Source organism: Edaphobacter aggregans DSM 19364 (genome assembly GCF_000745965.1).
GTDB classification, from domain to species: Bacteria; Acidobacteriota; Terriglobia; order Terriglobales; family Acidobacteriaceae; genus Edaphobacter; species Edaphobacter aggregans.
In genome coordinates this window covers 21084-136426 of record NZ_KN050790.1, presented here as the reverse complement: position 1 = coordinate 136426, position 115343 = coordinate 21084, and the positions used below count along the sequence as shown (strand labels likewise).

The 115343-nt window shown below is 59.4% G+C and carries 94 protein-coding genes and 1 pseudogene (1 of these 95 only partly in view); 56 read left to right on the top strand and 39 right to left on the bottom strand.

Annotation, left to right across the window (positions count from 1 at the left end):
• The 9 genes from Q363_RS34440 to Q363_RS34400 all read left to right on the top strand — a co-directional run.
• Window positions 1–460 carry the 3' end of an MFS transporter gene (locus Q363_RS34440; protein ID WP_035359553.1) on the top strand. Its footprint begins 839 nt before the window's first position, so the window shows 460 of its 1299 coding nt (coding positions 840–1299); the start codon falls outside the window, past its left edge; it ends in the stop codon at window positions 458–460.
• A 70-nt stretch (window positions 461–530) separates the two neighbouring features.
• Window positions 531–2075: a sensor histidine kinase gene (locus Q363_RS37330; protein WP_051979745.1), complete on the top strand. Its 1545-nt coding sequence runs from the start codon at window positions 531–533 to the stop codon at window positions 2073–2075.
• On the top strand, window positions 2072–2695 hold the full coding sequence (locus tag Q363_RS34430) for a response regulator (protein ID WP_035359552.1): 624 nt from the start codon (window positions 2072–2074) through the stop codon (window positions 2693–2695). The genes Q363_RS37330 and Q363_RS34430 overlap by 4 nt, the downstream gene beginning before the upstream one ends.
• A gap of 242 nt (window positions 2696–2937) precedes the next feature.
• Entirely contained in the window at window positions 2938–6255 is a 3318-nt protein-coding gene (locus Q363_RS34425) for a TonB-dependent receptor (protein ID WP_035359550.1), read from the top strand.
• A 114-nt stretch (window positions 6256–6369) separates the two neighbouring features.
• The gene (locus Q363_RS34420) at window positions 6370–7161 is read left to right on the top strand and encodes an RraA family protein (protein WP_245632662.1); all 792 of its coding nucleotides are present in this window, start codon (window positions 6370–6372) and stop codon (window positions 7159–7161) included.
• A 144-nt stretch (window positions 7162–7305) separates the two neighbouring features.
• Window positions 7306–8601 carry an aminotransferase class V-fold PLP-dependent enzyme gene (locus Q363_RS34415; protein WP_035359548.1) on the top strand — a complete coding sequence of 432 codons (1296 nt, stop codon included), beginning with the start codon at window positions 7306–7308 and terminating at the stop codon, window positions 8599–8601.
• 36 nt (window positions 8602–8637) lie between these two features.
• On the top strand, window positions 8638–9135 hold the full coding sequence (locus Q363_RS34410) for a RidA family protein (protein ID WP_035359547.1): 498 nt from the start codon (window positions 8638–8640) through the stop codon (window positions 9133–9135).
• A gap of 42 nt (window positions 9136–9177) precedes the next feature.
• Window positions 9178–10791 carry a PLP-dependent transferase gene (locus Q363_RS34405; protein WP_035359545.1) on the top strand — a complete coding sequence of 538 codons (1614 nt, stop codon included), beginning with the start codon at window positions 9178–9180 and terminating at the stop codon, window positions 10789–10791.
• Window positions 10792–10884: 93 nt separating this feature from the next.
• Complete coding sequence (locus Q363_RS34400) at window positions 10885–12270, top strand: amidohydrolase/deacetylase family metallohydrolase (protein ID WP_035359543.1); 1386 nt, start codon at window positions 10885–10887, stop codon at window positions 12268–12270.
• A gap of 101 nt (window positions 12271–12371) precedes the next feature.
• Here the strand turns inward: Q363_RS34400 and Q363_RS34395 are convergent, their stop codons facing one another.
• The 3 genes from Q363_RS34395 to Q363_RS34385 are packed head-to-tail and all read right to left on the bottom strand — an operon-like array spanning window position 12372 to window position 16217.
• Window positions 12372–13526, bottom strand: a complete 1155-nt coding sequence (locus Q363_RS34395; RefSeq protein WP_035359541.1) for a lactonase family protein — start codon at window positions 13524–13526, stop codon at window positions 12372–12374.
• A 20-nt stretch (window positions 13527–13546) separates the two neighbouring features.
• The gene (locus tag Q363_RS34390) at window positions 13547–14665 is read right to left on the bottom strand and encodes a lactonase family protein (RefSeq protein WP_051979744.1); all 1119 of its coding nucleotides are present in this window, start codon (window positions 14663–14665) and stop codon (window positions 13547–13549) included.
• Between the two features lie 19 nt (window positions 14666–14684).
• On the bottom strand, window positions 14685–16217 hold the full coding sequence (locus Q363_RS34385) for an FAD-binding oxidoreductase (RefSeq protein WP_035359539.1): 1533 nt from the start codon (window positions 16215–16217) through the stop codon (window positions 14685–14687).
• Window positions 16218–16481: 264 nt separating this feature from the next.
• On the opposite strand from Q363_RS34385, the gene tdh reads away from it, so the two are divergent.
• On the top strand, window positions 16482–17516 hold the full coding sequence (gene tdh, locus Q363_RS34380) for an L-threonine 3-dehydrogenase (protein ID WP_035359537.1): 1035 nt from the start codon (window positions 16482–16484) through the stop codon (window positions 17514–17516).
• 16 nt (window positions 17517–17532) lie between these two features.
• Here the strand turns inward: tdh and Q363_RS34375 are convergent, their stop codons facing one another.
• From Q363_RS34375 to Q363_RS34365, 3 genes are all read right to left on the bottom strand, one after another.
• Window positions 17533–19104: a GMC oxidoreductase gene (locus Q363_RS34375; protein WP_035359535.1), complete on the bottom strand. Its 1572-nt coding sequence runs from the start codon at window positions 19102–19104 to the stop codon at window positions 17533–17535.
• A gap of 30 nt (window positions 19105–19134) precedes the next feature.
• Complete coding sequence (locus Q363_RS37325) at window positions 19135–19842, bottom strand: gluconate 2-dehydrogenase subunit 3 family protein (RefSeq protein WP_051979743.1); 708 nt, start codon at window positions 19840–19842, stop codon at window positions 19135–19137.
• A 130-nt stretch (window positions 19843–19972) separates the two neighbouring features.
• Window positions 19973–20833, bottom strand: a complete 861-nt coding sequence (locus Q363_RS34365) for a protein-L-isoaspartate O-methyltransferase family protein (protein ID WP_245632667.1) — start codon at window positions 20831–20833, stop codon at window positions 19973–19975.
• Window positions 20834–21207: 374 nt separating this feature from the next.
• On the opposite strand from Q363_RS34365, the gene Q363_RS34360 reads away from it, so the two are divergent.
• On the top strand, window positions 21208–21963 hold the full coding sequence (locus tag Q363_RS34360; protein WP_035359533.1) for a TIGR00266 family protein: 756 nt from the start codon (window positions 21208–21210) through the stop codon (window positions 21961–21963).
• A gap of 3 nt (window positions 21964–21966) precedes the next feature.
• Here the strand turns inward: Q363_RS34360 and Q363_RS34355 are convergent, their stop codons facing one another.
• Window positions 21967–23349 carry a cytochrome P450 gene (locus Q363_RS34355; RefSeq protein WP_035359531.1) on the bottom strand — a complete coding sequence of 461 codons (1383 nt, stop codon included), beginning with the start codon at window positions 23347–23349 and terminating at the stop codon, window positions 21967–21969.
• A 46-nt stretch (window positions 23350–23395) separates the two neighbouring features.
• Complete coding sequence (locus Q363_RS34350) at window positions 23396–23845, bottom strand: MauE/DoxX family redox-associated membrane protein (RefSeq protein ID WP_084081044.1); 450 nt, start codon at window positions 23843–23845, stop codon at window positions 23396–23398.
• Between the two features lie 47 nt (window positions 23846–23892).
• On the opposite strand from Q363_RS34350, the gene Q363_RS34345 reads away from it, so the two are divergent.
• Window positions 23893–24684 carry an ABC transporter ATP-binding protein gene (locus tag Q363_RS34345; protein WP_035359528.1) on the top strand — a complete coding sequence of 264 codons (792 nt, stop codon included), beginning with the start codon at window positions 23893–23895 and terminating at the stop codon, window positions 24682–24684.
• 6 nt (window positions 24685–24690) lie between these two features.
• Here Q363_RS34345 and cydB read toward each other — a convergent pair whose 3' ends face one another.
• The 9 genes from cydB to Q363_RS34300 all read right to left on the bottom strand — a co-directional run bounded on the left by cydB (window position 24691) and on the right by Q363_RS34300 (window position 34084).
• Window positions 24691–25737, bottom strand: a complete 1047-nt coding sequence (gene cydB / locus Q363_RS34340; RefSeq protein WP_035359526.1) for a cytochrome d ubiquinol oxidase subunit II — start codon at window positions 25735–25737, stop codon at window positions 24691–24693.
• A gap of 9 nt (window positions 25738–25746) precedes the next feature.
• Window positions 25747–27120: a cytochrome ubiquinol oxidase subunit I gene (locus tag Q363_RS34335; RefSeq protein WP_051979742.1), complete on the bottom strand. Its 1374-nt coding sequence runs from the start codon at window positions 27118–27120 to the stop codon at window positions 25747–25749.
• A gap of 117 nt (window positions 27121–27237) precedes the next feature.
• Window positions 27238–27834: an N-acetyltransferase gene (locus Q363_RS34330; protein ID WP_051979741.1), complete on the bottom strand. Its 597-nt coding sequence runs from the start codon at window positions 27832–27834 to the stop codon at window positions 27238–27240.
• A 10-nt stretch (window positions 27835–27844) separates the two neighbouring features.
• Window positions 27845–29350, bottom strand: coding sequence for an argininosuccinate lyase (gene argH / locus Q363_RS34325; RefSeq protein ID WP_035359644.1), 1506 nt, complete (start codon window positions 29348–29350; stop codon window positions 27845–27847).
• 42 nt (window positions 29351–29392) lie between these two features.
• Window positions 29393–30502, bottom strand: a complete 1110-nt coding sequence (gene argF, locus Q363_RS34320) for an ornithine carbamoyltransferase (protein ID WP_035359524.1) — start codon at window positions 30500–30502, stop codon at window positions 29393–29395.
• Window positions 30495–31745 carry an aspartate aminotransferase family protein gene (locus Q363_RS34315; RefSeq protein ID WP_035359522.1) on the bottom strand — a complete coding sequence of 417 codons (1251 nt, stop codon included), beginning with the start codon at window positions 31743–31745 and terminating at the stop codon, window positions 30495–30497. Before Q363_RS34315 ends, argF begins: the two co-directional genes overlap by 8 nt.
• Window positions 31742–32524: an acetylglutamate kinase gene (gene argB, locus Q363_RS34310; protein WP_035359521.1), complete on the bottom strand. Its 783-nt coding sequence runs from the start codon at window positions 32522–32524 to the stop codon at window positions 31742–31744. The genes Q363_RS34315 and argB overlap by 4 nt, the downstream gene beginning before the upstream one ends.
• On the bottom strand, window positions 32521–33636 hold the full coding sequence (argC, locus tag Q363_RS34305) for an N-acetyl-gamma-glutamyl-phosphate reductase (protein ID WP_084081054.1): 1116 nt from the start codon (window positions 33634–33636) through the stop codon (window positions 32521–32523). Before argC ends, argB begins: the two co-directional genes overlap by 4 nt.
• Window positions 33637–33643: 7 nt before the next feature.
• Entirely contained in the window at window positions 33644–34084 is a 441-nt protein-coding gene (locus Q363_RS34300) for an arginine repressor (RefSeq protein WP_035359519.1), read from the bottom strand.
• A 188-nt stretch (window positions 34085–34272) separates the two neighbouring features.
• Here Q363_RS34300 and Q363_RS34295 point away from each other — a divergent pair, with 188 nt between their 5' ends.
• From Q363_RS34295 to Q363_RS34285, 3 genes are all read left to right on the top strand, one after another.
• The gene (locus Q363_RS34295; protein ID WP_035359517.1) at window positions 34273–38787 is read left to right on the top strand and encodes a glutamate synthase-related protein; all 4515 of its coding nucleotides are present in this window, start codon (window positions 34273–34275) and stop codon (window positions 38785–38787) included.
• 231 nt (window positions 38788–39018) lie between these two features.
• Window positions 39019–39624, top strand: coding sequence for a TetR/AcrR family transcriptional regulator (locus tag Q363_RS34290; protein ID WP_157468244.1), 606 nt, complete (start codon window positions 39019–39021; stop codon window positions 39622–39624).
• A 79-nt stretch (window positions 39625–39703) separates the two neighbouring features.
• Window positions 39704–41494, top strand: a complete 1791-nt coding sequence (locus Q363_RS34285) for an AMP-dependent synthetase/ligase (RefSeq protein WP_035359514.1) — start codon at window positions 39704–39706, stop codon at window positions 41492–41494.
• Between the two features lie 4 nt (window positions 41495–41498).
• On the opposite strand, the gene Q363_RS34280 is transcribed toward Q363_RS34285, so the two are convergent.
• Window positions 41499–42008 carry a hypothetical protein gene (locus Q363_RS34280; protein WP_051979740.1) on the bottom strand — a complete coding sequence of 170 codons (510 nt, stop codon included), beginning with the start codon at window positions 42006–42008 and terminating at the stop codon, window positions 41499–41501.
• A gap of 106 nt (window positions 42009–42114) precedes the next feature.
• Here Q363_RS34280 and Q363_RS34275 point away from each other — a divergent pair, with 106 nt between their 5' ends.
• The 3 genes from Q363_RS34275 (at window position 42115) to Q363_RS34265 (ending at window position 44634) form a co-directional block, all read left to right on the top strand.
• The gene (locus Q363_RS34275) at window positions 42115–43152 is read left to right on the top strand and encodes an MBL fold metallo-hydrolase (RefSeq protein WP_084081043.1); all 1038 of its coding nucleotides are present in this window, start codon (window positions 42115–42117) and stop codon (window positions 43150–43152) included.
• A 40-nt stretch (window positions 43153–43192) separates the two neighbouring features.
• Entirely contained in the window at window positions 43193–44236 is a 1044-nt protein-coding gene (locus Q363_RS34270) for a 6-phosphofructokinase (protein ID WP_035359512.1), read from the top strand.
• 146 nt (window positions 44237–44382) lie between these two features.
• Window positions 44383–44634 (top strand): helix-turn-helix domain-containing protein, encoded by a 252-nt coding sequence (locus Q363_RS34265; protein ID WP_035359510.1) that lies wholly within the window; start codon window positions 44383–44385, stop codon window positions 44632–44634.
• A gap of 68 nt (window positions 44635–44702) precedes the next feature.
• Here Q363_RS34265 and Q363_RS34260 read toward each other — a convergent pair whose 3' ends face one another.
• Window positions 44703–45581, bottom strand: coding sequence for a metallophosphoesterase (locus Q363_RS34260; RefSeq protein ID WP_051979739.1), 879 nt, complete (start codon window positions 45579–45581; stop codon window positions 44703–44705).
• 72 nt (window positions 45582–45653) lie between these two features.
• Between Q363_RS34260 and Q363_RS34255 the strand changes: the two genes are divergently transcribed.
• From Q363_RS34255 to Q363_RS34225, 7 genes are all read left to right on the top strand, one after another.
• A complete protein-coding gene (locus Q363_RS34255) occupies window positions 45654–46739 on the top strand; it encodes an aminopeptidase P family protein (RefSeq protein ID WP_051979738.1) in 1086 nt (361 codons plus the stop codon).
• A gap of 37 nt (window positions 46740–46776) precedes the next feature.
• Window positions 46777–47274 (top strand): acetyl-CoA carboxylase biotin carboxyl carrier protein, encoded by a 498-nt coding sequence (gene accB / locus Q363_RS34250; RefSeq protein WP_035359506.1) that lies wholly within the window; start codon window positions 46777–46779, stop codon window positions 47272–47274.
• A 60-nt stretch (window positions 47275–47334) separates the two neighbouring features.
• On the top strand, window positions 47335–48720 hold the full coding sequence (gene accC / locus Q363_RS34245) for an acetyl-CoA carboxylase biotin carboxylase subunit (protein WP_035359505.1): 1386 nt from the start codon (window positions 47335–47337) through the stop codon (window positions 48718–48720).
• A gap of 92 nt (window positions 48721–48812) precedes the next feature.
• Window positions 48813–49499, top strand: coding sequence for a thiamine phosphate synthase (thiE, locus tag Q363_RS34240; protein WP_051979737.1), 687 nt, complete (start codon window positions 48813–48815; stop codon window positions 49497–49499).
• Window positions 49500–49583: 84 nt separating this feature from the next.
• Window positions 49584–50501, top strand: a complete 918-nt coding sequence (locus Q363_RS37320) for a glycosyltransferase family 2 protein (protein WP_051979736.1) — start codon at window positions 49584–49586, stop codon at window positions 50499–50501.
• Between the two features lie 130 nt (window positions 50502–50631).
• Window positions 50632–52143 (top strand): APC family permease, encoded by a 1512-nt coding sequence (locus Q363_RS34230; RefSeq protein ID WP_051979761.1) that lies wholly within the window; start codon window positions 50632–50634, stop codon window positions 52141–52143.
• 19 nt (window positions 52144–52162) lie between these two features.
• The gene (locus Q363_RS34225) at window positions 52163–53770 is read left to right on the top strand and encodes an amino acid permease (RefSeq protein WP_035359501.1); all 1608 of its coding nucleotides are present in this window, start codon (window positions 52163–52165) and stop codon (window positions 53768–53770) included.
• Between the two features lie 265 nt (window positions 53771–54035).
• Here the strand turns inward: Q363_RS34225 and Q363_RS34220 are convergent, their stop codons facing one another.
• The 3 genes from Q363_RS34220 to Q363_RS34210 form a co-directional block, all read right to left on the bottom strand.
• Window positions 54036–56726, bottom strand: a complete 2691-nt coding sequence (locus tag Q363_RS34220) for a hypothetical protein (RefSeq protein WP_084081042.1) — start codon at window positions 56724–56726, stop codon at window positions 54036–54038.
• 53 nt (window positions 56727–56779) lie between these two features.
• Window positions 56780–57544, bottom strand: coding sequence for an ABC transporter ATP-binding protein (locus Q363_RS34215; RefSeq protein WP_035359499.1), 765 nt, complete (start codon window positions 57542–57544; stop codon window positions 56780–56782).
• A 147-nt stretch (window positions 57545–57691) separates the two neighbouring features.
• Window positions 57692–59092, bottom strand: coding sequence for an efflux RND transporter periplasmic adaptor subunit (locus tag Q363_RS34210; RefSeq protein ID WP_035359498.1), 1401 nt, complete (start codon window positions 59090–59092; stop codon window positions 57692–57694).
• A 295-nt stretch (window positions 59093–59387) separates the two neighbouring features.
• Here Q363_RS34210 and Q363_RS34205 point away from each other — a divergent pair, with 295 nt between their 5' ends.
• Both Q363_RS34205 and Q363_RS34200 read left to right on the top strand, forming a co-directional pair.
• Window positions 59388–61115: a GWxTD domain-containing protein gene (locus Q363_RS34205; protein WP_035359497.1), complete on the top strand. Its 1728-nt coding sequence runs from the start codon at window positions 59388–59390 to the stop codon at window positions 61113–61115.
• A 165-nt stretch (window positions 61116–61280) separates the two neighbouring features.
• The gene (locus Q363_RS34200) at window positions 61281–63011 is read left to right on the top strand and encodes a carboxypeptidase-like regulatory domain-containing protein (RefSeq protein ID WP_035359495.1); all 1731 of its coding nucleotides are present in this window, start codon (window positions 61281–61283) and stop codon (window positions 63009–63011) included.
• A gap of 55 nt (window positions 63012–63066) precedes the next feature.
• Here Q363_RS34200 and Q363_RS34195 read toward each other — a convergent pair whose 3' ends face one another.
• Entirely contained in the window at window positions 63067–64362 is a 1296-nt protein-coding gene (locus tag Q363_RS34195; RefSeq protein ID WP_281176133.1) for an APC family permease, read from the bottom strand.
• A 90-nt stretch (window positions 64363–64452) separates the two neighbouring features.
• Window positions 64453–65175 (bottom strand): carbohydrate-binding family 9-like protein, encoded by a 723-nt coding sequence (locus Q363_RS34190; RefSeq protein ID WP_157468238.1) that lies wholly within the window; start codon window positions 65173–65175, stop codon window positions 64453–64455.
• A gap of 778 nt (window positions 65176–65953) precedes the next feature.
• Between Q363_RS34190 and Q363_RS34185 the strand changes: the two genes are divergently transcribed.
• The 6 genes from Q363_RS34185 to Q363_RS39855 all read left to right on the top strand — a co-directional run bounded on the left by Q363_RS34185 (window position 65954) and on the right by Q363_RS39855 (window position 78545).
• Complete coding sequence (locus Q363_RS34185) at window positions 65954–69313, top strand: TonB-dependent receptor (protein ID WP_035359491.1); 3360 nt, start codon at window positions 65954–65956, stop codon at window positions 69311–69313.
• A 73-nt stretch (window positions 69314–69386) separates the two neighbouring features.
• Window positions 69387–71465, top strand: a complete 2079-nt coding sequence (locus Q363_RS37315) for a GWxTD domain-containing protein (protein ID WP_051979734.1) — start codon at window positions 69387–69389, stop codon at window positions 71463–71465.
• Window positions 71466–71870: 405 nt separating this feature from the next.
• Complete coding sequence (locus Q363_RS34175) at window positions 71871–74138, top strand: Tex family protein (RefSeq protein WP_035359489.1); 2268 nt, start codon at window positions 71871–71873, stop codon at window positions 74136–74138.
• 93 nt (window positions 74139–74231) lie between these two features.
• Window positions 74232–76580 (top strand): ATP-dependent helicase HrpB, encoded by a 2349-nt coding sequence (gene hrpB / locus Q363_RS34170; RefSeq protein WP_035359627.1) that lies wholly within the window; start codon window positions 74232–74234, stop codon window positions 76578–76580.
• A 205-nt stretch (window positions 76581–76785) separates the two neighbouring features.
• On the top strand, window positions 76786–77508 hold the full coding sequence (locus Q363_RS34165; protein ID WP_211256492.1) for a hypothetical protein: 723 nt from the start codon (window positions 76786–76788) through the stop codon (window positions 77506–77508).
• 2 nt (window positions 77509–77510) lie between these two features.
• Window positions 77511–78545, top strand: a complete 1035-nt coding sequence (locus Q363_RS39855) for an alpha/beta fold hydrolase (RefSeq protein ID WP_169747248.1) — start codon at window positions 77511–77513, stop codon at window positions 78543–78545.
• Between the two features lie 92 nt (window positions 78546–78637).
• On the opposite strand, the gene Q363_RS41840 is transcribed toward Q363_RS39855, so the two are convergent.
• From Q363_RS41840 to Q363_RS34145, 3 genes are all read right to left on the bottom strand, one after another.
• The gene (locus Q363_RS41840; RefSeq protein WP_051979733.1) at window positions 78638–79381 is read right to left on the bottom strand and encodes a hypothetical protein; all 744 of its coding nucleotides are present in this window, start codon (window positions 79379–79381) and stop codon (window positions 78638–78640) included.
• 165 nt (window positions 79382–79546) lie between these two features.
• The gene (locus Q363_RS34150; protein ID WP_157468232.1) at window positions 79547–80191 is read right to left on the bottom strand and encodes a hypothetical protein; all 645 of its coding nucleotides are present in this window, start codon (window positions 80189–80191) and stop codon (window positions 79547–79549) included.
• Window positions 80178–80765 carry a hypothetical protein gene (locus Q363_RS34145; RefSeq protein WP_035359480.1) on the bottom strand — a complete coding sequence of 196 codons (588 nt, stop codon included), beginning with the start codon at window positions 80763–80765 and terminating at the stop codon, window positions 80178–80180. Before Q363_RS34145 ends, Q363_RS34150 begins: the two co-directional genes overlap by 14 nt.
• Window positions 80766–81541: 776 nt before the next feature.
• On the opposite strand from Q363_RS34145, the gene Q363_RS34140 reads away from it, so the two are divergent.
• From Q363_RS34140 to Q363_RS47395, 6 genes are all read left to right on the top strand, one after another.
• Window positions 81542–81928, top strand: a complete 387-nt coding sequence (locus tag Q363_RS34140; RefSeq protein WP_084081039.1) for an STAS domain-containing protein — start codon at window positions 81542–81544, stop codon at window positions 81926–81928.
• 74 nt (window positions 81929–82002) lie between these two features.
• Window positions 82003–82731: an MlaE family ABC transporter permease gene (locus tag Q363_RS34135; protein ID WP_169747247.1), complete on the top strand. Its 729-nt coding sequence runs from the start codon at window positions 82003–82005 to the stop codon at window positions 82729–82731.
• Window positions 82731–83534, top strand: a complete 804-nt coding sequence (locus Q363_RS34130; RefSeq protein ID WP_035359475.1) for an ABC transporter ATP-binding protein — start codon at window positions 82731–82733, stop codon at window positions 83532–83534. Before Q363_RS34135 ends, Q363_RS34130 begins: the two co-directional genes overlap by 1 nt.
• Entirely contained in the window at window positions 83531–84460 is a 930-nt protein-coding gene (locus Q363_RS34125; protein ID WP_035359473.1) for an MlaD family protein, read from the top strand. The genes Q363_RS34130 and Q363_RS34125 overlap by 4 nt, the downstream gene beginning before the upstream one ends.
• Before the next feature lie 8 nt (window positions 84461–84468).
• Window positions 84469–85083: an ABC-type transport auxiliary lipoprotein family protein gene (locus tag Q363_RS34120; RefSeq protein ID WP_169747246.1), complete on the top strand. Its 615-nt coding sequence runs from the start codon at window positions 84469–84471 to the stop codon at window positions 85081–85083.
• Window positions 85084–85392: 309 nt separating this feature from the next.
• Window positions 85393–85908 carry an ion channel gene (locus Q363_RS47395; protein ID WP_051979732.1) on the top strand — a complete coding sequence of 172 codons (516 nt, stop codon included), beginning with the start codon at window positions 85393–85395 and terminating at the stop codon, window positions 85906–85908.
• Window positions 85909–86295: 387 nt separating this feature from the next.
• On the opposite strand, the gene Q363_RS34110 is transcribed toward Q363_RS47395, so the two are convergent.
• Window positions 86296–86475, bottom strand: coding sequence for a hypothetical protein (locus Q363_RS34110; RefSeq protein ID WP_035359470.1), 180 nt, complete (start codon window positions 86473–86475; stop codon window positions 86296–86298).
• A gap of 1405 nt (window positions 86476–87880) precedes the next feature.
• Between Q363_RS34110 and Q363_RS45185 the strand changes: the two genes are divergently transcribed.
• The 4 genes from Q363_RS45185 (at window position 87881) to Q363_RS34095 (ending at window position 90745) form a co-directional block, all read left to right on the top strand.
• Entirely contained in the window at window positions 87881–88042 is a 162-nt protein-coding gene (locus tag Q363_RS45185) for a hypothetical protein (protein WP_245632660.1), read from the top strand.
• Window positions 88043–88286: 244 nt separating this feature from the next.
• Window positions 88287–88595, top strand: a complete 309-nt coding sequence (locus Q363_RS45180) for a site-specific integrase (protein ID WP_035359469.1) — start codon at window positions 88287–88289, stop codon at window positions 88593–88595.
• Between the two features lie 163 nt (window positions 88596–88758).
• Window positions 88759–88959, top strand: coding sequence for a cold-shock protein (locus Q363_RS34100; protein ID WP_020711995.1), 201 nt, complete (start codon window positions 88759–88761; stop codon window positions 88957–88959).
• Between the two features lie 241 nt (window positions 88960–89200).
• Entirely contained in the window at window positions 89201–90745 is a 1545-nt protein-coding gene (locus tag Q363_RS34095; protein WP_035359622.1) for a protein adenylyltransferase SelO, read from the top strand.
• A 302-nt stretch (window positions 90746–91047) separates the two neighbouring features.
• Here the strand turns inward: Q363_RS34095 and Q363_RS47390 are convergent, their stop codons facing one another.
• Complete coding sequence (locus tag Q363_RS47390; RefSeq protein WP_211256491.1) at window positions 91048–91290, bottom strand: ATP-binding domain-containing protein; 243 nt, start codon at window positions 91288–91290, stop codon at window positions 91048–91050.
• A 740-nt stretch (window positions 91291–92030) separates the two neighbouring features.
• Between Q363_RS47390 and Q363_RS34090 the strand changes: the two genes are divergently transcribed.
• The 8 genes from Q363_RS34090 (at window position 92031) to dinB (ending at window position 101146) form a co-directional block, all read left to right on the top strand.
• The gene (locus tag Q363_RS34090; protein ID WP_035359468.1) at window positions 92031–95390 is read left to right on the top strand and encodes a TonB-dependent receptor; all 3360 of its coding nucleotides are present in this window, start codon (window positions 92031–92033) and stop codon (window positions 95388–95390) included.
• A 72-nt stretch (window positions 95391–95462) separates the two neighbouring features.
• Window positions 95463–96242 (top strand): GWxTD domain-containing protein, encoded by a 780-nt coding sequence (locus Q363_RS34085; protein WP_035359466.1) that lies wholly within the window; start codon window positions 95463–95465, stop codon window positions 96240–96242.
• A gap of 71 nt (window positions 96243–96313) precedes the next feature.
• The gene (locus tag Q363_RS34080) at window positions 96314–97465 is read left to right on the top strand and encodes a hypothetical protein (RefSeq protein WP_035359464.1); all 1152 of its coding nucleotides are present in this window, start codon (window positions 96314–96316) and stop codon (window positions 97463–97465) included.
• On the top strand, window positions 97419–97538 hold the full coding sequence (locus Q363_RS47385; RefSeq protein ID WP_084081035.1) for a hypothetical protein: 120 nt from the start codon (window positions 97419–97421) through the stop codon (window positions 97536–97538). Before Q363_RS34080 ends, Q363_RS47385 begins: the two co-directional genes overlap by 47 nt.
• A 95-nt stretch (window positions 97539–97633) precedes the next feature.
• Window positions 97634–97783: a hypothetical protein gene (locus Q363_RS41835; RefSeq protein ID WP_157468229.1), complete on the top strand. Its 150-nt coding sequence runs from the start codon at window positions 97634–97636 to the stop codon at window positions 97781–97783.
• Window positions 97784–97829: 46 nt separating this feature from the next.
• Window positions 97830–98369 (top strand): hypothetical protein, encoded by a 540-nt coding sequence (locus Q363_RS34075; RefSeq protein WP_035359462.1) that lies wholly within the window; start codon window positions 97830–97832, stop codon window positions 98367–98369.
• Entirely contained in the window at window positions 98362–98508 is a 147-nt protein-coding gene (locus Q363_RS41830) for a hypothetical protein (protein WP_157468226.1), read from the top strand. Before Q363_RS34075 ends, Q363_RS41830 begins: the two co-directional genes overlap by 8 nt.
• Window positions 98509–99259: 751 nt before the next feature.
• Window positions 99260–101146, top strand: a complete 1887-nt coding sequence (gene dinB / locus Q363_RS39830; protein WP_084081034.1) for a DNA polymerase IV — start codon at window positions 99260–99262, stop codon at window positions 101144–101146.
• 125 nt (window positions 101147–101271) lie between these two features.
• Here dinB and Q363_RS34065 read toward each other — a convergent pair whose 3' ends face one another.
• The 4 genes from Q363_RS34065 to Q363_RS34050 all read right to left on the bottom strand — a co-directional run bounded on the left by Q363_RS34065 (window position 101272) and on the right by Q363_RS34050 (window position 103973).
• Entirely contained in the window at window positions 101272–101850 is a 579-nt protein-coding gene (locus tag Q363_RS34065; RefSeq protein WP_157468223.1) for a hypothetical protein, read from the bottom strand.
• A 238-nt stretch (window positions 101851–102088) separates the two neighbouring features.
• Window positions 102089–103060 (bottom strand): hypothetical protein, encoded by a 972-nt coding sequence (locus Q363_RS34060; RefSeq protein WP_157468220.1) that lies wholly within the window; start codon window positions 103058–103060, stop codon window positions 102089–102091.
• A 185-nt stretch (window positions 103061–103245) separates the two neighbouring features.
• A complete protein-coding gene (locus Q363_RS34055) occupies window positions 103246–103464 on the bottom strand; it encodes a hypothetical protein (protein WP_035359457.1) in 219 nt (72 codons plus the stop codon).
• An 80-nt stretch (window positions 103465–103544) separates the two neighbouring features.
• Window positions 103545–103973 carry a hypothetical protein gene (locus Q363_RS34050; protein ID WP_035359455.1) on the bottom strand — a complete coding sequence of 143 codons (429 nt, stop codon included), beginning with the start codon at window positions 103971–103973 and terminating at the stop codon, window positions 103545–103547.
• A gap of 82 nt (window positions 103974–104055) precedes the next feature.
• Here Q363_RS34050 and Q363_RS47380 point away from each other — a divergent pair, with 82 nt between their 5' ends.
• A complete protein-coding gene (locus Q363_RS47380; RefSeq protein WP_084081033.1) occupies window positions 104056–104274 on the top strand; it encodes a tyrosine-type recombinase/integrase in 219 nt (72 codons plus the stop codon).
• Window positions 104275–104285: 11 nt separating this feature from the next.
• Here the strand turns inward: Q363_RS47380 and Q363_RS34045 are convergent, their stop codons facing one another.
• Together Q363_RS34045 and Q363_RS34040 are read right to left on the bottom strand one after the other, a co-directional pair.
• On the bottom strand, window positions 104286–104597 hold the full coding sequence (locus Q363_RS34045) for an IS21 family transposase (RefSeq protein ID WP_064742779.1): 312 nt from the start codon (window positions 104595–104597) through the stop codon (window positions 104286–104288).
• Window positions 104598–105109: 512 nt separating this feature from the next.
• The gene (locus Q363_RS34040; protein WP_035359453.1) at window positions 105110–105394 is read right to left on the bottom strand and encodes a hypothetical protein; all 285 of its coding nucleotides are present in this window, start codon (window positions 105392–105394) and stop codon (window positions 105110–105112) included.
• A gap of 1393 nt (window positions 105395–106787) precedes the next feature.
• Between Q363_RS34040 and Q363_RS34035 the strand changes: the two genes are divergently transcribed.
• Window positions 106788–109061 (top strand): MMPL family transporter, encoded by a 2274-nt coding sequence (locus tag Q363_RS34035; protein ID WP_035359451.1) that lies wholly within the window; start codon window positions 106788–106790, stop codon window positions 109059–109061.
• 66 nt (window positions 109062–109127) lie between these two features.
• Here Q363_RS34035 and Q363_RS34030 read toward each other — a convergent pair whose 3' ends face one another.
• Window positions 109128–110030, bottom strand: a complete 903-nt coding sequence (locus Q363_RS34030; RefSeq protein WP_169747244.1) for an outer membrane lipoprotein-sorting protein — start codon at window positions 110028–110030, stop codon at window positions 109128–109130.
• A gap of 395 nt (window positions 110031–110425) precedes the next feature.
• On the opposite strand from Q363_RS34030, the gene Q363_RS41825 reads away from it, so the two are divergent.
• The 3 genes from Q363_RS41825 (at window position 110426) to Q363_RS47375 (ending at window position 111879) form a co-directional block, all read left to right on the top strand.
• Complete coding sequence (locus Q363_RS41825) at window positions 110426–110596, top strand: hypothetical protein (protein WP_157468217.1); 171 nt, start codon at window positions 110426–110428, stop codon at window positions 110594–110596.
• Window positions 110597–110618: 22 nt separating this feature from the next.
• Entirely contained in the window at window positions 110619–111251 is a 633-nt protein-coding gene (locus Q363_RS34025) for a DUF3523 domain-containing protein (RefSeq protein WP_157468214.1), read from the top strand.
• Window positions 111252–111690: 439 nt separating this feature from the next.
• The gene (locus Q363_RS47375) at window positions 111691–111879 is read left to right on the top strand and encodes a lysozyme inhibitor LprI family protein (RefSeq protein WP_157468256.1); all 189 of its coding nucleotides are present in this window, start codon (window positions 111691–111693) and stop codon (window positions 111877–111879) included.
• A gap of 397 nt (window positions 111880–112276) precedes the next feature.
• Here Q363_RS47375 and Q363_RS45795 read toward each other — a convergent pair whose 3' ends face one another.
• The 3 genes and pseudogenes from Q363_RS45795 to Q363_RS34010 all read right to left on the bottom strand — a co-directional run.
• Window positions 112277–112543 (bottom strand): DUF3500 domain-containing protein, encoded by a 267-nt coding sequence (locus Q363_RS45795; RefSeq protein WP_084081031.1) that lies wholly within the window; start codon window positions 112541–112543, stop codon window positions 112277–112279.
• Window positions 112544–112646: 103 nt separating this feature from the next.
• A complete protein-coding gene (locus Q363_RS34015; RefSeq protein WP_211256489.1) occupies window positions 112647–114026 on the bottom strand; it encodes an RICIN domain-containing protein in 1380 nt (459 codons plus the stop codon).
• A 229-nt stretch (window positions 114027–114255) separates the two neighbouring features.
• Window positions 114256–115343 (bottom strand): annotated as a pseudogene (locus Q363_RS34010) (glycosyl hydrolase family 18 protein); the annotation flags it as partial.

The following is a 115343-nucleotide window of genomic DNA, read 5'->3' as shown; positions in this document are numbered from 1 at the left end:
CGCACTCTACACCATGCTTCCGTTTCTCTCGATGACGGTCTGCTGTCTCGTCGGCGGTGCTCTCAGCGATCGGCTGACGCGCAGCTACGGCCTGTGGGTCGGACGTTGTGGCCTCGCCGCAGTCGCGCTGCTCATCACGGCGATATTTCTCGTGCTCGGCTCGCAGGTTCACAGCCCGCAGCTTGCCGGAGTCATCCTGGCGGGAGGGGCAGGCGCACTCTATCTGTCGCAGAGCTCCTTCTGGTCTGTTTCCGTCGACATCGCCGGCCGCAGCTCCGCCGTCTTCTCCAGCATGGTCAACATGGGAGGACAGATCGGGGGTGCTATCACCGCTTCGCTCACTCCCTGGATCGCTCAGCGCTTCGGCTGGACGACCTCGTTTGCGATGGCTGCGGCGTTCGCCGTGATGGGCGCACTCTGCTGGCTCACCGTGCATCCCGAACGACCGCTCGACGCCTGAAACGACACTCGGCTCAAGTGTTGTCTCGTTGCAACTGCAAAAGATGGTGGTTTAGTAATACGGAATGACCATGCGGCGATACGCGAAGTCGAACTCGCTCTGCTACCGGCAGCTTTTGTCGCCAGTCGTCGGATTCGCTGTGTCTCTCGCGCTTACTCATGCCGGCGCGCAGCCCGTTCCGCAGCGCACCGCTCAGGCCCAGTGGCAGGACCGGCAGACCGGGAGCGGCCCTATTGACAACGGGATTCGCGTGCTTCGCCAGGACTCGCAGGGAGCGCTCTGGGTTGCGACGGCGAACGGCGTGGAGAGAGTTGCGAACGGGAACCTCGAGGTGCTGCTCGTCGGAGGAATCTCAGCCGACATCGTTGCGCCGTTTGCAGAAGACGGAGCCGGAGGCATGTTCTTCGTCACCTCGTCCGGACTCTTTCACTGGCAGAAGGGAACAGCAAGCAAACTGCCTCTCTACCTTCCGGAAGGCGACAACGTGGTCGCAGTGTATTGCGATCCGAAGCATCGCATCTGGATCGGCACGACAACCGGAGTCTTCGAACTGGTGCCTCGTAAGGGCGGTGTTCCTGCCGGTACGCCCGAGTACGATGCGGTTCCTCGCGCCGCAGTGCGGAGCGCAGTTTCGGCCCTGTTTGCGGATGCAACAGGAGACCTCTGGATCGGAACTCGCCACGACGGTCTCTGGCGTCTCGGCCCTGACGGGCTCTCCCGCTGGCCGTCGCAGGACGGACTCGCAACCGGTACAACCAGCGTCGCGCCGTCGAATGCTGCTGATGAAACGCCCTCATCTTCAATCGAGTCCGCGAACCATCAGCGCCCGTTTTACCAGACCTGGTACTTCTATCTCGGACTGGCGGTTACCGTGATCGCTTTCGCGGCGTATCTCTTCCGGCGTCATATTCAGCTCATGACCGGCCGCCTTGGAATCATCCTCGAGGAGCGGAACCGCATCGCCTCTGAGTGTCACGACACACTGATGGCCGGGTTCGCCGCGATCTCATGGCAGCTCGAAGCCACCGCCAAGCTGTTTCGCGACAGTGGGTCCGATTCGACGCCTGCTGCAAAGTCCTGCGAGCTCGCGCGCAGCATGGTCGCGCACTGTCAGGCGGAGGCTCGCCGCATCATCTGGGACCTACGCGACACCAACGAGGTCACCAACGTTCTCTCGGAGGCTCTCTCGCGCACGCTCTCGTCGAACCACCTTCAGGGCGCCATCGATACCACGCTCGACGTCGAAGGTGAAGAGGTGCGCCTCGCTCCCGGCTGTGTGCATCATCTCGTCTGCATCGGCCAGGAGGCCGTGTCGAACGCGATCCGTCACGCCGAGTGCTCCCGCATCGTCGTCCGTCTGAAGTATGATAGCGATTCGCTTAGCCTCTCCATCCGCGACGATGGTCATGGCTTCCTGCCGTCCGACCGCTCGGCCTCACTTCGCGGGCACTTCGGTATTCCCGTCATGGAAGAGCGCTCGCGCAAGCTGGGCGGCAGTTTCCGCATTCAAACCTCTGCTGGACTTGGCACCGAGGTCACCGTCAAAGTAGCCTTCGACGCCATGCAGCAGCCCGTCAACCAGCAACATCACGTGATACGTTGGATCGGAATATGAAGCAGATTCGAGTCCTCCTCATCGAAGATCATTTCCTTGCGCGCATGGCGCTCCACTCTGTCCTCTCCGGGCATCCGCAGATTCAGATCATCGGCGAGGCAGGCGACGGCGAACTCGGCATCTCGATGTATCGCCAGCTGCGTCCTGACGTTGTCGTGCTCGACCTGCGCCTGCCCCGTGTCAGCGGCTTCGATGTCATCACCGAGCTGCGCCGCGAGTTTCCCAATGTGCGGATCGTTGTGCTCTCCAACTACCAGGGCAGCGAAGACATCTATCGCGCCGTGCGCAGTGGAGCCATGGCCTATCTCACCAAGGATGCAAGCGGTGAAGAGCTGCTCAACGCAATCCAGAACGTCGACCGCGGCCTGCGTTACCTTCCTCATGGCGCGCTCGATCGCCTCGCACAGCGCATGCCCGCGGTGGAGCTGACTCCGCGCGAGACCGAGGTCCTCACCCGCATCACCCAGGGCCGCAGCAACCGCGAGATCGCCGAAGATCTGAAGATCGCCGAGAAGACCGTTCGCATCCACGTCAGCTCCGTTCTAGACAAAATGGGAGCCCGTGACCGCACCCAGGCGACGATTTATGCGCTCCAGCGCGGCCTGGTTCACCTCGATTAAACTCCGTCAATCCCTGCCTGCAGCATAAGTTAGCCCATTCCATAGGCTATTTGACCTATTGGGCCGACTGGCAACTGCCCGATTGACAGTTCTTTTACCTGTGGTTTGAAATCATTTCACACAAAAACAGGCCGCTCGCTGCAGAGCGGAAGACGAGCGCTCCACTCCGATTCCCATTTGGCAATGGGACCAACATTCTGTTTCATTATCTGCTTCATTGCAGGCAGGTCCAGGAGGCTACCATGAAGAAGGCATTAGCTTGTTATCTGGTGTTGCTGCTAAGTCCGTTGTTTCTTCGTGCCCAGGTTGCAGATAATACCGCGCTTGTAGGTACGGTCACTGATCCAACTGGAAGCGTAGTCGTTGGCTCTAAAGTTGTCGGTGTCAATCAAGAGACGAAAGTATCGTATAGCGGTACGACGAACTCCGAAGGGTATTACTCCATCCCCTTCGTCAGTCCCGGAACATATGATGTCACCGTCGAGATGTCCGGATTCAGAAAGATGACGTCGACCGGCGTTGTCGTTCAGCTTAATCACGCGGTGCGTACTGATTTTTCTCTTTCGGTCGGCTCGGAGACCTCTATCGTCAGCGTCTCGGCTGATACTCCTGCTCTTTCGACAGATGACGCGCTCCTCGGCGAAACGATCGATTCGCAGCAGGTACACGATCTGCCTCTGAACGGCCGTCACGCTATCGATCTCGCGGCAACAGCCTCGAACATCACGATCAGCGGGCAAGCCCTTACTGGCAATCCTCCCGGTAACCGGGCCAGCGGCTCCGGAACACGCAACATCAACAACAGCATCTCCCTTGACGGCATCTCGATCATGAACAACCTGATCACGACTGCCACGCTCTCTCCAAACCCCGATGCCCTCAGCGCCGTACAGACGCAGAACGGAAACTACACTGCCCAGTATGGAGACTATCTCGGCGTTCACATCAACCTCGTGTCGAGGACCGGAACCAATAAGTTCCACGGCACCGCATACGACTACATCCAGAACGATGCGCTGAACGCAAAGGGTTGGCTTCAGCCTACAACCGGCCTAGCCTCCCAGAAGGCCAAGCTGCGTTACAACCTCTTCGGCGGCGTGCTAAGCGGTCCCATCATCATCCCTCACCTTTACGACGGAAGAGACAAGACCTTCTTCACCGGGTCTTATGAGGGCCTTCGCAACAACGGTGCGACCCCGACGATAGGGACGGTTCTCTCCAACAAGATGCGCACCGGCGATTTCAGCGAGTTGCTTTCGACCGATCCCGCGAAAAACAAACAGCTCTACAATCCCCAAACCCGCTTTAGGTTGTGTTCGGCTCCTAACTATAACTGCCCCGCGGCGCAGTATGTCGGAAATATCATCCCCGTCGATCCGGTCTCTGCAAATATCCTTCCCTATATGGCGACGCCTACCGGCCCAGGCACGACGAACAACTGGAACGGGAATCTTCCCAACCAGATCAATGAAGACTCAACGCTGGAGCGGGTCGATCACAACATCAACGGTAAGATCTCTCTCTTTGGACGATTCGCTTGGCAGTCGGTCAATAACTACACTCAGGCGATCAATCTTGCCAACACCGCCTACACGACTACGAAGACTCGTAATGGCGCCGCCGGTTACACGCACATCATTACGCCCAAGTTAGTGAACGACCTGCGCTTCGGATTCAATATTGTAAACACGAACATTCTCAACGAGCAGGCGCAACAGAATCAGACAAGCGCCGGCTCCTCGCTCGGTATTCCAGGCTTTACCGCGGATGTCGACAGCGGCAATCCCGGTTTGGTGGATATGTCCATCGGTGGTACCCCGGCGGCGCCCATATACCAGGGCATCGCCCAGAGCGGCACCAACTGGTATCAGGATGATCGTCAGCTCACCTGGTATGACCAGATCAGCTACACCATGGGCAAGCACGCGCTTATGGCTGGCATCAGCTTCCGCAAGATGACGATCGGCCGCTCGGCCGCCAACACGGCGCGCGGTCAGTTTACCTTTGACGGAACGCTGAATGGCGCTACCTCGACCTCCGGTGACGCAGCAGCAGCTTTTATCGCTGGCTCTCCAACCGGCTATACCTCTCCGTTCTTCCAGGTAAAGGGATCCATCGGTCAGTGGCGTGACGGCTTCTTCGCGCAGGACACCTGGCAGGTCACGCAGAACTTCACGCTGCAATATGGTCTCCGCTACGAACTGCCTCAGGTGGCCTACAGTTTGAACGGCGTCGGCCGCATCATGGATCCCGGTCTCACCACGTTGTATCCGGCGATCGGCGGTACGAACGCTCTGAATGCCGCGACGTATCCCGACTTCAAGTTCACTGGCCCGGCTCACGACAACATCAGCCCGCGCGTCGGCTTCTCTTACCGCGCGACTGACAAGATCGTCATTCGCGGCGGCGGTGGAATCTACTACAACGCGAACCAGCTCAACTCCTATACGCTGTCCTCAACCAACTATCCTTACTCGGCTGTTGTGACTCCGTCGGCAGGCTTCGGAACAACGCCTCCGTTCACGCTGGACAATCCGAATGTCCCCGCACCCGCGGTATGGCCTGGCCCGGCATCGAGCCCCTACGCCAACTTCACGGTGAATCACGACCTGCCCACGGCCAGGATGTATCAGTGGAACGTTGATATCGGTACTGAGGTATGGCGCAATGCCGGCCTTGAATTCCAATACCTCGGTTCGCGCACGATTCACCTGGACGAGAGCTACTACCCGAATCAGCCAGCTCCCTCTCCCGTCGCCTTCTCGCAATCCCGCCGTCCGAAGCCTGCGATCGGCCAGATCCGCGAGATTCAGAACGATGGATTTGCCACCTACAACGGCCTGACGGTCATTCTTCGGCAGCGGATGTCGCACGGCCTCAGCGCAAACCTCAGCTACACCTGGTCCCACGCTATGGATACGTCGGACAGCTCCAACGACGGCGGCTCCGCAATGTGGCAGGGTCATCTGAAGCTGGACTACGCAAACTCCAATTACGACATTCGCAACCGTTTCGTTGCATCGGTCACCTATGAGTTGCCGAAGTTCGATGGCCGCAACGTCGTTGTTCGTCAGGTTCTTGGTGGTTGGCAGACGAACGCAATTGTTGATCTTCGCACCGGTACTCCTCTCAACATCACTATTAACTCCAACCTCGCCAACGTCGGAGGCGTAGGAGGATCCCAGCGTCCGAACTACGTTCACGAAAGCCATGTGACCTGCAGCCGTGCTACGGTCACGGGGTCCGGCGGATCCACCAGGAACAGCTGTATCGATGCAACTGCTTACGCCAACCCAGCTCCGGGAACCTTTGGAAACCTGCAGCGCGATGCGATCTATGCGCCCGGTGTGGCAAACACGAATGCCTCCCTCTTCAAGAACTTCCCGATCTGGGAGACTGTTTCCTTCCAGTTTCGCGCGGAGGCATTCAACCTCTTCAATCATCCCAACCCTGGCAGCCCAAATACGACCTTTGGTGGCTCGACCTTTGGATACATCACAGGCGCGAACACCAACTTTGGCGCACGTGTGATGCAGTTGGCAGGAAAGATCAACTTCTAACCCATCAACCGGCCGCCGGAGCGCATCCGGCGGCCGCTTCTCTTCGGCCCTCTACCAATCTGTTCCATACTTTCTGTACCATGCTCTCTGTCACCACCTGAGGAGCTGCCCATCTTGAAGCACCCGTCTCTGTCCCCTGTCCTGCGCTCGCGCGCTATTCGCATCAGCACTGTTGCCGTCATCGCCTGCGTCTCGATCTTCACCGCAAATCACATCGTTCACGCGGACGCGCCCAAGACGGCCGCCGACTATCAGGCCGACCCAGCCGCTATGCTCGACGCCTATCGCCACGTCGAGGCCGCATCGGTCTCCGACGCCATCGAGCAGCTCCTCCACCAGAAGCGCTACATGTCGCATCGCATGCAGTCCATCTTTCCCGCGAAGTTCGCCGGCACCGCGCTTACCGTGAAGCTCGTCAAGCAGGAGAATCACGACGCAGACGCACTGACCGGCATGCTCAATGCCATCGACTCCGGCGGCGCCGGCTCGGTCTACGTCATGCAGGTTGAGGATGGCGCCGACATCGCGGGCATGGGCGGCCTCATGGGCACGGCGATGTTTGCACGCGGCTTCGCAGGAGCCATCATCGACGGCGGCGTTCGCGATCTGCCGCAGCTCAAGAAGATTGGTTTTCCGGTCTACTCCACCGGTCCCGTCCCCTCCACCTCGGTCAGCCACTACAAGTTCGGAGGGATGAATATCCCGGTTGACTGTGACGGCGTTCGCGTCAACCCGAACGACATCATCGTTGCCGATCAGGACGGCGTCGTTGATGTTCCGCGGGATCGCGCTGCAGAGATTCTTGTCCTCGCGCAGAAACTCGATAACAGCGAGCACTCCATGTATCCCTTTATCGAAAAGTTTCATTCGATCGAGGAGGCAGTCAAACAGTTTGGCAGGATCTGAATCGTCGGCCGGTAAGCCATTTGTCCCATGACAATCCTGGGCCGGTGGATTTCAGATGGTTGCACTCAAATCCACAGCGGCAACGCTTGCATTTCGGTGAAGTGCAGGCGTTCGCAGCCCGAATGGAATCAGGAGAGCAGGGCAATGTTCAGCACCAGCAGCAGTGATCGCAGTCTCTTCTCCCGGCGCAGCTTTCTGCGTTGGTCGCAGTCAGCCATCGCGCTCTTCGGAGCGGCGCCGGTCATGGGCGCCGCTGAGGCTGTCGCCGCGCCAGCCTCTGAAGCCCTTGCCGTTGACTACTACGACAAGCTCGGCGTCGACAAGATCATCAACGCCGCCGGGACTTACACGACGCTCACTGCCGCCTGCATGCCTCCGCAGGTGCGTCGCGCGGTCGAGGTGGCCGCGCACCACCCCGTCCATCTCCATGACCTCCAGGTGAAGTCGGGCGAGTACCTCGCCAAGAAGCTTCGCTGCGAAGGGGCCCTGGTCACCTCGGGCGCCGCGGGAGCCATCACGCTCGCCACTGCGGCCTGCATGGCCAGCGCCAACGGCAACACGCCCGGAGACATCCCGCAGAACGCCGGCTCCATGAAGAACGAGATCATCGTTCAGAAGGCTCATCGCTATGGCTACGACCACGCCATGCTGCTCTGTGGAGCCGTCATCCGCGAGGTCGTCACCCTCGACGAGTACAAAGCAGCCTTCAACGAAAAGACCATCATGACCAACTTCTTCAACGCCGCGGAAGAAGAGGAGGGGCCGCCCGCTCAGATCGGCCGCGAGCAGTGGCTTGAGATCGCCCACCAGCACAACGTGCCCTGTCATCTCGACGCAGCCGCCGACATGCCTCCCATCGAGAACCTCTGGAAGTACACCCAGATGGGCTTCGATCTCGTCTGTTTCTCAGGCGGGAAGGGAATTCGAGGGCCGCAGAACGCCGGTCTCCTTCTCGGCAAGAAGCACCTTACCGACCTCGCGCTCGCGAACACCAACCCCAACGGTGACGCCGTGGGCCGTGGCATGAAGGTCGCCAAGGAGCAGATCGTCGGCATGGTGGCCGCCATCGACTGGCTTCTCGAGCAGTCCGACGAGGCCAACACCGCTGAGTACAACCGCTACTGCAAGACCATCTCTGATGCGGTGAAGAACATCCCCACCGTGCAGATCAGCGTGGTCACCCCGAAGATCGCCAACCACGTCCCGCACCTTCTCCTCAAGTATGACCCTGAGAAGGTCGGCGTTACCGTTTCTCAGGTGCAGGAGCGGCTCCGCGCGCAGAAGCCTCCCATTGAACTCAATCCCAACACCGGCCACAAGCCCAACCAGGGAATCCCGTCCGACGCCAACACGCTCGTGGTCGGCGTCTGGATGCTCCAGCCCGGCGAGCCCGAGGTCGTCGGACGTCGTATCCGCGCCGCGCTCACCCAGAAGGCATAATCATCTCAGCTCTCTCAACCCAAAGGAGTAAACACGATGGAAAATCAGTCCCGCCGAGGTCTTTTGAAGAACGCAGCGAAGGCCGCAGCTGCCGTCACTGCAGGAGCAGCTCTTGCACCCTCCGCCAAGGCGCAGGTCTCCGGCAAGCTCGAGAAGAAGTCCGTGCCGCCGAAGACACAGGCCGACAAGGTCCCCACCACGCCCGGCAAGAAGCCCCTCTTCTCGAGCATCATCACGTACGGCAACATGGTCTTCCTCGCGGGAGTCGGCGCGCACTTCAAAGGCACCATCGAGGAGCACACCAAGCATGTGCTCGACGAGCTTGAAAAGAACCTCATCAAGACCGGCTCTTCGATGGAGAAGGTTCTCAAGGTCAACGTCTACCTGAACGACCTCAAGGACTACGCTGCGATGAACTCCGTCTACGCTACGGCCAACTGGGGCGATACCCCTCCCGTTCGTACGACGGTTGCTCCAGCGGGTGGAATCCCTGGAGACTCGCTCGTCGAGATCGACATGATCGCCTACATCTAGGACGGGCGCACTCGTCTATCAGATCACGAAAGGAACACAACCATGTCCCTCTTTCGCAAGGAACGCTTGTCCCGGCGCGACGTTCTCAAGCAGACCGGAATGCTCTCTGCCCTGGGTGCTGCCAATGCAGTCTCCCCGCTTGCCGCCAGTGCGGCCGCGATAGCAGAACCAGCGCAGCACAAGCTCCCTGCGAGAGAGGGCACGGCGACCGACAATCTCTTCACCCGCATCGGCGTTCGCCCGCTCATCAACGGCCGCGGAACCTTCACCATCATCAGCGGCTCGCGCTCGCTGCCGCAGGTCAAGCAGGCCATGTATGACGCCTCCTTCTACTACGTGCAACTCGACGAGATGATGGACGGCATCGGTGCGCAGCTCGGCAAGCTGATGGGAGCCGAGTGGGGAATTGCCACCACCGGCTGCGAAGCTGCCATCTGCCTTGCCACCGTGGCCTGTATGGTTGGCACCAACGTCGAGCAGAGCCAGGCCTTTCCTTATATCAAGAAGAAGGATCAGGTCATCATTCCCAAGCACTCGCGCAACCAGTACGACTTCGGTGTGCGCATGGTAGGCGCCGAGATTGTCGAGGTCGACAGCATCGATGAGCTGACCTCGAAGATCTCGCCTCGAACGGCGATGATCTACCTCATGTCGAATCCCGGCAACGCGAGCGGCCCGATGAGTATCAGGAACATCTGCGCCGTCGCGAAGCAGAAGAATGTTCCAGTCTTCGTGGATGCCGCGGCAGAAGAGCCGCTGAACCCAAACATTCACATTCAGGCAGGTGCAACGCTCGTTGGATACTCCGGAGGCAAATGCCTTCGCGGGCCGCAGTCCTCCGGAATCATGCTCGGCGAGAAAAACCTCTGCAAGGCTGCCTACTTCCAAGCGGCACCGCACCACAACTTCGGTCGCGCGATGAAGTGCTCGAAGGAGGAGGCGATGGGCATCCTCGCTGCTGTCGAGACCTGGTATAAGCGGGACCACGACGCTGAGCAGAAGATGTGGCGCGGATGGCTGAACAACATCGAGAACCGCGTCAAGGGCCTGCCCTCGACCAGCTTCACCTACCACGAGCCAGAAGACCTCTCCAATCGCGCCCCCACGCTGCAAATCTCCTGGGACGCCAACACGCTCAAGATCACCGGTACCGAACTCGTCGCAAAGCTCGACGCTGGCACGCCGCGCATCGTCCTCGGCGGAGCGCACGGCCGCCGGCCCGACATGATGCAGAGCGGCATCTCGGTCATGCCCTACATGATGGACCCCGGCGAAGACAAGATCATCGCCGATGCCATCTACGCCGCTCTCACCAATCCTGGCGAATACAAGGACCCCGTAATCCCCACCGGAACACCCGCGGATGTCCACGGAGCATGGGCCGTCACCGTCGACTACTACCGCGGTACCGGCGAACAGAAGTTCACGCTTCAGCAGAGTGGCAACGACGTAACCGGCACGCAGGCCGGTGAGATCTACAATGCCACGCTCAAAGGTACGGTTCACGCCAACGAGATCGAACTGCACAGCGCCATGACGGTTCCCGGAAACACCGTTTTCTGGACCTTCAAGGGCAACGTGACAGGCAACGACATCTCCGGCACCGTCAACATGGGTGAGTACGGCAACGCAAACTGGAAGGCAGTTCGCGCCTGACAGGCTGCCGAGAGACAGCGTGGTCCTGCCGCTCATCCCACGCCACATCACAAGGACTCACCGGCACATTGAACACCAAATCGAGGACTCATAATGAAATCGCTACGCAAAATAAACCTGGCCTCCTGTTGCGCCGTTCTCTCCGTGGCCGCCGCATCGGTCCATGCCTTCGCCCAGCAACGCACTCCACCACCGCTCCCTCAGCCCCCGGCGAACATCGCCTACGATCTCATCCTTCAGAACGGCCACGTCCTCGACGATAAGAACCACATCGACGCGGTCATGGACGTTGCCATCAAGGACGGAAAGATCGCCAAGGTCGCCCCGCACATCGCCAGCTCGGATGCCCTGAAGACCATCAACCTCAACGGTCTCTACGTCACCCCCGGCCTCATCGACCTTCACGTCCACGTCTACGCCGGCACCGGCGAGCGCGGCTCCTACGCGGGCGACAACAGCGTTCCGCCCGACGGCTTCACCTTCCGCGTCGGCGTCACCACCGTCGTAGATGCAGGATGCTCCGGCTGGCGCAACTTCGAGGATTTCAAGGACAGGATCATCGATCGCTCAAAGACCCGCGTTCTGGCGATGCTCAACATCGTCGGCTCCGGCATGCGCGGCGACAAGTACGAGAACAATCTATCCGACATGGATGGCGAGGCCACCGCAAAGATGGCCCTCAAGTACCCCAACGTCGTCGTCGGCATCAAGACCGCTCACTACACCGGGCCGGAGTGGACGCCTGTCGAGCAGGCCGTTATCGCCGGCACCAAGGCCAACATCCCCGTCATGGTCGACTTCGGCAACAATCATCCCGAGAGCCGCCCGCTCTACGATCTGCTCACAAAGAAGCTGCGCCCCGGCGACATCTACACCCACATGTACTCCGGGCTGCGCAACGAACAGGACCCCGTCACCATGGGGCCCAGCAAGGCCTTCATCGACGGACGTAAGCGTGGCATCTACTTCGACACCGGCACCGGCGGCGGCAGCTTCAAGTTCTCTCTCGCCGTCCCCATGGTCAAGGACGGCTTCATCCCCGACTCCATCTCGACCGACCTCCACATCGGCAGCATGAACGGCGCCACCAAGGACGAGCTCAACGTTGCCAGCAAGATGATGGCAATCGGCATCTCCCTCAAGGAGGTCGTCGCCGAGATGACCTCGCACCCCGCGCGTGAGATCAAGCATGAAGAACTCGGCAACCTCTCCGTAGGATCGGTCGCCGATGTCGCCGTCCTTCGCCTTGAAGACGGTCGCTTCGGCTTCACCGACATGGTCAACGGCCGCCTGGACGGAACCAAGCTGCTCGTCGACGAGATCACCATCAAGGACGGAAAGATAGTCTATGACCTCAACGGCATGGAAGCCGACAAGTGGGACGCTCCGCCTGATCCCAACACCATCTACGCCTATCGCTGGACCACCTTCGCTCCGCGTATTCCACGGCCGCGGCCCAGCGACAACGAACGCCACTAATCAGTATCATCCCAACACAGAAGCGCTCAGTCATGACTGAGCGCTTCTGTGTTTCCAACCTGCACGCAAAATTCGTGCGTGTGTTGCAGTGCTTCAACCACTTAGAGAAACAGAATGCACTGCGGCCGCGACAGCGGAAAGCTCTTGCCCGCGTTCGCCAGCTTGCCCGTCTTCGCATCGCGCGCAAACACGGAGAGATTGTCCGTAGTCTGGTTTGCTACCAGCAGCCATCTTTCCGTCGGGTCCAGCGCAATGTGCCGCGGCATCTTGCCCCCGCACGAAGTGCGCTCCATCAGGGTCAGCTTGCCGTCGCTCGGTGAGATCGAGAACGACACCATAAAGTCATCGATCCGGTTCGCCACGTAGGCAAACCGCCCCTGCTTATCCATCACGATATCGGACGGCGCAGACGGCCCCTGGTGGCCCTCCGGTACTGTCGAGATCAACTGCTTCGTCGTGAACACGCCCTTCGTTGCATCCCAGTCCAGCACATTCACCGACGAGCCAACCTCATTCACGCAATACGCCCACTTCTTGTTGGGATGAAACATCAGCGACCGCGGCCCCGCTCCTGGCTCAGAGTTCCAGTCCGGCGGATTCTGCGGCATCAGCTTTGCCGTCGCGGAGTCGAGATGATAGACGTGAATCGCATCCAGTCCAAGATCGTTCACGAACATGTACCTGTTATCCGGCGAGACCGTTACGCGATGCGCGTGCGGGCCCTTCTGCTGCTGCATCGGCCCGTGTCCCTCGTACTGGAAGAACGAGACCGCCTCACTCAGCTTTCCTGCCGGGTCCACGGCGAAAGAGGCTGCGCTTCCTCCGCCATAGTTCGCCGCAAAGACGCACCGTCCCGTGTGGTCCACTCCGACGTGGGTTGTGCCCGGTCCCTTTGCCGAAACCTCGTTGATCTTCGTCAGCTTCGCGGCCGTTCGGTCCACCGAATAACTCGAGACAGCGCCGCTTCGCTGTCCCTCGAAGTTGTTGATCTCGTCGCACGCAAACAGCGTCTTCTTGTCCGGCGCGAACGCCAGAAACGTCGGGTTGTCTGCCTCAGCGGCCAGGCCCGTCTGCGTCAGCTCTCCTGTCGTCGCATCGAAGCTGTACGAATAGATGCCCTTGCTCGTGCTCGCCTGCCCCGTCTGCGTTCCCACAAACAGCAGCTGCTTGCCCGAGCCCTTTGCCAGCGATGCCAGAGGATACGCCGCCAGAGCCGCCGCAGACCCCTGTATGAACCCACGCCTCGATACCTTCACTCTTGTCTTCTCCTGTCTTCTTATGAAACCAATGCCACGCACCGCGACGACTCCACTTTGGCGCGCAACGCAGCAGCGCTCAACCGTCCCGTCGCCGCATCGATAAAGCTCTCCATCACGCGACCGTCGCGACTCACGGCAATCAGGCTGTTCCCCTCCGGAGCGATCTCCATCGCGCAAAGCTCGCCCATCGCCTCGCTATCTTCACCCGCAGCACGCAACCGTCCCGTCGAGCGATCCGCAGCCCACACGGCCACGCCACCCTCCGGCCTGCTCGCATACACAAACTCACCCGACCGATGCACGGCCAGCGCCGCATCTGGTCCGCAGGCAACCTTCGCGTGCTGCCGCTTCTCTTCGATCTTTCCCGCGGCTGCATCGTAGCCGTAGCACGCGATGCCATCCTCGCGCATCGCATACAACACCCTGCCGTTCGGATGCATCGCGACTCGCGACACCGCCATTCCGTCCTCTAACTCAAGCCTCGCGTGAATGCCCAACCCCTCACCGCTCAGCCCGAGCACGCTCACGCGGCCGGTTCCGGCGTCCGCAGCAATCACACGCCCCGCCGTATCGAAGGCCACAGCATGCGGTCGCGAAATTGAAGCCACTCCTGCGCGCTCCACACCCGTCTCCTTCAACAGGCTCGACACGCGTCCCAGGCTGCCGTCCTCTGCGATCGGCAGAACGTTGTACGCTCCGCCCTCCCGCACTGCGACTACCAAACTCCTGCCGTCGGGAGACACCGCTGCATGACGCGGCATCGTCGCGGAGAGCGAGAGCGGCTGCCGGCTCAACTTCGCCAGGCGGCCGTCCTTACCGATCGAAAACGCCTCCACGGTCCCCATCGGCAATCCATGGTGCACCCTCACCTCGTTTACGGCGTACAGAGCCTCGCCATCCCGCCCCACTGCCAGCGCGACCGGCTTCTCGCTCGCGATCGTCTGCACGCGCGTCCACTCAACGCCATGCGACGCATACACATGAATCGCATCGCGCTCGCTCGCCACATAGGCAAACCGAACCGACGACCGTGCGCCAGCGGGCAGCAGGGAAGAGCACAGCCCGGCCGAGCTCAGCGTCGAGTACCCCATCAGATGTACAAACTCTCTACGATTCCAACCCTTCTTCATGCTCATACCTCACTTCATGCTCTCTTCATGCGCGGATCGACATCGCGTGATGGAAGATATTGTTCGGATCATACTTCCGCTTCACCGCCTGCAGAAACGGATACAGCTCGCCATCGCCATAGTACAGCTGCGGCCAGAACGAATGCTCCACCATGTCTTTGTCCGGATAATTGATGTAACACCCTTCGTAGCGATCGCCTTTGAACGGTGTGCCGCGATAGCGCTCCGGCACATTGCTCCCCGAGTACATCTCGGTATAGAAGTCCCTGATCCACGACAGGTGTGCCGCGTCTTCCTCCGGGGCGCTCCAGTAGGTCTGGTACTGCAGCTTCATCACCGATGACCGCTGGCAGATCGCCGTCTCCTCCGCCAGCCCCGGCCGGTTCGCCGCGCCACCGTACGAGTCGATCTCCACCACCGACGAGCGCAGGCTCACATCGCCAATCGTCCTCGTCATGTGCTTGTACATCGTCCTCGCCTCGTCCCTCGTGAAGTTGCGCTTCATATATGCCGACTTGTACTTCGCCCTGCTCGCAGCCCCTGAACCGCTATTTCGCTCCGTCGCATCAAGCCAGTCGCGCCGGACCATCGTGTGCTGTCCCAGGCAGACCTCCTTGCCCTTTCCCGCTCCTGGAGCCGCCGGCGCAATCGCCGAAGGAATATGCGCCCCGCTCTCCGCACCGCAGTCTCCAAAACGATCCAAAAACTCCGTCAACACCGTCAGATCCTTGCACGTCCCGTCCGGGTTGCAGAACTGCACCGACATTCCGAAACGCTCGCCGGACTTATGCCGCGGAACCAGCACTCCGAACAGCCCCCACGTGTCCGGATCCTTGCCGCGCGTCTCGAAGTACTCTCCATACGTCATCAGGATCCGCGCGAACTTCTCCTCCGTCATGTCCGCCCACTGGAACTGAAGGTTCGCTTCCATCACCTCGAGCGGTGCCTGCGGCAGCTTGTCAAAAGCGTAGCTCGTGATCACGCCAAAGTTGCCGCCGCCCGCGCCTCTGCATGCTCGAAACAGATCGGCATCGCGCGTCTTGTTTACCGTGCGCGGAATCACCTTGCCGTTCGCCTCCACCGTCAGGATGTCGATCTCCGTCACCCAGTCCGCAGAGACGCCATGCAGTCTTGCAAGTAGACCATACCCTCCGCCGCTGATATGTCCGCCCGCGCACACCGTCGCGCACGTCCCCGCAGGAATCGTCACGCCGTACCGCCGATACAGCTCCAGATACGCATTCCACAGCTGCGTCCCCGGAGCAATCCTGTAAGGCAATCCTTCGCTCGCACGGTTCGCGCCGGTCAGCAGCGACGTATCCAGAATCGCGCCTCCGGGATTATTCGCGAAGAAATCCTCGTAGCAGTGCCCGCCGCTCCGCACCGTCGGCCGCATCCCCGCGCTCACAATTCGCTGCAGCGCATCGGCGGCATCCTTCGCGCTCTCCACCAGCTCGATCCTTCCCGCCGCCTCCGTCTCCACGGCAGGCCAGCGAAGATTGTGTCCCTTCTTCAGCGTGTTGTAGCGCGGATCCTGCCGCAGCACTGTGATCGCCATACTCTGCTCGTTGCAACGCTCATCCCTGCGACCCTGCGAGCCGCGAAAACGTCAATGCCTGCGCTGCTTTGGCAACGATCATCGCATATCAACGGCACGTCAGTAACGCACAAATTGCCGCTACGTCAAATGCCTTATCCCTGTCTCAAGCATTGGCCCTACTCTCGCCTCGCAGGTAGAATCCATAATGGCGATGCATTGTGCACCGTCAGAATTGCCGTCTCCAATCGGCCGTAGTCTCACGAACACTGAAAGGCACTCCCCGTGAAGGCACTCGTCAAAAGCCGCGCCGAGCGCGGCCTCTGGCTCCAGGACGTCCCTGAGCCCGAGATGGGCATCAACGACGTCAAGATCCGCGTCCTCGCCACTGGCATCTGCGGCACCGACCTCCACATCTACGACTGGGATGCCTGGGCCAGCTCCACCATCCGCCAGGGCCTCGTCATCGGTCACGAGTTCGTCGGCGAGGTCGTCGACTTCGGCTCCAACGTCACCGACCTCTCCCGAGGCCAACTCGTCTCCGGCGAAGGCCACGTCGTCTGCGGTCGCTGCCGCAACTGCCTCGCCGGACGCCGCCACCTCTGCGCCCACACCCTCGGCGTCGGCGTCAACCGCGACGGCGCCTTCGCCGAGTACATCGTTCTGCCCATGTCCAACATCTGGCAGCATGCCAACGGCATCAAGCATGAGATCGCCGCCATCTTCGACCCCCTCGGCAATGCGGTCCACACCGCGCTCGCCTTCCCGGTCCTCGGCGAAGACGTCCTCGTCACCGGAGCCGGCCCCATCGGCATCATGGCCGCCGCCGTCGCCCGCCACGCCGGCGCGCGCTTTGTTGTCATCTCCGATCCCAACCAGTACCGCCGCGATCTCGCCACCAAGGTCGGCGTCACCCTCGCCGTCGACCCCCGCGTCACGCCGCTCAAAGAGATTCAGAAGCAACTCCACATGCACGAGGGCTTCGACGTCGGCCTCGAGATGTCCGGCAACCCCGCCGCCTTCCGCGAGATGCTCATCAACATGAGCCACGGCGCCAAGATCGCCATGCTCGGCATCCCCTCCGAACACATCGCCATCGACTGGAACCAGGTCGTCTTCAACCAGCTCACCCTCCGTGGCATCTACGGCCGCGAGATGTACGAGACCTGGTACAAGATGACCGTCATGCTCCAGAGCGGCCTCGATATCTCCGGCGTCGTCACCCATCGCCTCAACTGGCGTGACTATGAGGCAGGCTTCGATGCCATGCGCTCCGGAAACTCCGGCAAGGTCATCCTCGACTGGAGCGACGTCAGCTAACCCTGTCCATGGCGGACTAGATATTGCCCTGCCGTATCTCGTCCGCCATGTACTCCGACGCGCGCATCGACAGCGCAAGAATGGTCATCGTCGGGTTCTGCCATCCCGCGCTCGTAAAGCACGCCCCATCCACCACGAAGAGATTCTTGATGTCGTGGCTCTGGTTCCACTTGTTCAGAACGCTCTTCTTCGGATCATCCCCCATCCTGCAGGTCCCCACCTCGTGAATGCTGTAGCCCGGCGGATTCGGCTGCTCGTTCTTTGACAGCACCTCGAACCCCGCCGACTCCGACATCGCTACGCACGTCTTCACTGCGTCCTTCGCCATGTTGTACTCGTTGTCCGTGTACTTCGTCTGGATATCCAGCACCGGAATCCCCCACGCATCCACCACATCCTTGTTGATGCGCACAAGATTCTCGTACCGGCCCAGCACCTCGCCCATAATCGTCATGTAGAACGCGCTGCCGTAGTATTCATCCATCTTCTTCTGCAGCTCCGCTCCATAAGCCGCGAAGTTCCGCGCCTCCAGAGCACCCAGCCGGCTCGTCACATTCAGCGCATATCCACGAAGAAACCCATCCGCCTTCGTCGTAATGTTGCGGAACCGCGGCACCAGCGCCGTCCCTCCCATAACCTCCCTCGTCGCTTTTCCGCCCCGCGCCTCCGGCACCGAGCACGTAATCCCCGCGCCGTAGATCTGATCCATCAAGTAGTGCCCCATCACGCCGCTCGAGTTCCCCAGCCCCGAGTTCATCAGCAGCCGCGTGCTCTCGAGCGTCCCCGCCGCCAGCACCACGCGCTTCGCCTTCACCGACATCTCCCTCCGCGTCAGCCGGTCGACAAAGTTCGCTCCATTCACCAGCCCGGTCTGCCTGTCCACCGTCAGGTTCCGGACGACAGCGTTCTCCACTGCCTCCAGCTTGCCCGTCGCAAACGCATCCGGCAGCAGAAGGTTCACTGAGCTCGCCAGTCCGTCGCGTCCATGCGAACTTCTCTGCCGGCACACCGGCACTCCCATCTTCTTGCCCGCCTCGGCAAACCGCACCATTGACGTCGGCCACTCCGGCTCCTCGTCGATAAAGTTCCCGTCCGGATACTGCGGTAAGCCCTCGTTCCTCCCATGCACCTGGAAGATCTCCTCCACGCGCGAGTAGTACGGAGCCACATCCTCCAGCGCGATCGGCCAGTCCTCGCCGAAACCATCCCGCAACCTCGCCTTGAACTCGTAGTCGCTCAACCGGAACGACTGCCGCGACCAGAACAGCGACCGCCCGCCAAACAACCGCACCCGCACCCAGTTGTAGGGATTCTGAGGAGCGAACGTGTACGGAACCTCCTGCTCATCCACCCACACATTCGCGTTGAACTCGTTCGACTGAAACACATGCGTCAGACGCCCCGGCGGCTTGAATCCGCGATAGGGAAGCTCATACGCCGGCTTCCTCTCCGCGTCTTTGGCCACATCCACAATCGGCCCCGCGTTCAACATTAGGCACGAGATGCCCGTCTCCGTCAGAACCTTCGCCGCCATCCCACCCGCATGGCCCGAGCCGATAATCAACACCTCTGCTGCTTCCTCTCGCATAGTCCTCGCCCGTCTCACCCGTCTCGATACTCAGTAGTTGCGCCGGATCTCCGTACCCGGCTGCGTCGGCTTCGTTCCTCGCTTCGGCACCGGAGTAGCCTTGCTCCGCATGCAGTACGGATCCGGCTCAATCGGATACCAGTACAGTGCCACCTGCGTCCGCTCCTGCGCGCCCTCCGCCGGTGCATCGTTCCACGGCTTCGAGTTGACCGTCGCCGCGCGAATATCCGTATGCGCCACATTGATGAAGTCGGCATGTTTCTCCAGCGGCGGATGATCCGACATCCACGTCCGCAGCCACGGCTTCAACAACGCATCCGCCTGCACCGCATCCAGCTTCGCAAATGGCTGCGAGTACCTCTTCTTCGCCTCGGCATCCAGCCAGTCCAGCCCACCCTGATACATCTGCTTCCTGTCCGCAGGAGACTCACCCACCAGAAAATCCAGAAACGCCGGAACCCCAGCCGACACCGCGCCCGGCTTGCTGCCGATCGGCGGCATCAGAACATCGCTCAGCCGCGTCAGCGTAGCCATCTGCACCGGCGTAAAGAACCTCAGCTCTCCCTCAGCCACCGCCTCCGCAACCTGCACCGTCGGCACAGGCGTAGCCGGAGTCAACCCCACGGTCCACGGTACCGGTGCAGGCGGCGGAGGTGCAGGATTCTGACTCTGCGCCAGCAACAGCTTCGGTGCCGCTGCCGCCGTCACCATCGTCCTCACAAACTCGCGACGCCTCATAGCCCTCCTTTTCGTCCCCCGAAACCTTATTCGAAGAACAAATCCCAGTCCACCACCCGATTGAGCGGTGACAGCCGAAATGCGGTTTCATTGCATCAACTCATCAACTGCCATTGCGCGAAGCGCACCATCACGCCCCCACCTGCCGCGCCGAAAGCCACCATCCATCCCCCACGCACCACGCCGTCTCATCTGGCTCATCATCCCGCCACAACGACCGCACCCGTCCGGCGTATCCCCTGCGAAAACACTCCGCCAACCTCCTCTCTGCCCACGCCTCCCGAGCCCCCACGCAGCCCACAAACTTCGCCCCGCACAGAAATCTCGCTGCATATCCCTCCGGCAGCCGTGTCACCAGCAGCATCGCCCCGGCACCCTCATCCGGAGTCAGCGGAAACAGCAGCCTCCCTCCTGGCTTCAGCGCATCCAGCCACACTTCCAGCGGAGCCGTTGCTCCCGCGCTCACATACAGCGCATCGCACTCCGGTAGCGGCCCCACCGTTCCCGACCCCGCATGCACCCTCACCCACGGCATCCTGCGCAGATTCTCCGCCGCCCTCCACGCCAGATCCGCCTCGATCTCGTAGGCCTCCACCCGCCCCTCCGGCCCCACCAGCTGCGCCAGCATCGATGTGTAGTATCCCGTCCCCGCTCCTACATGCACCGCGGTCTCCACGGGTCTCATATGCAAGGCCGCCAGGCAGATCGCATGAAGACTCGGCTGGCCGTTATTGATCGCCGCCTCCCCCTTCAGCTGAACCAGAACATCCTGGTACAGCAGCACAGGGTCGTCGATCATCTCGCCCCCGTCCTCCCGCTCCCCGAAGATCCTCCACGGCGGCGGCCCCAAAAACGCCTCACGCGGCGTCGAGGCAAACACCCTCGCAATCGCACTCTCCTCCCCCGCGTCCGCGCTCGCGGCCATCTTCCTCCCGAATGCCTCCCGCCGCTCTTCAAGGCCCATGCCGAAATCAGACGCCGTTCCGACCATCAAACGCAACCCAGATCGAAGCACATCCTTCTTTCAAGTGTCATCCTGAGCGAAGCAGCTCGCGCCAGCGAGCCGCGAAGTCGAAGGATCTGCGGTTTGTAAAAGTGACGAGCCGCCCCGAGCCATTGCAGTCGAGCCATCGCCCCATACCCGCGCCAATCCAGCCCGCCAGCCACATTTCCACACCCGAACTCTTGACACCGCCTGTTACTCTTAGATCAGGAGTAAAGAAAAGCCCGGCCACCGCCGGGCTTCCGCCTTTAAAAGGCCCCTCAAAACCGAAGTACCAACCTAAAGTCTCTCTTTCGAAGACTTTGCATACTTTTGGTGGGGAGGGGGTACGGTATACTCGCCTACGTCAGCAAGGAGAATCCATGCAGCATCGCATCCTCGGAACCACCATGCCCGTCCTCGAGTTCGCACTCGATCACAACGACGCCGTCATCTCCGAGGCCGGTGAGCTCTCCTGGATGAGCCAGTCTATCCAGATGACCACCCACACCCAGCACGGCGGCGGTGGCGGCCTCCTCGGCGTCCTCAAGCGCGTCGCCGGCGGCGGAACCCTCTTCATGACCGAGTACCGGGCCTACGGCGCCCCCGGAACCGTCGCCTTCGCCACCCGCGTCCCCGGGCACATCGTCCCCATCGAGGTCGCCAGCGGACACGAGTACATGGTTCACCGCCACGGCTTCCTCTGCGCCACCGCCGGAATCGTCCTCGGCGTCGGATTCCAGCAGTCCCTCGGGGCAGGAATCTTCGGCGGCGACGGCTTCCTCCTCCAGAAGGTCTCGGGCGAGGGAATGGCCTGGCTCGAGCTCTCCGGCGAGGTCATCGTCAAGGATCTCGCCCCCGGCGAGACCCTCCGGGTCCACCCCGGCCACGTCGGAGCCTTCCACGCCAACGTCTCCTTCCAGATTCAGCGCGTCCCTGGCATCCGCAACATGATCTTCGGCGGCGACGGCATCTTCCTCGCCGCGCTCACAGGCCCCGGCCGCGTCTGGCTCCAGACCCTGCCCATCCAGCGCCTCGCCCACCAACTCCAGGAGTACATGAAGGTCGAGCGCGTCCAGCAAACCACGGAAGGTGGCGTCCTCGGAGGCGTCATCGGCTCCGTCCTCAAAGGGATGTAGTTTCTAAACGCGCCGCTCCACCAGCAGCCGAACGCCATGCTTCGGCCGCAGGCTGATCGCCGGCTGCAACTCAACCTCACCGGCTCCGTCTGGAGGGAGGCTGAAGCGCCAGTCACGCACCATCGTGGCCAGCGCCAGAACTCCCTCCATCCACGCCAGCCCCTCTCCGATGCACTGCCGGCTGCCCGCGCCGAACGGAAAAAACGCGAACCGCGGCCTGTCCTTCTTCTCCGCCGCGAACCGCTCCGGATCGAAGCGCAGCGGATCAGGATAGAAACGAGCATCGCGGTGCACCACATACTGCGGCGCGATCACAATCGCCCCACGCGCGATGGGATATCCCGCAATCTCGTAAGGCTGCACACAGCTCCGCGCAATCGCCCAGACCGGCGGATACAGCCGCATCGTCTCAGAGAACACCTGCGTCGTGTAGCTCAGCCGCCCGTAGTCGTCCGCGGCTGCGGCGCGCGAACCAAGCACGCTCGACGCCTCATCGTTCACGCGTTGCTGAATCTCAGGATGCTTCGCCAGCAGCCACAGCGCGAAGCTCAGCGCGTTGGCCGTCGTCTCGTGCCCGGCCAGCATGATCGTCAGGCACTCGTCGCGAACCTGCTCGTCCGTCATGCGAGCCGACGGGTCCTCGCTGTCCACCGCCTCCAGCAGCATCGAGAGCAGGTCCCCGCGATCGCCCGGCGACTGCCGACGCTCGCCGATCATCGCATAGATGATCGCATCCATGTCCGCCTGCCCCTTGTGGATTCGCTTCATCACTGGCAGCGGCAGCCGCTGAATCTGCTCGGAGAACGGCAGAATCGCAATCGGAAGGAATTCCATGAACGCGTCCACCGCAGCCGACACGGTCATAATCTCGCGGCGCGACTGCACGTCCACGTCGAACAGGCACTTGCCCACGATGCGGAGCGCAAGCTCGAGCATGTCCTCGTGAACATCGCGCACCGCGCCCGACTGCCAGTTCTGCGAGATCGCCAGGCTGTTCCGTCCAATCACCTCGCCGTACGCCGCGATGCGCTGGCGAAGGAACGCCGGCTGCGCCAGCCGCCTCTGCCGCATATGCAGCGGCTCCTCGCTCGTCAACAGGCCCTCACCCAGTACAGCCCGGGCCCGCTGCATAACCAGGCCGCGATGATGCTTCGAGGCGTCCCGGATTAGAAAGTCCTCGATCAGCGCAGGATGATTGAGCTGATAGATGTGACGGCCGAAGATTCTCGAGTGGACGAGATCGCCATACTGCGTGGCAGCCTCGCGCAATCCTTCAATCGCGTTCAATCGAAATAGTCTTCCACGAAGCAGACGTGTGAGAAAGGGTGGACCGGCAGGGTAGGCAGCAGAACGTCCGGGACGTATGTCGAGGGCGGCGTCGGTCATAGAACCTCCGCCCCAAGTCTAGCTGCAGGCGCCCCGGCTGCCCTCATTAGCAAACGCGTCCATCCAGCGACCATCCGTTATATCGTCGCAAGAACATCAACACGGCAAACACCAGCGCGTAAATCAGCTGCGTTCCCGCGGCCGCCCAGTCCTGCACCAGGGACGACCCGAACGTCAGCACCGCCATCAGCAATGACGCAGCAACCAGGGCCCAGCGCGTCTTCAGCCCGATCAGTAGTAGAAGTCCGATCAATCCCTCGATTGCGGGAAGCGCCGTTCCGAACGCATGGACAAGCGGCTGCGAAAGCGGCGAATGCGCGAACTGTTCCGCCAAGTGAGCAGAGAACGCGTCCTTTCCTGCAAGCAGACGGCTCACTCCGTGCATCAGCAGATTCACGCCGGCGACAACGCGCAGCAGCACGTACGCAATTACCTCGTCGCTTGTGGATATGTTCGTCGATGTACTCAGCGGCATCGATCCTCCGTCGTTAGCCATTCGATGCCTGCACACGTGAACTCGTCTCAAGCGATTATCCTTACGTCATGGCCCAGCTTCCAACCGAGCCCTTCCTGCGCCTCTCTCATGTCAACGTTGCCCGCGGCGAAACCATCGTCCTCCACGACATCAACCTCACGGTCAACGCCGGCGAGCACATCGCCATCCTCGGCCCGAACGGCTGCGGCAAATCCACGCTCATCAAGACCATCACCTGCGAGTGTTATCCCCTCGCGCAACCCGAGACTGAGGTCCGCATCTTCGGCCGCAGCCGCTGGGATCTCACCGAGCTGAAGAAGCGCCTCGGCGTAGTCTCACCTGAGCCGCCCGGCCGTCACACCCTCACCACCACCGGTCGCGACGCTGTCCTCACCGGCTTCTTCTCCAGTTCCACCCTCTGGCCCAATCTCACGGTCACCGACGAGATGTGCGCCCGCACCGACGAGATTCTCGCGCTGATCGACGCCGAGCCGCTTCGCGACACGCTCATCGGACATATGTCTGCCGGGCAACAACGGCGCATCATGATTGGCCGCGCTCTCGTTGCGTCCTCACAGATGCTCCTGCTCGACGAGCCCTCGAACGCTCTCGACCTCGCCGCTCAGGCCGAGCTACGCAACCTGCTCCGCCGTCTCGCACAGCAGGGAACCGGTATTCTGCTCATCACCCACCACGTCTCCGACATCATCCCCGAGATTGACCGCATCCTGATGATGAGAGACGGCCGCATCGTCGCCGATGGCCCCAGATCTCAGCTTCTCACCGAGCAGCGCCTAGGCGACCTCTTCCATACCGAGGTCCGACTCACGGAACGCGATGGGTTCCAGCACGCCTGGTGAAGCTCACTAGTGGCTGTAGCCTTCGGCGTGCTCCGGAACCTTGCCGCGAAACAGCCAGTAGACGGTGATGGTGTAGATCAGCGCCAGCGTGAGCCCGAACGTCCACCACACCAACCCGACGCGTACCGTGTGCGGTCCCGCAAGCGCGCGCTCGATCGTGATGTCGTGCCCGCCAGTCCCTACTGTAGGCAGTAGAACCGGATACAGCCCCGCCGCTGCGCCGACGAGCATAGACGCCAGATATGTACACGATGCCAGAAACGCCTTCCATTCACGATCGTTTCGTAGTGCTGTCGCAATGACGAACAAGCTCACCAGGACCATTAGCGGAGCCAGCCACGCCGCCCAATGTTCGGTATAGCGCACCAGCGAACCAGGCCGGGCAAGAATGGTCGCCGGTACACTCACTGCCGTCACTAGCGTGACTATCGGCCACAGACGGCGCGCCCAGATCTTCGCGCGGGCGTTGAGTTCCCCCGCCGTCTTCAGTGCGAGATAGAGCAATCCATGTTGGGCCAGGGCCAGTAGGGCAAGCACTCCTCCCAGCACGGTATACCAGTCCAGAATCCCCGGATTGGGGCCCGTCCTCCAGTCAGTCCACAATGGGAGGAAGAAGTAGTCGTCCGCGCCCAACGGCACCCCGCGAATCACATTCGCCAGCGCGGCCCCGAAGAACACGGCAAGTACTGCGCTGGAAAGAGAGAACGTCGCATCGAACAGCGTCATGAACACCTTGTCGTGTGCATGCGCGCGCAACTCGATGCTCAGGCCACGCATCATCAGCAGCCACAGCACGATAGTCAGCGGCAGGTAGAAGCCGCTGAACGATGACGCATACAGTAGGGGAAACGCGAAGAAGAGCGTGCCGCCACCGGCGATCAGCCATACCTCGTTGCCGTCCCACACGGGTCCGATCGCGTGCATCGCCTGGAGCCGCTCTTGCTCGGTGCGCGCGACGAACAGATATACGATTCCAACACCGAGGTCGAAGCCATCGAGCACGACGTACACGGTTAGCATTGCCGCCACGATCCAGAACCACAACGTCCCCATACCGTCTCCTCACGCAGTCGTCAGTGTGTGCGCATCATGGCCTTCGTCGACCACTGGAGCTCTTGGCCCCTTCTGGATCGCCGAGTACACCATCACGATCCAAAGGATCGAAAGCACCGAGTACATCCCAAGAAATCCCAGCAGCGTGAACAGGCTCGTCTCTGGCCCAACATGCTTCGAATAGCCCTCTGAGGTCCGCATCAGTCCATAGACCAGCCACGGCTGCCGGCCCAACTCCGCAGTCATCCATCCCGCGGTGTTCGCGATGTACGGCAGGGGAAAGCTTAGCAGCAAGGGCCACAGAATCCACCGCGTTGAATACAGCTTGTTGCGCCACAATAGAAACGCCGCGACGGTCGTCAACAACGCGAAGTAAGTCCCCAGGCCGGCCATGATGTGGTAGCTGTAGAAGAGCAGCGGCAGGGCCGTCGGCCACTGATCGCGCGGAAACTGATCCAGGCCAGTCACCTCCGCCTTTGTCGTTCCATAGATCAGAAAACTCAGCACGTCGTTTACGGCAAGAGGATTCGCGATCGTCCCAGTCTCAACATCGGGCTGCCCCATCAGCACCACTGGCGCGCCCGGAGTCGTATGAAACAGACCTTCCATCCCCGCCATCGCAGCCGGCTGATGCCTCGCTAGATACTTGCCATGCAGATCGCCCGTTGGAAATATCTGAGCCACGCATGAGGCGACACCTGCAATCACGCCGACTTTCACGAAGACTCGCCCATACTCCTCAAACCTGTGCTGCAGCAGATAGAGAGCTCCAGTTGCCGCCATGACAAACGCGCCTGTAACGACCGCGCCCGACATGTTGTGCGCGTACTGCAGCCACGCCCACGGATTCATCAACAGGCCCCAGAAGCTGGTTACATCATAGGTCCCGTTCGGCATCACTTGATACGCCACCGGATGCTGCATCCACGCATCGGTCACGATGATGAAGAAGCCGGAGATCCAGGATCCGAGCCACACCATGAACGCGGCGAACCAGTGGAGTTTGCGCGAGAGTCTTTTCTCGCCGAAGAGCAGCAGTCCCAGGAACGCGCTCTCAAGGAAGAAGGAAAAAACTCCCTCCATCGCCAGCGGCTGCCCGATTACGCCGCCCGTGCGCCGCGAAAACTCCGACCAGTTGGTGCCGAACTGAAACTCCATCGGAATTCCCGTCACGACACCGAGCACAAAGTTCACTGCAAAGATGCGCGCCCAGAACCGCGCCGCCGTGTCATAGAGCTCCTGCTTTCCCGGATCCGTTGTGCGAAGGGCGACGGTCTTCAACGCAACGATCAGCAGCGCAAGGCCCATCGTCAGCTGAGGAAAGAGGTAGTGATACGTGATGGTGAATGCAAAATGAATCCGATGAAGCGTGAGTGCGTCCACTCGGCATGCTCCTTGCTGCTCTGTTATCAGTATGCGCCAGCTAAGGACCGCAAGGAGCAAATTCAGGTGAGGACGAACGATTACCGCCGTAGATAAAGCAGAATGGGATGGGAATAATTACTTCGCGGGGGTTGAGGTTAGGGAACCGGCCTGGAGCTTCACCAACTCCGGTGCAGGAAACTTGCTTGGCCCTAACACTGCAACCTTCGGGACCGGCCCGCGCACCATTGCGACTTCGTCGCAGGCGTAGAGCCGCGGACAGGTCTGGCAGTCTTTGTAGATTTTGTCGGGCAGTACTGTCCTGTCGACGACCCGGAAGCCGAAGTGGAAGAAGAAGTCAGGGATGCGTGTAAACAGGCAGACCGAGGTTACGCCCTGGTCCTCCGCCTCATCCAGAAGGGCGCGCAGCAGCTTGCCACCTGCGCCCTGGCCTTTGGCTTCGGGCTTTACGACGATGGAGCGAACCTCTGCGAGGTGTGGGCCGTAGAGGTGCAGGGCTCCGCAGCCGAGAAAGACACCGCTCTCGCTCTCAGCCACGGTGAAGTCGCGAACGTTTTCGCATATTTCTGCATAGCTTCGCCGCAACAACGTGCCATCGCCCGAGAGCGAGTTGACTAGCTCGAAGATGTTGACCGCATCCGGAAGCTTCGCCTTGCGTACCGTTGCACCGCCTACGCGGGGGCGCGAAGACGAGGTCGATTCGCTGACAGGCATCAGGGATGAGTTAGACAAGTGCGTTGCGCTCCAAGCCAAGTTTCGCAGACTTTTTGGATGCAATCGAGGCCGTGTCGGACGCAATTCGCCGTGAGGCGTCTTCTATGGCATCCCGTACACGTCCGCGCGCAGTTCCACCGATCACGTCGTGGCAGTCGAGCGTAGCTTCGAGGGTGATCGCGTCGAAGAAGCCGGCACCGAACTCTTCGCCGAAGCTGCGCAGCTCTTCGAGCGATAACTCGCCCAGCTCACGCCCCGTCTCGAGCCCGAGGCGGACCGCCTGGCCAATCTTTTCGTGGGCCTTGCGGAAGGGAACTCCCTTGTGGGTGAGATAGGTTGCCGCCGCCATCGCGTTCAGGTAGCCCTTCTCCGCAGCTGCCTGCATCGCGTCCGCGCGGAAGTGCAGGGCGCGGGTGAACTCCGGGAGCACCGATAGAATTCCGCTGATGGTGTCGGCTGCATCGAAGACCGGCTCCTGGCCTTCCTGCAGGTCCTTGTTGTAGGCGAGAGGAAGTCCCTTGACGATCGTCGCCAGGGTTACGGCGGCGCCTTGCAGTCGGCCTGCCTTGCCGCGGATCAGCTCCGTTAGATCAGGATTCTTCTTCTGCGGCATCGCGCTCGATCCTGTCGAGAAGCGTTCCGGGAGATCGAGGAAGCCGAACTCCGCGGTCGAGTGCAGCGTAAGCTCCTCGGCGAACCGTGAGATGTGAAGGCCAAGCGTGGCGAGTGCCTGGGTGAAGTCGAGCGCAAAGTCGCGGTCGCTGGTCGCATCCATGCTGTTCGCCGTCGGGACGTCAAAGCCGAGGGCTTCGGCGGCAATCGTCCGGTCGAGCGCGAGCGTCGCACCTGCGATTGCGCCCGAACCCAGAGGGCAGACGTTGAGCCGCGCACGACAGTCTTCAAGTCGGCTGAAGTCGCGCTCGAGCATAGAGACGTATGCCAGCAGCCAGTGTGCCACCAGCACCGGCTCCGCTCGCTGCAGGTGGGTGTAAGAAGGCATTACGGTTTCGCCTGCTGCACGCGCCTGGTCGACAAGGGCCCCGCGCCAAGAGAGAAGCCCGCGCAGTGTCTGATCGATCGCGTCGCGCACGAACAACCGCATGTCGGTCGCGATCTGTTCGTTACGGCTTCGTCCCGTGTGCAGTTTTAGAGCGAGTTCACCGATGATCTTTGTCAGCATGAGCTCGACGAAGTGATGGATGTCCTCGGCTTCCGGATGGAGCGCGACGATCGCTGGCGCGGCCGCGAGAACGGCGCTCGCTGTCGAGCTGCCCCAGGCGGCGTCTCCACCCAGAGACTTCGACGCTTCTTCGAGAGCGAACGGAATCACACGGTCGAGCCCGTCGAGCATCGTCGCGAGCTCGGTTGCGGACAGGATTCCCGCCGCAGCGATGGCGCGTGCGTGCGCCTTCGACGCGGCCACTTCCTGCGGAAGCAGCCGCACATCGAAGGGAAACGAACGCTGCCAGGATTCAAACGCGGGATCCAGCGGTTCGCGAAACCGTCCCGACCACATCTTGCTCACTTGCCAACTCCTTCCGGATAGTGATGTGACCGATCAGGCCAGAGACGGACGCTTGCGCGCCTGCGTCCCGCGGCCGCGGGCACTGGAGATTCTCTTCGCCCCTCCGAGTAGCATCAGCAAAAGCGCCTTCTGCGCGTGCATGCGGTTCTCCGCCTGGTCGAAGACGATCGACTGCGGGCCATCGAGTACTGCATCGGTCACCTCCGCGTTGCGATGAGCGGGAAGGCAGTGCATGAAGACGGCATCGGGCTGCGCGTTAGCCATCAAGGCCTCGTTGACCTGGTAAGGCTTGAAGATTGGAGCGCGCTTAGTGGCCTCGTGCTCGAAGCCCATGCTTGTGCAGACGTCGGTGTAGACGGCGTCTGCTCCGGTCACGGCTTTGATGGGATCATGCAGCAGCGTGATGCTTCCGCCCGTCGTCTCTGCGATCTCGATCGCCTTGTGAATGATCTCAAGCTTCGGAGCGAAGCCCTTCGGCGAAGCGATGGTGCAGTGAGCGCCAAGCTGTGCGGCGGTCAGCATCAGCGAGTGGCAGACGTTGTTGCCGTCGCCGACGTAAGCGAACCGCAAACCTTCAGCCGAGCCGAAGCGCTCCTCAAGGGTGAGGAAGTCCGCGATCGCCTGGCAGGGATGCTCGAGGTCTGACAGCGCGTTGATGACGGGGACCCGCGAGCATGCCGCCATCTCAGTGATGGTCTCATGCGAGTAGGTGCGGAGCACGATCACACTCATCCAGCGCTCAAGATTTCGCGCCATGTCGGCCAGCGACTCCCGCTCGCCAAGGGGCGACTGCGTCTGGTCTACGAAGATTGCGTTTCCGCCAAGTGTGTTGATGGCAGCCTCAAAGGTCAGGCGAGTCCGCAGCGAGGCCTTCTCGAAGAACATGACCATCTGTCGCGCGTCGAGTGCATGACGGAAGTCCTCAGGGTGGTTCTTCACCGCGTGGCCGAGCTCCATGATCGCGGCCATCTCCTGTACGGTGAGGTCGCTGATGGAGCACAGGTCGCGCCCGCACAGGCGTTTTGTCGCCTCGTTAAAAGCAGTATCCGACTGGATGCCCATGGCGATCGCGGGTTTGCGCAGGCTCTCTTCCCCGGATGCTTCTGGCGACTTCGAATTCATGATCACTGTTTTGCTATCCATGTAGTTCTTCTCCGGCCGGCGCTGCGCCGGCGAATTCCGTATTTGCCTTCAGCAGCTCATCCAGTGCGCTGATGGCGGTCTCAACATGCTTCCGCTCGAGAATGTAAGGAGGCAGGAAGCGAAGGACTGTTTCACTCGTTCGGTTGATAATGATGCGGCGCTCCATCATCTGCGCCGCGATACGCTTCGCGAGGTCGGCCGAGTTTAGTTCAAGACCAAGCATCAGGCCCATGCCGCGAACGTCGGTGACGCACTCGTGCTTTGCCTTCAGGCCCTCAAGTTCTGATTTGAAGAATCCGCCGACTTCCTCGATGTTTGCAAGTACGTTCTCGCGCTGCATCGTGTCGATGACGGTAATGGCGACTGCGCAGGCCAGGGGGCCGCCGCCGAAGGTCGTTCCGTGCATTCCTGGGGTAAACGCGGAGGCCGCGCTCTCCGTGCACAGCATAGCTCCCATGGGAATGCCGTTGGCGATGGGTTTGGCCAGTGTCGTCACGTCAGGTTGGATGCCATAGTGCTGGTAGGCGAACCACTTCCCGGTGCGACCCAGGCCGCTCTGAATTTCGTCGGCCAGAAGAAGAGCGCCGGTCGAAGAGCACAATTCGCGCGCCGTGGCGAAGAACGCCTTCGAGACGAGATGAATCCCGCCCTCGCCCTGGATCGGCTCGATGCAGATGCCGCAGACATCCTCGGTGAACTTCGCGCGCAGGTCGGCGACGTCGTTGAACCGCACGAACTCGACGCCCGGCATTACAGGAGCAAACGGAAGACGGTACTTCTCCTTGTGCGTCGTCGCGACCGAACCCATCGTGCGGCCGTGGAAGCTGTGTTCCATCGCGAGGAACTTTGTTCCGATACGCTTGCCGTTCTCGCGAGCCTTCTCGGCGTGAGCGCGGGCGAGTTTCAGGGCTGCCTCCCACGCTTCGGTTCCGCTGTTGCAGAAGAAGACGCGGTCCATGCCGCTGATCTCCGTCAGGCGGAGCGCGAGGTTGGCCGTGCCCTCATGGAAGAAGAGGTTCGAGGTATGGAGCAGGCGCGAGCTCTGATGTGCGATCGCCTGCTCGACGGCGGGATGGCCGTAGCCAAGCGCAGAGACGCCGATGCCACTCAGCAGATCTAGGTAGTGAATTCCGTTTTCGTCACGGAGGTAGACTCCTTTTCCGCTTACGAAAAGGTAGGGGTTCCGCTCGTAGGTGTTGAGCAACAGCTTATTCTCCGCAGCCTGAATCGATGCCAGGTTCATGCGACCATGACCTCCGTTCCGTCGTTGACTCGAGTCGAGCAGAGATCGGGCAGCAGCGCCGCAGCCTCCGCAGGCAGGATGCGCACACGTTTGACGCCATGCAAGAGCGCCTCCCGGCACGCATTCAGTTTGGGCAGCATACCGCCAGAGATCACCTTCTGCTTTTCAAGCGAGGGAATCTGCGCGAGTGTCAACCAGCGCATCACAGCACCGTCGGCTCCTTTGACTCCGGGTACATCCGTCAAAAAGACCAGCGCATCGGCCTTGGTGGAGATGGCGCAGGCAGCGGCCATCTCGTCGGCATTGATATTGTAGTACTCGCCGTCGAAGCCGAGCGCGATCGACGAGATGACGGGAACCGCTCCCATTGTCCAGATGGCTTCGAGCCAGCGCGGGTCGGTGGCAGCAATCTCGCCGACGAATCCCAGGTCCGGGTTCGTCTTCTTCTTGCGCGCGCGAAAGACGTGTCCATCGCCACCCGACAGTCCGACCGCAGCCTGCCCATGCGTTCCGAGCGCCGCCACCAGCGACTTGTTCACGCGGCCGGCAAGGACCATCAGCGCGGCGTCGCGGGTCTCGGCATCGGTCACACGCAGGCCGGAGATGAACTCGCTTTTCTTACCCAGCTGTTCCAGCGTGCGCGTCAGCTGCAGGCCGCCGCCGTGGACAACGGCGACCTGGTTGCCATCAGCCACCAGCTCGGCGATGGCCTTGCCGCAGGCGTGCAGCAGCTTCGGGTTCTCAAGGCCGGCCCCGCCCAGTTTCACAACAAATCTCACAGCAAGCCCTCCTCTTCCTTCCATCCGCACATCAGGTTCATGTTCTGTACCGCCTGACCCGCTGCACCCTTCAGAAGATTGTCCAGGCAGGAGACGACGATCAGCTTCCTTCCATCCTCTGCAAGCGCAAAGCCCAGATCGCAGAAGTTTGTCCTGACGATGTGCTGAATCTGCGGCAACTGCGGTGTGGTGTGCAGCCGCACCAGTGGGCTGCTCTTGTAGAACTGGCCCAAGAGGGAGCCGATCTCAGATGGCGGCATTGGCTGCTTCAACCGTAGGTAGATCGTCGAAAGAATACCGCGCGGGATGGGAAGCAGGTGCGGCGTGAACTGAATCTGATCCGCGCTTAAATGCAGCTGCTCTAGCAACTCGCCCGTGTGGCGATGTCCGAAGACGGAATAGGCAGAAAGATTGTCGGCTGCATACATGAAGTGAGTCTTCGAGGTAGGAGCTTTGCCTGCGCCGCTCACTCCGGACTTCGCATCGCAGACGATGCCGTATTCGACATCGACCACGCCGGCTCGCACCAGCGGGGCCAGCGCGAGAATGATCGATGTGGAGTAGCAACCGGGATTTGCGACCAGGCGTGCGGAGCGAATCTCGTCGCGATGCAGCTCCGGGCAGCCGTAGACGGCCTCCTTTTGAAGCTCGGCGGCTAGAATGGGGTTCGCATCGTGCAGCTTATAAACTTCGCGATTCCGGTCGTCCGCAAGACGCCATGCGCCGCTCAGATCGATCACGCGGATGCCGCGCTCGATCGCCTGCGGAGCCCACTCGCGCGACTGCTCATGGGGCGTCGCCATAAAAAGAATCTCGATGCCGGCGCCGAAGATGCGGTCCCAATGAAACGGCTCGACTTTGTGCGATCTGTTTGCGCCGATCATCGCAAGCTGCGGGTGTAAGGCCTCGATCGTCGTCGGGGCGCAAGCTGCCGTCTCGCCTGCGCGGCCCAGAAACAATGGCGCCGCTCCAGCCAGGCCCGGATGACGCAGCAGGAGCCGCGCAAGCTCCCCGCCGGCGTAGCCGCTCACGCCAGCGACAGCCACCTTGGGCTGATGTGACGCCTCCGCGTTGACTCCTTCACTGCGAACCTCTGCTGATGTGTGCGATATCTCCACGTTAGCGAAAGTACCCTTCGATTCGTGTCTTAAGTTGCGTTGCCTGCTCCGCGTCGGGGCAGATCATCAAAACCGTGTCGTCTCCCGCGATCGTCCCGACCACCTCGGGCCAGTCCTCGTAGTCGATGCCTGCGGCGATCGGCTGAGCCCCGCCTGTCGTCGTAATCACTACCAGCAAATTAGCCGCCTGTCGCACCTCAAGGCCAAAGCTCTCAAGCACCTCGTGAATCCCCGGCAGGGAGTCGTCTTCATGATTTCCGCCGTTTGAAAGCGAGTATCCATCCGGACCTTTTGACAATCTGAGTTCATGAATGTCACGAGAGAGCGTTGCTTGTGTAACATGGAAGCCACGCCCCGCAAGTTTTCGCCGTAGTTCTTCCTGGCTTGCTATCGGTCCCTTCCCGAGAAGCTCTCGAATTATGGTATGACGTTGTTGTTTCATGAGTATGTTTTTGCCGCCCTAGCCGGATGCCGTTTTACACCGGCGCGGGCAATCCGCCTTTCGAGGCTTTGCATAAATATACATTGTGGTGTATATTTATGCAAAGGCGCTCTCCGACGAGCGCTTTCCCAACCTTGACGGAAAGGTATTTCCGGTGAATTCATCGGTCGCCGGACGTATATTGAATCATGGAACGGTATTGCGCCCTCGTCCCTGTTGCTGGATCTGCATTTTCGTCCGCTCCATCTCTGCTCGATGAGCGCTTCGACCATGACTCCTGCGGGGTCGGGTTTGTCGCGACGGTCGATGCTTCCCCCTCCCACGAGATTCTCGAACAGGCCCTTACTGCCCTTGGACGACTTGCGCACCGCGGCGCCACTGCGGCGGATGGCAAGAGCAGCGACGGTGTCGGCGTGCTTGCGGCCGTTCCGCGCAATCTGCTGATCCAATCCACGAATATCGCGGTTCCCGCAGACAAGACCCTCGGTGTCGGAATGGTCTTCATCCCCAATGAGGAGACTCGCGCCGCAGGCCTTCTGGAGCGCTGTCTGCTCTCGCACGATCTGAACGTGCTTGCGTGGCGCGATGTCCCGGTCAAGACCGAGTATCTCGGCGAGATGGCGCTTGCGACCATGCCGAAGATTCGGCAGGTTCTGGTCGTCGATGCAGACAACGCCGAGCCCGGAACGATGGAGCGACGGCTTTACCTTGCACGCAAACAGTTCGAGCGCGCCCACGAGCGCGGGGACGTCACTGGGTACGTCTGTTCCATGTCAACCCAGACCATCGTTTACAAGGCGATGTGTACCGGCCAGGACCTTGCGGCCTTCTATCCGGATCTCGCCTCTTCTGAATTCGTCACACCGTTCGCGGTCTTTCATCAGCGATACGCCACAAATACGCTTCCCACATGGCATCGCGCCCAACCCGGCCGCACCCTTGGTCACAACGGCGAGATCAACACAGTGTGGGGCAATCGCGCGCGTATGGCTGCGCGCGACTCCACGCTTCCGGTGGAGTGCAAGCCTGTCCTGACCCAGGGCGGAACCGACTCCACGAGCCTTGACGAAGCTGTTGAACTGATCTCGCAGAACGGACGCACGCTCGCTGAAGCCATGCGCATGCTTCTGCCGCCTGCTGCGGCATCCGGACACACCTCATCGTTTCTACGCTATCACTCCGACTGCGCTGAGCCGTGGGACGGCCCGGCGGCGATCGCCTTTGCCAACGGAAGCCTCGTCGGCGCCGTGCTTGACCGCAACGGCCTGCGCCCCTGCCGGTTCGCCATCACGAAGTCGGGCCTGGTCGTTGCCGGTTCCGAAGCCGGCCTGGTCGATCTCGATCCGAATGAGGTAACTCACAGCGGCCGCCTCGGCCCTGGGCAGATGCTGGTCGTCGATCTTGAGAAGAAGAAGGTCTACGAAGACGAAGAGCTGCTCGAGCTGTTCGACGCCGGAGCGACCTACGCGAAGCTCGTCGAAGACGCGACGCTCGTTCCCGTGGATGTTCCCTCCATCGGCGACTCCGCTACCCTCACTGCTCTGCAGAAAGGCTTCGGGTACACCCGCGAAGACGTGAAGATGATCTTGCAGCCCATGGCCTCAGAGGGCAAGGATGCAGTCTGGTCGATGGGCGACGACACGCCGCTCGCCTTTCTGGCACGTACGCCGCGGCCGGCCTACGCCTACTTCCGCCAGCGCTTTGCCCAGGTAACGAATCCGCCGATCGACTCCCTGCGCGAGTCGATCGTGGTTTCGCTGCACACGCGCCTCGGCCCCTGGCCCCACATGCTCGACAAGAACGCTCCGCTGCCCGGCGTCTCGCTGCCTTCACCGTTCCTGTCTCTGGGGCAGGTTGAAGCGCTGCGTGGCCGTCAGTATCCGCACGCGAACGGGCTGCGCCTCGCCGAGCTTCCCTGCGTCTTTTCGCAGGAGACCTCGCTCGTCCAGGCGCTCGACGACCTGAGCATGAAGGCGATCGAGCTGGTGCGAAATGGCGCGCGAATTCTGCTGCTCACCGACCGCTCCGCGAACTCGGAGAAGCTTCCAGTACCGATGGCCATGGCGACCGGCGCGGTCCACCAGGCACTCGTGTCCGCAGGCCTGCGCACACTCGCCGGCCTCGCCGTGGAAGCAGGTGACTGCCGCGACATCCACCACGCTGCCGTGCTGATCGGCTACGGTGCCGGCGCGGTCTGCCCCTGGCTTGCGCTTGAGACGAGCCGCAGCCTCGCGCCTGCCGGAACAGAGCCTGAGGCAGCCGAGAAGAAGATGCTCAAGTCGCTTGACGCCGGCCTCGCGAAGGTGATGTCGAAGATGGGCATCTCCGTCGTCGATAGCTATCGCGGCGCGCGCCTCTTCGACATTCTGGGCCTACACTCGAGCGTCGTGACCCGCTGCTTCGCGGACACGCCTGCGCCTCTGTCGGGAATCGGCTTCGCTGAGGTCGAGCGCCAGCTTCGCTGGACCTGGCAGGCCGGCGAGTCAACCGCGGCCGCCGACCTGCCGGACTACGGCTGGGTGCGCTTTCGTAAGGCCGATGTGGCCGAGCCCCACGCCTGGCAGCCGCCGACCGTCAAGGCCCTGCAGTCGGTCGTGGGCAGCGCGCGCAACGTGCCCCAGCCGACCGATCCCGCTGGCGCGTTTGCGATCTTCACCCGCGACGTCATTGCGCGAGATCCGGCCGTTCTGCGCGATCTGCTCGAGATCCGTCCTGCCGGAGCCGAGCTTCCGCTCGATGAGGTCGAGAGCCCATCGAGCCTGACGAAGCGCTTTGTCGCCAGCGCCATGTCGCTTGGGTCGCTCAGCCCGGAGGCGCACCAGACCATTACTGCTGCGATGAACATGCTCGGCGCACGCTCCAACACCGGCGAGGGTGGCGAGGACTCCGCCGTCTATCGTGTCCATCCTGCGGATGCGGAGATGCTGCCTGCTTCGGATGGCACGGCGGCCGCGGTGCACGCAGAGGGTGGCGTGGCGGTGGCTGAGCCGGTGGTCGAGGCTCCTGCGGTTCACGTCTCGCTCAACAACAAGATCAAGCAGATCGCCTCTGGCCGCTTCGGCGTCACCGCCGAGTACCTGTCGCACGCGGAGGAGATCGAGATCAAGGTCGCGCAGGGAGCCAAGCCCGGCGAGGGCGGACAGCTTCCTGGGCACAAGGTCAGCGGGCTGATCGCTCGTTTGCGCCATGCGCAGCCCGGTGTCTCGCTCATCTCGCCGCCGCCGCACCACGACATCTACTCGATCGAAGATCTCGCGCAGCTCATCTACGACCTGAAGCGCGTGAACCCGAAGGCTGCGGTTGGAGTAAAGCTCGTCTCCGGCTGCGGTGTGGGTACGGTTGCGGCGGGCGTCGCGAAGGCTTATGCCGACTACGTCGTCATCGCCGGCAATACCGGTGGAACCGGTGCGGCAGCACTGTCGAGCATCAAGTACGCAGGCAATCCATGGGAGCTCGGCCTGGCCGAGGCGCAGCAGGTGCTGATGCAGAACGGCATGCGGGAACGCGTCCGTCTGCGTACCGACGGGGGGCTGGCCACGGCGCGCGACGTTCTGGTCGCGGCTCTGCTCGGCGCCGACGAGTTCGCTTTCGGAACCGCGGTGCTCGTCGTTCTTGGCTGCGATATGGCGCGTCAGTGCCACCTGAATACATGTCCGACGGGCATCGCCACCCAGAAGCCGGAGCTGCGCGCCAAGTTCCGCGGCAAGCCGGAGCACGTGGTGCGGTTCTTCGAGCAGCTCTCGGCGGACCTGCAGCATCTGCTCGCCCGCTACGGTCTGCCTTCGCTTGATGCTGCGGTCGGACGTTCGGACCTGTTGGAACAGGTCAGATTTGATGGCAACCTCGATCTGGCGCCGATGCTCGCCAAAGTCGGCGAAGGTCCCCGCCGCTGGATGGGTGCGCGCAACGATCAGCCGCTTCCGAAGCCTCCGATCGATGAGCAGTGGCTTGCTCCGGCTCTCGAGGCGGTCGAGGCAGGGAAACCCTACATCGTTGAGTCAGCGATCGCCAACTGCGACCGCGCTGTGGGAACCCGGCTCTCCGGCGAGTTGGCGCTGCGCCGCGCTCAAGGCGATCTGCATGCAGATGTCACGTTCCATCTGCACGGCACCGCCGGACAGTCGTTCGGAGCATTTGCGGCCGAGGGAATGAAGCTGATTCTCGATGGTCAGGCAAACGACTTTGTCGGAAAGGGACTTTCGGGCGGCGAGCTGATCATCAAGCCGCGCGGTCTGGCAGCCAAAGACAGCGGACAGCATGTGATTCTCGGCAACGTTGCGCTCTACGGCGCGACTTCGGGCAGACTGTTTGCAGCAGGTCGCGCCGGCGAGCGGTTCGCGGTGCGGAACTCCGGCGCAACCGCAGTCGTCGAAGGCGTTGGCGACCATGGCTGCGAGTACATGACAGGTGGTGCTGTCGTCGTGCTGGGCAAGACCGGATTGAACTTTGGTGCCGGAATGACCGGTGGCGTGGCTTGGGTTTACGACGCGGATGGAAGCTTCGTGTCTAAGTCGAGATTTCACCCTGAGTTCGTTGATCCTGAGGTGTTTAGCGCAGTTGATGCGGCCTCGCAGGAATCGTTGAAGGCGCTCATCGAAGAGCATGTTCAACTATCCGATAGTGGTCTGGCGAAGCAGATGCTGAGGAATTGGGAGACCAGTTCGAAGGGCTTTGTTCGCGTGAACCCGAAGCCGCAGGCCTGATCACGACCCATTATTCTAAGTAGCCTCGCAGCCATTCCTTATGGTCTGCGAGGCTCTTGCGTTTAAGTGGGTGGACACACAGCGCCAGTGGCGGAGTCCCCGGGTGAATATGAGTTCATTCTTGGCAAAGCCAGCCGCTTTCTTTAGAGTGACGGGGACTGGATACTTCCGGTTTCGAGGCTTGGACTGAAGAGCAAAGGAAGTACAACGGGGGCGGTGGCGGAGGCGGCGGTGAAGACAACGGCGCCAGCGACGGGGCCGGGGAGCGAGAAGTATCAGCGGATTCTGGACGCTGCCGTCGAGGTGATCGCCGAACGGGGGTATTTCAACTCACCGGTGAGTGCGATTGCGAAGCGGGCCGGCGTAGCCGATGGGACGATCTATCTCTACTTCAAGAGCAAGGACGATGTGTTGCGGACGGCGATCGATACGACGTTTGCAAAGTTCTACCGGCAGGTGGAGGAGAGGTTCGATACGCTCAAGGGGCCGAGGGAGCAACTGGAGTACATCGCCGAAGTTCATCTGGAGAGCCATCAGGTGAATCGCAGCATGGCCGTGCTGATGCAGACGGAGATGCGGCAGAGCGCGAAGTTTATTGCCGAGTTCTCGCACCATCACCTGGTGAAGTATATCCAGGTAGTCCGCGAGGTGATCCGCCGTGGCCAGCAGGAGGGCATCTTTCGGCAGGACGTCTCGGACGGCGTGGTGGCGCACTGCATGTTCGGGGCGATCGATGAGTTGCTTAGCTCAGCGGTGTTCACGGGGCGCACGTATGATGCGAAGCAGACCGCACGGCAGGTCATGGATGTGCTGATGAACGGGATTGCGGCTGAGTGAAATGGGTGCGGTGGTGCAGTCGCGAGCGAACCGCAGATTCTTCGATTTGGATTGCCGGTTGATAAGGGACAGGAAAAGCATGTTTGATCTGCGGACGGTGAATGATGTTCTGGTGCGGGCCACGGGGCGTGGCGATCGTGCCGTGATGATGACGCAGGATGCGGCGGCAAGCTGGTCTCCGATCTCGTCAGTGGAACTGTATGGGCGAGTGCGCGCGCTGGCGGATGCGCTGCGGGGATGGGGGCTGGGCAAGGGAGACCGGGTGGCGATCCTGTCGGAGAATCGCTGGGAATGGCCGGTAGCGGACTTTGCGGTGCTGGCGATGGGCGGCGTGGATGTTCCGCTGTATCCGACGCTGACCCCGGAGCAGATCGGGTACATGCTGCGGGACTCGGGCACGAAGGTTGCGATTGTCTCGTCGGCCGAGCAGTACGAGAAGTTGAAGGCCGCCGGAGACCTTCCGGAGCTGGAGCATGTGGTGGTGATGGATGCAGGCGAGTTCGCTGGCGCGGAAAGCTTTGCTGCGCTAATGAAGGATGCGGAGGCCAAGCAACAGAGGGACGCCGAGTTCGATGTGATGGTGAAGACGGCGGCGCGGCCCGAGGACCTGGCGACCATTATCTATACGTCGGGAACCACGGGCGAGCCGAAGGGCGTGATGCTGACGCACGGAAACCTGGCGAGCAACCTGAACTGTTCGACCGGATCACTTGGACTGGGGGACAAGGACGTCTGTATCTCGTTTCTTCCGTTGTCCCACGTGACGGCGCGTCACCTGGACTATGCGCTGATGTGCCACGGAACGAAGCTGGCCTACTGCGCGAAGTTCGACCAGCTGCCGCAGGCGATGAAGGTGATGCATCCGACGATCTTTGTGGCGGTGCCGCGAGTGTACGAAAAGATTCGGCAGGCGGTGGAGGGCAAGTCGGCCGCATCTCCGGTGAAGTCGAAGATTCTGCAGTGGGCGCTGGGTATAGGCAAGTCACATCGTGCAGAGACGTTGGCTGGCAAGGAACCGGGAGGTTTGAGCTGGAAGCTGGCGAAGAAGCTGGTATTCGGAAAGATCGGTGAGGCGTTTGGCGGACGAGTGAGGATATTCATCTCAGGTGGTGCACCGCTGGGCATGGATACGGCCGGATGGTTTGCCGATGCGGGGATTCGCATCTTCGAGGGCTACGGGCTGACGGAGACCTCCCCGGTGATCGCGCTGAATTATCCGGGGGCACACAAGATCGGCACCGTGGGCAAGCCGCTGGAGAACGTCCATTGCAGGATTGCGGAGGACGGCGAGTTGGAGGTGAAGGGCCCGTCGATCTTCGTGGGGTATTGGAAGAAGGACCAGGAGACGCGCGAAGCGTTTACCCAAGACGGGTTTTTCAGGACTGGCGATATAGGCAACATCGATGCGGACGGCTTCCTCTCGATTACGGACCGTAAGAAAGAGCTGCTGAAGACAAGTGGCGGAAAGCTGATTGCCCCGGCGCCGATCGAGAACAAGCTGAAGTCGAACTCGCTGGTGGGGAACGCGGCGATGGTGGGGGACAAGCACAAGTTTGCGAGTGTGCTGATCTCGCCGAACTTTGCTGCGCTGAAGGGATGGGCGGAGGGTCAGGGGATCACGACAGACGATCCCGCGTCGCTGGTCAAGGACCCGAAGGTGGTGAAGGTGTACCAGGAGATTGTGGACAGGGTCAACCTGGAACTGGCACACTTTGAGAGCATCAAGCGGGTGTGCGTGGTTCCAGATGAGTGGAGCGTGGAGGACGGTACGTTGACTCCCAGTATGAAGCTGAAGCGCCGCGTGGTGGGGGAGAGATACGCGAGCCAGATCGCGGGCTTCTACGCGGACGAGGCCACGGCGAAGGCTTGAAGCGCTATCCTCCAGCTGGCTTTTGCGGATAGATAAGCGAAAGAATGAAGCGCACGGTAGTGGTGGGAGCGTTATCGGGCCGCTGGACGTTGTAGTAGTACTGGAAGCCAAGGGTCATAGGCTGTCGTTGAAAGACGAGGGTGCGGCTGATGCCGTCGCCGACCGGGATGGTCCACTTCTGGCCGTCGGCAGCGGTCCAGTCCGCCGTCATGCTGGGAGCAGATGCGAGTGCCCATCCTTTGCCGAAGTTGTAGTTGATGAAGTACTGCCAAAGGAAGGCGTTGAGCTTCGGCTTGCCGTTGGCATCGTGCATGGGCGAGAACTGGGTGAAGAGCGAGCCGAGGACGAAGGGGCCGGGGCTGGGCTGCTCCAGGCTGCGTCGACGGCGGAGTAGCCTGGCTGCGGACGAACTGTGGAGAGCACATGAGAAGGACGCTGAAGGCCGCACGAACTGCGCGCATGTAGTCTCCCTGGTGGTGTTATCTCCGGTGTGGCGTTGTAGGTTGTATGCCATCGGCTGGCAATGCGTTGCCTCGATGAGAGTTACGACGCGAAGTCCCTGACCAACTGATCCGGTCTATCATGTGCCGAGGCGCATACCATTAATGGGAGGATGAACGATGGTGGAGCGTTCGAGTGTGGCGGAGCGCAGGACGATGCTTCGGCGGGCCGCGCAGGAGGAACAGCGGTACGTGAACCCCGTGCCGACGACGGTGGGTGGATGGGAGACAATGCGCAAGGCTCTCCCGCTTTATCTCAGCGGTAAAGAGGAGAAGGTTCCACGGGTTCCGCCAGGGCCGTTCAAGACGGATGCAGGAGCGTACGCGACTCCGCCTGAGAGTGGATTGCGGGTGACATGGATGGGGCACTCGTCGACGCTGGTGGAGATGGATGGGATGCGGGTGCTGCTGGATCCGGTTTGGGATGAGCGGGCGTCTCCACTGCGATGGGCGGGGCCGAAGCGGTTCTTCGCAGCTCCCCTGAAGCTGGAAGAGATGCCGCAGCTGGATGTGGTTGTGGTTTCGCATGACCACTACGATCACTTGGGCGAGTCGACGATACGGGCGCTGGCAAAGATGGCGAAGCTGCGCGAGACGGAGTGGGTGACGTCGCTGGGGGTGGGCGAGATTCTGGAAGACTACGGAGTGAAGCGCGAGCGAATCACGGAGCTGGACTGGACCGACACTATAGGGGATGAGTCGCTCAAGATTACGGCGCTGCCGTCGCGGCACTTTTCGGGCAGGGGGATGTTCAATCGCTTCGAGACGCTGTGGTCGTCGTTTGCGCTGAGAGGTTCCCACCACAATGTGTACTATGGCGCGGACTCGGGATGGTGGCCGGGGTTCCAGGAGATTGGTGCGGAGTATGGGCCCTTCGACCTCACGATGCTGGAGATCGGAGCGTACAACGAGCTGTGGAAGGATATTCACCTCGGGCCGGAGGGAGCGGCGCAGGCGTTTGAAGAAATGGGAGGCAAGGGGCTGCTGATGCCGATTCACTGGGGGCTATTCGACTTGGCGCTGCATGGTTGGCGGCAGCCGATCGAACGGATGATCCAGATCGCCGAGGAGAAGGGGATTGCTCTGTGGATTCCCGAGCCGGGGTCGCCGACGGAGGTCGTGTCAGGGGTCACGGTGCGGTCCGAATGGTGGCGCTGACACTGCGGTATGATTTTGCCGTCGTAGCAAAGGAGATTCGATGCGTATTGGAATGTTGACGGGCGGCGGCGACTGCCCCGGGTTGAATGCTGTCATACGGGCTGCTGTGCGAAAGGGAATCCAGCATTACGGGGACGAATTTGTTGGCTTCATGGAGGGGTGGCGTGGCGTCATCGACAACGTGACGATGCCGCTCGATCTGAAGACGACTTCGGGGATCCTACATAAGGGTGGAACGATCCTTCGCTCCTCGCGCACGAACGTGAAGAAGATTCCGGGTGGGTTTGAGAAGTGCTTGGAGACGATCGAGAAGAACAAGTTGGACGCGCTGATTGCTCTGGGTGGAGATGACACGCAGTCGATCTCGCTGGCGCTGAGCGAGCGCGAGGTGAAGTGCGTAGGGGTTCCTAAGACGATCGACAACGACCTGAGCGGAACGGACGTCTGCTTCGGGTTCGATACTGCTGTGACGATTGCGACGGAGGCGGTGGACCGGCTGCACTCGACCGCCGAGGCCCATAACCGTGTGCTGGTGGTGGAGGTAATGGGACGCGACGCGGGATGGATTGCAATCACGGCGGGAATCGCTGGAGGAGCGGATGCGATCCTGGTTCCGGAGAAACCGATCGACATTGACGAGGTCTGCCGTCTGCTGAAGTATCGCCACGATCATGGCAAGAAGTTCGCGATTGTGGTGGCGGCGGAGGGGGCGCAGTTTCCCGAGGGCGGGCAGGCGACTCAGGGGACCAGCGTGGATTCGTTCGGTCATGTGCGACTGAGCGGCATCGGGCAGGCGCTCGCAGAGGAGATCGAGAAGAGGACGAAGTACGAGACCCGGAGCGTGAACCTGGGGCACACTCAACGCGGCGGTACGCCGACTGCTTACGACCGGATGCTTGCGACACGATATGGTGTGGCCGCGATCGACCTGGTTCATGCGGGCAAGTTTGGCCAACTCGTGGTTCTGAAGGGGACGCAGATCACGAGCATTCCCATCGCGGACGCGATTTCCAAGACGCGGACCGTGGGAGAGGATCTATTTGACGTGATGACCAGCCTGCAGCCTCCGAAAAGCACTGTTTAGTCTCTGGTTATCAGTTAGTTGTTGGTAAATAGCTCAAAAAAGTGATTGAACGGGCAGGAAAAAGGGAATACAAAGAGTGTGCCGGGTTAAGCGGGCTCTCCCGATTTTTCGCCCGTTTCTTTCTGGAATTGGAGTGGTCTATCCCAATGGCACAGGCACAGACGGCACCGCGCGAGGTCATGGATATCCGGCAGGCGTCGGAGTATCTCGGCATCAGCGGAGATACGTTGTACCGGTATGCCTCGGAGGGATTCATCCCGGCATTCAAGTTGGGAAACCGCTGGCGGTTCAAGAAATCCCTGCTGGATGCGTGGATGGATGAGAAGAGCGGTGTAAAGCCCTCGGCTCCGGCAATCGTGACTCCGAAGCAGAAGAAACCGGCGGGACGGGCGCGGTAGTAGCACGATAAAGCGGAGGCTCAGATCATGCGCCAACTGCTTCCGTTCAAAGAATAAGTACGTAACTGTCAGGCCTGCTGCAGAGTGTGGAGGGTGACCTCAGGCGGGCAGTTGAAGCGAAACGGAAGCCCCACAGAGCCGAGGCCCCGGTTGACGTAGAGCTGCATCTTGCCGAACTGGAAGTGGCCCATAACGTACTTTTGGCCCATAGGCGGCAGAATAAGCGGGCCGTAGAAGGGCATGCGGACTTGGCCGCCGTGGGAGTGGCCCGAGAGCATGAGGTCGACGGACTGGCCACGCGGATGCTGGACCACGGTATCGGCGTAGTCGGGCTCGTGCACCATGAGGATGACAGGGCCGTCGGGCCTTTGAGGGATCGCGAGGTCGAGGTCGGGGTGGCTGGTTCCGGCGTCGTCAGAGCCGCACAGCCAGAATCGCGCACCCGACCGCTCGATGGGAACGTGTTGGTTAACCAGGAGAGGAATTCCACGGGAGCGCAGCGCATCGCTGACAAGCGAAGCGCTGACGGCGACGTCGTGATTGCCGAGGACAGCGTAGGTCTGAGGCGCTTTGAGGGTGCTCAGTATCTCGGTAGAGCGGTAAGCTGCATGGCGGCTGTTGATGAAGGTCAGCGAGCCTCGGGTGATGAAGTCGCCGGTGACAAGGACGAGGTCAGGTGAGAGCGCGTTGATGCGATGTACGACGTACTCGAGGAAGACGGGCTCCGTGAACTCGTCGAGGTGAATATCGGAGAGTTGGGCGATGCGGAAGCCGTGAAAAGGCGCGGGGAGATTGTTGATTCGTATGGTGGTCTCGACTAGGTCGATCTCGTGTCGGGCGATCTCTCCGGAGTAAAGAGCGAGACCTGCCGCGGCAACGCCGGAGCCAAGGATGAATTTGCGACGGCTAAGGCCGGACGGCAAGGAGCCGCGTAATGTAGCGGGCATACTCCAATGATAACGGCTTGTGGACGTCAGCTGCCCCGTGTCGATCTTTCAAGGTTGAGTAGAATCAAAGAAATGAACTTTAGAGCGCGTAAGAGACGAGCGGCCGGGGCAGCGAAGGCGGCGGGGGGAGATGGGCTGCTGGTGACGCACCTGGCGGACGTTCGTTATCTTTGCGGATTTACGGGATCGAACGCGGCGCTGGTGCTGGCCGGGGCCAGGGCGGTGTTGTTTACCGATGGCCGGTACACCGCGCAGGCCAAAGACGAGGTGGCGGGGACGCGGGTCGTGATCGCGAAGAAGCCGGCCGTGACAGCAGCCTGTGAGTGGATGGTGGAGGTGGGGGTGAAGCGCTGCGGCTTCGACGCCGTGCATACAACCGTGGCGGCGTTCGAGACAATGCGCAAGGCCGTTCCCGCGAAGGTGCGGCGAGGGATGTTTGTCGCGGTAGAGCCGCTGGTGGCCCGGCTCCGCGAGGTCAAAGATGCTGATGAGATCGCGAAGATAAGAGCTGCCGCTGAACTTGGAGGCAAGCTATTCGATGAGATGCTGGGGTATCTTCGCCCGGGATTGAAGGAGATGGAGGTCGCTGCGACACTGGAGCATGCTGCACGGATGGCCGGCGCCGAGGCGATGTCCTTTGAGACAATCGTCGCATCGGGTGAGCGCAGCGCGCTGCCACATGGACGCGCGAGCGGCGCTAAGCTGCCGAAGCGCGGCTTCGTGACCTTGGATTTTGGTGTCGTGCTGAACGGATATATGAGCGACATGACCAGGACCGTTCACCTCGGAAAGGCGCGCCCGGAAGAGCGGGAAGTGTATGATGCGGTTCTGGAAGCGCAGGAGACTGCGGTCGCGGCAGTGGCCACAGGCGTGACCGCGGGCGAGGTCGATGAGGCCGCGCGGAGTGTGCTGCGAAGAGCTGGTCTGGAAGAGTACTTCACGCATTCGACGGGCCACGGAGTCGGGCTTGAGATTCACGAGGGCCCGAGGCTTGCGGCAAAGCAGACGCAGGTGCTCCAGCAGGGGATGGTGATCACGATCGAGCCTGGAGTGTATATGCCGGCCAGGTTCGGATTACGGATTGAGGATATGGTTCTGGTGACAGCGGCGGGCAGCGAGGTGCTGACGCCGAGTGTGAAGGCCTGGATCGAGCTTTAACAACAAGAGAAGTGCCGCAACAGGCACGGGAGAGACGATGGACGGAACAAAGATGCAAGAGCTTCGCGAATTGGTCGAATTTTTGAAGGCGAATGAGATCGCCGAGTTCGACATGGAACAGGCCGACCTGAAGGTAAGGATCAAATTTGCTGGTGAGCCCGCGGTGGTTCAGCCGAGCGGTCTGGATCTGGCGCAGCTTAGCCGGCTGATGACCTCTCATGGCGCGGCCACTCCTGTTGCCGCTCCCGTGGCTGCAGCGCCGGCGCAGACGCCTGCTGCGGCGGCTGAAGAGAAGCTCCACGAGGTAAAGTCGCCCATCGTAGGGACGTTCTACGAATCGCCGGCTCCCGGCGCGCCGCCGTTTGTTCAGGTGGGCGACCAGGTAGAGGTCGGGCAGGTGCTCTGCATCGTCGAAGCGATGAAGCTGATGAACGAGATCGAGTCCGATGTGGCAGGCGAAGTGGTGAAACGAATCGCCACCAGCGGGCAGCCGGTGGAGTATGGGCAGGCGCTGTTCGCAATCAGGCCGCGATAGCAATTTCGTATTCGATAACGGATTCGTTAGCACAGGTTTCGACGGAAGGCATCTGCATTTATGTTTCGAAAGGTACTGATTGCAAATCGTGGGGAGATCGCGCTGCGCGTAATCAGCGCATGCAAGGAGCTCGGCATCCGCACGGTTGCGGTGTACAGCGAGCCGGACAGGAATTCGCTGCATGTGAAGTTTGCTGATGAGGCGATCTGCATCGGGCCCGCACGTTCGGCGGAGAGCTACTTGAATGTTCCGGCTGTGATCTCGGCTGCCGAGATCGCGGATGTAGATGCAATCCATCCGGGCTACGGTCTGTTGAGTGAGAATGCGAACTTTGCCGAGGTATGCCGGGCGTCGAACATCAAGTTCATCGGGCCTCCTCCCGAAGTAACGCGCATGATGGGCGAGAAGTCGACGGCGCGGCAGACGATGAAGAAGGCAAAAGTCCCGATCCTTCCCGGCTCCGACGGCGTCATCGCAAGCGAGGGGGAGGCGCTCGAGTGGGCGAAGAGCGTGGGCTATCCCATCATTCTGAAGGCCGTTGCCGGCGGCGGCGGACGCGGTATGCGTATCTGCCGCAACGCCGAGGAGCTTCCGGCACTCTACAACCAGGCCTCGACTGAGGCGGCGAATGCGTTCGGCAATGGCGACCTGTACATGGAGAAGTTCATCGAGCGGCCCCGGCACATCGAGTTCCAGGTGCTCGCGGATGAGCACGGCAACGTGATGAGTCTGGGCGAGCGTGAGTGCTCGATTCAGCGTCGTCATCAGAAGCTGATCGAAGAGGCTCCGAGCCTGCAGGTGACTCCGAAGCTACGCGAGGAACTGGGCAAGACTATCCGCAAGTCGCTCGAGAATATTGGCTATTGGAACGCTGGAACGATCGAGTTCCTCATGGACGAGGACGGAAAGATCTACTTCATCGAGATGAACACTCGCATCCAGGTGGAGCACTGCGTCACGGAGATGGTGACGGGGATCGATCTGGTGAAGGCACAGCTGAGGATCGCTGCGGGTGAAAAGTTGAGCTCCATCGTGACCGGGCCGGTGGAGATTCGGGGCCATGCCATCGAGTGCCGCATCAATGCCGAGCATCCGGAGAAGTTTACGCCGAGCGCGGGAAAGATCACCGCGTTCAACGTGCCTGGGGGCAACGGCGTGCGCGTCGACACGGCACAATATGCCGAGGGCGTTGTTCCACCATACTACGACTCGATGATTGCTAAGCTGATCTGTCACGGCAAGGACCGCGAAGAGGCGATGAACCGGATGCAGCGAGCGCTAAGTCAATTCGTCGTTCAGGGAATCCATACCACGATTCCGCTGCATCTGCGGATCTTTGCCGACGAGGAGTTTCGCGCCGGCAAATTCGATACCAAGTTCATGGAGAGGTTTCTGGAGCGGCAGAGGGATGCTCAGGGCCTAGGTGCCAATTCCGGATCACGCTAGGCACGGCATCGAGCTTCCCCTCCAGGCGACGATTTACGCGTGATGCGAACTACAGCACCTGGCCGCTCTTTACCAACTTCAAAGGGGGCGACATGGGAAAAACTGCTCGAGGTCGACTATCATCGCGTGCCCTGAGACTGCCCCGCCTCTATCCTATCGTCGATGCGGAGATGCTTGCCAGCCGTGGGCTTGCGCTGAGCTGGTTTGTGGAGAAGTTGCGCGACGCGGGGGTAACGCTTCTTCAGTATCGCGACAAGCGGGGAACGGACGAGGAGAGTCTGCGTAACGCGAAGATCATCGATGAGGTCTTTCGTGGACACAGTCCCATGCTGGTGATGAACGATTCTCCCGTCCTTGCGATGCTCTCAGGCTGGAACAAAGTGCATGTTGGGCAGGGAGACGCCGCGATAGCGGAGGCCCGGGCAGTATTGCAGCCGGGAGGGATCGTTGGCTGTTCGACCCATACCGACGAGCAGGTGCAGTCCGCCGATGCCGCCGGCGCAGACTATATCGCGATTGGGCCCGTCTTTGCGACGTCGACTAAGGCCGATGCGGAGCCGGTGGTAGGCCTGCAGGGTGTCAAACGAGCGCGTGAGCTTACGACGAGGCCACTGGTTGCCATCGGCGGAATTCTTCCCGAGAATGCAGGCAGTGTCATTAGGGCTGGTGCGGATTCGGTCGCCGTGATCGGCGCTCTGCTGAATCGGGAGCCCGGAGCGGTGGTTCGAGCTTTTCTAAAGAGCATGCCTCGACCGGAACGGAACCAGTCGGTGCGATAGAGGGTTGACAGTAACGTCTGCTTGCTGACGATTTGCTATGCTTCGGCTAAGCGAAACAAGTGGAAGAGCCTTCAAGGTGGACGGATGACGATGGTGGAGAGGGAACTAGAGCCCATAGACGGTGCGGTGACGGTCGTCATCCCTGTCTATAACGGCGAGCGGTTTATCCGGCGTGCCGTGGACAGCATCCTGAAGCAGACCTATCCGGTGAGTCAGATCATCGTCGTCGATGATGGCTCGAAGGACCGCACCCGAGAGATTGTCGAGACAGAGTACAGCGAACAGGTCACCCTACTCTGCCAGCAGAACGGCGGACCGGCTAAGGCAAGGAATGCTGGATTGCGCGTGGCGACAGGCGAGTTCATCGCATTTCTCGATGCGGACGACTGGTGGGAACCGGCGAAGCTGACAACGCAGATCCGAGTGCTCCAGGAGCATCCGGAGGCCGTAGGGAACTACACCGGGCTGCGTGTGATGACCGACGAGGGCGTTCACCTGATCGATCTGAAGCCGGTGGATCATACAACGCTTTGGCCGACCCTCAGGTGGTGCAACCCGGGAATCCCGCCGTCGTCGGTTCTGCTCAGGCGCTCGGCGCTGGACAAGCTGGGACGCGGCTTCGATGAGAGGCAGATGGGAAGCGAGGACTGGAACCTGTGGTTCCGTTTAATCGCAACCGGATCGTTCTGTGTGTGTCCCGAGCCGCTGACCGACTACCGTTCCAGCGCGGGCGGTCTCAGCGGAGACGCCCACCATATGTTCAACGACTTTATGAAGATGCTGGATGACGTCCTGCTGGCCGACATGACCGGACTGCGGCGCATTCTGTGGCGCAAGCGCATCATCAGCTATCAGGCGTTCAAGGCATGCCTGACGGCTCGGGCAGCGGGCGATAAGGCGACCGAACGCGAGTACATGAAGAAGTCGGTAATAGAGTGGCCTTCGCCGTTCTGGGCTCCGGAGCGCTTTCGTTTCTTCGCCCTAACCCTGATGAGGACCTAGAAGGACGACGCTGCTCAGTTTCAATTAGTGAGAGACTTTCCCGTGCATTTACGATAGAAAAGACTGCAACGTGAAAGTTTCTGAAAATCAACCGGTCGAGTCCTCCTCTGCTCCGCAGTTCGTTCAGGGGATGGGGCTGTTTTCGGCGACGGCGATCGTCATGGGCTCGATGATTGGGTCGGGCATCTTTATCGTCTCCGCGGACATGTCGCGGGTCCTGGGATCGCCGGCGCTGCTGATCGCAGCCTGGCTGGTGACCGCGGCGATGACGATCATCGGCGCACTGAGCTACGGCGAACTGGCCGCGATGATGCCGAAGGCGGGTGGGCAGTATGTCTACCTTCGCGAGGCACTCGGGCCGCTCTGGGGATTTCTCTACGGCTGGACGTTGTTCCTTGTGATTCAAACCGGAACCATCGCCGCTGTGGGCGTTGCGTTCGGCAAGTTTCTCGGTGTCTTCTTCCCGTCGGTAAGCGCGAGCAACTGGATCTGGCATATCGGGCACGTTCCGCCGTCGCATGTAGGGCCGATGGTGCTGGGAAACATGGACCTGGGGCTGAATACTGCCAATCTTGCCGCGATCGTCATCATCACCCTGCTCACGATTCTGAACACGCTGGGCGTGAAGATGGGTGCGGCGGTTCAGAATCTGTTCACCTCGGCGAAGGTGCTGGCGCTTGCCGCCGTGGTGCTGGTCGGCGTGGTGGTCCGCGATTCGGCGGCCCTCGCGGCAAACTTTGGTGAGGGCTGGCACAACTTCTGGGCTGGAGCGGGATGGGAGACGCTCCATGCGTCGCAGCCGGGAGGCAGCGAGTATGTAGGCCTGCTGACGATCCTGGCGATTGTGCAGGTTGGTTCGCTGTTCAGTGCCGATGCCTGGAACAACGTGACCTTTACGGCCGGCGAGATTCGGAATCCGAAGCGAAACCTCCCGCTGTCGCTCGCCATCGGGACCGGCGTGGTGCTGCTGCTGTATATCCTGTGCAACTTCGTCTATCTGAGCGTGCTTCCCCTAGCGGGCGATCCCCACGCCGCGACCATCGCAGGGCGCGGAATCCAGTTCGCGACCGAGGACCGTGTCGCCACGGCAGTGATGGAGCGCGCATTCACTGGTTCCGGCGCGAAGCTAATGGCGGCGGCGATCCTGATCTCCACCTTCGGGTGCGCCAACGGCATGCTCCTCGCAGGCGCGCGCGTCTACTATGCGATGAGCCGGGACGGCCTTTTCTTCAAGTCCGTCGGAAAGCTCAGCGAGCGTTCCAGGACGCCAGTGAACTCGCTGTGGGTGCAGTGGGCGTGGACCTGCTTGCTGTGTCTCTCGGGCAGCTACGGGCAACTGCTGGATTATGTGATCCTTGCCGTGCTGATCTTCTACATCCTGACGATCGTGGGGCTGTTTGTGCTGCGCAGGACGCGGCCGGAGGCAGTGCGACCCTACCGGGCGTTCGGATATCCGGTGTTGCCGGCCCTTTATATCGTTATGGCCAGCTGGATTAGTCTTGTACTATTGCGTTACAAACCTCAATATACTTGGCCGGGGCTGATCATCGTTCTGCTTGGTGTTCCGGTGTATCTGGTATGGAGGCGGCAGGGCGCAGCGCTTGATGCGGATGCCGCTGAGTTGAGAACGACCGGAATGTAAGGAGAACCAGAGAACGATTATGTCGATGCTGTTTGCGAAGAAATCGATGGATGTGCTGATGACCGAGGCTCAGGCCGAGGGCGAGCATACGCTGGAGCGCGCCCTGGGTCCGTTTCAGCTGACCGCGCTGGGTGTGGGAGCTGTAATCGGAGCGGGCATCTTTGTGCTCGCCGGGCTTGGCGCGCACTACGCCGGACCGGGACTGATGCTCTCGTTCGTGCTCAGCGGTCTGGGATGCGCGTTCGCGGGACTCTGCTATGCGGAGTTTGCGGCGATGATCCCGCTGGCCGGATCGGCCTACACCTACGCGTACGCGACGCTGGGCGAGCTGGTCGCCTGGATCATCGGCTGGGACCTGACCCTCGAGTACGCGATGGGCGCGAGCACAGTGAGTTCGGGCTGGTCAAACAACTTCGTCGAGCTGCTAAATGTCTTCAACGTGAAGTTTCCGCTGTGGCTGGCTTACGACCACTGGACGGGACTGAGGAAGGCGATGGAGGAGGTGGCCCGCGATGTGATGGCGACGAACTTCTCCTCGCTGGTTCCGGGGACCCAGGAGTACATCAAGGAGATGAGCAACCTGATCGCGGCGCCGTCGGCGCAGATGACGGCGCGGGCGCACCAGGTGCTGGGCGCTCCGGTTCTGTTTGGCCACGAGATCGGCATCAATCTTCCGGCGCTGCTGATTGCGCTCGTCATCACGACGATTCTGGCCATCGGCATCAAGGAGTCGGCGAAGTTCAACTCGACGATCGTGGTGGTGAAGGTGGCGGTGGTGCTGTTCGTCCTTGGGCTCGGCGCGAAGTACGTGCACCCCGGCAACTGGGGCTCGAACTGGCATCAGTTCGCTCCGTTTGGGCTGAGCGGTATCGGCGCGGGAGCGGCGTACATCTTCTTTGCGTATATCGGCTTCGACGCGGTCTCGACGACGGCGCAGGAGGCGAAGAATCCGCAGCGGGACCTCCCGATCGGCATGATCGCCTCGCTGGCGGTCTGCACGCTGCTCTATATCGGCGTGGCGGCGGTTCTCACCGGGATGGTTCCCTGGCAGTCGGTGAATATCGAGGCTCCGATCGCGCGTGCGTTTCTCGACCGCGGGCTGACGTGGGCGAGCGACATCATCGTCGTCGGCGCGCTGGCGGGTCTGACGAGCGTGATGCTGGTGATGCTTCTGGGGCAGACGCGTGTGCTCTACGCGATGGCCAGCGATGGGCTGCTGCCGAAGAAGTTCTTCGCCGAGGTGCATCCTCGGTTCCGCACGCCGTTCAAGAACACCTTCCTCGTGGGTACTCTGGCCGGCCTGGTGGGTGCGGTGACCCCGATCGACGACATTGGCAAGATGGTGAATATCGGTACGCTGCTGGCGTTCGTCATCGTCTGCATCTCCATCATCGTTCTGCGCAGGACCGATCCGGAGAAGGCACGCCCCTTCCGCACGCCATGGGTTCCTTTCATTCCGGTCATGGGCATCCTGTTCAACGGCTACATGATGGTGAAGCTCGGCTGGCTGAACTGGGCGCGACTGATTGTCTGGCTGGCGATCGGACTGATTGTTTACTTCACTTACAGCGTGAAGAACAGCAAGGTTCGGCAGCGGCTGGACAAGTCGGTCAGCGTGAATCGGTAGGCCCCTCCCCTTGGCTTGTTGCGCAAAGTCTTCATTCCATGAAAGATAGCCTGGTACTTCGGTTCGAAGTACCCCAAATGAGGAATGCCCTGATCGCGGTCAGGGCTTCTTTCATTTGGGGATCCTTGTTAAAAGGATAACGGATGAGTGGTAATTAATCGGCACTTCTTATGTATCTCATTCCACAATGCTTATTCGCAAAGGGGGCTTGACACGATTTTCGGGTAGCTACGCTGTGGAAATCTCGTTTCAGGCCCCGTCTGCGCTAATGGGTAAGTTGATCCTGCTGCGGTGGGGTCGTCTGGGGGGTGCTGGACGGCGGACTGGAGGCAGAAGGTTCTGGCACGGGCGCTTGCGGAGGCGGCGGTGTCTGAGGAGAGGTAGTTGGTGGAGCTGAGGTCACGGTGGGAGCAGGCGCGGGGGTGCGCTGGATCTGGATCGGGAGGGTTACCGTGTTGGCCGAGGTGGGTTCATCACGCAGTTTGAGGTAGAACCCTGTCTTTGGTGGACGGGGCAGTGTGATGGCGGTTCCTACGAATCCTTCCGGGACATCGATGGGGTTGGTAAAGGCGGCATCGGTGGCAAGTGAGTCAACCAGGTAGAGGTCAGAACCGGTCAGTGTGCAAAGTGCGGTGACGTCCGGGGGGCAGTGAAGCTCCTGAAGCTCGGGCAGGCGGACGAGGGTAGCGAGCGGAATCCAATCACCGGGCGTGCCGTCGGAGGCGACGACGCGCAGGCGCAGAGGCCCAAAGGCAGAGGTCCCGAAGGCCTTGAGAGGATCGAAGGTTCCGAGAACGGTATGGGAGTTTTGAAGGACCAGTGATCCGGAGGCGACGGTTAGATTGGTTCGCAGGCTGTCGTCAGTGCTGGCGATCTCCACCTGGCTATTACGTTGAAATGGCACGGCCGAGTGCAGGGAGAAGGTGAGCTTCTGACCGATGGGAAGCGCATCGGCATTCGCCAGATGGATAGGTGAGGACGACTGAGAGACGTTGCGGCTGATAAGAGTAACTGATGGCCGCTCCGGTGCAATCTCAAGTGGAAGACTAAGGGTTCGGCCGTCGCGAAGAGAGACGTGTGCGACGATATGGTCTCCGGGGTGGAGCTTGGGTGCGTCCGTTCCGTTGGGGAGTGCGAGCGAAAGAGTCTGAGTCGCCCCGGAGGAAGTGGCGCCGCTGACGGAAGAGGGGGTGCCCACCGGCGAAAAGGTCAGGTCGTTGAGGGTAAGTTGGCGGACCTGATCGAGACTGGTTCCGGTAAGCGTGGCCGAGGTGTCGCCGGCGTGGAGGACGAGAGCGTTGAGCTGCGCTGGCTCGGAGAAGGTCTGGGCGGTGACAGCGGCTGTGGCAGCGCCCCCGTACTGATGAACGTCGAGGTGAATGTTGCCGGGATCGACGGACTTGAGGGAGAGGGTCACGTCAACGACGTTGGGTTTGTCGGAGCGCTTCCACGCGACCTCGGTCTGGCGGCCGGAGGAGGGTTCGAAGGTGATGGACTCAATGCAGGCTGTGCCGGTGGAGGAGAGGGTGAGGTGATTGTCACGGCCCGCGATGAGAACGGACTCGGTTGAGAGCTTCCATCCGGTTCCCGGCACGTCCTGCAGGGGGAGGGTAGGGCCGGTGTAGGGATCGAATCCCCAGAAACCGGTGATGGTTCCGGTGAGCGGCGTCCGAGGAGAGTCCGGGCTAGAGGGAGGAGTGGGGGACTTCGTCTTTTCCGCCTCGGGTTTTGCGCTGGCATCGTCAGCGGGCAGGGGCAGTGCCTTGCGTTCATGGGTGGAGGCGAGGACGAGGCCGCCCTTGAAGGCGTCCGGGGTTAGCGGGATATCCTGACGAGCTTCGCTATCGTTAATGTGCAGCACAAGGTCATGCGCGAATCCTGTTGAAAATACGAGAGGTGCTCCTTCGACGGGAAGAACCACGTTCGGACGGAGCAGGCAGGTGACGTGGCGAGGATCGGCGGCGCGGAGGGGCGGCGGGACCGCATTCTGAATGGCGGGCAGGCCAATGACGATGACGGATTTGGGGTTGTGGAACGAAGGTGCCGTGTTCAGGCGGAGGTTAAGCTGCTCAGCCTGAGGGAACGAGATGGCGGGGATGTACTGGTACTGGGCGGTGTGGAGATTGCCCATCAGGCGGACCAGGTCGACGACGGCGCCGACGTAGGCGCTGTAGAGGCCGCCGCCAGCCATGGAGGTACTGGCTGCGGCACCGAGGAAGGCGGATGCGTCGTTGCCGGAGAGCATGGAGACGACGGTCTGGCCGTGGCCGTCATCGAGCAGGGTCTGGGTCCCGGTCTGGGTGAGACAGGTGTACTGCTGGTCGACGGGGCGGTTGAAGCAGTCCTGGTTGGGCTTGAGGTTGAGGGTCCGGGCGAGAAGGTTGGAGTGGTCCAGGAGGGCCTTGGGGTCTCCGGGAGGCGCTTGCTTGATGGAGTCGAGGTACTTCTCGATCCGTGCCTGTTCAAAGCCAGCCTCGGCGAGGTCCTGGGTTGCGCGGACGAAGACTCCCGGGCGTCCCTGGACGGCGGAGCGAAGGGTGGCGAAGTCGCCTCCGGTCTCGGGAGCGAGGAAGAGGATTGCCTGCTGGGCCTCAGCAGGCACGGTGAGGGTGGCACCCTCTTCACGGACCTTTTTGTTCCAGGTCTCGATCTTGGTGAACCAGGTGTCGGGCGGGGGATTGGTGGTTCCGCGGAGGAAGGCGGCCACGAGGAGGTAGTGAACGGACTGGGTGCGGGGGAGGTCGGCGAAAAGCCACAGCTTGTCGCCCGCCTTGAGATTGGGGACGGCGGCGATAGGCAGGGTCTTGCCATCGCGGGTCACACGGATGTCGATGCGCGGACCGGTGAGATCGAACCGGCCAGCGGACTGAGCGTAGGACAACGAGCAGGCGAAAACGAGTCCCGTCGATGCAGCAATAGCAGCGGCGCGCAGGCGGCCGGAGAGGATTGCCATCATGCTATTTTAGACGGCCCAGGGCCGGAGTGAGGATGCAACAGATGACCTAGTGTTTAAGCATTGCTACTGGTACGGATGCGTGAAGATACGTGGTCGCTGGCGATGACGCCGTCGCGAATCGTGACGATGCGATGGGCATACTCGGCGATATCGGGCTCGTGGGTGACCAGCACGATGGTATTTCCCTTGGCGTGAAGCTCGTCGAAGAGCGCCATGATCTCGTCGCCGGTCTTGGAGTCGAGGTTTCCGGTAGGCTCGTCGGCCAGGATGATGGAGGGGTTGTTGACCAGGGCGCGGGCGATGGCGACGCGCTGACGCTGACCGCCGGAGAGCTCGTTTGGTTTGTGGAGCATGCGCGTGCCAAGGCCAACGCTCTCGAGCACGGCCTTGGCACGCTCGGTGCGCTGGCCGGCGGGAGTGCCGTTATAGATGAGGGGCAGCTCGACGTTGTGGAGCGCGGTGGCGCGGGCGAGCAGGTTGAAGGTCTGGAAGACGAAGCCGATCTCCTTGTTGCGGATGCGCGCAAGCTCGTCGTCGTTGAGTTCAGAGACGTCATGGCCATTGAGCCAGTATTTGCCCTGCGAGGGCGAGTCGAGGCAGCCGATGAGGTTCATCAGCGTCGACTTTCCCGAGCCGGAGGGTCCCATGATGGCGACATACTCGTTCTGGCGGATGCGGAGATTCACGCCTCGGAGAGCATGGACCTGCTGGTCGCCCATCTCATAGGTCTTCCAGAGATTGTCGGTGACGATGATGTCGCCGGGGCGTGGGCCCGCGACGGTGGCGACTGCGGTTTCGACTGCGGTTTCGATGGCCATCCGGTTCTCCGGTGTGGTGCGATTCTAGGATAGTACGTTTCCGGATTAGGTACGTCGCGGAGGGCGTACCAGTTCCGTGGAGGAATCGGGATTCGAACCCCGGGCCCGGGCATTCTGCGTGCGCGGCGGCCTGGTCGCGTCTCTGGTTCAGGACTTCTCCGCCTCAGACTCGGGCGTGTTATCTCGTTTGACGGGCGTACCGCTCTTGAGGGCTCGGAGAATTTTGTAGCGGCCGGTCACAATTTCGTCGCCCTGATTCAGACCGCTGAGGACCTCGATTTCGGTGGCTCCGGTGACTCCGGTGGTCACGGGGACAAAGACTGCGCGAAGCTTCTTGTGCTCGTTCTTAAGGACATAGACGCCCTGGACGGTCTGGCCCTTGCCCGCGGGAGGAGTCGTGCTGGCCGCCACGCCTGATGCTCCGGGCATCTTGCCGTTGTTGGCTGCCAGGACCTTTTCTGTAGCCGGGTTGCGCTGGACGAGCGCCTGGATCGGGATAGTCAGGGCGTTCTGTTGGTGCGCTGTGGTGATCTTGGCTGTGGCCGAGAGGCCGGGCCGCAGGTCGTCGGAGGCCTGGTCGAGGGTGACGACGACCTTGAAGTCCTTGGCCTCCTCGGTTCCGGTGGTGCTCTGGGTGGTCGAGAGGCCGGTTGTACGGAGCAGAGCCTGGTCGCCGACTTCGGTGACATGACCCTTGAAGATGCGGCCGGGCAGGGCGTCGACGGTAACGTCGGCGGGCTGATTCAGGCGGACGTTGACGATGTCGGTCTCGTCCACCTTGACCTCTGCGGTGATGACGGACATATCCGCCAGGGTCATGATGGTGGATCCGCCGGCGTTCTGGATTCCGACGACGACGGTCTCGCCCTCGCGGACGGGGACGTTGGTGACGAGGCCGTCGAAGGGAGCGCGGCTGATGGTCTTGTCGAGCGAGTCGTAGTTGGCGCGCTGCGAGGCGATGGCCTGGTTGACGTGGGCGCGCTGAGACTCCGTCTGGGCCCTGGCCTGCGCGTGCGCTGCCTCACGCTGGGCCAGCGTGGCGACGGCCATGTCGTAGGCGGCTTTTTTGGCGTCGAAGTCCTGCTTGGGGATGAGCTTCTCTTCGTAGAGGGACTTGGCGCGCTCGTAGTCGAAGTGCTTCTGCTCGAGGTCGGCTTTGGCCTGGGCGATGTTGGCCTCGGCGGTGCGCTCAGCAGCCATCATGCTGTTTACGTCGGTCTTCGAGCTCTCGATGGCGGCCTGCTGTGCGGTGACCGTCGCGGAGGGCTGGACGTTCTCGACGGTGGCGAGGACGGTGCCCGCCTTGACGTGGTCACCTTCCTTCACGTTGAGGCGGGTGATTCGGCCGAAGGCGGTCGCGCCGACGTTGACGTAGGTTTTGGGCTTGATCTGGCCGGTTCCGTTGACGATGGAGACCAGGTCCTGGCGCACGACTCTGCCGGTGGCTACCTTGGTGACGGAGCCTTGGCCTTTGATGACGCTGCCGATGACGATGCCTGCGAGGACCACGACAGCAACTACAATCAGAACAATTTTCTTTACGCTCATCGATGCTTTCTCTGCGCTTCTCCTCTCTGCTGATGCAGGGAGCGCTTCAAGGGGTTGACCGCCTGTCCTAGCGTTACGGAAAGGCTCGGGTTCCGGTTCCGTAGATCTCCGTGAGTGTTGAGTTAGCGGGAGATAGTCCGCCTTGTATGCCCAAACGATCTTAGGCACGTCTAAACAGGACACTGTCTTTGTGCCAAAGATGATAACAGGGTCCCAAAGCGGCGATGGAAAGGCTTGTAACCAAGACGTAACCGGCCCTACAATACAGGTTGGTATCAGGAGTGTTTCCAGCGTTATGACGACCTTGCGTCACCTTGTCTGCGGTACGGCGTTTCTCTCTCTTGCGTTGTTCAGCGGCCGCGCGGCCGTGGCACAGGCGCAGAGCGCTCCGGATGGAGTGACCCAGGGTGCGCCGACCGAGGAGAAGCCAGATCCACTGAAGCGCCAGCCGAGCGACAAGGAAAAGTTTGCCCAGCAGAAGGCTCTGCGGCAGGAGTTGAAGGGCGTCTACAAGAAATGGCTGGACGAGGACGTCCGCTGGATCATCACCGACCAGGAGATGCAGGCGTTCAAGCACCTGAGCAATGACGAGGAGCGCGACAGCTTCATCGAGCAGTTCTGGCTGCGCCGCAATCCGAATCCTGAGTCTCCGGACAACGAGTATCGCGACGAGCACTACCGGCGCATCGCCTACGCGAACGAGCGCTTCGCGGCGGGCAAGCCGGGATGGAAGACCGATCGCGGCCACATCTATATTGCCTACGGCAAGCCGGACTCGATCGACTCTCATCCGAGCGGCGGCAACTATCAGCGTCCGATGGAAGAGGGCGGCGGCAATACCTCTACGTACCCGTTCGAGACGTGGCACTACCGTTATATCCAGGGCGTCGGCGACAACATCGACATCGAGTTTGTGGATACGTGCATGTGCGGCGACTACCACATGACGATCGACCGCTCGGAGAAGGACGCTTTGAAGTACGTGCCGGGGGCCGGTGCGACCATGTACGAGCAGATGGGGCAGGCGGACAAGAAGGACCGCTTCTCGGGTGGTGGTCTTGAGCAGCTGGGCGCAGGTCCGATGTCCACAATGAACCAGTCGAAGCAGTTCGACCGGCTGAACACCTTCGCCAAGCTTCAGGCTGCTCCTGAGATCAAGTTCAAGGATCTCGAGAGCTACATGGTGACCTCGAAGGTCCTGACCGGCCCTCCGTTCCTCTTCGATGTCCGCACCGATTACGTGAAGGTAACCAACGAAACGATTCTGATTCCAGTGACGCTGCAGATTCGCAACAAGGACATCACCTTCCAGAATAAGGACGGCGTGGCAACAGGAACGGTGAATATCCTGGGCCGCGTGACGAACCTGAACAAACGGCCGATCCAGACGTTCGAGGAAACGGTCACGGTGCAGGTGCCGAGCGAACTGCTGGGGCGCACGCAGAACAACGCCTCCGTCTATTGGAAGGCGCTTCCGCTGCGGCCGGGCCTATATAAGGTGGACATCGTTATTAAGGATGTGAACAACCCGGACCACATCGGACGCTGGCAGCGCAGCGTGAACGTTCCCAAGTACGACGACGACCGGCTGGCAACCTCGTCGCTGATCCTGGCCGATCAGATGGAGCGCGTGCCCTCCAAGGAAATCGGAGCGGGCAACTTCGTCATCGGCAACACGCGTATCCGTCCGCGGGTGTCCTCCGGCGGTACGCAGCCGGTAATCTTCCACCGCAATCAGAACTTGAACTTCTGGATGCAGGTGTATAACCTCGGTATCGACGAACAGAGCAAGAAGAACGACGCGACGATCGAGTATCAGGTAACGAATCTGGCGAACAACCAGACGATCCTTGAGACTCAGGAGCAGACGTCGAAGACGAACCCGAACTCGGATCAGGTGACGCTGGAGCGGTCGATGCCACTGACGAGCCTGGAGCCGGGCAAGTATCAGATCACTATTAAGGTAAATGACGGAATTTCGAAGCAGCAGATCGCAGAATCTGCACCTTTTGTGGTAGATTGACGTTTTGTAGTGGAAGAACTTCAGGTGTGTGCACGTAAGAGGCGACACGGTTACGCAGATTCGAATAGGCGATACCGGTCCTTGGCGCTACCTCTCGACGCGTATCCTTCTCTTTTCAGGGCGCGTTTTCCTTGGAGCAGCCGTCGACGCCCAGGTGCCAACACTGTGCAGCGTACCCAAGTGAAGATCGCGATTTTGACGCTGATGCTGACCGCATCGGTGGCTGTCTGGGCGGCTCCTGCAGCCGTATCGGGTGTGGTGCGCGACGCGCAGGGTGTGACCCAGATGGGCGCGCTGGTTCAGGTGCTCGGTGCCGACTCGGTTCTGGTGGGGACGGCGCTGACCGATCTGCACGGTCGCTATCTCATTGCGAATCTTCTTCCGGGAAGATATGAAGTTAGAGCCTCCGCCGCGCTCTTCGTGCCGGCGCTGCGGGGCAATCTGCAGCTGAGGTCGGGCGCCAGGGCGGTCGTCAACCTGACTCTGAATGCGATGTTCGATACGGCCGCGTGGCTGCCGGCGGAACGCCGCAAGGCCGATGAGCCAAGTGATGACTGGAAGTGGACGCTGCGCTCGGCGGCGAACCGACCGATTCTGCGGATATTCGACGAAGACGGCGGTCTGGTGGTGATGTCGTCCAGCGCCGCGGAGCACGTTCACCCGGTGGACAAGGTGCGGGCCTCGGTCACGTCGGGTGACGGTGGCTTCGGGACCGGCGGGGTCCACAATGTATTCGAGATGGATCGCGCAATGCCGGACGGCTCGGATGTGCAACTGCGGGCCGATCTGGGAGCGTCGACTGGGCCTAATCTGCGAGCGCCTTCGACCTCCCTGCAGGCAGGCTATGAGCGCCGCCTGGGGTTCGCGGGCGCAGGCCGGACCGTGATGAGCTATCAGGCGCACCCGGAGATGGTGGGGACGGGGGGCGTGTCGGGGATCGAGGCGATCCAGCTGGCCTCGGCCGAGAAGACAGAGCTGGGCGACATGGTGGACCTGGAGCTGGGGGGAACGATTTACGTTGTCCGTGGCTCGGACTATGCGATGGCCTCGCGACCATTTTTGAAGATCACTGCTCACCCGACCTCAAACTGGCGGGTGGGATACCGGATGGCGACGTCGCGCGATCTGCAATCGTTCGAGGGGCTGGACTCGGTCGAGCTGGAGCTGCCGGTGGGCGTCATGGCCCAGGGGCAGATGCAGATCGAGCGCGGCCTGCACCAGGAGGTCTCGCTGGGGCGGAAAGCAGGCCGGGGAACGATCCAGATCTCCTACTACGCTGACAATCTGAGCCGCGTGGCGCTGGCGGGGGGAGGCGAGCTGACAGTCGCCGACCTGGCCGCGGCGTCGATCCCCGGGTCGACGGCGAACGGGATTCTGGCGGATACGGCGACGGATACGTTTCGGATGGTGGCAGCCGGGTACCGGTCGCAGGGAGTCAACCTGCTGATGACGGAGCCGATTACGCCGGGGTTGTGGGTCGCGGTGGAGTACAGCACGGGCGATGGTCTGGCGGCTCCCGTGGGCAAACAGCCGATGCATCTGGACCGGGTATCGAGCGAGTTGAAGCCCCGCAGTTCGCAGTCGGCCACGGTGGCCGTAAAGGGCCGCGTGATTCACAGCGGGACCCAGGTGCGGGCGTCGTACCGGTGGCAACCTGAGGCGGTGGTGACACCGGTGAATCGCTTTGCCGCGTTCAGCGATCAGGCCTACCTGAGCTTCTTCATCCGCCAGCCGGTGCATTGCGGGAACCTGCTTCCGCAGGGTCTGGAGGCGACCGTGGATGTGACGAATCTGCTGGAGCAGGGGTACCGTCCGGTGCTGTCGAGGGACGGGCGGACGCTGTTCTTAGCGCAGACTCCGCGGATGGTGCGGGCTGGGCTGGCATTCAACTTCTAAGCTACGGCCGATCTGCGACGGCTTATTCTTCCCGAACTTTGATGGGCAGTCCCGGTTACTCGAAGCCAGGTGCGGTCGAGGTGTCTCCGCTGCTGCGGCGCATGGCGTAGTAGAGAAGCAGCCCGAGGGCGACCCACAGGGCTCCGAGCAGCATGGCGGAGCGATTCAGGTTTAGCCAGATGAAGGCGCTTACGGCGAGGCCAAGGAGAGGGGCGGTCGCGGCCAGAGGAACCTTCTCTTGTGAACGCAGGCGGTAGTGGACGAGCGCGGCGGCGTTGACTCCCATGAAGGCGATGAAGGCGCCGAAGTTCAGCAGCTCGGCTCCGCGCTCGTAGGTGAGAAGGAAGGCTCCGGCGAGCGCGCAGGCCCCGACGACAATGACATTGTTGCGCGGGATGCCGGTTCGTACGTCGATGGCAGAGAAGAAGCGGCGGGGAAGCGAGCCTCCTCGGCCCATGCCGTAGAGGAGGCGGGCGGCTCCGAACTGCGCGGCCATGCCCGAGCCCATATTGGCGATCAGCAGGGTCGCATTGAGCAGATGGAAGAGGAAGCGGCCGCCGATGCGCTGAGCGACGTGCACGTAGGCCGTGTCCACGATGGATTCAGGAAAGGGAGCGCGGAAGGGCCACGCAAGCTGCGCGACGTAGACCTCGAGCGCCGAGAGCAGGCCGATGACGAGGCAGGTCAGCACAGTGGCGAGCATGATGTTGCGACGAGGATTCTCCACCTCTTCGCTCATCGTGGAGATACCGTCGAAGCCGATGTAGGTGAGCACGGCGATGGAGGTTCCGCGAAAGACGCGCGAGGGCGAGAAGGTCGCGGGGTCGTAGAAGGGGAGGAGCCAGTCGCCTGCGATGGGGCGCGCGACGAAGGCGAGATAGCGGATGGCGTAGGCAAGGAAGATCGCAACGACGAGGCTCATGCCGAGCGCGAGGAGACCGTTGACCCGGCCGGAGGTGCGGACGCCACGCAGGTTCAGCGCGGTGAAGACCAGGGCGAAGGCAACGGCCCATGCGGCGTAGGGAATTTGCGGAAGGATGTTTCGTGCCGCTGCGCTGCACCAGATGACGCAGATGAGCGGGTTCAGAATGTAGTCCAGCAGCATGGACCAGCCCACGATGTAGCCGAGCGTGGGATGAAGCTCGTGGCCGACGTAGGTGTAGGCCGAGCCGGCGCTGGGATAGACGCGCGCCATGCGGCCGTAGCTGACCGCAGTGAAGAGCATCGCAACCATGGCGACGAGGATGGTGGTGACGACGTGGCCGCCGGCAACGTTGCTGACCACGCCGTAGATCCCCATCGGGGCTGTGGGCTGGATAATGACGATGCCATAGACAACAAGGTGCCACAGCTTCAGCGAGCGGCGCAGGCTGTGTTCCTGAAGCTCTGGTGTGGCGGAGTTTTTTAATGGAGCGTCCAGGACGTGCCTCTCGCCTCGATCTTACTTGCGCCTGGCGGGAGCCGCGAGGACGAGGGTTCCGAAATGCTCTGGTGAGTGGAAGGTCATCGCCATGGTGGGCTGCCAGGAGAGGATAAGGCGCGCAGATGTCGGGCCGGCACAGCGGAAGAGTCCGATCCGGAGTGTCTGGCCGGGGGCCGGCGGCCGCGTGTCGATGGAGGTGAAGGGGATGCGCATCACCCCGTACCAGATCTTCTTATCGGCATCGATGCGGGCGCTGACCTTGAAGCCTGAATCCCACTTGATGGCGTCGCGATCTCCTTTTTTGTCGAGGTCGATGTTGAGGTCGACCCATTCGCTCTGCGGGGAGAGTTCGAACTCCTTGTACTGGCGGATGTTCTGGAAGTCGGAGCCAATGAAGGCCTCGGCGACGTCCCAGTTCCATAGCCGGTTCGTTTCATTCACAGTGTCGGGATCTGGCTTCAGGTTCAGCTCGTTGTAGGGAGAGATGTAGAGCAGGTAGAGATTGTCTTTGGTCCAGCGCGCACGAACCTCGGTGCGATACGGGGGAACCGGCTTGCCCATCGTGTCGCCGGTGATGAAGACGGGCTGTGCCGGCTTCCAGAATGCGGAGTTCGGATCGGTGTTGAGGTCGACATCCTTCTTGGCTTCGAGTGCAGTGAAAGTTGCCGGAGGCGGCGAGGGCTGGGCATGCGCTACGACCACGAGCGCGGCCAGTGCAAGCGGAAGGTGCAGATGTCGCATGGTTCGGGTGTGCCTCGTACTAGAGATTGATTCCGAGCTCTCGCGCGGCGCTCGCAGAGTAGACCTTCTTGAGGATAGTATCGCTAAGGCAAATGCCGTAGATGCGCCAGGGTCCTTCGCGAGGAGCGTTAGCCGGGGGCGTGGTCGAAGTACTCGTTGTCTTGGAAACCTGAAGCATGCTGCGGGGTTTCTGGATGTGGCATGCCTGGCATTCCCTGCGCCGGGGTGACATTTCAACCGGTCCTGATGCCTGGCTCCTCATCCGCGCCAATTCGCGGCAGTTCTTTTATTTCATATTTGGAGAGATGACAAGATAGCGATAGGTGAGGGTAGCCTCTGGCACGGCGTGTCCGTGACCCTGAATCTGCACTCTACAATTTTTAGCAAATCGTTTTTGGGACGAATGGAGTTCTGACAGGGACGAACTGCTTCAAAGCATCACTATCGACGCTCTTCCTTGCCACAAATCGCCCTAGAGGTGAGTATGGAGAGCCTTTTACGGCAAATCATCCTCGTATTATGCGGTTCATCCCAATTTTCATATGGCGTTAAGATTTCATTCCGCTGCTCGTCTTTCGAAACTCGCAGCATTTGGTTTTGTACTCATACAGATAGCACAAACAGTGTAGTTCCCGAAATTTTGGCGTGTGAATTGCGTATTGCCTAAGTGAGTTGCTATTCAGGCCCACCTGTACCTCCCTGCCGGTGGAACGAACGATCACCCCGACAGTATTGAGGTCAGGATTTTCCGCTCAGCCACTACTACGGGGTGAAGAGAATGAAACAACTTCTGCAACGCCTACCGCATGTTGTTCTTATGCTTCTGCTAGGGACGTTTTGTGCCTTCGCTCAACAGCAGGGGTCGATCACTGGCGGTCTGAATGGAATCGTGAGCGATACGACTGGGGCGGTGATCCCCGATACCACCGTGACTCTGCATGGACCGCAGGGTGACCGTACGCTCACAACCGACTCGAATGGCCGATATGCCGCGACCAACCTGGTCCCGGGCTACTACGACATCACCGTCACAAAAGAAGGCTTCATGACGCTTCAGTCGAAGCACAATGAGGTCGTGGTGAACGCATCGTCGACATTGAACCTGACGATGCAGGTCGGCAATGTCGGGCAGACGGTCGAGGTGACGGCGGCGGCGGTGTCGATCGACACCCAGAGCACCGCGATCACCTCGAACCTGACGGACACGTTCTACAACAGCGTTCCGATGCCGCGAAACGTCTCTGCGATCTTCTACGCGGCGCCCGGCGTTGCTGCGGGGCAGGTTGCGGGAACGGCTTACCAGAATGGGCCAGGTGCGGCGAATCCGTCGATTGGCGGCTCGTCGGGGCTTGAGAATCTTTACGTCGTGGACGGCGTGACTATCACGGATCAGGCGTTCGGAAGCATCGGCACCTACAACCGTTTTCATGGCTCGCTGGGATCGGGAATCAACCTGGCCTTTGTCAAGGAGGTCGACGTCAAGACGACCGCCTTCGAGCCGCAGTATGGCAAGGCGACCGGCGGAATCGTGCAGATCGTCACGAAGTCCGGCGGCAATCAGTATCACGGCGCTGTGGCGGCTTACTTCGGGCCGGGATCGTGGTATGCGAGCCGTTACCAGTACTACCAGTTCGGCTATCAGCAGCTGACTCCGCCTTCGTTCCTCTCCAGCCCGCAATACGACGCGGTGGCGGAGTTGGGAGGTTATATTCCTGGATTAAAGGACAAGCTGTTCTTCTTCGGCGCGTTCAACCCTTCGCTGCGGCAGGACAAGCTGCAGGCCCATCCGAATGCTCCAGCGCCGAGCGTCGCTCTTGGCGCGCTCGACTACAGCACGACGACGCTGAGTTGGGCGGGGAAGCTGACCTATAAGTTCCGCTCGTCGACTACCTTTGAGCTGGCGAGCTTCGGTGATCCTTCGAAGCACAATGCGCAACCGCTTGCGGTGGGGAATAGTGCTCTCTCCTCCTTCTTTCCTCAGACGACGGCGAGTTCCTGGCAGTTTGGCTCGTGGAACTCGCTTGCCCGTGTAACGACCTCGATTACGCCCACGTGGCTGGTCGATGCCTCCTGGTCGTACAACTACAACCACTTCGATGAGAAGCCCGCATCGAACGACTACAGCATCACAGATGCGAGTGGCAACTCGCTCGCGAACCCGGTCGCGGCCATTAGATCCGGGCTCGGCGGTTACGAGCCTTCGAAGAATTACACTTACAGCATCGCGGTCAATACGTCCAAGACGTTCGGATTCTATGGTCAGCACACGGTCTCGGTAGGATATGCGTACGATCATACGAACTTCGTCGACCTTTTTAATACACGGTCTGGGCCGTCGTTCCCGATCCCGAATCAAAATGCGGCTGGCCAGACGCTAACCTCGCTCTATCCTCAAATTCCGGCCCGTGCGGTTGGCGCATTGACAAATGCGACGTTCAGGGTTCAGGCAACGAACATAAATTCAGCACTCACGCAGACGGACCGTACTTGCACACAATGTCCCATCAATAGGTTCGGTCAGCAGGTTTATGCCTCCATGGATCGAGGCACCTATTCGGAACCGTTTGTGCTTGCGACCGGCCGCTACCACACCGTATATGGAAACGACGTCTACCAGATGAACCGTTTCATCACCATCAACGCTGGCGTCCGGTGGGAGGAGCAGCGGGTCGGCGGCACTTTGCTGGACTACGCCTTCACGGGGAGCTGGTCGCCGCGCGTTGGCATCAATATCGACCCGATGGGCGACCACAGGAGCAAGCTGTTCTTCAACTTTGGCCGCAACTACTGGGGGATGCCTCTGGATGCGGCGATTCGTCAGCTTGGCAACGAGCAGGACGACACGAGCTATGTTTTTGCCCCGATCATCAACGCCGATGGATCCTATACTATTATTCCCGATGCCGCGCACAATCTGAATGGTCTGCCGCGATCGACAACCGCGAGTGGGGGCCTCCAAAGATTCGGTGGTCCGAACTTTTCTTCTTCGACCGGCGTGGGCATTCTCCCTGGAACGAAGCAAGAGTATGAGGATGAGTATGTGATTGGCTTTGAGCGCGAGCTCACTCCATCGATCGTCTTCAAGGCACGCTACACCGACCGTCGTCTTCCCAGGATTATCGAGGACATTACGGCTTATTCGCCGGAAGGATCGATGATTACTCCGAACAATGCTGGCGGTATTGCCAACCCGAATAAGGGTACCGACATTGCGGTGAATGAGCAGGAACTGCCCTACACGCAGGCGCAGTTCCTGGCGAAGAATCCAAGCGGCAGCCCGACAGCCGCCCAGTACGTTCCGGTTGTACCGGGTTGCACGCCAGATAATGACACCTTCTTTTCCGTAGGCGGACCTTTCATCAATAGTTTCAATCAGCCAGTAGGCGGAGCCTGCTTCCTGAATCCGACTACGATGGATGCCACTCCTGGCGATGGCATCCCTGATGGTTTCGTGAACCCGGTTCGCCGTTACCAGGCGGCCGAGTTCGAACTGGACAAGCGGTTCAGCAACCATTGGCTGGCCAAGATCAACTTCCGCTGGGGCACGCTCTTTGGCAACTTCGAGGGCGCGTACCGCAACGACAACGGGCAGTCTGATCCCGGAATCAGCTCTCTGTTCGATTTCAGTTCCGGCAAGCTCAACCTGCTCGGTGACCAGTTCGCCCCCGGCATGCTCAGCACGGATCGTCGTACGGTCGGTAACCTGTTCCTGAGCTACAACGTCGGCTCTGACAGTCCGCTCATACACGGAGCGCGCGGCCTGACTCTCGGTGCCGGATGGCGCGGTCAGTCAGGTGTCCCGCTAAGCATCCTCGGCGATCACCCGATCTACCTCAATCAGGGTGAGATTCCAGTCGGAGGGCGTGGTGCTGCGGGCCGCACACCGTCCACCATGCAACTGGATCTGCACGGTGACTACAACGTACCGCTCGGGTCGCGCTGGGAGAAGTACCGCCTGAAGCTGGCGATCGACATGTTCAACGTGACGAACAGCCAATTCCAGTTGGGTCGGGTTCAGTACACGCAGACGTCGTCGTCGGCTGTCGGTGCGCCTCCACCTCTCAACGCGGACTACAACCGGCCGACTTCGTTCCAGACGCCGTTCTATGCGCGCGGTTCGGTGCGGTTTGAGTTCTGAACTGACAGTGACTTAAACTTCCGGGGGAGGGTGGCGAGCACCCTCTCCCGTTTCTTTTGGAGGAGCATCTCCCTTGCCTCTGCTCTCGTTACGGCCCCGTCTGCTGCTCTCGTTCCTTCTGCTGCTGTCTGCGACTTTGCCGCTGCACGCGGTCGATCCGACGAAGAACCTTGCGCCGCGCTACCGGCACTGGGTCAACGAAGAGGTCAACTACATCATCGAGAGCGAGGAGCGAAAGCAATTTCTCACTCTGACGAGCGATGCGGAGCGGGAGAACTTCATCAAGCTCTTCTGGGAGGCGCGCAATCAGACTCCCGGATCCGACATCAACGATTACAAGGAAGAGCACTACCGCCGCCTGACCTATGCCAACCAGAACTACGGCAACATCGGCGCACAGGATGGCTGGCGCACCGACCGCGGTCACATCTACATCGTGCTGGGCGAGCCGAAGCAGAAGGCAAACTATCCGGAGTCGCGCAACGTCCGGCCGCTGCAGATATGGTTCTATCAGGCGCCGAATCCGGCGCTGCCCACGCACTTCTACATCGTGTTCTACAAGCGCAGCATCGGCGAGGACTACACGCTTTATTCGCCCTATCAGGACGGCCCGTCGCGGCTGGTGACCGGGCTTGAGGGCAAGAACGTCCAGAAGAATAACCTCGATATCCTCAAGCGCTCTCTGGGAAACGAGGTGGCTCGAACAGCGATCTCGCTGATTCCCACCGAGCCGGTCGACCTGAGCGACTACAGCCCGAGCATGCAGTCGGATGTGCTGCTCAGCACCATCAAGGGTCTGCCCGACAATCCCCTGACGAGGGAGATGCTGGCTGCGCGCCGCTCGAATGAGCGCGTGACGACGAGCATCTTTCTGGGCGCAAACACGGCCGTGCTGCAGCCGATCGTGTTTCGCGACAGCGCCGGCCGGATGACGGTGCACTATCTGTTCTCCTACGGCCGGCCCGAGCAGGGAATCGTCGGCCTGCTGCCGGATAAGCGAACCGGCTACTCCCTGACACTGCAGACCTCGGTCCTGACCAAGGATGACAAGCCGGTCTATGTCCAGAACGAGACGCTGACCGGGGCAGTGAATGAAAGCCAGGCAGCCGCGGCGCGAAGCAAGCGCTTTGGCGCGGAGAGTCGCGTTCCGGTGGCCCCGGGCGAGTATCACCTCGTCGCGACCCTGACCAACGATCTCAACCACCTTGCGGTTCGTCAGCGCTATGAGATCACGGTACCTGACCCGGCGCAGGTGACATGGGGACTAAGCAAGGTGCTGGTCTTCTCGCCGCAGCCTCCGCTGCACGATCCCGGCGGCTTGCTGCCCTTCAGCGTCTCCGGACTGCGCTTCGCTCCCAGAGGCGTAACGCAGACATCCCTGCATCCGGGCGAGCCGCTGCGCCTGGTCTTCCAGATATGGAGCAAGCCCTCTGACCCGGCGACACGCCAGGGACACAAAGTCAAAGTCCACTACGTCTACGGAACCATGCAGACCGGCCAGAAGACATACCAGCAGGACGAGGAGATCGATGCGGCGGACTTCGATGCGTCAGGCACTCTCCTGACGGGGAAGACGCTGTCGACCGAGGGCCTCGGCGTTGGGAACTATCGTGTGGTTATCACGGCCACTGACGAGACCACGCAACAGAAGGCCTACGCCAACCTGAACTTCCGCATCGCCACCGACGCGGAGACGACAGAGCTCTGGACAGCCTACGCGGCCACCGGCGACAGCCGCCGCGGCAATGCGATCGACGACTACAAGCGCGGACTGAGTGCAGCCTCACAGGGATCGAGCGACGGAGCGATTGCCTGGTTCGAGCGCGCGATCGCCGATGACCCGCAGTACGTTCCCGCGCTCACGCGGCTGGTGGACCTTCTGGCGCAGAGCGGCCGCTCCAGGGAGATCGCCGCGCTCTCAGGCAAGGTGGAGATGACGCACGAAGTCAGTCAGCAGACGGCGATCCAGCTGTCGCAGGCGAACGCGCAGGTAGGGGACTATCCAAAGGCCGCGAAGATTCTCGAGTACGAGATGCAATTCCAGCCGCCGAGTTCAGAGCTGTACCTTGCGCTGGCTGACGTCTATCAGCGCCAGGGGAACGTCGCCAAGGCCGAGGACTTCAAGCGCCAGGCAGCGAAGCTGTCGAACTAGCACACCACCTCAATTACAGAGACCTATTTGTACCAACAGCCGCTGCCTCGCCCATTAGCTAACATCCATCAGAACAACCACTCGAGACTCGTAGGGCAAGGAGTGACTCTCCATCGACCCTATAAGTTGCTCAGTTTATTGAGGTAAGATGTGGACCCGGAAGGAATCGACCCTTCAACCTGTCCAGTAAAAGAAGTGATTCAGGTCGGGGAGAGGAGGTCAACCCTCTGGCCTCCTACCGCCTGATTGGCCTCGGCAAGGATAGGTTGGAGCGAGGCGAGGTCTAGCTTCCGCCTGTCAGGTGGCAGAGAAGCAGGGACATAAGGCACGAGCCCGTTCCCCGGAGACAAACTCGACTTGGCACGTTTTCCAGATTCTTTGCCGCTACGATACGAAGAGTAACCTATGGCCGACGCAAAGAAACTCTCCCCCGAAATCCTTCTTCACATCGCCCAGTCTCTTAACCTTCCTCTCCACTCCCTTGCTGCTGTCATCGAACTGCTCAACGAAGGCGGCACCGTCCCTTTCATTGCACGCTATCGCAAGGAGGCCACCGGCAACCTCGACGAGGTTCAGATCCGCGACATCGAAGAGAAGCTTGGCTACTTTCGAGACCTCGTCAGCCGCCGCGAGACCATCCTTGCCTCCATCCTCGAGCAGGGCAAGCTCAATGACGAACTCAAGGCCCGCATCGAGGCTACTTTCGACAAGTCCGAGCTCGAAGACCTCTATCTACCCTACCGCCCCAAGCGCCGGACCAAGGCCACGATCGCGCGCGACCGCGGCCTCGAGCCCCTGGCCGACTATCTCTGGGCGCAGCAGCCTACCGACCAGCCCATCGCCGAATACGCAGCCACGTTCATCAATGAAGAAAGAGAAGTAGCTACCGCCGAGGACGCCCTCGAAGGCGCCCGCCACATCGTGGCCGAGACCATCAGCGAGAACGCCGACCTCCGCAAGGCCTTACGCCAGGTCATGTTCGATGAGGGCATCATCGTCAGTAAGAAGACCGTCGACGCGGTCGACGAGCAGGAAAAGTTCAAAATGTACTACGACTACCGCGAGCCAGTGAAGAGTATCCCATCCCACAGGATGCTTGCCATCCGCCGAGGCGAGACCGAGTCCGTCCTCTACTTCCTCATCGAACTCGAGCCTTTGCGCGCCACCTCGTTGCTCCGTGCGCGCATCCTTCGCGGGACAGGTGACTGGACGCCACACCTCGAACTCGCCATCGACGACTCATGGAAACGCCTCCTGAACCCATCGATCCAGGGCGAGATTCGCCTCGAACTCAAGAAGCGGTCTGACGCCGCCGCCATTCAGGTCTTTCGCGATAACCTCGAGAACGTTCTACTGGCCGCGCCTGCGGGGCCCATCTCCGTTCTCGGGATCGATCCTGGACTGCGCACCGGCTGCAAGATCGCGGTCGTCGACGAGACCGGCAAGTTCCTCGCCAATGATGTCCTCTACCTCCACACCTCCAAGAGTGCAGCCTCCGGCGCAAGCGATATCCTCGCCACTTTGATCGCGAAGCACAATGTCCGCGCTATCGCCATCGGCAACGGAACAGCCTCTCGCGAGACCGACGCCTTCGTCCGCGAGTTCCTCCGCGAGCGTCAGCTCAACAACCTCTTCCTGGTTACTGTGTCCGAGTCCGGAGCCAGTGTCTACTCCGCCTCCGATATCGCTCGTCAGGAGTTTCCCGACCTGGACCTCACTGTCCGCGGCGCTATCTCCATCGCGCGCCGTCTTCAGGACCCACTCTCCGAGCTGGTCAAGGTCGATCCCAAATCCATCGGTGTCGGTCAATATCAACACGACGTAGATCAACGTCAGCTCCAGCAGTCCCTTGAGACTGTGATCGAGAGCTGCGTCAACCGTGTCGGCGTCGACCTCAATACCTCGTCATGGACGTTGCTGCGTTACGTCGCCGGCATTACCGAGCGCACCGCGCTGAACATCGTTGCCTACCGCGATGAGCACGGAAGATTCCGCTCCCGCTCGCAGCTCAACAAGGTTCCCGGCATAGGCGCCAAGACCTTCGAACAGGCCGCCGGCTTCCTTCGCATCCGTGATGGGGACAACCCACTTGACGGCACTGCCGTCCACCCCGAGTCTTACTCGGTGGTCGAACAGATCGCCCAATCACTCAACACGCCCATCGACGTGCTCATTCAGAGTCCGCAGTTGCTCACCAGGATCGACGCAACACAGCTCTCCGCTGGTAGTTTCACTGTCACGGACATTCTCGAGGAACTCCGGAAACCCGGCCGCGATCCGCGGGACCAGTTTATTGCCCCAAGCTTCTCCGAGTCTGTCCGCGAGTTCACCGACGTACAGCCGGGAATGGTCCTTGAGGGCGTCGTCACCAATGTCACCAAATTCGGAGCGTTTGTCGACATCGGCGTGCATCAGGACGGTCTCGTCCACATCAGCGAACTCTCGAACCGCTACATCAAGGAACCCTCGGAGGCCGTCAAGGCAGGCCAGATCGTCAAGGTTAAGGTCCTCAGCGCTGATGTCAAAACTAAACGCATCGCTCTCTCCATGAAGGCTCTCATGGGATCCGCTCAGAACAACCAGCGGCCGAAGCAGTCAGGACATCAGTCGCCATCGCAGCCCAGCATGAACGAAAAGCTTGCCATGCTTTCGACCAAGTGGAGAGTGTCATGAATCTTCGCGTTTCTCCGGACTGCCTGAGCTGAACCATCGTTGCCTAGGGAACCACATTGACGAAGCTTGAAAAGCTGTGTTCCGATCGACCTAGTGAGCCGAAAGCCAGCACTTCCGGTGGACACGATTCTGCCGGAACTTCTTACATCCCTGCAGCGCGCGCCCAACCTCGTTGTCGAAGCGCCGCCGGGAGCGGGAAAGACTACCCGTGTTCCACCGGCACTTCTCGCTCTCGTCAGCGGCGAAGTTATCGTGCTCGAGCCACGCAGAATCGCGGCACGCCTCGCGGCACGAAGAGTCGCCTGGGAACTGAACGAGGAAGTTGGCGGAACGGTCGGCTACCAAGTCCGTTTCGAGGAGAAGATTGGACCGCGCACGCGTCTGCGATTTGTCACTGAGGGCATCCTCACTCGTCGTCTCCTGTCGGACCCATCGCTCAAGGGCATAGATGCGATTGTGCTCGACGAATTCCACGAGCGCCACCTCGAGAGCGATCTCGCATTGGCTCTCTTGAAGCGCCTCCAGCGCACCCGGCCCGAATTACGCATTATCGTGATGTCTGCCACGCTCGATGCCGCGCCGATAGCGCGATACCTCGGAGACTGCCCTATCCTTCGCTCCGAGGGACGACTGTTCGACCTGTCAATCCGGCACCTGCCTTACTGCTCAGAACCCCTCCACATTCAGGTAAGAAGAGCCGTAGAACTGCTGAACAGCGAGCGCCACGCCGGCAACATCCTGACCTTCCTTCCCGGCACCGCCGAGATCCGTCGCACCATGCGCGAGTGTGAGACGATCGCTCGCCGAACTGGTCTGCTTATCCTGCCTCTCCATGGGGATCTTTCACCCGTCGAGCAGGATCGCGCTGTGCTGCCGTCCGCGGAAAGAAAACTTATCCTTGCGACGAATGTTGCTGAAAGCTCTGTGACTGTCGAAGGAGTGACCGCGGTCATCGACAGCGGTCTTGCGCGTATCGCAACCTACTCGCCCTGGACCGGACTTCCGACGCTGCAGGTCGGCCGGGTCAGCAAAGCGTCCGCAACACAACGAGCTGGAAGAGCGGGGCGCACCGGACCCGGCCGCGTGATGCGCCTCTATTCCGAAGAAGACTATTTGCTCCGACCGGAGCACGATACGCCCGAGATCGCACGCGCGGATCTCTCGCAGCTTTTACTCAGCATCCGGGCGATGAAGATAGCACATCTCAATGACGTCGATTGGCTGAGCGCTCCACCGGCCGATGCCGTTAGGAGCGCTGAGGTGCTGCTCGATCGCATCGGAGCCAACGGCGGTATGGAGCAACGCCTCGCACCTTTTCCTCTGCCTCCACGCTTGTCCCGCATCCTCGTAGAGGCGTTGGACCGAGACGTCGGAGAGGATGGATGTCTGGTAGCGGCAATCCTCGGCTCGGGATTCCGCAGCGATAAAAACGATCTGCTTGAGGCCATGGATCTGCCGCAGGTTCATCGTTTACTTCAGCACACCAGGCAACTGCTGAGGATAGCTCGACCGCCACGGCAGACCCGCCATGACGACGAGGCACTGCTGCTGTCCGTATTGACAGGTTTTCCGGACCGTGTAGCTCGTCGGCGAACGGGCAATCAGCTCCTGCTGTCGACAGGCATCTCGGCAGAGGTGGCCGGTGACCCGCCTCCCTACGAATTCATGGTCGCCCTAGATGCAGAGGATCGCCAGGAAAATCCCTTGCCCCTCATCCGCATGACCGCGAGAATCGAGCCGGAGTGGCTGCTCGATCTCTTCCCCGATCGAATGGAGGAAAGGTCGACCGTAGCCTGGAATCGCATCACGGAGCGTGTAGAAAGAGTAAGCACTCTGCTCTATGACAGACTGGTTATCGAAGAGACCCGTAGCATCGCACCGGAGACCGAAGCTGCTGACCTATTAGCTGTGAAAGCACTCGAGGTAGGCATAGAAAACTTTGTAGAAAAAGGGACTCTCGAATATTTTCTGGCGCGATTGGCCTTCGCCGGATTCGAGCCACCGGACCTCCTCAAGGCACTCCGTGAACTGTGCCTCGGCCTCCAAAGCTTCAGCGAATTGAGAGACGCCGCTAAGAATCTCATCCCACTCGTCGAGCAAAAGCTGAACGCCAGATTGCTCAATGAAATTGCGCCTCTCAGCATTCGCCTGAAAAATGGACGTCAGACGAAGGTTCACTACGAGCAGGGAAGACCACCGTGGATTTCATCCCGCCTGCAAGACTTCTTCGGAATGAAGGAGACGCCGCGGATCGGTCCCGATAAGACGCCGCTCGTCGTCCATCTTCTTGCGCCGAATCATCGCGCGGTGCAAATGACCACGGACCTTGCTGGATTCTGGGAGCACCTCTACCCGCAGGTCCGGCGAGAACTGATGCGCCGCTATCCGAAGCACGCGTGGCCAGAGAGACCGCAGGTTCAGCAGGATGCGATCAAGAAATAGGTCAGAGAAGATCGTTTTCCATGAGCAGGTCACAGTAGTCAATGCTGGTCTTCTTTATGAGGGTTTTTGGGGCGAAGCTATACGGCGTAGCACTCTTCTTGGAATAGAAGCGGGCCGTTCCTGAGCGAGTTGAAAAGCCAAAGCATAGAATACTCGACGGGCAGGTACTCCCGTGATTGGCTTCACTCGCAAGCCCCGATCAAGCATGCTCGCCCCGTTTGTGCTCCTATTTGCGTTATTTGAACTATCTGGTTGCGTAAGGCGCGGCCAGCGTTACTCTGACATCCAAACACCTACTCCACTACGCCGAGAAGACACTCTCATCCTCGGGTTCATGGGGGGGCGCGACTCTTGGCAGGATGAGGATGTCGGCGTAGGCCGCCTTGCCGCCAAGCTGCGCAAAGCTGAACTGAACGGAGTTCACGTTGAAACAGTAGAGAACCTTAAGCGCGGGCTGGCATTGAAGTTTGTCAAGCACAGCCTGGATTGCGACGGCAATGGCGAGTTGGACCGTTTCGAGCGTAGCTCTGTCCGCCTTATTCTTTACGGGCAGAGCTTCGGCGGTGCTGCAGTCGTAAAGTTCGCACGACAGCTGAACGAACTCGCTGTGCCAGTGCTGCTGACTGTTCAGATTGACAGTGTGGGGCGCGGAGATGAAATGATTCCAGCAAACGTAACAGCGGCTGCGAACTTCTATCAGGACACCGGACGGCTGATCGGCGGCGCAAAGAATATCCGCGCAACGGATCCGAATCGCACCGCCATCCTCTTCAACCGCCGAATCGACTATCGAAATAGCGACGTGCAGATGCGCAGACTTCCCTGGTACAAGAAGGCGTTTCGCACTGACCACCTAAAAATGGACAATGATCCTGACGTTTGGCAGGAAGTGGAGCTATTGATACTGCATGCCATAGAACAGGAGTGACAGTGAGCGTCCTACTTTGGGTGGTCGCGGTGCCCCTCGTCGTGTTGCTTATTGGGGCACTATTTCAAGCAATAGGTTCAGCGATTGATCGACGACGCTATCCTCCGCCGGGTAGGCTTGTTCCCGTGACGGGTGCCCACCTGCATGCATATTCGCAAGGAGAAGGCGAGCCCACGATCATCTTGGAATCAGGCATCGCAGCTTCTTCGCTGAATTGGAGAGCAGTGCAATCGGAGTTAGCGCAGTTAACCCGCGTGATCAGTTATGACCGCGCAGGTTTCGGGTGGAGCGAGGCTGCACGCACCCCGCGCACGATCGACAATTTAGTCTCCGAATTAGAGAAGATGATTGACGCTCTTCAGATCGCCGGACCGCTCATTCTGGTTGCACATTCCTTCGGTAGTTTGATTGCTCTTGCGTACTGTTATCGAAATCCCGATCGTGTCGTCGGGCTCCTGCTGCTGGATCCAATTGATTGTGAGCATTGGCGCACATTGCTCCCCGAAGGCAAGGAGCGATTGGCAATTGGTGCCAGGCTTTCAAGACGCGGTGCCTGGCTGGCACGAGTAGGTGTGGTTCGTTTTTCTCTGATGTTGCTGTCGGCAGGAGCGAGGACGCTACCGAAATGGATCGCACGCATGGCAGGTGGCAGCGGAGAGAGCATCATCTCGCGCATCACTGCCGAGATCAGCAAGATGCCGAGCGAACTTTTACCTACGGTACGCATGCATTGGTCGCGCCCGCAAAGTTTCGAGACCCTGGCACACTATCTTTCTGGACTCACTCTTTGCATGAATGAAGTCACTTACGCCTCGCTGGGTCATCTTTCGCTGATCGTGATTTCTGCCGAGAATGCAACTGAGTCGGAGTTAAGGGAGCATCGCAAGCTGGTTTCACTCTCCAGAATAGGCGAGCACGTCATCGCGGAAAGGAGCGGCCACTGGATACAGTTGGACCGGCCCGATCTGGTCGTTAGCTCGTTGCAACGCTCCTATGGCGTGTCTCGGAATCCGTCCGTTCCTTTACTTCGGCGATAAAGCCGAATTCTGGGCGTTTCCGCTCTAGCTGCTGATCTCGCGGCCACCAAAAGTTGCAGCGCTACATTCCCGTCGAGGGTTCCTCTCGTTTACTAATTCCGGCGGGTCGGTATCGACACATCCTGCTGAAGCGTGAACTCGATCAGGGACTCGGACGGCACCTTCACTTGGTCTCCCTTGGTGATTATTTCGGACCCGGCGCCCGCGCCCGCGCCGACGCCCGCGCCGATCGCCGCTCCTTTGCCGCCGCCGGCGACGGCGCCGATGATCGATCCCACCGCCGCTCCGCCGACTGTTCTCTTTGCAGTGCTCGCCCCGCGCGACTTGCCGGTCAATTCATATTCTCCCGTCACGACCGGCACCGTCTGCCCATTGACCACAAGCGCCGTTAGTTCCAGTCGTAGCTGCGATCTCCCGGTGAATGTTCCGGACTCCTTCGATTCCGCCAGCCGGCCATAGACGGCGGCATCCCTGGAGACGATCTCCTTGCCGTCTACCCGCAGCGGTTCTTCGAGGGAAGCCTCGAAGCGGTCGCCTACGTGGTTCTGCGTGGAGTCGATTGCATCGATGGTGCGCACAGAGACACGCGTTCCTGCCGGGATGGTGACGTACGCCGGGGTCTTTATGCCAGCATGCTCTGCGGGCTGCGGTTCGCTAGGAAGCGAACTCGTCGACGGTTTCGGCAGGTCACGTGTTGCCAATTCGGAATCAAACTTGAGAGAAACGATGTCAGCGAGGTTGTACTTCTGCACCGACGAGCCGACCTGGAAGTTGATCTCACTCTCCGTGCCACCCATGAACTTGCCCTTGATCAGGCTGCCGTTCTTCAGTTCCAAAGAATCGGCCCAAGCAAGTGACGCCCCCAGGCACAGGGCAATGACCAATCCGCAATTGAGCTTGAACGTTACGATGACGTCACCTCTCAGCGTTCCCGTTTACTGCTCCTGGTTTAAGTCGATTGAGATGCCCGGCTGGGGATCGCAATCGACCGCACGCACTGGTTACTTAGACATATTTCCAGTTTCCTGGTCGGCGAGCGCGGCGGGCTGCGCCGGCAGGGTTGAACGTTTCAAAGTAGCTGCCACATTGTGTGCCAGGTTGTGGGTAGCTCGCAGGTTGCCACCGATGAACCGGACATTGCCATCGACAACATGCTCCTGCACGACTTGGCCCTCTCGTGTGACCAACTGAATGCGAACGTTCAATTTGGTCGCTCCATTCACGGTGGTGACAGCCCGTCGAGTCTCGCTACCCGGCGTATATTTTTGAACCGTTGTCTTCAGAATGAGCAGGCCAGGAACATCGTTCGCGTTGCGATCCCCGCTACGGAACAACTGTTTGAACTGCCCCGTTTTGGCTAGCTCTTCCAGGAGATTCTCGTAGATGGCGGCTCCGAAGGATGGATCAAGGCCGACATCGCCAGGGTCGACTCGATCTACCTGCAGGCTCCATGGCTGGGCGCCTCCGCTTTTTCCACCTGTGGAGGATTCCGCAAGCGCAGTTGGGACGAATAGCTGAAGCTGCAACGCACCGAGCAGCAGGATCAGAGCCGCAATCGGTCCGCAGTGCTTGTTTGGCCGGTAGAAGGTGGACAAGCTAAACGCGGTCTTAGTTGCGGCAAGGGAAGCTCCTTTATTTGTTTTCATTCTTGCCCTCAAGAGTGCTTTGGGTAGTGGCTCGGTCTGCCAGCGGCGTGATGTGCGCGCCGTTGGCTACAAGGGCCTTCTGGAAAGGTTGTCCCTGCCCTTTTTCCAGTTGGAATATGGCACCGTGAAAACCACCGTTGTTATCAAGATATTCCACTGTGAGGAAGTCGTATTTCTTATGTGCGAAGAGGCTCACCACCCGCCCTCCGCCATAGGGAGCTGCAGTTTTGGCCAGCTTCATCGCCGTGCCGCCTACCTGCTTGTCTTGATCCTCGACAAAGATGTTTTGAATAGAGCTTATGCTCACCTGTTCGGCCGTACTTCCATCGTGCTGAAATTGCATCACACCACCTTGGATTTTCAACTCTCCGGTGGCGTTATGCTTCGTACCTTCAAACCCCAGGATTTGCGTGGCATGGATATCCGACCCGGGGACCGGACTTTGTGCGTCGCTCTGAGTCTGGCCTATCGATGCCCCGCTTAACGAGAACAGGAGAGTTAGAAAAGCTAATCCATGCCCAACCTGAAAAGAAGTCATCGGTGTCTGCCTGGACGGTATAGGTTTACGATTCATAATTCCTTCCTTGCAGCCGCAATGTTGTGATAGCCTCGTTGATTCGCAAAAGACCTCGCTCCGAGAACTAAAATCGGTAGACGAGATCCGACGCCGGTTGTGCCGGCTGGGTGTGTCATCTTCACAGGAGCATTCAGCGCTCCAATCCGAGCGAACAAGAGGTCGCAAGACCCAAGCGCTTTGTTCCAACTACTTTGCGCCGCTAATTCATAGGACGTGCTCGTTTGCACCTAGCTTTCAAAGTGTCAAGAATTCAGCAAATGCCAAGACCGCTGACTGGGGGTTGGCACTGAGGCCCACCCTGTCGTTCACGAATCAGTCACTCAATCGTTGATGCGCTCCATAGACAGTCGAGCTACGCGTAAAGCCAGCTTTCGGGAGAGCGGGGAATGGTCCAAAGCTGAAACGGAACCGGCGCCGCGGCATCCAGAGCTGTGCGCAGCAAGTGTCAGCTGGTTAACAGTGCCAAAGTTAAAGTGGGAGCGGGCTGCCATTTGCGCAAACTTCAGCCTTCACGCCGTCTCCAGACCGCGTCTTGGATGGATATTCGTGGTTGAGGCAGTGAAGGTGCCTTCAACAGCGACAGCTTCGATTATCTGCTTTCTATTCTGTGCGGGAGGGACCCGCTTCCTCAAAGTACGACTGCCTAACACCCGTGCGTGCCGCATGTGGCATTTGAACGGAACGGAGGCTTGAAGTGGAACCGTGAGTGCAAGAGCGAACATGAGCTCGCGTCAACGGCTTCGTACCAGTTCTGCCTCTGTCGAAAGGGATGAATGCATAGCAATACCCTTGAGAGCCACATGCTCGGTGAAACCAATCTCGAGATCATCCTGAATGAGAGCGATGGGACGACGCTCATGCGCTTGCGGGGACGCCTAAGTATTGACTCTTCGCCAGATTTCCGAGATCAGCTTCTGGCGGTCCTGATAGGACAATTGTCAAAAACCGTCGTCGTCGATATGGCGGAGGTTTCCTACATTGACGCCTCGGGCATTGCGACTCTCCTCGAAGGACTAAAGATCGCTCGCCCTCGCCAGAATACGATGTTCCTGAGGGGGCTGCAAGGTCGGGTGCTTCATCTGTTCGAAGTTACGGGCCTCTTGGATCTATTCGAAAGCGATGGCCATAGAAGTGCCTCCACAACGCCGAAGGTGACCTGATGGCAACTGTTCTCGAAGGAGTTGGAAGAAAAACCATTGCCCAACTCGAGTATGTCGGAAGTCTGAACATTCAGTTGTGGGCCACGCTGCGCGCCATCAGGAGCGCGTTACCTTTTGTCGGGAATCCCTACCGATGGAAAGCATCGGTACGCCAGATGTTGCAGATTGGGGTGGACGCACTGCCGATGGTTTCGCTGATGGCGATTTGCAGTGGCTTGATTCTCGCCATGCAAGGAGCGTCTGAACTACGACGGTTCGGCGCTTTGCACTATGTGATCGACTTGGTGGCGGTCGGCTTCACGCGTGAACTCGGCCCACTGCTCACCGCCATTGCCGTCAGTGGAAGATCGGGCTCCTCTTTCGCGGCTGAGATTGGAACCATGAAGGTGACCGAGGAACTAGATTCTTTGCGGGTGATGGCGCTCGAACCCATCGAGTTCGTCATGGCGCCAAAGTATCTGGCCGCGCTGATCGCGGTTCCCTGTCTCACGATCGCGTCCAGTGTTTTCGGTATCGTGGCAGGCGGATTGTTTATGTTCTTCAGCACCCGACTCGCGCCACTACTCTACTTTCGATCTGTGTTGGAATCGATCGTGCTCCGCGATGTGATCACCGGGCTCATCAAGAGCGTAGCCTTTGCCACCATCATCGCTCATGTTGGTTGCTTGGAAGGGTTCCGTGTGCGCGGGGGGCCCGATGCGGTAGGCCGTTCCACAACCAGCGCGGTAGTGAAGTCGACTTTCCTTGTGATCGTGGCTGATGCCATCTTCACCGCTATCTTCTACTTCACGGGGCAGTCGTAATGCCGATCATTTCGATTCGCGACCTGGTGGTCGAATACGACGGACGCCGGATATTGGATGGACTCAGCCTCGACATCGAGCATGGAGAGACGATGGTCCTGCTGGGCGGCAGCGGTTCTGGTAAGAGCACACTCTTGCGTCAAATTCTTGCCCTGGAACGCCCCAAGTCAGGCAGTGTCTCGGTGAAAGGAATCGACATCACCCGGTGCTCAACCGCTGAACTGAAATCCGTCCGCCTCTCTCTCGGCGTGGCGTTTCAAAGCGCAGCTTTGTTCAATTCGCTTTCGATCGAGGACAACGTCGCCCTAACCCTGCGAGAACACACCAGCCTCGCGCCTTCAATCGTACGGTTGGTCGTGGGCATGAAGCTGGCCGCGGTTGGTCTGGCGGACTTCGGCAAGTTACATCCGCAGGAATTGTCTGGTGGCATGAAGAAACGGGCGGCAGTCGCGCGCGCTCTTGCTCTCGATCCCGAGATTCTGGTGCTCGATGAGCCCTCTGCGGGACTGGATCCAATTGTTGCGGCGGAACTGGATGAACTCATTCTTGTGCTTAAACAGGTCTTCCAGATGACGGTCATTGTCGTCACCCACGAAATGGCGAGCGCGTTCCGAATCGCAGATCGCATCGCAATGCTGTATCAGGGTAGGTTTGCCTTGATTGGAACCAGGGACGAAATCAGAGCGAGCCAGAATCCACGCGTGCGGCAGTTCCTCGATCGTGTTCCTGGGGATACGGCGAAAACGCCCGCGTTAGCTGGTTACTTCGAAAAATATCTACAGAGTCAGGAGCCAAACGAGTGACGACGGAAGCAAAAGTCGGGGCGTTCGTGCTGGGATGTTTCTCGATCCTTGCATTCACGGTCATCTATCTTGTGCATGCGCAGTTCGGTGGGGATACGATTCCCTATCGAACCTATCTGCGTTACGCCGGCGGACTTGAACCGGGAGCTTCTGTGCTCTTTGGTGGGATCACAGTCGGCGAAGTGAAAGCCGTTCGGCCTTGGGCGGTAGACCCCACCAAGATAGAAATTCTGCTCCAAGTAAAACAAGGCACTCCATTGAACGAGAAGTCTGTGGCCAAGCTCGGTTTGGTGAGCATCATGAACAGCGCAGCACTGTCGATCACCACCGGCAGCAACGACGCGAAGCGGCTTGCATCCGGGTCGGCGATCCCATCACAGGAGGCCGCCAGCCTGGATGAGATCGCCGGCAAGATGGCGGCTGTCGCCGACAGTGCCAACGCGCTCATCACCCAAGCACAGGGAGAGCTTCAAGGTATCACCGGAGACGCACGAGGTCTTCTTGCCAATCTGAATACTATGACTGGCCCGCCCACACAACGGAAGGTTCAAGCCACGCTGGATCATGTCAACGGATTGCTGGCGACCGAAGGCCCGAAGATCGATCGTATCTCCGACCAATTGATCGCGCTCAGCCAACATGCCGATAACACGGTCCAGAATGTGAATGGAACTGTTACAGATATGCGGGAGCCAATCCGCAATGATCTGGCCGAACTGCAGCGCACTTTGCTGCAAGCGAAACAATTGCTGGCGGACATGCAGGTCATGGTACGTGCGAACGACTACAAGATCGATGACACGGTGGAAAATCTGCGCGTGGCAACTGAAAACCTGGATCAGCTGACTGACTCGCTCAAGCAGCGCCCATGGAGTCTGATTCGGATCAAGGAACCGAAAGATCGGCAGGTCACAGAACAAAAATGAGAGTGGACATGAAAAAGCATCTGAACGCAGCTGGCTTTGCGCTTGCCGCCCTGATTGTACTGGCGGGCTGCGGAGGAGCAGTGAAATATCCCAATTACTACACGCTCCACACACCGCCGCCACCGGACCCGCCTATGGCGGAAAATATTCACGCAACCTTGGCCGTGCGCGAATTTCGATCACCCACCTACCTGCGGCAGGGAGCCATTGTCTACAAGACGTCGCCGGAACAGATCGGCTTTTACAATTACCATCGCTGGGCGGTGGATCCGCGTGAGTTCCTGACCAATGCCGTAGCGGATCGCCTGCGCGCCAGCGGCAACTTCAGCCAGGTGAAGCTATACGACGGACGCCTCGACGTGGATTACGTGCTTAGCGGACGCCTCGAAGAGCTTGAGGAGATCGATTACGAAGGTGGTGTCAAAGTCCGGGTTGCAATCTCCACCCAAATGGTGAGGGTTGCCACAGGTGCGACCGTGTGGACCAACTCTGTTTCCGAGGTTGGAACAGTCAGCCAGCGCGATGTGCCTGCGGTTGTATCCGCGATGAACGCGACGATGGAGCGCGCCATTGAAAAGCTGCTGACACCGACTCCCGCCCCGGCTTTGATCAAGGCACAGTAAGCATCGATGGACGCTTCAGAGCCCATGCGCTGTGGATCGCCTGTACCGTGACATGTCACAAGCTACTCTTTGCGAGGCATGAGACGCTAGTGCAGGTTCGATGTATGGAAGGAAAGGAATTGTGTGTTTCATGCTTGCTGTGTTCGAGGAATGTACGACTACGGACCTATGCATTCGACAAACGTCTGGACACCGAAGTGCATATATAGGTGTGGATTGGAGCGGAAGCTTGGAAAACAGGTAAGGAATACTTCGCGATAAAGCAAGCGAACAAAGACTAGACCGGTTACCTAACCAACTGACCAGACTATGAGTTTCGTACACCAAGCCTACATAACGACTTTTCTGGTGACGCTCACAGTGATATTGCAGAGCGTAGGCATGTCCAGTCTCATCCACTGGACAAAAGTTCGGTTTCCCCAGGGCGTTCACCAGCTCGGCCTTTTCCGGTCCTTTGTACTCATGGTGCGGTTCACAAGTCTGCTCGTCTGCTTACACATGTTGGAAATTCTGTTGTGGGCGTCCTTTTATCGCTGGAAATGTTTTCCAACCTGGGAAGTGGCTTTCTATTTTTCGGTGGGTAACTATGCCACAGTCGGCGCAGGAAATGTTTCTCTCCAGCCAATATGGCGACTGATGGGCCCGGTGGAAAGCATTACAGGTGTGCTGATGTGCGGGCTCTCCGCAAGCTTCCTGTTTGCCATTGTGACTCGGCTCGTTCAGTTACGGGAGCCGAAACTAGTCGACCCCCCGCGCTGGGCGTCCCAGCCTCCAGAAGTGCGGAGTCAGCCAACAGACTGTGTAGACCCAATATTGCCGAATTGACGGTTGGGAGGCTCGCTCTTCCTGAGTGGGCGAATGATAGACGAAACTGCTGTGGAACGAAAAGGCCCCGGGTGAACATCACCGTGGCGCTTAGGCTCTGCTGCCAGTGGGGTTCGTCGGGGTGGAGTGTGCCAAAGTGTGCCAGAGTGTGTCCGAAATTGACCGTAAACCTCTGTATGAGCATGCCCTTCCACACGAGGCTGTCGCTGTGGAAGTTATTGATTTGTAAATGGGATAGATGGTGGACGCGGAAGGAATCGAACCTTCAACCTGTCGATTAAGAGTCGAATGCTCACAATACACTAACTGTCTGTATTTTCATTGATTTAAATGGATTTACAGCCCTTCCCGCCCGCACAGACGCACGCCGCAAGTTGTTCAATTTGTTCAGTAGAATTCAAGATGTATACGGACGTTGGTCAGGTTTTGGTCAGGTTTCATCAGTCCTTCGTGCAGCTGAATGCTGGCGTGCCTCAGCGCCGCGGCGGGGATCATCACGCTCCCGACGGCGGCGATCGCCTGAGTCAGAGCAGCGTGCGCCTCCATAGCCTTCGGCAGAGAATGCATCGATTTCTTCGGTTCAGAATAAACCGATGTTTCGCTCGCTCCCAAACGGCAGGGCCAGCAGCGTTGAACGCCAGCCATGGCCCACTCGGCTAGTCGCCTGCCTGAAACTCGACGTTCAGCCAGGCGATATAGCCGACGATAGTGTTGCGGCGGGATCTTCGGGCTGGAGGAGTCGAACTTGTCGCAAAGACGGTCGATCTGGTGGCTGACCTACTGTTCGGGCTCTCGCTGCAGCACAGAAAAAAATAACCCCTCTCCCACCATGAGCGAGAGAGGGGCCGCGAGTGTTGGGCAGGTCGTGCGAATGCCCAACACGGCTTGCAGGGCCTGATTACATTCGAGTCGCAAATCCCCCGTGAGGGAGTGGTACTAGAATCCACGATGCTCACCGCCCGCTCAATACCACTTCTGTGCAAAGTAAAAACCCCACGCTATGGTGGGGTTTTGGGTCCTAACCCCCTAATTGATTGTGTGGGTAGGATTTGAACCTACGACCTTTGGGTTATGAGTGATGTAAGTAACCTATTTTAAACGAGTTGTAGCGTGTGGTTGGGAGTTTTAAAGAGTGCTAAGGAGTCGTAAAGACTTTTCAAGCATTGGTAGCTGGGGTTGGTTTGGGGTTGAAAACGTAGAGCCGCAAATCGTGACTCTCGGGTTGGAACCTGTCCTGAAACTGATGACAAACGGCTAGAACTTTTGAAGCCGAGCAACTGAAAAATCGCCAAGTGGCTGAACGAGCGTTCCTGAAAAGATGGACAATTTCGCTCTAAAGACATGCTTTTCTAATGTTGCGTGCAACCGAATTGTCACTGAGCACACCCAGCACTTGCCATTCGTGCGGTGTGCGATGACTTTCTTCCATGCCATGAAGTGTCAATCGGCTGAGCAATTTAAAACAAACAGCTTATGAGACGCTATAACCGGCCAAATCGGTACGGTCGGCACAAATTGGCGCCAAATTGACACCAAGAATCGCAAGCGTGGCTGGGACTGAACCGTGGCGGGACAGCCTCGGACTGCCACGCTGTGATCTCGTCGACGCGATACACGAACCTGGTCTGTCGCTCTGAAGGGTTAGCAGTGTCGGAGTGGCTAGGCTGAATTGCGCTCTAACAGTAGCTAAGCTGTTTATAATCAGGTATTTTGCCAATGAAACTGGCAATTGTCAGGGTTTAAAATCGTTGCATGACAAGCGAGCTCGTTTTGGTGCCTGTGCCACCTGAAAGCAGGGAAGCGGAGCCTCTCGCCCTCACCCCGGCCCAGGCCCGGCTGCGCAGCTGGTCCTGGACGCGGTGCTGTCGCCCCACACCCGGGGCAACTACGCCAAGGCACTCGACGACCTCTTCGCCTTCTATGCCAGCCGGCCTCTCTCCCGCTCCTTATTAATAATGGAGTGGAGGCGGGCATGGAGTCGCTTTCCCCTTCGACGATCAACCTCCGGCTCTCGGCTGTGCGCAAGCTGGTGGGCGAGGCCCGGCGGAACAAGATGATCGGATCGGAGGAGGCGGCCAGCCTGACGACATCCCCAACATCCGCCAGAAGGGAACCCGGCTTGGCAATTGGCTGACCCGGGAGCAGGCGAAAGAGCTGCTGGCCGTCCCCGACCGCTCTACGGCTCAAGGGCAAACGCGACTACGTGATCCTGGCGCTTCTGGTTGGCTGCGCCCTGAGACGGAACGAGCTGGCCGAGCTTGACGTCGAACCATCCAACAAAGGGAGGGGCGCTGGGTCCTGGCCGACCTTGAGGGCAAGGGTCGGCGCATCCGAACCGTGCCATCCCCATCTGGGTCAAGCAGGGCATCAACGCCTCGATGACCGCGGCGGGGATTGAAGACGGTCGGCTGCTGCGTTCGATCTCGAAGAGCGGGAAGATTAACCGCGACACCCTGAGCGACTGGGCGGTCTGGTCGGTAGTTGAACAGTCATCGAAGCAAATCGGGATCGAACACTTCGGCGCCCACGACCTGCGCCGTACCTGCGCCAAGCTCTGCCGCAAGAATGGCGGCGATCTCGAGCAGATCAAGTTCCTGCTCGGCCACTCCTCGATCCAGACCACCGAACGTTATCTGGAGTCGGAGCAAGACATTGGGATCGCGGTGAACGACAATTTGGGAATCTAGTGGAGACCGCGACTTCTCGCGGATTTTGGGGACGCCACAATTTGACGAGCGGGGTGCTAATATGCAAACACCTTGCACGGGAACAAGTTTGGTTTTAGCAACGATGCGACCCGAACCCCAATTTGACTGCGCATGGCAACAGATGAGAACCGAGGAAAACACTATGGAACAGGGAACAGTGAAGTGGTTTAACGATGCCAAGGGGTTTGGCTTCATCAGCCGTCAAAACGGCGAAGACGTTTTCGCACATTACTCCGCAATCACCTCGAGCGGCTTTAAGAGCCTCCAAGAGGGTCAGGCTGTGCAGTTCAATGTGATTAAGGGGCCTAAGGGCTGGCAGGCAGCCGACATTCAGCCTCTTTAAATTGCTTACTTCTTTTGCGAAAGGGACCGGCTTAGCAGACTCGCTGAACGGTCGAAGATGCCGCTTGTGGTTTGGAAGCTGGACCGGCTGGGACGAAATCTGGCCGATTTTGACCCGGCCCTTCGCCAAACTCGAACAGCGCAAGATCCACTTCGAATCGCAGCCGGTGTTGCATTTTCTGAGTACCGTTCGGTCGATACCTTGCACGGAACTTAAAGCCCGTGCCAACATCCAAGTACCTATGAGTTCACAGGATGTTCCCGAGTTTGGAGACTCCGCAGTCTCTGACTCCGACCCCCTTGCAGTTCGTTTCAACTTCCTAAATACCTATGCGCGTCTGCCGGAACGCTTCTATGCACGGGTGAATCCAACGCTGGTAGCTGTCCCGAGCCTCGTGAAGATAAATGTGGAACTGGCGCGGTATCTGGGATTGGATCCGAATGCCCTGAAGAGTACGCAGGGAGTCGAGATTCTGGCTGGTAATCGTGTCGCCGAGGGCTCCGAGCCCCTGGCGATGGCCTACGCCGGACATCAGTTCGGGCATTTTGTACCCCAGCTCGGCGATGGCCGCGCCAACCTGTTAGGCGAGGTGATTGCGGTTAACGGTGTGCGCTACGATGTCCAACTCAAGGGATCTGGTCGGACACCCTTCTCTCGTGGCGGCGACGGCCGAGCCGTGCTCGGTCCGGTTTTGCGCGAGTATATCGTGAGCGAGGCCATGGCGGCGTTGGGCGTGCCAAGCACTCGGGCTCTCGCTGCCGTGACGACAGGGGAGCGAGTGTATCGCGAAACGATCTGGCCTGGAGCTGTGTTGACCAGGGTAGCGGCGAGCCACCTCCGCGTAGGAACCTTCCAGTACTTCGCTGCAAAAGGCGACACAGAAGGGACGCGACAGCTGGCAGACTATGCGATCGCCCGGCACTATCCAGGAGCATCGCAGGCTAAACAACCCTACCGGGCCCTGCTGGACGGCGTGATCGCCCGGCAATCAAACTTGGTTGCACAGTGGATGCTCCTCGGCTTCATCCACGGCGTCATGAACACAGATAACACCTCCATCTCGGGAGAGACGATCGACTATGGTCCCTGTGCCTTCATGGAGGCATACGATCCTACTACTGTCTTCAGCTCCATCGACCAGCAGGGACGCTATGCCTATGCGAACCAACCTCGTGCCATGCTCTGGAATCTGACACGTCTGGCCGAAGCGCTGCTACCGGTTATGGCGGAAGAGGTAGGCGACGACGAAGCCGCACTGGAGTCGGCTAAAGAGGCGCTCTCAGCCTTTGATCCTCAATACGAGGCGGCTCGAAGTGCCGGCCTTCGCCGTAAACTAGGTCTTCTGACCGAACGTCAAGGCGATGCCGCATTGGTCGAAGATCTGTTGGAACGTATGGCGTCCAACCACGCCGACTTCACGTTGACCTTCCGACGACTGTGCGATGCTGCAGCAGACCCGCTAGGGGACAGGGAGGTGAGTAAGCTGTTCGATAACCCCGTCGCATATGACTCATGGGCTGCTGGGTGGCGCCGTCGTCTCGAGGAAGAGTCCACTGCACTGCAATCACGCACGGAGATGATGCGGATGGCAAGTCCGGCATTCATCCCGCGCAACCACTTAGTGGAGGAGGCCCTCAGCGCCGCCACTGAGGGCCAAGACTTCCAGCCGTTCGAGGAGATTGTGAACGTGGTATCGCGCCCATACAAGGATAGGCCGGAGTTGCTGCGCTATGCCACGCCAGCTAGCCCTGACGAGTATGTGAGTCATACCTTCTGCGGGACGTGAGGGGCGAGTCCGCAATCCATCTGTCACGCTGCACTCAATTCGCGAACTTTGCGCGCAAGAGCCACCAGCCCGAACCTTCGGTACTGGGCAGCCCACCGTTGCACTGTCCGAAAAGGTACTCAAGCCTCTGCTGCAATCACTCTCAGGGGTCGGTCATGCTCCAAGTGGGGCTCAAGCAACCGGAATCGATGCAATGCAAGATCCCGACTCGCAGAGGACAGCTCGCCCACCGTTTGCATGCGCTCAATATACGCCAAATAGCGTGCAAATATTTACGCCAAATAACTTGCAAAGCAACATTTCTATGAGCCTTTAGCCTTTGATCTATTCGCACTTTTTAGTGCCGAAGGATAATCCCCAAGGAGATTCAGCGCAGGGTCTGCGCCTATCATTCCGGGCTTGCTCTGCAGGACGAGGAGCACGCAAGAGCGTTTCGCTCTTGTGACAGCGTTGTAGAGCAACTTCCTTCGCTTTTCCGCAGGCGGAAGGCGATATCCCCAAAATATGAAAACGTGATCAAACTCCCTGTTCTTGGCGCCATGCACGGTAGTGACTTCGAAACGACCCGTCGGAGGGCTATATAAACGATCTGCGTGCAGTCCAGCATGGGCGAACTGAGTAACGAGATCCGAATGAATCTGCGGCCGTCCGGTGAGCTTGCCGAAACGGACAATCTTCGAGTGGATAGACCTTTGATCCTAATTGACACTCCCAGTCAACGAGAGAGGGGTACTGTTCTCTCCGTCTTGCCTTGCGTTTCCAAGGTGTGATGCAACTGGTCCTGCGGCTGATCCCATGGCTCCTCAATACAGAGATGATGGTCAGTTTACTGCGATAGGTAAAAGTAGCATCCAGCGCCGGCTTTTTGGGACCCTGAATCTCCGCACCTACAGTTTTTAGCAGACCGCTGTGGGACGAACGCGCCTGAGGTTGGGACGAGTGGCAGAATTACGGCGAACCGGGAACGCTTTTCAGGCGGATAGTGGCCTAAATGCAGGTGTTTAGTAAACGTTTACTGCAATTCATCCTCATTTTGTGTTTCATCCCAATTTTCATATGGCGTCGGATTTCCAATCCAGGGATTCTGTTCGGGGATTCAGAGTATGCGGTTTTGTCTTCATTCAGATAGGACAAATGTTGTAGAGCGAGCAGTTTTGGTGCGTGAATTGCGTATCGTTATTGAGTCATCATTCAGGCCCGTCTCGACCTCCTTCTCGGTGTGTACGACGCTCGCCCGGCAACGTGAGGTCAGCAACTCGCTGGATCACTTTTACGGGGGGAGAGAATGAAACCACTTCTGCAACGCCTACCGCATGTTGTTATGGTGCTTCTGTTGACGACGTTTTGTGCCTTCGCTCAACAGCAGGGGGCGATCTCCGGTGGTCTGAATGGAATCGTGAGCGATACGACTGGGGCGGTGATTCCGGGCACCACCGTGACTCTGCATGGACCGCAGGGTGACCGTGTGCTCACAACCGACTCGAATGGCCGATTTACCGCAACCAACCTGGTACCGGGTTACTACGACGTCACCGCGACGAAGGATGGCTTCATGATGCTTCAGTCGAAGCACAATGAGGTCGTGGTCAACGTGTCGTCGACATTGAACCTGACGATGCAGGTGGGCAATGTTGGGCAGACGGTCGAGGTCACGGCGGCGGCGGTTGCGATCGATACCCAGAGCACCGCGATCACCTCGAATCTGACGGACACGTTTTACAACAGCGTTCCCATGCCGCGTAACGTCTCAGCGATCTTCTACGCGGCGCCGGGCGTTGCCAGCGGACAGGTCGCTGGATCGCCGGGACAGACCGGGCCGGGGGCGGCGAACCCGTCGATCGGCGGAGCATCTGGTCTTGAGAACCTGTATGTCGTGGACGGCGTGACGATTACGGACCAGGCCTTTGGAAGCATCGGCACTTTCAACCGCTTCCATGGCGCGCTCGGAACTGGAATCAACCTGGCCTTTATCAAGGAGGTCAACGTCAAGACGACGGCGTTTGAGCCGCAGTTCGGCAAGGCGACCGGCGGCATTGTGCAGATCGTGACCAAATCCGGCGGCAATCAGTATCACGGTGCTGTGGCTGCCTACTTTGGGCCGGGGTCGTGGTATGCGAGCCGGTACCAGTACTATCAGTTTGGCTACCAGCAGGCCACGCCGCCTTCGACGCTCTCCAGCCCGCAGTATGACGGGGTCGTCGAGCTTGGCGGCTACCTTATCAAGGACAAGCTGTTCTTCTTCGGCGCGTTCAATCCGGCGCTGCGGCAGGACAAGATGCAGGCGAACCCGAATGCTCCGTCGCCCAGCGTTGCCCTTGGCGCTATTGACTACAGCACCACCACATTGAGCTGGGCCGGCAAGATCACGTGGAAGATCCGCTCTTCGACGACCTTTGAGGCGTCCGCATTCGCCGATCCTTCGAAGCACAACGCGCAACCGTTTGCCACGGATTCGAATGGTATCTCCTCCTTCTTTCCACGCACGACGGCAAGCTCTTGGCAGTTTGGCTCGCGAAACGCGGTGGGCCGTCTTACGCATGCGATTACGCCGAGCTGGCTTGTCGACGCGTCCTATGCTTATAACTACAACCATTTCGATGAATATCCGGCGACGGCCGACTATGGCATCAACGATCTCAGCGGTAACGCACTGGCGAATCCCACTGCAGCGTTTATCTCTGGATTGGGTCCGTATGAGCCATCGAAGAACAATACCTACAGTATTGCGGTCAATACTTCGAAGACATTTGGTTTTTTGGGGCAGCACACCTTCTCAACGGGATATGCCTATGATCACACTAACTTTCTTGATTTGCAGTTGAAGTCCGGAGCCCTGTTCCCGATTCCGGGTACGAACGCCAATGGCGACCCCATTCCCGTACCTGCCAGCGCTGGCAACCCGATCGGACAGTTGACGAATGCGCAGTTCCGGATCCAAGCGACAAACACCAACGCAGCGCTGACTCAGACGGACCGGACCTGCCAACTCTGTCCTCTTAACAATAATGGTCAACAGGTTTACGCTACCATCTATCGCGGTATATACCAAGGACGTGACGTGAATTCCAGTGGACGTTATCACACTGCCTACGGAAACGACGTCTACCAGATGAATCGTTTTATTACAATCAATGCCGGAGTTCGCTGGGAGCAGCAGCAAATTGCCGGAAATAATGACCTGAAATACACGTTCACCGGTAGTTGGTCGCCACGCATCGGCATCAACATCGATCCGCTGGGGGACCACAGGAGCAAGCTGTTCTTTAACTTTGGCCGCAACTACTGGGCAATGCCCCTGGATGCCGCGATTCGCACGCTTGGCGGTGAAAAGCAAGGCCGCGGCTATATCTTCGCACCTGTCATCAACGCCGATGGGTCTTACACGATTATCCCCGATGCAGCGCACGCGCTTAACGGCTTACCGCGCTCGACTAGTGCCAGTGGAGTCGTGTCCAATTTTGGCGCGCCGAATTATGCGTTTCCGAGCTCGATTGTTCTTCCAGGGACCAAAGGGCAGTACGAGGATGAATACGTGATCGGCTTTGAGCGTGAGCTAACGCCGTCGCTTGTCTTCAAGGCGCGCTACACCGACCGGCGTCTTGGCCGGGTTATCGAGGACATCGGCTCGCAGTCGCCGGAAGGCTCCACGATCGGCGGGAATTTCGTGGGCGGAATTGCGAATCCTTCTCCAGGCACCGATATCGCGGTGAATGAGCAGGCCGTGACCTATACGCAGGCGCAATTCCTCGCAGCGAACCCGAGCGGCAGCCCAACGGATAGTACCTACAGGCCTCCGGTCTCCGGCTGCACGGCTGATAACGATACTTTCTTCGCCGTGGGTGGCCCATTCATTAATGGAAGGAATCAACCGGTTGGAGGCTCCTGCTTCCTCAACCTGGAAACCATGGACGGACCGGGCACGGGACCTAACGGTGGTGACGGCATTCCGGATGGCTTCGTGAAGCCGGTGCGCCGCTACCAGGCTGCCGAGTTCGAGTTGGACAAGCGGTTCGGCAATCACTGGCTTGCTAAGGTGAACTTCCGCTGGGGCACGCTATACGGCAACTATGAGGGCGCGTATCGCAACGACAACGGACAGTCGGACCCCGGAATCAGCTCGTTGTTCGACTTTACTCCCGGCCAGTTGGGTCTGCTTGGCGATCAGTTCGCCAACGGCATGCTCAGCACGGACCGTCGCACCGTCGGCAACCTGTTTTTGAGCTACAACGTCGGGTCTGACACGCCGTTCATTCATGGCGCGCGCGGCCTTACTCTCGGTGCCGGATGGCGCGGTCAGTCGGGCGTCCCGCTAAGTCTGCTGGGCGATCACCCGATCTATCTCAATCAGGGCGAAGTTCCAATCGGAGGTCGTGGTGCTGCGGGCCGCACACCGTCCACGATGCAACTTGACTTGCATGGGGACTATCCGGTGCCTCTGGGCTCGAGGTTTGAGCGCTATAAGCTGAAGCTGGCGATCGATATGTTCAACGTGACCAACAGCCAGTTCCAGTTGGGGCGTATTCAGTACACGCAGACGACAGGTACCGATGTTGGAGTGCCGCCTCCGCTCAACGTGGATTACAACCGTCCGACCGCATTCCAGACGCCGTTCTATGCGCGCGGCTCTGTGCGGTTTGAGTTCTGAACTGACAGTGACTAAACTTCCGGGGGAGGGTGGCGAGCACCCTCTCCCGTTTCTTTTGGAGGAGCATCTTCCTTGCCTCTGCTCTCGTTACGGCCCCGTCTGCTGCTGTCACTCCTGCTGCTGGTCTTTGCGACTCTGCAGCTGCACGCGGTCGATCCCACGAAGAACCTTGCGCCGCGCTACCGGCACTGGGTCAACGAAGAGGTCAACTACATCATCGAGAGCGAGGAGCGAAAGCAGTTTCTCGCTCTGACGAGCGATGCCGAGCGGGAGAACTTCATCAAGCTCTTCTGGGAGGCGCGCAATCCGACTCCCGGCTCCGACATCAACGAGTACAGGGAAGAGCACTACCGCCGCCTGACCTATGCTAACCAGAACTACGGCAACATCGGCGCGCAGGATGGCTGGCGCACCGACCGTGGCCACATCTACATCGTGCTGGGCGAGCCGAAACAGAAGGCGAACTATCCGGAGTCGCGCAACGTGCGGCCGCTGCAGATATGGTTCTATCAGGCGCCGAATCCGGCGCTGCCGTCGCACTTCTACATCGTCTTCTACAAGCGCAGCATCGGCGAGGACTACACGCTTTATTCGCCCTATCAGGACGGCCCGTCGCGGCTGGTGACCGGGCTTCAAGGCAAGAACGTCCAGAAGAACAACCTCGATGTCCTCAAGCGCTCTCTGGGAAACGAGGTGGCCCGAACGGCGATCTCGCTGATTCCCACCGAGCCGGTCGACCTGAACGACTACACGCCGAGCATGCAATCCGACATTCAGCACCATCAAGGGTCTGCCCGACAATCCGCTGACCAGGCAGATGCTGGCACCACCGCCGCGCCAACGAGCGAGTAACGACGAGCATCTTTCTTGGAGCCAACACGGCGACCCTTCAGCCGGTTGTCTTTCGTGACAGCAGCGGACGGATGACGGTCCATTATCTGTTCGCGTACGGACGGCCGGAGCAGGGGATCGTTGGTGCGCTGCCGGACAAGCGAATGGGCTACTCGCTGACGCTGCAGACCAGCGTGCTGACGAAGGACGGCAAGCCCGTCTACGAGCAGAATGAGCGGCTCGCCGGCGTGGTGAATGAAAGCCAGACGGTTGCGGCGCGCAGCAAGCGCTTCGGCGCGGAGAGCAGGGTTCCGCTGGCGCCCGGCGAATACCAGCTTGTCGCAACGCTCACCAACGATCTGAACCATCTGGCAGTGCGGCAGCGTACAGAAATTACGGTTCCCGATCCGGCGCAGACCGCATTTGCCCTGAGCAGGATCATGATCTTCTCGCCGCAGCCTCCGGTGCGCGATCCCGACGGCGGGCTGCCCTTCAGCGTCTCCGGGTTGCGCTTCGTCCCCAAGGGAGTGCAGCAGACGTCGCTGCATCCCGGCGAGCCGTTGCGCCTGCTCTTCCAGCTATGGACCAAGCCATTCGACCCGGCGACCCGCGAAGGCCGCAAGGTCAAGGTCCACTATGTGTACGGGACGATGCAGACAGGCCAGCAGACCCACCAAGAGGACGAGGAGATCGACGCCGCGAACTTTGACGCCTCGGGTACGCTGCTCACGGGACGCACCTTATCCACCGAGGGTCTCGCAATGGGGAACTACCGCGTTGTGATCACCGCGATCGACGAGACGACGCAGCAGAAGGCGTACGCGAATCTCACATTCCGCATCGCGGCCGACACGGAGACAACGGACGTTTGGACCGCGTATGAGGCGACCGCCGACGCCCGCCGTGGCCGTGCGATCGACGACTACAAACGCGGCCTGAGCGCAGAGATGCAAGGCTCGACCGACGGGGCGATCACCTGGTTCGAACGCTCGGTCGCCGACGATCCACGATACGTCCCGGCCCTGACGCGGCTTGTGGACCTGCTGGCGCAGAGCGGACGGTCAAAGGACATCGCGGCTCTCTCAGGCAAGGTGGAGATGACGCACAGAGGTGAGCCAGCAGACGGCGATCCAGCTGTCGCAGGCGAACGCACAGGTCGGGGACTTTCCGCAGGCGGCGAAGATTCTCGAGTACGAGATGCAGTTCCAGCCACCCAGCCCCGAACTGTACCTTGCGCTGGCTGATGTCTATCAGAGGCAGGGAAACATGGCGAAGGCAGAGGACTTCAAGCGCCAGGCAGCGAAGTTGTCGAATTGAGCCGCACGCGCGTGCTGGCAGGATTGCCCCCATCCATCGGTCCATAACTCCGAAACTCCGAGTCGCAATTGAGTAGTATCCAAACAGGAGAAAATATGCGGCTCAGGTTGGTCCTCTTGGCAGTGATAGCCGCGCTGTGTGTTTCGTGGTCGGCATGCGGGCAGACAGCCTCGATCCTTACTCCCTCGATCAGCAAGTCCGGCTATCCCTGGACGGCGCTGGCAGGATCAGACCGCAACGCCTAGGTGACTCCGATCGCGTAGACGGACTCCATCACGGCGTGGAAGGGAAATGGGAACCTGGTCACTTTTACGGCGAAAATCCTACAACTACATCGACGGATGGAGCCTGAACCCGATCAATCGTAACCTCGGCGGCTTTACGGCAGCGAACTTCATCGCCTACACGGCGTTTCCGATCGACACAACGACTCTCGTCCCGTTCGCAAGATCAAGCCCGATCGGCAGGGCCTCGCCGCTCAAAGGCCAGCTAGCGTACTATCCTCCAAGGTTCAACGCCGTAGATGCCGCGATGAGCCCGTTCACCCTGCGCGCTGATCTCACAACCCTGGGAGCCTACGATCCCGGCAGTCGGACCGCACCGGCGTCAGCTGCCGCGATGCCTGCGCCGGAGCCGCCAGCAAATCCAACGCCGGCTGCCGCATCTGGCTCCGGACTGGCTCCTGCTCAAACGGTTTCTGCAATGCCGCTCTCCGGATGGGTCCAGGTAGGCAAGGAGGGAGACACGGTGCCGGGGCAAGGCAGGCATGATCTTCCGCTACGGCTCACCAGGCGGGCCTGGAACTTGTGGAACAGTTGCGCATGTGGCTGAGGGCTGGGTGGCGAAGAGGCTGACGGGCGATGGCAATGTGGTGGCGTACAATGACTACTTCGGCAAAGACCCCCTATTGCATCGCCAAAGTCCTGCAGAAGAGAAACCCGGCACCGCCGAAGAGCCCCGGGAAGACTGAGCCGGTACACCACTGATTCCGAACAGCGGCCGCAGACATGAGCGTGGCTGGCCCCGATGTGTCCACAGCCGCAAATATCTTCCGTGGAGTCCACGTCCTTCTAAGTTGTTGAACGGTTTACGGAGAAGTGGTGGACCTGATCGGGATCGAACCGATGACCTCTTCCATGCCATGGAACGAGTCAAACCGCAAATTGTAGACGGCACGGTACTTACGAGTCGGCACAATCGGCAAAACCGGCACAATCGGCGATATTTGCTGCCAAAATGCTGCCAAATTTACAATCAGCGGGCCACCGGGCTGATCCGTGTGGGATCAGCCCAAACTCTTTCATTATGTTCCCGGCAATCGGGCAACAGCCTGTTGCCCAATTGTCGGGGAACACTCTCACGAAGGCCCCGGGAAGCTCTCCTCCGAGACTACCGGGAAGCGTCAGGTCTGGATGAAACAGCTAGGCGAATAAGAGGCGAATGTGGTTGAATGGATGCGAGGTGATTTCGCTGACTCGACAACCTCAAAAATCAACCTGTCCGGTATGGACAGGCAATGACCTTCCTGCTTGTCCTGCTGGGATGGATTTGCTGCACCGATTTGAAGAGGCACGTCCCAACGATTACGCCTTTCTGCAGGCGCAGGACTTTGTCGACCTCAGTACATCCGCATTCGACGGCATCCCGGAGTGGGACGCTTTCACAGAGCATTGCGCGACGTGTGAAGACTGCAAGGTGTAGCGTGCAGCATTTGCGGAACGATGACAGCACTCGACGCCCAATACGTAGCCGCCGATGACACCTCTGCTCCCCTTCACAAGATCGTTCATGTGGATATGGATGCGTTCTACGCCTCGGTAGAACAACGAGACAATCCAGCGCTTCGCGGTAAGCCGGTCGTGGTCGCGTGGCGCGGCAACCGTTCGGTGGTCTGCGCCGCCTCATATGAGGCCCGACGTTACGGCGTCCGATCCGCGATGCCGGCGGTGCGCGCCGAGCGACTTTGCCCTGAAGCGATCTTCATTCCTCCTGATTTCGTGCGTTACAAAGCCGCCTCGTCTGCTGTGCGCGCAATTTTTCAGCGGCATACGGACCTCATCGAGCCGTTGTCTCTCGATGAAGCGTATCTCGACGTGACCGAGAACAAGATGCAGCTTCCGACCGCGACGCGCGTCGCGAAGATGATTCGTCAGCAGATATGCGAAGAGTTGAACCTTACGGCTTCCGCAGGCGTGGCACCCAACAAATTTCTGGCGAAGATCGCATCCGATTGGAAAAAGCCCAATGGCTTGTTCGTCATTCAGCCGCACGAAGTACAGAGCTTTCTTCTCCCGCTGCCGGTGGGTCGTATCCCTGGAGTGGGGCAGGTCACAGAGAGCCGCATGAAGGCAGTTGGAATCGCAACCGTCGGCGATCTTTATGCCTTTGAATTGTCCACGCTTGAAGATCACTTCGGAAGCTATGGCCTGCGCCTATATCAACTCGCCCGCGGTATTGACCACAATCCCGTCGTGCCGAACCGAGTCAGCAAGTCCATTTCTGCCGAAGACGCCTTTCCCGAAGACATTCCGCTGGTGGACACTGAGTCCCAAATTCGTCGTCTGGCTGAGAAAGTTTGGAAATCCTCGCACGGCAATGCGCGGGCAGCGAAGACGGTGGTTCTGAAGCTGAAGACGAAAGAGTTCAATAGCCTCACGCGAAGCCTCACGCTTCCGGCTCCCCCCTCATCCTGCGACGAACTTACAGATATCGCACTCGCGCTGCGCGAACGGGTTGAGTTGGGACCAAAGCAGCTCTTCCGGTTGGTTGGGGTAGGCCTCAGTAACTTTCAAACCGCCGATGACCCGATTTCGCCTCTTTTTGTCCAGAAGCCTGTGCAGGACTGTCGATATGAAGTTACACAAGGAGATCAGATGGATGAATGGTTCGGCACGATCAGTGCAGGCGGCCAATTGCCTGCACTCGCAGCCAAGGAGTTGCGGGATATCGGCTTCGTTGTGATTTCTGGTCCGGTGTCGACCGAACGCCTGCCGCAGTTTGCCGCCGCGTACGATGCGGCCATGCAGTCTGGGAACGAAGCGGACGGGAAGGAGGCCCGCACCACGACGCGCATGTACGACTTCGTCAATCGTGGCGCGGAGTTTGATGACCTTTATACTTACCCTCCCCTTCTTGAGGCATGTTGTCACGTCATCGGAGCGCCGTTTAAGCTCAGCACAACTCTTGGCAGAACTCTGCGACAGGGCTCTGCTGCACAAGACCTCCATGTCGACATCAAGCGCGACTCGGAAGATTTGCCGATGGTCGGCTTCATTCTGATGATCGATGACTTTCGACCTGACAACGGCGCTACCCGTTTTGTGCCGACTTCGCATATGTGGCCGGAAGTGCCGGAGGAGGTCGTGCGTGACCTCCAAGCCGATTATGACGGTCAGGTGTTGGCCTGTGGTCGAGCAGGTTCGTTGATCATCTTCAATGGGTCGGTGTGGCACGGCCATACGGCGAACGCAACTAATGAGGCTCGACGCTCGATACAAGGCTATTTCGTCAGGCGCGAAGTTCGCTCTGGGATCCATTTACCTGCTCGCATGCGGCCAGAGACGCTGGCGCGAGTCGGCCCGCTCGCGCGGTATGTGTTGGCGATATGAGTGAACGCGAGAGCGTCTATGAGTACCGATCTGCCTCCGAGGTAATCCTGCGCCGTAACCGCGGAAAAAGATTCACGCAACCGTCCGAATTTGAAGACGAGACAACCCCCCGATTTGGCAGCGTCCTATTTTGCGGCGATGAGCTTGAATGTGGCGTAGGCGTTCGTGGCCTTCTGCAGAGTGACAAGGCCTTCCTGAAGAGTTGCGACTTTGGTCTTGTTGGGTTTACCGACGGGCTTGAAACCATGTCGCGCAGAGAGATTGGTCAGACTGAAGTTGTTCGCGGCATTTGTGAGAGCATCTCTCTCCGGCTTCAATATCGGAGATACGAATCCGTCACCTTTCATCAGTGTCTCCAGCGTTTCTAGAATTTTGTAGAGGGTTACCCAGTTGATCTCCATAGCGAAGAGCTTGAGCAATATGTAGATACCTAGGTCGATTGCTGCGAGACGAAACAATCGCGATACCCTACAGAGTGAAGAGCCATCATTCATCGAGCCCTGCTCCGGGAATACCCGTCGGAACAACCCGAATTTCGGTTCCACGTAGTGCGGGATCGGAATATTGCTTTTATCTCGAAACGCTCCGGTAAGGCGGAGTGCCGGCTCGCGGTTAGGCAGAGGAAGTTCAAGCTTTGTCGGGGCAGTATTGCTAGAAAACAGGCTCTCGGGAGTGACCGTAACATCTCTCAGAGCGTCGCTCAATGACAGCATCACGACTCCGCTTAGCAGGTCGACGAGCTCGAATGCGATGCGAACAGCGTCTGCGTCATCAATGGCCCTCAGGAACAGATCACTTCGCATCAGCCGCTCCCCATGCATTCCGATGTCATGATAGGTGTTCAATTCTTCATAAAGGACGAGATGATCGTCGCAGCATCCGGCTGCCAATGAGCTCAGTAGAGACTCGCGCCCTCGTACGCTGAAGTAAAGAGCGCTGGTGTCAGACATTCATAGTCCCCGTCCACCACACTAGATCCTTTGGGGTGTATTCAGCGCCCATTTCGCTCGTCGGCGGCAATCCCTGAAGGCAACGCTGCAGTATCTCGGGAACCATCACGCCCTTGGTATTCTGGATGAAAACCTTGAACGGAAATACTCCCTCCTGACCATAGTCCATGACGTTGGAACAGCCATCGATCAAGGGCTGACCTCCCGCTTCTCGAGCGAACTGGTGCAGCTTCCTGATCAGAAACACCCCATCTACGTGCTGAAAAGTTTTGGCAACACCTTCGGAATCCTTAAAAAAGGAATTCGGCGTTAGGAGACCTGCCGATTCAGAGATCAACGAACTAATCGGCTCATAGATAAAGTCGTCCCATACGATTACGAGAACCCCGATGAAATTCGCATCCGCCACTTTGAAATGCTCGAATTTGGCGTCGGCGCTGACCAAAAAGTCCTTGACCGGATTGTCCCTGGGCAACGTCATCGCCTCACCCTCTCTCTTCACCTGCTCGACCATCTCGGATGGCATACGACCAGGTAATTGGGTCGAATTCTCGTTGCGAGCCTTGATATGCGCCAGCAGCGAGGGTGCCTTTACCTCAACGCCATAGGTGAATCCTTGATGTTGGATCGTAATCTCGGGGTTCTTCTTGCTTCCCTCCGGGGTGGGCTCCATGATGAAGTGCGCGCCTCCTGGCCAATCGAAGCGAACCATCTGTGTTATTACGTGTAGCTCCGCGACGATCTGCATAAGTTGTTCGTAGTGAGGAGTAAATCTCTCCTTACCACGAACAGAAGCCAACCTTTCGATGAAGGCCTCAGCATAACCAGGCATGGCCGTGTCGCAGACAACGAGGGCATCGATGATCGCTCTGGCGAAGGGATGTTCGGCACGAGGATCTAAGAGAAACGTGAAGTGAAATCCGAACCAATGCCACTCCGCCCCATTCCAGAGAGGCGTCTTCATAATCAAGCGGCAAACATCTTCACGACTAAGTCCCTTTAGATCGTCAGGCATAGATATGAGAATAGCGGAAGCGCTTGCACCCGGGCGCTGGCCGACGTGTACGGATTAGTCCCGGCGAGTCGGCTTATGGGAAGTTGAGACGAGGTGAGCCCTGTATCGATTGCTGGCCCATCAAGCTATCTTTCTCAGTGGCTATCGAAGAGGCTGGTTTGTTGCTGGGTCATGTTGTCTTCGGAAGATGAGTTGCGATTTGAGTTCTTCGTCGGGCAATACACGAAGAAGGCAGCTTGTGCGATGCAGTGTCTGGAGAAGATGAAGGAAGCTCCTATGGGTTCTCCGGCTCCATAGTATTGGCGAAGGCCGGCCCACACAATGGATTCGGTGCCGAGGATACCCGCAGCCATCCGCCTGTCGTCCCTCTGATTTCGAAACGACGCTGAATCGAGTTGGGATGAGTATCGAGCATACACGGGCCACGGGATCGCTAGACCCACTGGTAAAAATAGATCGTCTGTCGTAATGCCTTTACCGCGACAAAGGCCATCTCCTCCAACTCCTTTTCGTATCGACCAGGATCTTCAACAAGAGCTTCATCATCCCAGGGAGCTTCAACGTGAACCCATTTGTTGCGGTATCTACGCAGTTTGTGGAGGTCCTGAGCGAGTTCAGGTTTCAGTCCCGCTGAATCAATCAGTTCAACAAGTCGCTTCCTCCCAGTTTGCATGTTTTCCGACCTAAGATGAGTTTCGATTGCGGACACTGAGGCAAGGATTGATGCCAAATACGCGCCTTTGGCAAAGGCGGTGTCCGCTTCTCGCGTTATAAACGAACACCACTCAGAGAGGATCACTCCGCCGGTGAGGAGTTCATCGTCAAGTACAACCAACAGATGCCAGCGTTCCTCTTCGTTCATAGGAGTTGAGTGTCGAACAACGATGCTCCTTTCGCTGAGTGAGGAGGATAAAACAAGCCAATGATGATCCAGGTTCCAGGATATTGATGGACGGTACCGACGAAAAAGTGCGTATCGGCATGTCCTTCGACATACATTTATCTCTAGGCTGGTGATGGCGGGAGTGGACCTCCGGACAGTGCAAGAGCTAGCTGGCCACAAGGATATAAAGATGACAATCCGGTATGCTCATCTAGCGCCCGAGCACAAACTTAATGCGGTTCAGATGCTGTCATCTTTTAGGGCGAAGCAAACATCATAAAGTGAGACATGTTACGGACAGCTGCCAGCCTGCGAGCGGAGCGGCGTGTAGCCGCCCGTGAAGTCGTGCTCGTCCTTGAGCCGATCGAAGATCCGCTTGGCCGTGTGCCGCTGCTTCACCGGCCTCTGCTTGTCGTCTGCAAGAATGGCGCCGATCACGCCTAGCCACGGCCCCAGCTTGGGCCGCTTGATCGGCTGTTGGCGCTGGTAGCCTGGCGGCACCGCGTACTCGAGCATCTTCCGCACTGTCTCTCGCGACAGCCCAAACTCCCGGGGCCACCGCACGCTGACTCCGACCCTCAACACGAACCGCTCGACGTACACGACCGTAAATCTCCACTCGGAACATCCCTTCGGCGTTCCATGAACCACGTTGCCAAGGCAACACCGCTCACGAAACCAAGATCCCGCGGTGGACTACCTTTACTCCGCCGCAAAGCGCCGCTCCCGCAGCGTTCGGTGGCCTATTTTTACTCCGACGCTCATAGTTTCGATGGCTTGGAATCGTGCAAGCCAGTGGCCAATGCCGTTACGGGAGCAAGCTCAATGAGATCGGCACAGTAAATCGAAAGCACTCGGCGCCGAGCGCGCGATATCGGCCGCCGATGTGAGCCGGCTGACAACTACTAACAATTTGACATTTGGCCTCGGAGAAATCCCCGCCAGCTGACTTATGCAAGGAAGTCAAGGACCTGCCGGAAAACCACAGAGAAAACATTCAGGCCGGGGACGCATGCTGGGTTGAGCGTAGCATTCCGGCCTGGACTGAAGGCCTTCTGTGTTTCTCTTTCGTTTATAGAGAACGCAAACAAAGGGCCGAGCTGCGTTGAAGGCGGCTATTTGGGCGTCTCGGGCTTGCTTTCGTCTCCCTTCAGCTCGTGGGCAGTGCCTTTCACGCCCTTTTTAATGCCGTGCGCGGTCTTCTTGACAGCGTGCCCAGTAGCACTTGATGTTTTTTCGACTGCTTTTTCAGTGCCGTGTTCGGTGGCCTGCGCCGCTTTTGCAGTTGCATGGCCCGTTTCCTTTGCTGCCTTGCTGGTATCCGACGCAACATCCTGCGCGTTGGCTCCAATGCCTGCCGCAAGAATAACGGCAAGTGTGAAACGGGAATAAAGCCTCATCAATCCTCTCCTCATATATCTGTCCTCGCGTATCTGTCCTCGCGACGGTGTGTGCTGGCCTTTTGTCCAGCTCACCGTCCTCGATCCTTGTTGCGCCTACCCCATCGGGTGCGCCTTCTTGTCCTTGGATCCTTGCATGTGAAATGCCATGCCGGAGTGGATTTTTGTCCCGACAATCGCTTGAATACTCAACCGCGCACCTGCCGCGCGCTTCATAAGCAACCAGCTCCAGATGCCAACGGGTTAACATCTGCCGCGATTCGCCACGTCACCTGTCTCTTCCTAAGATCGGATCGAGCGGCGGAGAAAGATAGAGGCCGGTACGTAATCAACTGAACTATCGGCTGGCACGAGCAAGCCCTCGTCGGCGTGGATCTTCAGTTGCTTGCGGATGGCCCATCCCTTGCAGGAGTTCGAGATGGGATAGTGCGGGCCGACGGTCCACCGGAGGCGTGCCCACACGGTCTACCAGTCCCTTTACCCCGGTGGCAAGGAAATGCCTGATGAGCGCTGTGTTTAAGATATCTGTACCATGCATGTGCCTGAACTCACCATCGAGCGACTTCGGCGCATGCGCAAAGAGATTCGAAGTCCTTTCGCGCCTCCCCGGGTCGCTGGCATGTCAAAAAACCGACGACTTGCCGTTCAATCTTGCCGCGCTGATCCGGCCGCTACTGGACTTTGATTTCTTGGACCTCATGGTTTCTAAAGAGGGCTCGAGCGAAGTGCTCTGGCACTCGGTCGGAATCGGGCAGTTCCCTCCGCCGGATATTCGATGGAGGAAACTACATATTGGTGGGTGTACCAGCAGAAGCAACCGCTGTTCATCTCCGACGGAAGCAGGACGAGCGCTTCGCGGCGCGCAGGGAAGCATTGAAGCGCCTGGGCTTCGAATACCGCTCTCTCTGCCGACTGCCGCTGTACACCTCAGGTAAACCGATCGGGGTGCTTAGCTAAGGGAGGATCAAACCGCCGGCCAGCAGCAGAGAGAGGGGCAGGGTATGTGCGCGCATGATGGACAATCTAACACGCCAGCGCACATCCTCTAACGAGCCGTATCTCGCGGGCACATATTGAAGTGCCCGAAAGTCGGCCAGGCTCCAGTAATGCGTAAGCGGTCTATCGTGGAATGCTGCGGCATTTCCCATTACTAATCCGCTTTGAGCTTCCTAATTCCTTCCTTGATGAGTGATTGGCTGGTAATCATACAGCGAAGTCTTCGTCAGCCACGTCCCTCGATTGCCAAGGGCTTAACGGGCAGTTCCCCCATCTATCGTTACTTAGCTCAAGGCCAAACCCAATAAATATCCAGTTTGACCCTATATCATGGATATGCCCGATCACCGAAGTCGTTTCATTGCTCTCAGACGAACAAAAACGGCGTGGATCTTCCATGGGAATCCCAAGCTCGAACACGGGCCGTGGTGCCGCTCGCGGCCGATTCTGGCTGGCGACGTCGGGGTTTGTCATGGCGCTTGCGCTGCTGCCCTTTTCCCACAATGTCGAACAACGCCTGGAGACAACGGTTCACATCAAGGGCGGAGAGTCCGAAAAAGTCGACCTGGAACTGGCGCAGCGTTTCCAGTCGACCTACGCCCACCGCCTGATTCTGGTGATAAGCGGTATTCCTGATCCGGATTCAGCAAAAGGCGCAGATGTGTTGGGCTTCTTAACCAGTTCATTGCGGAGTGTGCCTGGAGTGTACGGTGCCGTATCGAGTATCGATTGGCCAGATCCTCTCTTCACTGGGAACAATGGCGGAGCCTTGATCATCGTCGGGTTGGACCCGCACGATGAATCGGTCGAGGCGTTGGTCCCCAGACTGAGGGCAAGAGCAGACTGGATGGAAGCTCAGCTTCGGTCGCAATACCCCAATATCAAACTGGAGATCACGGGTGAAACGCCACTGAACTTCGATCTTCGCAAGGTCAGTGCAGATGACGTCAACCATGCCGAGAAACGAGCGCTGCCGGTGACTCTCCTGCTGCTGTTGCTGGCCTTCGGAAGTCTTGTTGCTGCACTATTGCCACTGGGAGTTGGAGTGCTCTCAATCTCGATGGCGTTGGGTGCGGCTGCGCTACTCGCAAACTATCTGCACCTGTCGATTCTGGTGCAGAATCTGGCAACCATGCTCGGCCTTGGTTTGGGTATCGATTATGCGTTGCTGATGGTGAGCCGGTTTCGCGAAGCATTGGCCGAGGGACTTGATCCCGGCCAGGCTGCCGATATTGCCGCCGGGCAAGCAGGGCGCACGCTGATCATCTCGGCCACGACGGTTGCAATCGGATTTTCAGCGCTTCTGACGGTGCCCATCAGCGAACTGCGCTCCATCGGGATAGCTGGCCTCCTCGTAACCGCTTTCAGTGTCATGCTGTGCACTTTCATCTTGCCTTGGGTCCTTGGTCTGCTAGGGCATCGCATCAATGCCGCCAGAGTGCGTCTTCCCGCCAGACGGCGCAAAACGCCGCACAACCTCCGTCTGGCGAGTGAGCGGTGGGTGCGATGGGGCAGCCTCGTAACTCGCCGCCCCCTCACAGCTCTGCTTGTCGCCGGGATTCCGCTACTGATCCTTGCATTCCAGGCTCGCAGAATCTCGCCCGGGCTTCCTGACCATGACTCGCTCCCGGCCGCAGCCGAGTCGGTCCAGGCACTGCATACCCTTCAAGGCATGGGGCGATCGGGTATTGTGGAGTCCCTCCGAGTGATCCTGGAGTTGCCGCCCCAGTCTCCGCCGCTCTCGCCGGCCGGATGGCTTGCCGTCAGCCGCTTGACCGAACGCTTCCAGAGCGATCCCAGAGCGCAGGAGGTCTTATCTCTTCCGACCCTCACGGGAATGGCTGACGCTGCGGATGCTATCAAGGATGTGCCCGAGCCGATCCGCAAGAGTCTTCTGCGCAGCGATGGGCAAGCTACCTTGATTGAGTTACTGCCAACCGCCAATCTTTCACCCAGCGAACAGATTCGATGGGTCAGAGAGGTGCGTTCCTCCGATGTCGCGGCGATAACCGGAGTTCCCGGCGCAGTGCTGCGCGTCGGAGGCATTCCCGCACTCAATGCAGATTATGACTCTGTAGTGAAGGAACGCTTGCCCAAGGTGGTCGTTGACGTCGTATTGGGGAGCTTGCTGGCGCTCCTGATCGGGCTGCGTTCTTTCTTTGCGGCTGTAAAAGCAATCCTGCTCAATCTGCTCTCAGTCGGAGCCTCATTTGGTGCGTTAGTTCTCGTCTTTCAGGAAGGCCACGGCAGCAAGCTCTTTGGGCTCGACGGACCAACCGGCACCGTATTCCCGATCGTGCCGATTCTCTCGTTTGCCATCGTCTTCGGATTGAGCATGGACTATGAGGTCTTCCTGGTAGCCCGAGTCCTCGAAGAACGGCGGCGCGGTCTATCCGAGGAATCAGCCGTGATCGAGGGCCTGGCCCGAACCGCCGGCCTCATCACGAGCGCCGCCGCAATCATGATTGCCATCTTCACCGCATTCACCCTGGGAGGCTTTCTGGTCATCCAAATGCTGGGTTTTACGCTCGCGGTAGCCGTGTTCATTGATGCCACAGTGGTGCGGATGGTCGTCGGGCCGGCACTATTGCAACTTGCCGGCGACTGGAATTGGTGGCCCCTTGGCTTACATGGAGCCCCGGCAACGTCTGAAAAGGAGCATGTCCCATAACGGCGAGCACCGTGGATACTCCAATCGCAGCAGAGCTCCTCGCAACAGCCTGTTAAGCGATTCGATTTATTTCACTTTCTTTCCCTGAGCGCTGGACTGGCTGATATCAAAGTCCTTGAGTCCAAGTTTTGCCCTTCCCGAGCCCCTTTCGATTACAAGCATCGAGGAGCCGGGCTTGCCCTGCAGATTTGCCTCCACTCGCGACGCAGACCAAACGCCGTCGGTCTGCCGCAGCCCATAGTAAATGAACTCCTTCTGCCCTCCCGTCCCACGAAGCGTCTTCACCACATGCACAGGGAAAAAGATGCCGCGGTCAATCCACGATGTCACCGAATCATAGTAAGTCCGGTCCTGAGCGCTGGACATGCTCTTAAGGACAAAGCAATCCCGCGCGCCGCATCTCTCCGGTGCCAGGAGTTCCTGATTCTTCCAGAAGAACCAGCTCTCTACCATGTCTTCATAGGAGAAGTCTGTTCCCACGAGTCGGTCGTTCCAACGTTCGAATGGCAACACGCTGGCGGCTGTCTCGCCAGGAAGTACTGCCTCGATGGTTACGTGCCCGTTCACGCTCATATGCAGAAGAAGGCTCGTCTTCGCGGAGGCAGGCCCCGCTATCTCGCATAACAGACGCAGACCATCGGGAAACCAGTGAGCCTTGGCGGCAAACTTGTAGCTCGTGCGCGTGCCATTGCCTTCCACCCGTGTGAGTCGCCCGGTCACGCGGTAGTCCAATCTCTCAATACGCTTGCGCGAGCCAGTCAACGCAGTCTCCAGGTCCGGATTCGCCGCGAAGGCCCGCAATGGATCCACCAGCGACAACAGCACCAGCAAAGCGATGAACGCTTGAATCGTCCCAAAGGCGTACCTCGCGCATCTGGCCTCGAGATACCGGCCAAACTTGCTGCTGCGAGAGAGCGTTACGACGCGGCGCAGGAAGGTCATAGCTATGTATACAGCCAAGGTCCGCATAGCGCCTATCCAGGGCGACGGGTAGTGATTCTCGAGCCATGGGATGCAGCACATTTCAAAACCCACACTTTTAGGTGACAGGCATCCGGACTCTTTCCGCGTCTTGTTTCCATTGGGAGACGACCCACGTTGTGGCAAGCCTTCTGGGATGGAGGGCCTTGGTCAGACAGGATGGAAAGGAACGCGAGGCTGAGCGATGATGTATGGTGCCGGTCGGATGACAGCTACAGCCCGAGCCGACATTGGTGCTCGGTTAGAAGCCCGACCGATAAGCGTGGGTCTGGGGTTGCGTACAGACATGTGATGACGTTTGCCAGTTTCCGGCGACGATCTCGATTGGGAGTTTGCTCTGTGACCGCGCCCCGGGCATCCGGTCGGCATGATCGGCGGAGCAAATGGCCAAGAAGGGCAACAAAAGAAGCGACACACTGCCGATATTGCATCCGGATGCAGCCGGGATCGATGTGGGCGCGAGTGAGTTATACGTCGCCGTCAGCGCTGATCGAGATCAACAGCTTTGCTTTCAGTCTGCGTGTGAAGACATTGGCTCGATTCTTGAAGCATAATGTGGCACTCCAGGAGTTAGAAGTGCGGGATCACACCGTTGGACGCCAGTGGCAGATGCGGCTCGAGCGCGCCGAGTATGAAGCGGAGCTGGCCGAAAGGCGATATCAGGAAGTCGATCCCGCCCAGCGGCTTGTTGCAGCCACATTAGAACGGCGCTGGAATGCTGCACTGCTTCAGCTGGAAGAACTCAAACAACAAGCCGCGGAGTTTCAGCGCCAGCACGCACGAGTTGCAACCCCAGAGCAAAAGGCGAAGGTCCTCGCCCTGGCCAAAGATCTGCCGAAGTTGTGGCATGCGCCCACCACACAGGCCCAAGGTCGCAAGCGGATGCTGCGACTGCTTATCAAGGATATTACCGTCGAGAAGTCCGCACCCAAGCAGCTTTCGGTCCACATTCGCTGGCAGGGGAATGCCTCAACCGACCTCACGCTTCAGATCCCGCCCAACATCGCGGATCGCATGCGATATCCCGCCGAAGTCGTCGATCGTGTCCGAGATATGGCTCAGCATCTTCAGGACGCCGAAATCGCTCACCAATTCAACCAGCAAGGGCATACCAGCATCACGGGAAAGCCATACACGAGGTCGATCATCCAGTGGATTCGCTTTCGTTATGGAATCCCCCTCCTGTGTTCAAAAAGCCCGAAGAGCTGACCGTCCAACAGGTCGCACAACTATTCGGAGTCAGCGATCATGTGGTCTACTACTGGATCCAGAACGCGATTGTGCAGGCACGCAAGCTTAACGCGGGATCCCCATACTGGATCACGCTCAGTGAAATGGACCAACAGAAGCTTCGAGACTGGGTACGTAACTCAAACCGGATCCACACCGGATCCTCAACACATCCAGAGGGAGGTGCATTATGAAACCACAGTTGGAATTCCCAGACTTCTTTCTCCACCACTCTTCTTCGGTATCTTCACTGTCCTGACTGGGGGTGGAAAGTAGCTGCCCGATGCCATTCGATTCGAGATCTTGTAAAGATTCTTCTTCAGCTTCCTTTCAAAATCCTCGATTGTCTGTCCATCGATCCTGCTGCCCCTTATTCGCTTTCACCCGCTGATACGCCTCCCAGACCTCCTTCTTCGAAATACAAAACGGCTTTGCCTTCTTCATCGGGCTCTTCCCATCAAATGGTTGGCTCATTGAATTTGTCGAGAAACTGAAGCTTGCCCAGGAAGCCTGGATCAAATTCCGAGATGCTGATCTAGATTCCCTTTATTACCAAAAGGACAAGCAGCAAGCGTATGGTTCGAACTACCGATGTGTAGAGCGATGAAGATGGCCCAGTTGACGGTCGAGCGAACTAAGCAACTCAGGCAGCTACTAAACCCAGAAGAAGGTGATTTGTGCCTTCGACGCGCCGACGAGTTGAAGGCAATTACCTTGGCTAGGTTACTGCTGCTCCGAAGTAAAATTGCAAGTGTGTTCGGCCGCGCGATATAGAAAGCGATGGGCAGGATTCATCGGGACCCTTTCCACTTGCGACGCTTCCAAATATTTTGGTGGCGTATTGCGGATGCTTAATGACGTGCGAGTGACAGCTCGGGAGGCAGGAATTGCTAAGCTTGGCAGATGTCGAGCACCTTTGCGTGCTGGATCACACTTCATAAACATGGCAGGTGCATTTGACTTTGATTTGTACCAGTGAATAAGAGAGACACTGGAAAGAGGTATCAACCGAAACAGGTAGTGGACCTGCTTCGCCAGCCCCAAGTTCCCATGCCGGACGGCGTGCCGAATACCGTGAAGTGATATTTCTCCGGATCGCGGCGCTCCCCGTTATCGTTCTCGAGCGCCTTCAGCACGTCTTCCAGGCTCATGATAGTGACGGCCTTAACGTAGCCGGTCTGGCTCAGTCCGGGCCGCGAACAGCGCGCTCGGCAGTTGCTTCTGGTACCGTCGGCGACGAACCTCACTCGTGATGCCGGCACTACTTGCATGCAAGCAAGTTCTGCGCGCGCAAACCACGAAATCTGTACTCACCGCATACGGGGTGTCGAGAAATCGCGTCGATCATTCCTCAACACCCCGGTCATCGTGCGATCAGGGTTGTTGTGTTAACACGAATGCCTGCGCAGCGGTCCCATTACAGGTGTACTGCTGCAACTGGACACCATTCGCTGTTGAGGCGGACGGTACATCCAGGCAGAGTCCACTGTTGCGAGCAACGAATTTATATCTGCCGTTACCCAGCGAGACCGGCATCCACTGCTGGTTCGTTCCTCCACCATAGCTCCACAATTGGATCTTCGTTCCGATAGCAGTGGCTCCGGGACCGCCGGTTACGTCCCACACATGGCCAGCATTCCGATTCGTCACTTTGAAATAACCGCTGTCAGTCGGAGTAAACTGCCACTGCTGGTTGTTCTGGCTACCTCCACAGGACCACTGTTGCACGATAGCTCCGTCTGACGTACTCCAATTTTGGTCATCTACGCAGGCACCACTGTTCTCGTTGGAGACGGTATACCAAGCGCCTGAGTTGATCAACGATGACGACTGATAAACTCGAACATAGTCAACCAACATCGTTCCCGGATTTGGAGTGCTTGAATCGGTGTAGCCCGGGAAACCGCCTCCCCCAATAGCAAAGTTCAAAAGCAAATAGAAGGGTTGGTTGTAAACCCACTGATCACCACTGGGGATACTCGCTGGAGTGACGGTGAAAAATGGTTGTGAGGGATTGTCGCGGTAGTACTGCATCTTGTTCTCAGTCCAAATGACACCATAGGTGTGGTATTGGCCATCATCGATACGACCTCCGTTGGGAAAGGTAAACTGGCTGCCAATTCCATTTGCGCCGGAGTAACCGGGCCCATGAATCGTTGACGAGGTTACATTCGGCCCATAGCCTTGCACCCATTCCATGATGTCCTGTTCGCCATTCGCCGGCCACTGCTGTCCATTGGTACCCTGCATCCAGAAAGCGGGCCAAAAACCGTCGCCCACTTGCAATTTCATGCGCGCCTCGATGCGGCCGTACTGAAAGCTACGTTTGCCAGAGCTATTCATGCGGCCCGAGGTCCATGTCCCGTTGTTGTTGATTGCTTTAATGACCAAGTTGCCGTTGCCGTCCTGATACTCATTCGTGTTGTTTGCTGTGCAGGGCCAGACATTCGAGTAGGGAGCGCAATAGACTTCAATTTCGCCGTTCGGCTGATTCCCGCCGGTAACAAAATTCCAATTGCTGGAGCTGGGAGCGGTCCCCGAGGGTGCATTGAACTCCTCGCTCCACGAGAGGCTCCACGTTTGGGCGTAAAGGCTGTCTAGACCTGCAAACAGTAGCATCGCGACAACTCCCACTGTGGTTATTGATGTGCGACGAAACCACCGGCGCAACTGGTCTTTTCGAATATTCAGCTCTGCCATAAGAAGAGACTCCTTTTTCGTTGATTCAGTTAGATAAGAGTTGTAGCAACTCACCCACGACATCTTTTCTAGGCAAGAGGCGTAGTTGGCGCTGCATGTGAGGGAAGATATTTCGTTGGAAAAGCCAACTGATCAAACTGTCAGCCGCACGCCAAATAACCTTCCCAGGCAAACGCAGAGAAAGTCTTGCGCACTAAACTGGTCGATGCCTTGTCCTCTATCATGGCCTCGTTACTCGGATGATATGGCCGGGCCAAAGTTCTGACCCGGCCATATCGCAGTATCACCGTGAATTAAACGCGTTAAAGTTCTCTATAAATTGGAAATTATTCTGGCTGACGCCGCTGCAGGTGGGCGAAGCCCAGGTCTGCCCGGGGCAACTGCCGTTGTCGCGTGCCAGTGACCAGATGGAGAGCCGTCCGATATAACTGGTCGACTCGGCGAAGTTGAGCACAGTCTGGGCGTCGCTGAGTTGGAAGATCTCCGTATTTGTGTCGTTGACACCTATCATCGGCGTGATGCCGACGCTCGACGTCAAGCCAGCAGCGGCAATCTGGGAAGCTGTGGCCTGTGCCGCGTCAATGGCGTCGAGCCCCATTTTGCCTCCGTTGTCGACGCTGGATCCATAGTCCATAGCCATGATGTTGACCGTGTTGAGTGCAAGGCCGTCGGCTTTGGCGCTCTTAAGAATGTTGACGCCGCTGTCGATCAGCCCTGTAGGCAATACGGGCAGCGTATAGGAGATAACGAGCCCGGGATTGGCATTCTTGAGAGCAACCACTGCCTGGTCCCGCCGGGTGATCGACGCCTGGTCGGTAGTGGCGGCCCCTTCAATGTCGAAATCTAACATGGTGACGCCATAGCGGTTGATTACGGATTGATACAGCGCCTGCAAGCTCGACGCGTTACCGCATGCAAGGGCCGGTTCTGTTCCGTTGGCGCCCCCGAAGGAGATGATGACCTGAACTCCGGCCGCCTTCAGGCTTTGCACAATCGACTGAATCGAAGTACCGTTGGGGAACGTATCGGTTGGTAACGTGCCGCCGAGCCCGCCCCAGCCTGCCTGGCATCCACTGCCGGAGGCGACAAGGAATGCGAGAGTCACGGCTTTAAATCCCGATTGCTGCTGCAGGGAGACGAGCTGTTCAGCGTTGGTGAGACCCATGTCCACATAAGGCGCAAAGAGGGCTCCGGTAGCAGCAGGAGGAGTAGAGCCGCCGGTTCCAGCTCCACCGCCGGTACTGGTACCACCACCGCTGCCAGTTCCCGTGCCGCCACCGCTGCAAGTGCCATTGGAGGTCCAAGGTTCACCGCTACCCGAACCGCCGTTGTTCGTGGCTGGATTCTGTCCTTGTGTCCACCAATTGGCGG

Bases quoted from the DNA above. Each gene is read 5' to 3' on its own strand.
- Q363_RS37330 (WP_051979745.1), top strand. From the start codon at position 531: ATGCGGCGATACGCGAAGTCGAACTCGCTCTGCTACCGGCAGCTTTTG.
- Q363_RS34430 (WP_035359552.1), top strand. From the start codon at position 2,072: ATGAAGCAGATTCGAGTCCTCCTCATCGAAGATCATTTCCTTGCGCGC.
- Q363_RS34425 (WP_035359550.1), top strand. From the start codon at position 2,938: ATGAAGAAGGCATTAGCTTGTTATCTGGTGTTGCTGCTAAGTCCGTTG.
- Q363_RS34415 (WP_035359548.1), top strand. From the start codon at position 7,306: ATGTTCAGCACCAGCAGCAGTGATCGCAGTCTCTTCTCCCGGCGCAGC.
- Q363_RS34410 (WP_035359547.1), top strand. From the start codon at position 8,638: ATGGAAAATCAGTCCCGCCGAGGTCTTTTGAAGAACGCAGCGAAGGCC.
- Q363_RS34405 (WP_035359545.1), top strand. From the start codon at position 9,178: ATGTCCCTCTTTCGCAAGGAACGCTTGTCCCGGCGCGACGTTCTCAAG.
- Q363_RS34400 (WP_035359543.1), top strand. From the start codon at position 10,885: ATGAAATCGCTACGCAAAATAAACCTGGCCTCCTGTTGCGCCGTTCTC.
- Q363_RS34390 (WP_051979744.1), bottom strand. From the start codon at position 14,665: ATGAGCATGAAGAAGGGTTGGAATCGTAGAGAGTTTGTACATCTGATG.
- Q363_RS34385 (WP_035359539.1), bottom strand. From the start codon at position 16,217: ATGGCGATCACAGTGCTGCGGCAGGATCCGCGCTACAACACGCTGAAG.
- Q363_RS34375 (WP_035359535.1), bottom strand. From the start codon at position 19,104: ATGCGAGAGGAAGCAGCAGAGGTGTTGATTATCGGCTCGGGCCATGCG.
- Q363_RS37325 (WP_051979743.1), bottom strand. From the start codon at position 19,842: ATGAGGCGTCGCGAGTTTGTGAGGACGATGGTGACGGCGGCAGCGGCA.
- Q363_RS34365 (WP_245632667.1), bottom strand. From the start codon at position 20,833: ATGGTCGGAACGGCGTCTGATTTCGGCATGGGCCTTGAAGAGCGGCGG.
- Q363_RS34360 (WP_035359533.1), top strand. From the start codon at position 21,208: ATGCAGCATCGCATCCTCGGAACCACCATGCCCGTCCTCGAGTTCGCA.
- Q363_RS34355 (WP_035359531.1), bottom strand. From the start codon at position 23,349: ATGACCGACGCCGCCCTCGACATACGTCCCGGACGTTCTGCTGCCTAC.
- Q363_RS34350 (WP_084081044.1), bottom strand. From the start codon at position 23,845: ATGGCTAACGACGGAGGATCGATGCCGCTGAGTACATCGACGAACATA.
- Q363_RS34345 (WP_035359528.1), top strand. From the start codon at position 23,893: ATGGCCCAGCTTCCAACCGAGCCCTTCCTGCGCCTCTCTCATGTCAAC.
- cydB (WP_035359526.1), bottom strand. From the start codon at position 25,737: ATGGGGACGTTGTGGTTCTGGATCGTGGCGGCAATGCTAACCGTGTAC.
- Q363_RS34330 (WP_051979741.1), bottom strand. From the start codon at position 27,834: ATGCCTGTCAGCGAATCGACCTCGTCTTCGCGCCCCCGCGTAGGCGGT.
- argH (WP_035359644.1), bottom strand. From the start codon at position 29,350: ATGTGGTCGGGACGGTTTCGCGAACCGCTGGATCCCGCGTTTGAATCC.
- argF (WP_035359524.1), bottom strand. From the start codon at position 30,502: ATGGATAGCAAAACAGTGATCATGAATTCGAAGTCGCCAGAAGCATCC.
- Q363_RS34315 (WP_035359522.1), bottom strand. From the start codon at position 31,745: ATGAACCTGGCATCGATTCAGGCTGCGGAGAATAAGCTGTTGCTCAAC.
- Q363_RS34300 (WP_035359519.1), bottom strand. From the start codon at position 34,084: ATGAAACAACAACGTCATACCATAATTCGAGAGCTTCTCGGGAAGGGA.
- Q363_RS34295 (WP_035359517.1), top strand. From the start codon at position 34,273: ATGGAACGGTATTGCGCCCTCGTCCCTGTTGCTGGATCTGCATTTTCG.
- Q363_RS34285 (WP_035359514.1), top strand. From the start codon at position 39,704: ATGTTTGATCTGCGGACGGTGAATGATGTTCTGGTGCGGGCCACGGGG.
- Q363_RS34280 (WP_051979740.1), bottom strand. From the start codon at position 42,008: ATGGCATACAACCTACAACGCCACACCGGAGATAACACCACCAGGGAG.
- Q363_RS34275 (WP_084081043.1), top strand. From the start codon at position 42,115: ATGGTGGAGCGTTCGAGTGTGGCGGAGCGCAGGACGATGCTTCGGCGG.
- Q363_RS34270 (WP_035359512.1), top strand. From the start codon at position 43,193: ATGCGTATTGGAATGTTGACGGGCGGCGGCGACTGCCCCGGGTTGAAT.
- Q363_RS34265 (WP_035359510.1), top strand. From the start codon at position 44,383: ATGGCACAGGCACAGACGGCACCGCGCGAGGTCATGGATATCCGGCAG.
- Q363_RS34260 (WP_051979739.1), bottom strand. From the start codon at position 45,581: ATGCCCGCTACATTACGCGGCTCCTTGCCGTCCGGCCTTAGCCGTCGC.
- Q363_RS34255 (WP_051979738.1), top strand. From the start codon at position 45,654: ATGAACTTTAGAGCGCGTAAGAGACGAGCGGCCGGGGCAGCGAAGGCG.
- accB (WP_035359506.1), top strand. From the start codon at position 46,777: ATGGACGGAACAAAGATGCAAGAGCTTCGCGAATTGGTCGAATTTTTG.
- accC (WP_035359505.1), top strand. From the start codon at position 47,335: ATGTTTCGAAAGGTACTGATTGCAAATCGTGGGGAGATCGCGCTGCGC.
- thiE (WP_051979737.1), top strand. From the start codon at position 48,813: ATGGGAAAAACTGCTCGAGGTCGACTATCATCGCGTGCCCTGAGACTG.
- Q363_RS37320 (WP_051979736.1), top strand. From the start codon at position 49,584: ATGACGATGGTGGAGAGGGAACTAGAGCCCATAGACGGTGCGGTGACG.
- Q363_RS34230 (WP_051979761.1), top strand. From the start codon at position 50,632: ATGGGGCTGTTTTCGGCGACGGCGATCGTCATGGGCTCGATGATTGGG.
- Q363_RS34225 (WP_035359501.1), top strand. From the start codon at position 52,163: ATGTCGATGCTGTTTGCGAAGAAATCGATGGATGTGCTGATGACCGAG.
- Q363_RS34220 (WP_084081042.1), bottom strand. From the start codon at position 56,726: ATGATGGCAATCCTCTCCGGCCGCCTGCGCGCCGCTGCTATTGCTGCA.
- Q363_RS34215 (WP_035359499.1), bottom strand. From the start codon at position 57,544: ATGGCCATCGAAACCGCAGTCGAAACCGCAGTCGCCACCGTCGCGGGC.
- Q363_RS34210 (WP_035359498.1), bottom strand. From the start codon at position 59,092: ATGAGCGTAAAGAAAATTGTTCTGATTGTAGTTGCTGTCGTGGTCCTC.
- Q363_RS34205 (WP_035359497.1), top strand. From the start codon at position 59,388: ATGACGACCTTGCGTCACCTTGTCTGCGGTACGGCGTTTCTCTCTCTT.
- Q363_RS34190 (WP_157468238.1), bottom strand. From the start codon at position 65,175: ATGCGACATCTGCACCTTCCGCTTGCACTGGCCGCGCTCGTGGTCGTA.
- Q363_RS34185 (WP_035359491.1), top strand. From the start codon at position 65,954: ATGAAACAACTTCTGCAACGCCTACCGCATGTTGTTCTTATGCTTCTG.
- Q363_RS34175 (WP_035359489.1), top strand. From the start codon at position 71,871: ATGGCCGACGCAAAGAAACTCTCCCCCGAAATCCTTCTTCACATCGCC.
- Q363_RS34165 (WP_211256492.1), top strand. From the start codon at position 76,786: ATGCTCGCCCCGTTTGTGCTCCTATTTGCGTTATTTGAACTATCTGGT.
- Q363_RS34150 (WP_157468232.1), bottom strand. From the start codon at position 80,191: ATGAAAACAAATAAAGGAGCTTCCCTTGCCGCAACTAAGACCGCGTTT.
- Q363_RS34145 (WP_035359480.1), bottom strand. From the start codon at position 80,765: ATGAATCGTAAACCTATACCGTCCAGGCAGACACCGATGACTTCTTTT.
- Q363_RS34140 (WP_084081039.1), top strand. From the start codon at position 81,542: ATGCATAGCAATACCCTTGAGAGCCACATGCTCGGTGAAACCAATCTC.
- Q363_RS34130 (WP_035359475.1), top strand. From the start codon at position 82,731: ATGCCGATCATTTCGATTCGCGACCTGGTGGTCGAATACGACGGACGC.
- Q363_RS34120 (WP_169747246.1), top strand. From the start codon at position 84,469: ATGAAAAAGCATCTGAACGCAGCTGGCTTTGCGCTTGCCGCCCTGATT.
- Q363_RS47395 (WP_051979732.1), top strand. From the start codon at position 85,393: ATGAGTTTCGTACACCAAGCCTACATAACGACTTTTCTGGTGACGCTC.
- Q363_RS34110 (WP_035359470.1), bottom strand. From the start codon at position 86,475: ATGCATTCTCTGCCGAAGGCTATGGAGGCGCACGCTGCTCTGACTCAG.
- Q363_RS45185 (WP_245632660.1), top strand. From the start codon at position 87,881: ATGGAGTCGCTTTCCCCTTCGACGATCAACCTCCGGCTCTCGGCTGTG.
- Q363_RS45180 (WP_035359469.1), top strand. From the start codon at position 88,287: ATGACCGCGGCGGGGATTGAAGACGGTCGGCTGCTGCGTTCGATCTCG.
- Q363_RS34100 (WP_020711995.1), top strand. From the start codon at position 88,759: ATGGAACAGGGAACAGTGAAGTGGTTTAACGATGCCAAGGGGTTTGGC.
- Q363_RS34095 (WP_035359622.1), top strand. From the start codon at position 89,201: ATGAGTTCACAGGATGTTCCCGAGTTTGGAGACTCCGCAGTCTCTGAC.
- Q363_RS34090 (WP_035359468.1), top strand. From the start codon at position 92,031: ATGAAACCACTTCTGCAACGCCTACCGCATGTTGTTATGGTGCTTCTG.
- Q363_RS34080 (WP_035359464.1), top strand. From the start codon at position 96,314: ATGACGGTCCATTATCTGTTCGCGTACGGACGGCCGGAGCAGGGGATC.
- Q363_RS47385 (WP_084081035.1), top strand. From the start codon at position 97,419: ATGCAGTTCCAGCCACCCAGCCCCGAACTGTACCTTGCGCTGGCTGAT.
- Q363_RS41835 (WP_157468229.1), top strand. From the start codon at position 97,634: ATGCGGCTCAGGTTGGTCCTCTTGGCAGTGATAGCCGCGCTGTGTGTT.
- Q363_RS34075 (WP_035359462.1), top strand. From the start codon at position 97,830: ATGGGAACCTGGTCACTTTTACGGCGAAAATCCTACAACTACATCGAC.
- dinB (WP_084081034.1), top strand. From the start codon at position 99,260: ATGACAGCACTCGACGCCCAATACGTAGCCGCCGATGACACCTCTGCT.
- Q363_RS34060 (WP_157468220.1), bottom strand. From the start codon at position 103,060: ATGAAGACGCCTCTCTGGAATGGGGCGGAGTGGCATTGGTTCGGATTT.
- Q363_RS34055 (WP_035359457.1), bottom strand. From the start codon at position 103,464: ATGGCTGCGGGTATCCTCGGCACCGAATCCATTGTGTGGGCCGGCCTT.
- Q363_RS34050 (WP_035359455.1), bottom strand. From the start codon at position 103,973: ATGAACGAAGAGGAACGCTGGCATCTGTTGGTTGTACTTGACGATGAA.
- Q363_RS34040 (WP_035359453.1), bottom strand. From the start codon at position 105,394: ATGAGGCTTTATTCCCGTTTCACACTTGCCGTTATTCTTGCGGCAGGC.
- Q363_RS34035 (WP_035359451.1), top strand. From the start codon at position 106,788: ATGGGAATCCCAAGCTCGAACACGGGCCGTGGTGCCGCTCGCGGCCGA.
- Q363_RS34030 (WP_169747244.1), bottom strand. From the start codon at position 110,030: ATGCGGACCTTGGCTGTATACATAGCTATGACCTTCCTGCGCCGCGTC.
- Q363_RS41825 (WP_157468217.1), top strand. From the start codon at position 110,426: ATGGCCAAGAAGGGCAACAAAAGAAGCGACACACTGCCGATATTGCAT.
- Q363_RS45795 (WP_084081031.1), bottom strand. From the start codon at position 112,543: ATGCAAGTAGTGCCGGCATCACGAGTGAGGTTCGTCGCCGACGGTACC.